Source organism: Massilia oculi (genome assembly GCF_017582745.1).
GTDB classification, from domain to species: Bacteria; Pseudomonadota; Gammaproteobacteria; order Burkholderiales; family Burkholderiaceae_D; genus Telluria; species Telluria oculi_A.
On sequence record NZ_JAFVIM010000020.1, the window covers coordinates 1 to 114,298 of the forward strand.

A 114,298-nucleotide genomic window follows, 5' to 3' on the forward strand; every position below is an offset into this window, starting at 1 on the left:
CGGCTTGCTTGAGGATGGCGATGATCTGGCTGTCGGTAAAACGGGACGTCTTCATGTAGAGCTTTCTGTTCTTAAGTAGAAAATTCTACTTCTAAACGCGCTCTTTCTGTGGGGGGATTACCCTCGTATGGTATCATACGAGAGTCAGACTCCCTTGTTAGCCTAGTAGTTTAGAGCAAAGCGCCTTTAATGCTTGCGATTAGTGCATTTCCTCTTTTAAACATTCAAACGGCTTTGCCTACCGGTAGAAGTTCGGAATCTGACATCGTCTTGTTGTTTTACTAGGAGAAATCATGTCGAAAGAACGCGAGCGTTACAGTGCTTTTACCCCCGCTGTCTCGGTGTTCGACAGAGTGTTTGTGGCAGGCTCCCACGCGGTGGCAAGGCCGAAGCGCCCGGAGGCTTCGGGAGACCGTGAGGCGGAGCTTGCTTACCTGGAAGCTCAGGGCAGCGCATCGATGGATGCGTTCGCTGCGATGTTTCCGAATGGAGGCACGATCGAGGCGGATTCGGAGTTCCTTAAGTGAGCGACTCTCACAAGAGTTCGCTTGAAAACTGGGTCACGCCGTCTATTGGCGCTGTCGTGATCTTGGCTAAAGGATTTGAACAGCACGGCCAAGAGACCGGGCCCCATTACGGACTGGTTCTGGGTCGTTTTAAGGTAAAAGGCGATCCTGAGCATCGTAAATTTCTTTTGATCGCCCCTGGAAGTTCTTACAAATTTGGCGGCGGAATTGATTCCGATAACCAAATCCTTGTGCAAGATAATGAATTGGTTGGCCGGCCAACCGTCTTTTTCTTCGAGGTGAAATATCTGATCGTCTATCCTTTTCCTTCTGATTCTTTTTGCAAGAGCAATGTTGTTCAGCCACAGCCTGACCAAGTTTCGGCTGTGAAAGGCGTCCTCAAAGAAGTAAAACAGTGCACTGAGAGGGTAAGAAAGCATCATGGTGGCGACTTGATGAACCTATATCGATCACTCTTCGCCGCTAAGAATATTTCCATCGAAAATTTGGGCGACATCTCTTCCAGCAAGCCTAAGGAATTTCTCGATTAGACTTTCTACGCCCGAGCCGGGCGCGGTGCCCAGCCTATTAGGCGGGAGTAGTCGCCTTCGGCGGCGGAGCCGCGCTTCCCGCGTTTGCTTTGCACTGGCGCGCCATATCCAGCGCGTCGTGGAACGGCCTGACCAATGTGCCGTTCAATTCGGCATGCTGCTGCATGACCGATTGCTTGTCCGCCTCGGACAGCGCGTCATTGAATTCCAACCAAGAGAGCAGATGGGGCGTGGTTTGGGTAAGGCCGTGGCCCGCGTCTCGGGACAGTTTGGCCGCCTTGCGATCATCGGTGATGACGGCCTGATAGAGCCTCATGGCCAGCGCGATCGAGGATAGCTCCCCCTTGCCAAGCTTTTTGCGCTCTTCCAACGCGCTCACCATGCGAAGGTCATCAAGTGTGCAAGCGTGGCTAGGGAAGCCTCCCGCCGCCTGCTCTCGTTCAAGGCGAGCGCGCAGCTCAACGTCGCACGCTTTGCGCTGAGACCGAGGTTTGACCAAAAGCTCATACTGCACGACGCCGGTGACGCAAAAAGAGCAGCCAGCTTTCTTGGCGGCCAAGTGCAAAGTTTCCGATGACAGGATGTTCCAAACCGCGCATGTGTCGGCGACGTTCACGCGGTGAAAATTGGATGGATCAATGGCCATTCAACGACCTTCCGTAAAGCGCCGCGACTTCTTGAAGCTCGCCATGGCTGAGGAGCAGAGCCTCGGCCAACCGGCCGGCGCTGATCAATCCATTCCGGTGGGCGTCGAAGCACAGCGCGACATAGTAATCCGACAGTCCCAAGTCAAGCAGCGCGGACTTTTGCCGGCGCTGTGATTCGCTCAATGACGCTGGAATCTCAGGATCGACTTTGTCGGCGGCCGCGACTCGAAGGTTGCGAATGCGCTGGCTCTGTTGGTAGTCCACGATTCGGGCTCTTCGCGCCGCCACGCCAAGCGCGTCGCAGCTTACCTTGAAATGGTTGGCCCACCACTTAACATCGTCGTCGCTCAGTGCTGACAACTTGGGAAGCTTGCGAAGAAGATGAGAGGGCATGAGATATTCAGACGCGAAGGCGTTTGCGTGCCGCTCCAACGGATCGGCGCGGTCAGAACGCAGGGAGACGCGCGCGACAGTGCCCGCGTCGAACAGCGCATGCGCCAACTCGTGAGCCGCGCTAAATCGTTGACGATACATGTCCTCGCTGGAGTTCACCAACACGCACTTGCCGGCCACCGGATGGACGATGAATAGGCCAGAGATGTTGGAGTCGCCTAGCCGCCGACGGAACACATGGATGCCGAGCTTCCGGCAGTCGCCAAACACGTCGTGAGGCAGCTCTTGATCTCGGTAGCCCAGGTGGGCGCGCACGGCAGCGGCGCCGTCGGCGGCAGAACGTTTGGCGCGAGTTGCCGAGGGAAGCTCAAATGGCTTGGGCAGCCTCCCGAGTTCACTAGCCAATTCATGCTCAGTCTCGCACAGGTAGAGAAAGTCGCGGACAGCGCGGCGATCGTCCTTGTTGAAGTCTTCACTCTTGGCGCGATACAGAGCTTGCGCCGGCGGAGAACCGGCGGCGGCGTCGTTTGAGAGAAAGACCTTGTAGTCGCACCGGAAGTAATCGCTCAGGATGAGGATCTCGTCGCCGGTGGGCTCCAGAACGCCAGCCTCGATAGCGGTGATTCGCGCCCCAGGAACTCCCGTGGCCAAGGCGACTTCGTCGACGGTATCGCTGAGCTGCTGGCGATATGCGGCGACCTTGCTACCTAAGATTGCGAGATTCAGGCTCATACCGAGCAATTTTAGATATTAAAGTGTCAATGGTCAATTTTGAGTTGAAACTGGTGTCTCTTTTCGAGCGGGGATGCCGTATTCATCGCGCGGATATCGCGCAGCCGCGCGACATAAAATTCTCCATCTTTATTCCAGTGTGAATGTCGCAAGAACCTGGCCCACCTTGGCGCCGTCATGGATCGCTCGCGCCGAAATGGCCCAGGCCCCACCAGATCGGCTGCAAACGAGAATGAGCACCTCGCCCAGTTCGATTTGCGAAAAAAGCGCATGACTAGGAGCCGGCCCGAGGTAAACCTTGGCGAGAGGGGGCTGAGGCTGCTTCGAGACGCCGGAGTCGTCGACCAGTTGAATCTCAAATTCCCACATGGCGGCCTTTGAGGCCAAGCCAGCCGACCTTTTGGCGATCCACCTGGCTTTGGCGAGCACCCATGCGCGCCCTGGCTGAGCCTGGCGATCAAGCCAACATTTTAGGGGCATCGGAGCGTCCAACTCAATGGCCGGGACGCCGTCGCGCAGCATGGCAGCCGAAGAGATGGCCGACCGAAGCTCCGCGCAGTCGGCGGCTACGCCCGTGAGCTGCGCCCGGATGCGGGCCCAGTCTTCCGAAGCGCTGGCGAAAACTTGGGTCGCGTTCCGGAGTCCGTCGACCAGGGGCGACACGTCGCGCTCCGGCGAACATCTGGTCTCGTCGTCTGGCTCGAGAATGCTGGCGACGATGGCCCGCTCAATCGCCAGATCCAAAGCCCCGGTCGGCGACAGATTTTCCTCGCCGTGGTCGAACAAGGCGCGCAGCTTCCGCTTGCGTTCGACCGTCAGGCGCAACGTCACAGCCTCGCGCGCCCACGCTGCTTCGATGTCCGCCAGCGACGAGGCGGCATCGACCGCGGCCGCATAAGGGGCCATGGCTGCCACGCGCGTTGGCTGGACAGGCGCCACACTCGGATTGCTTCGTTTCGGTTTCATGACATGTCCTTAAACACTTCGGAATGCGAGTCGGGCTTCGACGTTTCTGATCTCGAACACATCGCGAGCCAAAACCAGGGTCAAGATTGCTTAGCGCTCAGGCTCCGCCTCGCGATCGCGTGCAGCGCTGGCTGAAAGCGCTGCCAAAAAGCGTGCGGCAGCGTGGGGCGTGACATTGGCCGCTGGAATACGCGAAGAAGCGCTGCTTTCGGCTTGCGCGGCCCAATCCAATGCGGTCCCCTTGCCGCGGCTCCTGGACATGCCAAAAGCGAGCTTTTCAAGCAAGGCAGAGCGATCTCCCACGCCGGGGGCTGGCGCCGGCATCTGATGGGAGTCGATGTCGATCGGAGCGAGCGCGCCGCGGTTGACATAGAGCGTCGTCGAAAATCGCGATCGACTGGCGGCGACATAAGTCCATTCGCGGTCGGCCATCGACGGGTTGACGAGGACGTATGCGGCATCGAACGTGCGGCCCTGGCTTTTGTGGTTGGTCAAGCAGTATCCGTGGTCGAATCGGCCAAACGAGGGTGGGACCATGGCGACAGTCTCGCCACGCTCGTTGGCGTCGTCGAGTTGGACTCGCAGCAGTGGCGTGAAGGCGGCTTGTTCGATCGCCACGATGGTGCCCGCGACGCCGTTGGCCACGCCAAGGTTTTTGTCGTTCTTGGTGAACACCACACGGTCGCCCGGCGCGAAGCGCTTGGATTCGCGCGTCTCGTCGCGGTGGATGATCTCGATATCCAAGCCTGCGCCGTCGCGGACGTGACCGGCGGATGTCAGCAGCGCGCGGGCCATCGCGTTGAGCTCGCGGACCTCGGCGCGCGTGCCGGCGATCATGGTCTTCGCCGGCAGCGCCGCGTGGTCGGCGGCCCAGTCGGATATCAGCGCGTCGACCGTGGCTCGGTGGCCGGATATCAGCTTCAATCGGCCACGCTCATCGAGCGCCGACAGCGCGTCTTTGGCCTCGCCAGTGGCGAACGCGCGCACCACGTCGCGCAGCCAACGGTGGTCGTAGCGCTCTTTCCACCGGGCGAAGGCCCTGGCCAGCTTGGGCAGGACGGCGCAAAGCGACTCCAAGGCGCCTAACTTGGCGTCCTCGGGTAGAGCCCGCAGCGCCGCCACGGCGCGCTTGGTCAGATCGCCGCGGGAGCGCAGCCAGTCGAGCAGGGGGCCGAAGTCGGTGCGCTGGCGTTGGATGTTCGAGATCTCGACTTTGCCGTGGCGCTCGCACAGCGCTCGAAAGATGCCTCCGGCGGCGATCGGTTGGAGCTGTTTGGCGTCGCCGGCGGCGACCAGTTTGCCGCCGGCATTGAGCACGGCCCGCTGCAGCAGATAAAATTCTTTCGAGCCCACCATGCCGGCTTCGTCGAGCACCATGATCGTCTTGTCGCTCAGTTTCGCTTTGTCCTGATTCAAGGCGTGCAGAAGGCTCGCGATGGTGCGCGAACGGATGCCGGTCTCGCGCGCCAGGTTCTGGCTCGCGGCTGCGGATTGGCAGCAGCCGAGGACTTCGAAGCCGGAAGCCTTATACGAGTCGGCAAGGGCTTTGAGCATGGTCGTCTTGCCCGTGCCGGCCCAGCCTTCCACAAAGGCGTGGCGGCCCGTCTCGCAAGCCACATACAGCGCCGCGGCGCGCTGCTGGGCGAGCGAAGCAGGAGCGCCAATCTTGGCGGATATCTCCGCTTCGAGCCGGTCGAATTCGAGATCGATCGCTGCGCGGCTCAGCCGGTGAGCCGCGTCTCCGGCCCATCGCTCGACGGCCTCCGAGCACTCGGTCTCCGCGGCGAGGGTGGCGGTGGAGGTGAAGACCTCCGCGAGCTGCTCGGTGCGCCCTAGCTGAACCACGAGAGGCGATGCGAGGAAACTGTCCAGCTCAGCGACGCATTGCGCCGCGTCCCAATGGCCCATGGCCATCTCGCAGATGACGGCCAGCGCGTCCGACGAGGTCGCGCACGACTGCGACTCCATGAGCCGAGCCATCAAGTCTTGGTGGTCGATTTTGAAGGGCTCTCGCGCGTCGCTTTGCGCCTCACTCTGGGCCTCGGTTTCACTGGCTGGATAAGCGTCGCGCGACGACCCAGACGAACCGCTGGCAAGGCTAGGCAAGTCGGAGCCAAGGCCAGGCGAGGGCAGCGGCATTCTCATCGCCGCGACGCTTTGCGGCGTCAGCCCGATGGCGGCCGCCTGTTCGGAGAAGCTGGCCAGAAGTTCCGGCAGGGGCGGCTCCGCTTTCGCGTGGCGGGTGTTGAGGGCGGCGACTTCTCGCGCGGCGGCGCCGTCGACGCCCAGCATGCCGCACTCTCGAACGTAATCCGCGATCTGCTTCGAGCGCGACGACAGCGTGTCGCGCTGCGCTTGATCGATGCCGCGCAAGGTGAAGTATTTGCCGTCGGCCTCGACCTCAAAGCCCAGCGCTTTCATGCGGCTGGCAAGCTCCGTCCGGAACAGAATGCCGACGCTCATCTTGCGCTCGAACTGGGCCCGCTGCTCCAACGCGCTCCATTCATCTCGGCCTTCACGTTTGCCCAGGTTGAAGAGAAACCCGTGGACGTGGAGCTGCGGTTCTCCCGCGCGGCTGGCAAAGTGCGGATAGCAAGCTGCCACGGTGGCCTTGGCGAAACGCTTCTCGGCGCCGGCTTTCCCATGGCGGGTGAGGCATTGCGTCTCGACGTGCGCTAGGGCGGTCTTGGCCGCTTGCATGACCGCATCGGCCACGGCGTCGCGCGTCGCGGAGTCGGCGCCGGCGAAAACGGCAGAGACGTCCTTTGGGGCGGAGAAGGTCATGTCCAAACCCATGACGTGGTCTTCGCCCGCGCCCTTTACCAACGCCTCGCCGGTAAGGGGGTGAAAACCTTGGGCGAGGCGCTCCACTTGTTCGGGCTTGGCGACGCCGGAAAGGCCCAGCAGCGAAGCGCCGGAGCACGCCCAGGTGGGCTGGGGGCCGGCTTGCTTGGCGTCGCCGCGTGCGTAGTCGTCGAAGTCGCCGCGTTGCTTGGTGGATGTCGATGGCCCACCCAGGTAATGCAGATATCCGCCAGCGTCGCCGCGCTTGGCTTGATTGGAGGCGGAGTTAATCTTCGTGATCGACAGCATGGCTCAGGCGCCGCCGCCAAAAAGCGCTTCGAACTCGTCGCCGATCGAACGTTGTGGATGGTCGGTGCTGCTGGCAACCGTGGGAGAAAATGGCGATTGAGCATACGCCTCCAACAGGGTGTCAATGTAAGCCGATCGCGATAGACCCGAGGCTTTCCGCGCCATGTCCAATCGGGCGAGCGAACCTAGACGCAGCCTTAGGAGGACATGCTCACACTCCGCTTTGCTCTTGGCGTAGGCGGCTTTGGATGCCAGCCGCTTCCGCGCGTTGCCCGAGGTCGATTTCTCTTCTTCTCGCATGGACTCCTCCTTGCGAAGTATTGCTGGCGAGCGAGCTGGTCCGCCAAATGGAAACCCCGCCGAAGCGGGGTAGTTCAGTCGAAGAGGCCGATGACTTCGTCGTCTCGCAGGTGCGAATATCTCACGAATGACGCATAGTCCGCATGACCCACAATCTCCATGATGGCTCGGACGGAAACTTTGGGATTGTTGACGATCATCATGCTTATGGAATCATGCCTGAGGTCATGGAATCTGAAATCCTTAATGCCCGCGGCGATGACGATGTTGCGGAAGCCACAGGACGTGGCGGTAGGGGTAGGGAACACCTGAAAGATGCGCTTGTCCCCTTTCTTTTTCAGTGCCCGCAGCTCCGCAATGACGGAGCGCGCTTTGGGCGACAGTGGGACTTTGCGCGCTTTCTTTTTCTTGGTGTGCTTCGCAGGGATTTTCCAAAGTCGATCTTCACTGTGCAGCTCATCCCAACTTGCCAAAATAAGCTCTTGAAGACGCGCGCCAGTTTCCAAGCACAGGTCAACGAGGCATCGCCAATGATCGGCACGGGAATGAGCCTGCTTGATCCGCGCCATCAGCGCGTCGTATTCGCCATGCTCCAAACGTCGATCGCGTTGCACGTCCGAGCCCTCTGGGATGCACTCCGTCGAGATGCCAATGGTGGTTGCGCTCACCTTGTTTTGCTTCGCCCACCATTTGCACGCCTTGATGAGGTAGGTGAGTTGCACCTTGATGGTCGAATATGCATAGGGCTTTCGTCGGTTCGTGAACGTAGCTCGAACGTCGGCGACATATTTAGCTGACCACTCGTCATCGGCATTGCCTACGCGCGCATTGCCAACCAAATCTGCGACCGGAACGAGAGCTTTCTTCCCACGCATGCTGCAACTTGAACTTTCGCGATAGTCTGTGACGACGTCGGCCAGTCTGGCTCTGGCATAGTTTCGCTCCCCGCCCAGCTTCGCAGCTTGCTGCAAGCTGCTCTGGGCGCTCGCGCGAATAGCTTTTCGCGCAGACGCTTCCGTGATGGCGATGAAGGTCTCCGCATCCTTTCTCGTGTCGAACGTTCCGTATTTTCTTGGGGCACTTCCGACTCGAACGTCGGCGTGAAATTTTATTTGGCCATTCGCTCGTTGGACTTCCTTAATTCCCATTGCGCTCTCCTCCATGATGTCGTTGGCGTTGTGAGTTCGAGCGAGGTGCTGACGGCTGGTCTTGACTTGCCGTCGAGACGCCAGGCGGCGCGACATCGCGAATAAGCGTGTCGCGGTTTTTTTCGCGGTGCGCATCGAAGCTCACGAAACCATGAAATCAAAAACTAGCTTTGGTGCAAGGCGAGGTTTCCTGATCATGTAAGAACACAGGTCGATCAATTCTTGGCATCTGGATTGGCCTATCTACTGAAAAATTTGGTCAAATCCGACGAAATGATTTGTAGCGGCTAGACGTTATTTGAATAATGTTTCTTCATTAATTTAAGAAATGATTTTCAGGCTCGCGCAGATCTAGCATCTCGCGCAAATCGCGGTGCAATTCGCGCGGTAAAATTTGCCGACAAACGGCATGAAGAGCGTTGCTTTTTCCGCTCATCCGGGCCTGCCAATCAGGCGCGCTCGTCGAACCACCAGCGATAGATGTCGCTGGCCGCGTCTTCCATGAGAGGAGCCCACTCGGGCTCGAAGCGGGCCTCGACTTCGAGCGCCTTCTCCATGTTGAACCCGTGCTCATGCTCGAAGAAGCGGCCTTGCAGGGCGTCGCAGTGGACGCAGCCGTTGGAGAGGTAGGAGCCGCCCTCGGTGCGGCTGTGGCGCGGTCGCAGCTCGCCGATGCCGTGGGACTTCAACAAGGCGCGCGGGAGCATGCGGGCGACAACGCTGGCGCCATCTTGCAGGTTGTCCCCGAACGAATGGAGATTGAGCTCGATGTCGGCGCATCCCGGCAGGACGCGGCTCGTTGCGAAGATGATGCCCAAGACGAGGCGCGTGTCCTCTTTGCACTTCCAGCACACGGTCGTTTCGGTAAAGACCTCGACGGGCATCGTCAGCCCAAGCGCCGGGGCGAAGCGCAGGCGCCCAGTCAGCGCGCCTTCGACGAAGCGCGAGAGCTCGACGGATTGGCGCCAATAGCGCGGCTCGTCCTTGTCCTTGGCGCTCATCCACTCGTTGTGGGACGGGGAGGGCAACTGGACCATGAAGCGCGACGCTTCCTCATCGAAGACCAAGCGGAACGCGGGGACCTCCTTCTCAATCGGGAAGGCATGTTGGCGGAAGAACCAAAGCGCGCGCACGCCCGCGGCCGCGTAGCGCCGATGCCTGCGCCTTGTCTCGGGGTTCTCCTGGCGGCTCCATTGGACCTCGAAGGCCACTTGGCGATGCTCTTTCGTGGCCATCACGTCGGCAATCCAAGGCTCGCCGTCCTGCGAGCATCCGGCGTGCTCGGCGACCGCCTCCCAGTCCGTCTGACGAACGCCCTCGACGATCGTTCGCTTCGCAAGCAAGTGCTCGGCCGATTCGGGCGCCGTCGCGCACGGCCCCCGGCGCGCGTGCGCGAAGTGTTTGGTCCCCAGCGCGCTGGTCCGAAGTGTAACGGCGGCGCCGCAGCACGGCATCCGGAGATTCTTCTCCCGCGCGTTCTCGCGGCGCAGCGCCTCCCACGCTTCCTCGGACTCGAAGTCGAAAGCCATGAGGGGTTGGTCGTCGCGATGGCATTTGAGAGGCATGGGTCGGCGCGGGCAAAGAGGAAAAGAAGGACGAAATCGTTCAGCAGCGGCTCAGGCTACCCAGAAGAGTCGTCGATGTCAAAGTCGCGTCCCAGGTCTCAACGCCGCAAACTGATTTTGCTGAGTCTGTCATGGCGGCGCGGGGCGCCGTCGCCATTCCGGCGAGGCCCATGGGCCTGCCGCAGTCGTTGGGGTTTTTGGGCCATCAGGCAGCCAGCGGCGCTGCGCGCCGCGCTTGGTCGACACGGCGGACGTCGGCGGCGCCAAAGCGCCGACCACAGGCCGCGGCGTTTCCCTATGGGTTTTGTAGTTCTATTTAAAACCTATGGCTCATAGGGAAATCGGCCAACTCAACGCGGGTTTGCGGCCAATTCAACGCGGGTTTTGAGACAAGTCGGCCAACTCAACGCGGGTTGCGGCCAATTCAACACCGATTCCGGCCAATTCAACGCGGGTTCTCTGGCGCCGATTTCTCATGCGCGGACAATCCCGAGGCGCTTGGGCATCCGATGACGCAGGTCGCCAACGAGGCCTCTCGGCGTCCAGGCTTCACGATTTTTCGGTCTGGGAACGACGCAAAAAACAGGCGAGCGGGATGCTGTCCTGGAGTCTTTGTTCAGACATTTGGATGTTCGCTTCCATGCCTCGGCGTTTGGATTGCCGACTCATCGACACTTCGTAGTGAAGCGCTGGCAATTTCGACTTGATCGGCCGATCGGACGAAAACGACGACTTAATAGGAGAGTCGGCCAACTCAACGCGGATTGGAGCGAATGAATAATCGGGTATGCGTGTTTGGGCGGCCTATTCTTGTCGAGGAAGGCTTTCATAAGTTCGCATATCGATCTCGCAGAATGCTTAATTTTAAATAAGCATAAGCGCGAGCATTGCCGGCCAAGACGACCTGAAATCACAGGCTTGGACCGCCCCGTCGTTTCGTTGCAGTCGTGGCTGCAGGCGCCTTGACCAGGGCCGATTTGGGCGGGTGCTTCACCACGGGCATCGCGGGACCGCGGATCGCAAGCAGGGTCCAACGATCGCTCGCGTTGCCGACCGCTTCGCCCTTGTCGATCGACCAAGACGCGACCAGGTCGGGGCGGACGGACGCCAGCTCGCCCATCGCAGCTTCGAGCGCGACCACAAAATGTTTGGGCTTCGAGACGTAGCCGCTCAGCTCGCGCAGGTAGCCCAAGGTGAGCGGCCTGGCGGGAGGCTTGTGGGTGGACAGGTAGTCGCGCAGCCATTGCCCGAGCAACGAGCGCGGGCCATCGCCCACCGCGCCGGCCATCGACGCTTGCATCGTCAGGGACAGGGCGGGTCGGATGAACGCCGGATCGAATCGGACCCTTGCGATTCGCCCGCGTCGCTCGCTGGACATCACCAGCCAGCCGTTGGCCTTCGCGCCGTAAACCGTCGCGTCGAGCTTCGAGCGCGCAAGCCGTTCGATCGAGGCCCAGGCCGGTCGGGATTGGCCTTGACCGTAACCCGCCAACCGCGCCACTTCCGAAAGGCGGGCGTCGAAAGGTTCCGATGCGTCGATCCGGTCTCGCTTGGCGATCCGGATCAAGGCCTCCCAGACGCGTTTGTCCGCCATCGAAAGTCGTGGGCCCTGGAACGTCAGGGAGACGTCCCCGGCCGCTTTAAGCGGTCCCGCGCAGGCATCCCCAAGGTTGGGTCGCAAGGCCCCGAAAAGGGCGCTTCTCGACATGAATGCGGGGAACATGTCCTCGTGGTCGGCGTGAGGCAAAATTTTGGACATCGTTGGCGCGGCCGGCGAGGCGATTTTGCCATAGGCGCGTCTGCCGGCCGAGTCGCCCTGGCCCAGTCCTCTCGCCGCGAGAGCGTCGCTGGCTTCGGCCTCCTTGGGTGCTTTGAAAGACGTGTTGGCACCTTCGGACCAATCCTCGTCGGCTCCTTGGACATGCGCGTTGTCTCGCCCCCAGGGGGACGGCTCTAGGGTTTGTTGGGTTGTGGGCGCGCCAATTGCTGGTTTCGCGGGCGCTTGCGCCGCAGGCATAGGGTCAGGCTCGTAGACACTCGGCCAGCTATACGGGTCGTCGTCGGGGACGGCTTGAGAAGTTTCCATCGCGTTCTCCTGGCAATCGATGAATGCGTAAACGATGGTTTACGCATTCGGGCGGGTTAACCCTTCTCAAGCGCCAAGCGGTTTGTCAATAGCCGTCGTCGCGATTCTCAAATCTCCTGAAAGCGCTCAGGAAAAACGGCGCGCCCTGGACCCACTGCGTCGCGCCGTTGACCTAGCCTCGCTCGGTAAAAGCTCCCCAGCGCGGCTTTTGGGCCGAAATTTTCTACAACCTCCGACATGCGGCCAGTGGTCGCCCGCGCGTCCAATTCGATGCCGCAAGACAGTCTCGCGATGGCGACGCGCATGTCCGGCCGAGCAAACGCCGCCGCGCCGCATGGGCGGCGATCGCGAGGAGGCTGACGATGGATCACGAATTCGATGTGGAAAAGCTGCGCGCTAGGCGCCGATTGGATAACGGCCACCCCGTGGGCCAGCCCCAGGGCAAGGCCCAGGTCCAGGAGCAGGGACTGGCAGGAGATCCGCAGGAGAGGGGCCCGGAAGCCGGACACGTAGCGGATGCTTCGCCTGCTCCGAATCCGTCCGAAACGCCAAACCTGGCGGGCATGGCGCAACGGGATCGCTATCGCGCCAAGCTGATCGCTCAATACAAGCTGGATTCGGAATACATCGGAGTCAGCCAGCTCTCGCGGATTCTGGGCCTTTCGCCGTCGGCGATCTACGGGCACATGCGCACCGGTCGATTCTTTCTTCCCTACCGAATGTTCAACGCGGCGCCCAAGATCTTCATCGACGACCTGGTGGAGTGGCACTGCTCGGGACGCGGCGTCGTGCCGGCCTTCGGGGCCAAGCCGTGGCGCGAGCTGGCCGGGGACGATCAAGAGGGCGACGGAGGGGAGGGCCGAGCACTGTCAAAGGCGGAGGTCGACGCGGCGGTCCACAAGGCTGCAGACGACGCCATGCGCTCGATCGGCATCGATCCGTCCAAACGCCGGCGGCGCCGGCCTTGAATGTCCGAACAAGGCGGCCACTTGACCGCCTTTTTGCTTCCAGAACTACAATACCCATCATTGAGATCAATGGGAGCCGCGCGTGAAACGATGGCATATGGCACCAAAGAAGTTCGCGGGCACGATCGAATTCGAAGGTCAAAGCCGCTGCGTGCGGTTTTCGGTGGCGATAACGAAAAAGGGCGCGCCCGAAGTGAAGCTGGACAAGCTGCCTTACGAAGAGTCGACAAAGTTCATCAGCGCCGCGTCCGATGGGCAAGAAGCGACGCGACGTTTTGCGAACTTCACGCTGACAGGCCAAACCCGTGACGGAATGACCTTTCACAGCGACTCGGTCATCATCCTCAGGTTAAGCAGCTCGTTCTCGGACAGCGCGCCTGCGACCATGCAGCCAAAGCTGTTGTGCACGAAATGCAAACTTGTCTCCCGCGCAGATCCGAACGCGAGGGCGGGAGTGCGTTTCCTATTGAGAGGCTTCGATTGCATCAGGCCAATCTCCGCGACCTGCCGCCTTGGAACGGTTGAGCTGTCCGGTCCCATGATCGTGACTACATCGGAAAAAAATCACGTGGCAGGCGCGCTCGTGATTGATGGACCGCCTCCGAACGTTGATTTTGCTCGCTGGCGAGAGGAAGTCGAAAGCTTGTTCAAGCATGTGCGCGCCATCTTATCTTTCGCCCGCAGTGCCCAAGTGCATGCCCCTTTGGTGGAAACCGTTTGGGACGGGCGGATTGAAGTCGTGGCTCGATATCGAAGTGACGACGATGATAACCAGCCGATGAACATTTTTACGCCTTTCAACTATGAGACGATTTTTCGCCGCGCAGTTTCGTCCCACTTCGACGAGAAGCCGCGGGCGAAGAGCATCAACATCGCCATTGAATGGTTCACCATGCAGCATGGCTACCGCGAGGCAAAGCTGACTTCGGCGATGACCGTATTGGAGCACCTTTTGACCAACAATCTCTCCCGCACCGATATGGAGCTACGCAAAGACAAGCAAGCCAAGGCATTGCGTGCCGCCATGTTGGATGCGGCAAAGAGGTCGCTGGAGGGGCTGGGCGTTCCCGGCCAGGACGTCGAAGCGGAGTTGGCGACGATGCGAGACAAACTGGAAGATATCAACCGTCGGCCATTGAAGGACAAAATCCACATTCTCGCTAAACGCTGGGGCGTCCCCATGGACGAGATCTCCGATGATGCGCTTGGCGCCGCCAAGCGCGCTCGCGACCACGTCGTCCATCGTGGCCAGTATCTGCCGAAGGACCCGAACGAGGACATGATGGCGCATGTCCGCCTCGCGCGCGAGCTGGTGGTCCGGTTCGTCCTTGCCGCGTTGGAATTTGAAGGGACTTACGCCTCGCCGTTGACAGGCGACCGCAGCCGCATGTTCAAGACGCTGGCGCCGAGCTCCGATTGAACCGATTCGGCTTAGCGTCTACTCGCGCCGCGGAAGCAGCGTGACCACTTTGACCCAATAGGGCCTGCAACTGTCCAAAACAATCGCGGGCCGCTCCGGGTGATTGGAGCAGAGCACGATGGCGCCGCCGATGAGGCGCAAACAACGAAGAAATCGACCAAGGCCTGCGATCTCGGCGATGACAAGATCGCCTTCGCCCGGGATCAAATCCATGTGAGCCTCCAGCGTCGCGCCGTCCTCGATGCCCAGCGACGCTAGCTCGCGCCCATGGGCGATGACCAAGCGACGTGGCGATTCGCAGGTTTGGCCGACTGGCTCGCTTGGGCATACGCCCCATTCCGAACGGGATGCATGATCGCTGGCGCGGACTTCGGCCGCCCGCTGATCAAGCGCCTTCACGAGCGCGTCGCAGTTCCAGGCAGGGGGCACGCCACCAGGGGCCGCGCCGTCTCGAACGCAAGCCGCTTCGATATCAGAAGGGTCAAGGCCTTCGACCAAGCGAGCAAACTCCTCCACCGGGAGAGGATGGTCGTCGATGGATTTGTTCTCGCTGTTTCGCTTCGCTTTGTTTTTCATGGGCGCAGGCTCCGAGCGCCGGCGGTAGCGAAGGCTGCGCCTTTTTGAACGCCCCGTCGGCGTCAAAGTCTCGCTGTATTCCGCAGCGCGCGCAAGACCCTTTTTCTCGCCGCGTCCAACTGGGCCGCGCACAGCCCGAGCTCTCGGCGCAGCTCCGCGGCCGGCGCCTCGGCCACGAAGCCATCGAGCACGCGCGCGGCGATCGGATCGCGCTCGGCCAAGCGTCCCCGCGCCGACGCCACTTTGCCCCAAGCGATCTTGAAGTCCTGCGCCTGCGCGGCGCAGTCTTCGGCGGAAGCGTGCGAGGTATGGTCCCCAGTCGTCCATTCCAAAATATCTTCAACCGGCGCCCTGATGGCCATCGCGTTCTCGCTGAGGGTGCGGTCGGCATAGGCGACGCTGCGCATCGTCATCGCGAGAAAGATAGCGAAGTCCAACCCCAAGGGCCAGTTGCGCCGGCCCTCGACCGCGAGATAAAGCGCTTCGTGCACCAGGTCGAGCGGCTCGGAAAAGCGGGTGCCGCCCAGGTGCTTGCGCGCGATCGCGTGGACGACGCGCCGCTCCCGATCGGAAAGATTGGCGAAGGCGTCCATGATGTCCTGCGGCGTGGCGTGTTGGGTCATTGTGCATTCCAAAGTTGATGTGATGTGGGCTTTGCTCAGATGGCGGTTCAGACGCCGCCGCGGCCCGGCGGCCCGACCGAAGGGGCGAAACGCCGGCCGTCGGAGCAAAGCGAATGCGATGGCGTTTGAAAGGTCTCGCCTGCATTGCCCGCGCAGGGGGGGAGGCGATGGAGCGAAGAGACAAGACATGGCGCGACCTTGGAGCGATGCCGCTGGTGGCGCCAACGACAAAGCGCGTGGGCGTGTCATCGTGGGCGTTTGCCGGGGTCGCGTTGGGGGGGGTGTCGGGAGTGGCGGTCCTGGCGCTCTCGTGGCGGCCGTGGCCGGGGCTCGAAGCGCCCGTCGGGGGACTTCGGGAGCATGCGGGGATGGCGATGCGCTGGGCGATCCATCAAACCTTCGCACCGGCATTCGCGCGCGAAGCTTCGGACTACGCCTCAGGTTTGGCGGGGCTCGGGCCTTCGGCCAAATTCGCGCTGCAATGGCGGGCCTGCGCCGCGGCGATGGCCGCTTGCCTTCCCGCGGCGTTGCTGGCCCCGAGGATGCTTCGGCCACGCGACGGGTTGACCGTGCTTCGCGGGCCGACCAGGCTCGAAGGCGAGGCGGCCAAGAGTGAGCTGCGCAAGATGCTGGCCAAGCGGGCCGCCGCTCGCCCGGACCACGACGTCGCGCCAAACGTTCCCTATCCAGCCGACATGTGGACCCGGCACATGCTCGTCGTCGGAGGCGTGGGCAGCGGCAAATCGACCGCGTTGAAGCCGCTGATCGCGAAGGTCATCAACGCGAACGAACGCGCGCTGATCTTCGACCCCAAAGGCGAATTCACGAAGGGGTTTGGCCGGCCCGCCATCTTGGCGCCTTGGGACGCGCGCTCGGTCGCGTGGGACGTGGCGAAGGACATGCGCAACATCGGCGACATGCGCCGGCTCGCGGCAGCTTTTGTCCGAGAGGCGCAAGACCCGATGTGGTCCAATGCCGCGCGCCAGCTTCTCGTGGGGTTCATGGTCTACCTGAAAGCCACCCGCCGCAACGACTGGGGCTGGAAAGAGCTCGACGAGATCGCGTCGGCGCCGCAGACCGATATTTTGCCGATGATGGAGGAGCACCATCCGGAAGCTGTCCGCGCCGTGGAGCGCGCTTCGGTGACGACGCAAGGCATCCTGATCAATCTCGCGTCGTTCATGTCGCCGGTGCGGGACTTGGCGCAGGCTTGGGGCGAAGTTCCGAAAGAGCGTTGGGTCAGCTTCGTGGAGTGGACGCATGGGCGGGATAAGCGAAAGCAGATCATTTTGCAGGGGCACGGGGCGTATCCGGACTTGGCTAAAAGTTGTTTGGAGGGGATCGTTGGCGTGGTGGCCGCGATCGTCAACAGCGTCGAGATGGACGACGATCCGCGTCGCAAAATCTGGTTCATCGCCGACGAATCGGCCCAGATGGGCAAGATCCCGATTCGGCCATTGTTCGATGTTGGGCGCTCTCGCGGCGTCCGTTGCGTGATCGCTTGCCAAGACCTCGGCCAGCTTGAAGAGATCCACGGGGACAAGACGGTGAAGGCCATCGTGTCGATGGCGGGTTCGATCTTGTTGGGCCAGATGATGCCAGGCGAAACGTCCGAACAGCTTTGCAAGGCGTTGGGCACTCGCGAAGTGGAGCGAGCGAACGTGTCGGCGTCGGTCGGGGCCGGATCGGGCCGCTCGACAACGCTCTCATTCTCGCGCGACGAGCTCGCCCTATACAAGCCCTCGGAGCTGGCCTCCCGTCTGGGTCTGACCGCGGATGGGCGGGGCGTCCGGCTGGCCCTTTGTGTAGCGGGGAACGCCTACGAGTTGTTCTGGCCGCGCTTCGACATGGACGACGCTCGGCGCGCTCACGTCCCAGCGCCGTGGACGCGCCGCTTTGTCTTCGATGATGTCCAGTCGCTGGGCGCCTCCGTTCCGGACCGGGAAGAGTCTGAGAACGTGGCCATGCTGGCAGACGCCGAGCCCGTCGCAGGCGCCTCGGTTGGCGCGGTCCTATCGAGCGACGCGAGCGAGCTGTCCGTGAATAGAGGGGACGCGCTGTCGGCCGAGCAAGCGGCCGAGCTGGCGGATCTGCTTGACCTTGTCGACGAGCTGGATGAGGAGCCGCATCGACAAGATGGAGCCACGGCCTCCATGCCCAGCCTCGCGGAGATCGAAGCGTTGCTGGCCAACGTGGACATCCACTGACTTCCATGCGCGTCGCCGGCCCTCAAAGATCTCCGACGGCACGCGCCCTACGCGCCGTTTAGCGGGCTCCTCGCCGCAGGACGACGACGGCCAGCATTCCGCGAAGCGCCCATGGGGGCGCATCAACCGGAGATGCGCATGGAAGAGAAACAGCAATGCACGAGGTGTGGAAGTTCGACGAATTGCGGATGCGATGATCTGTATCCTCTGTTTGCGGCGGACAGCTGCGACAAGGAGCATCTTCGGCGCCAAATGCCCCAAGAAGCGCTCGTTGAAGACATTGGCAACAGGAAACTCTCCGCGATTCTCGCGCGGCTCAGGACCCTGTGGACGCGGAGCGCCCAAGAACGGCGAGTGTCCCGGTTGGATGGTGGAACCATATTTTCGGATGCTGATTGGATTGCGCTAAGCGAGTCCGCGCTTTTCGCGAAGCTGCGCGAGGATGATGGCGGTGGCGGCGCGCCCAGCCAAGCCTCGCCTCCACCGGCCTCGACGTCTGAGGGCAATACCGAGGGTAACTCGACCCAGCGAGGCGCGCGATGAATGCCCCAGCAGTGGCAAGCGAAACCGTCGCAGCGCGCGTCGACATCAAGTCAGAGGTCGCGCGCTCATTGATCGAAGCGATGGAGCGAGGCGATACGCCCTGGCAGAAGCCTTGGAACGCGCAAGCCTTGCGCCCCACGAACCCCACCTCGGGCAACGGCTACCGGGGCATCAATCGGCTGCTTCTCGCCATGTCAGGGCGGGACGATCCGCGCTGGATGACTTACCAACAAGCGCAGGCGAATAAGTGGCAAGTGCGCCGAGGCGAGAAAGGAACGGCCATCGTCAAGCTCGTCGAGCTCAGTCCCCAGGAGGCAGGGCCGGCCGGAGGCGAAGCCGAGCAAGGGCAAGAGGCGGGCGGGCAGAGGCGCGCGTTCGCGCTCAGGCGCTACACGGTGTTCAACGCGCAGCAGATCGATGGGGTTCCCGAGCTCGAAGCGCCGGCGCCGCTGGGCTTCGACCCCGTCGCACGCGCTGACTCGGTCATATCGGCCCTGCAGGAAAAAACCGGACTGATCGTCGTCCACAAAGGCGCGCAGGCATGCTACATCCCGGATCTCGACGAGATCCGGCTGCCTCCAAAGAAGAAGTTCAACAGCGTCTACGACTACTACGCGACCGCCATGCATGAGGGAGCCCACAGCACCCTCCATGCGAAGCGCCTGGACCGCAAGGAAGCGCTGTCGACAAAGTGGGGCGACGAGGCTTATGCGGTCGAGGAGTTGCGCGCGGAAATCTGCTCGGCCATCCTCGCGGCGGAGACGGGCGTGCCAGTGTCTCAGGCGCACCTCGACAACCACGCCGCCTACCTGCAAAGCTGGTTAAAAGTGGTAGCGGCCGACCCCATGGCCATCTTCTCAGCTGCCAAGGATGCGGAGCACATGGCTGGCTACATGCTTGATTTGGAAAAGCAGCGATCGGCGATCGGGCAGCACCAACAATGGGTCGAAGAATACGACAACGCGAGGAGCGCTTGATGGAAAAGACAATCTGCGAGAACTGTGGCGAGTTGGCAGGCTCATGCGCCTGCCGTCGACGCTTTTGCTCGGACTTCTCTGGCGACGAAAAGCTCGTCTTCATTGAAGGGCATGACGACGCCATCTTGGGCTTGGCGGAGGTGGGGGGGGAGCAGCGCGTGGTCTATGATCATGGCGCGGTCATTCGGCGGCTGATGCGCCGTGACGGCATGGACCTGGAGGGAGCCGAGGAGTTTTTCAACTACAACATCGCAGGAAGCAGTGCCCCGCTCGGAGCGCCGATTCTCTTGTGGGTGGATAGAAGTTGAACTCGTCGATTGATTTGGCGCCGCCTGCATGTGTGGCGCCGCTTTTTTAATCGCTTGAAGCGCTGTTGTTATAATTCGAGGAGCTGCGCTCAAATTTCGTGCGATCGCGACGTGGTGGGAGTTGCAGATTTTGATTCTTATAATTGAAGAGGCGACCAATGTTGAGTGAATTCGAAGTAGCTGCGATCCAGAAGTTCACGTTGGGGGTTACCATGCCAATTTTGGTGGAAGCGCCAGATGGCTCAGTATGTCTTCTCGCAACCGGAACCTTGTTTAGAATTGGCGAGCAGCATCTTATCATCACTGCGCGCCACGTTTTTGACGACGTGATGCCTGAGTGGCTTGCCTATCCGGCTGCTCCAATGGGCGGCGATACACATACTCTGGGCGAATATACTGTTTTCAAGCCAAAAGAAAAGCATGTGGATGTTGCAGTGCTCCGTTTAGAGTCTGCGGAGACTATCGATAGACTAACTAAATCTTGGCAGTTCTTGTCGTTGGAAAATGTCGCTCGACCTGTCGACAACGCTCCTGACAAGGCGTTTTTCGTTGCCGGATATCCGGGCGCGATGACGCAGATGGTTGGCGCCAAGCTTCACGGAAATTTTGTCGCGGTGTATAGCCAACTTATTCCTGAAACCCCGCTGGAAGCCAAGAAACCAGTTGTGCCAGACCTCGACATGTTCTTCGACTATGGAAAAAAGGCGCAAAAGGTCGGCGGCGGAGAAATAGACTCTCCCGAGCTGCCAGGAGTTAGCGGGGCATCGGTGTGGCAAATCGGTCAAGTCGACGGAATTTGGACTCCCGAGGCGGCGGTTCGCGTCGTCGGCGTTCAGTCGTCCTATAAGCATTCCGAGTTTTTCCGCGCTAAAAGTTGGTTGGCGGTCGCGCAAGTGTTGGATCAGATCGACGAAGGTTTGGCCTTGAGCATTCGCACACACCTGAACAGCGGCAAATAGACGTTTTTACATGGTTCAAGCGCCGTCCAAGGGCGCTTATCACATCGAACGTTAATTTGGCTTCACAATACTTGCCTCTCTGTGCCAGCGCGTAGAGAGTTTTCTACGCAGTGAGCTTAGCTTGTGACTACGAGGTGCCGATTTCTGGGGCGCGGCTCGCGGGATAAGCGTGTCATCTACGATGACGTGCGAGCACTGTGGGAGGAAAATGGCGCGGCATCTCGCCTAGATTTACTTCAACGTTTTTCCGCCGGCAACCCATGCTACTAACTGTTCCAAAGTGAATCCAGGCTTGCGACCGGAGAAAAATCCCATATGACTTCTTATGCGGTCGGCGATCTGTTTCTCGAACGTGCCGACATGGTCTTTCACGAGCTTTCGATTGAAGCTGATATCCATGTTTCCACCGATGCCGCCTTTGGACAAAACGCCGCTTAAGATGGTGTTGACATCCGTCTCATACGACTTTTTGCGCGATTCAGAGTGCATCACTCTATAAATCAAGTTTGCGAACATCTCTTCGGCGTATTTCATCTTGAATGGCGCTGCCGCGCTGACTGCGCCATGAAGATCCTGTTCCGTCAGAATTTTACGATAGAATTCAGTGAGGCTTTCTTCCAAAACGTTCGAGTAAATTACTCCACTGTGTGAAAGCTGAAAATAAAAAGGAACTGGTTCCGCCAAGTCGTCCACCTTGAAAGACCCAAACCCATTGCAGCAAGCCAAGACTAGGCCGACATTGCATTCGTTTCTTAAATTGAGAGGGGCGAGTAGCTTCATGAACTCGCGCCACGTCATCTGTTCCCTGCCATCCCCGATCTCGATGAAATCGTCGCCGCCATGGCATTCCAGATGAAGAATGTAAGCAAAGTCTGCTGGAAGTTCGTCGGCAAGCGCGTTGAGGCGGTCGCGTAATGCGTCAACCGTTTCCACGACATCTCTGCTGCAGAATATCTTCTTTTCACTGCCAAACTCGTTCATGTCCCGCAGCTGATTGAAGATTTTGATGCCGGTTTTATCTTCGCGAATATCTTTTTGCCTCAGCCCGTCAAGCATGATCACGCCAGAGGGTTTGAACTCGGAAACAAAATTTAGACTGTCATTATCACTATTGTTTTTCAAGGCATTCGCTTTCGTCGGTTGAGGGGCTAACGAGTTATTGCGCCGAAGAGAGTGGCGCGGGCGGCCGAAATCAAACGACGATGCCGCCAGTTGAAGATGATAGCAGACGCGTTTTCAGTCGCCCTTGGGGTGAACTTATTTTGTGAGTCCGACAAGATGGCGGCGGCGCCTCGTCTCACTGCGTGGAATTATTGGTCGCCGAAAAATTCGGAGATTGCGCGAGTTGGTCCTATGTGAGATACCAACTAAATTGGCGCGACCTTGCGCAGGAGACGGAGGGGGTTATGAATATCGCGACTGTGGACCGGGCGGTGGTCGGGACGGTGGAAGGGCCTGACGGGAGCAGTGCAGAGGTGTTCGTTCGAGCAGATTGGTCGGCTCGATTTCGTGGAGTGCGGATTTTCCGGTCGCGCGCCGACGACGCAACTTACTGGATACTTCCGCTTCCCGCGGGCGTTGATGAATCGGAATGGCATTCCATGACATTCGCGACGACGGCTAAGCAAGTTCGACTTCTCTTGCCCAATTCCGTCAGGATCATGAACAAGGCTGGCCAAGCGCCTGAGATCGAACGCCGGCCAGCCAAGCCCGGTGATCGAGGCTGGGACGCCTGAACGCTAACGTCAAAAATCATGGGTTAGGTTGCCCCTCAGGCTTCTACTGTCTTTGCAGTGGACATGAATACCATGTTCGAGAAGCGCGTCGTATCGAGCACCTGTGTAAAAAAAGACCTTGGCTTCACCACCGGCCTGGACAACGAGCAATTGATTTCCGTCCTTGTCTTTGACCAGGCTGGCTTCCTTCACATTTCCTTCCACGTTAGACACGCGGAGAAGTCTGGGCAACTCGATGTCATTCTCGCTTACTGCCACGGCTGGCAGTTCCTGGATGCGGCTCAGGCGTTCTAGCACGCTGCGGTTGTGAGAGCTCGCAGGGGCATGTCGGATGCCTTTGGCGGTGATTAGAACGAAACATTCGCTGCCATCGCTGAGCAGAACTGCCATGACGCTGATAACGTCGCCTGCGACAATATCGCCAGTGTCGCCAGGAGGTTGAAGATTCAGCGGAGCGTCCCTGCCACAGGCCGCGCGCTCGCAGCCTTCCAGCGCGGGCTCGTGGGGTTGCATGTCTTCTGACGTGCTCATGCTGATCGCTTTCTAAAAATGTTTTGAGAAGGGTAACACGTCCATGCGCCAAGCTGGACAAGGACGAGGTCATCACGGTGATGAGCTCCATGAGTGCGCGTCGCGTCTACGCTTAATGTCCTAGAGTCTGTCCGATTTCTCAGCGTGACAGCCGGAGCCTGCCAGCACAGCCAGGCTGTGACGCAGCATTGGACGGGCGGTAGCGAGAATTCACATCTGCCCAGGGCCTGATCCGACGGTGCGAGGGGCATTCGTATTCACACGCCGGCGAGTGAGGGATTGCTACAATCGCCATGCCGTTCCTTGGGTGCGCTTCATCCTAGACTGAGCGTCCCACCATCCCAGCAAGCCGCGCTTTGAGAATCGTCGACCGTCAAGGCTGTATAAGTGCCAAGTCGTTGATGCCAGCAGCCTCCGGGGTGTTGGTAGGAGTGGACAAAAGCTAAGCTTGGAGGTGAGCAATAGTGGGCTCGAATTGATACAATATGACCTATGTCACTCCACTCAAATACTGGTGCAGATTCGATCGCCAGCCGTTCTGCTCCAACTGGTTCGCCGGATCAGTCTTCTCAGTCGTCATTACCTCAACCCATTAAGGCTAAGCACGCCTACTTGGAGTTTTTCGCCGGCAGCGGACTCGTGGCTCAAGGGTTGAAAAGTCTGTTCAAGCCCATCTGGGCCAACGATATCGATGGCAAAAAGGCCAACGTTTACACAGCCAACCATGCTAAGAAGCATTTCCATCTCGGCTCGATTGCTGATGTGAAAGGAGTTGATCTCCCGTCGGCGACGCTCGCGTGGGCTTCTTTCCCTTGCCAAGACTTGTCCCTTGCTGGGTCTGCTGGGGGCATCCACGCCAAACGCAGTGGTTTGGTGTGGGAATGGCTGCGCATCATTGACGAGATGGGCGAAGACGCTCCGCCGGTGCTTGTCGCTGAGAACGTCCTAGGTTTGGTTTCCTCTGCCGGAGGCGCGCACTATCGCGCTCTACATGCCGCGTTGGTGGGAAGAGGCTACCGAGTCGGTGCCATGTTGCTCGATGCGGTTCGATTTCTTCCACAGTCGCGCCCGCGAATTTTTGTGGTCGCCGTCAAAGAGGATCTGGATATCCCTCCGCAACTTGTCAGCGCGACACCAACTTGGCTTCATCCGGAAGCCATACGCAAGGCCGCTCGCGGCCTCGATAATTGGGTGTGGTGGCACATGCCGGAGCCGCCAGCGCGCAAGCAATCGCTCTCCCAGGTGGTTGAGTTTGAAGCGGAGTATGCCCACGCTGAGTCGGACCAGCGAAACCTGAGCCTGATCTCGCCAAAGCACGTCGATTTGATGAAGGTCATTCCGCACGACCGGATGATCGTGGCGCCTGGCTACAAGCGCACTCGAAACGGGAAGCAAGTGCTCGAATTGCGATTTGATGAAGTCGCTGGCTGCTTGCGCACGCCTAGTGGCGGCAGCAGTCGCCAACTTCTCGTGATTCGGAAGGACGGCAAGCTGCAAAGCCGACTGCTCACCGTGCGCGAGGCAGCTCGCTTGATGGGAGCGCCAGATACTTACAAGATACCCGGCAGCTACAACGACGGCTACAAAGCGATGGGCGACGCCGTGGCAGTTCCCGTCGCAAAATGGCTGGGAACGAACTTACTTTTGCCACTTGCGAACGCACATGCCTCTCAGTCCAAGCCTTGAAAACCGTTTAATCGAGTTTCGTGATGTGCATAGCGTCTCCCAGATGGGCTCCCTAGGGACAGTTCTTGTGATTACGAGTCGAATGATAAAGTTTGGTCTGCCCTTCGATTACGCCATGCTCTTCACGCCCAAAGGTGGCCAAGTGAAGGGACATGGCGGCGGCCCAATCAACAAAATTCTTAAAAGTTACGGCGTGTCGCACATGGTTGGGACTGAATCTGGGAGAACTAGTCGAGGCACGCTGGAGCTCGCCGAGTCCTATTTCAAATTCATCAATGGCATGTATTCCTCGCTCGAAATCGAAGCGAGCGAACTTGATGATGTCGAGGCGTGGTGGGTGGAGAGGTTCGTCGACTTCTTCAATTCGAAGCCTTTCAAACTCAACTATGACGCGAGCAAGACCTTGGCGTCAGTCATCCGAAACCTTCTTGATCAAGCGCTGAACCGTCAGAAAAAATCGCCGGGAAAGACTTACGTGGGTGCGGTGTTGCAGCACCTTGTGGGCGCCAAGCTTGAGCTCGCGCTGCCAGAGCTGGAAATCGTCCATAACGGAGCGTCAGTCGCCGACATGGTCTCTTCACGTTCGGGTGATTTCGTGCTCGACAACGCAATCATTCACTGCACCACTGCTCCGGCCGAAGCGTTGCTTCGAAAGTGTCAGGCGAATTTGCAGGCTGGCCTGCACCCGATCATTCTCACGACGGCTAACAAGATCAGCGTCGCCGAAGGATTGGCTGAAAATATTGGGATCGAAGGCCGCGTCGAGATCATGGACGCGTTGCAATTCTTGGCGGCCAATCTTTATGAGATGAGCTTGTTCAAGGGCTCGGATCGACGGATCACGGTGGTCCGGCTCGTCGAGAAGTATAACGAGATCGTCGCCAAGCACGAAGCCGACCCTAGCCTGCGCATCGCATTTGACTGACAACCTCAGCGACACGCAGCGTCGTCATACGATGCAGCGTGTCAAAAGCAAAAATACCACTCCTGAACTTCAGGTGAGGGAGTTGCTGTGGACGATGGGGCATCGTGGTTATCGGCTGCATCGGCGCGACATCCCTGGAAATCCTGACATCGCATGGGTTGGCAAAAAACGCGCGATCTTCATCAATGGATGTTTTTGGCATGGGCATCTTTGCGCCCGCGGCGCTCGAACTCCCAAAACCCGAGTCGAGTATTGGCAGGCCAAGATCGAGCGCACGAAGTGCCGAGATGCCAAAAATGTCGAGTCGTTGGCCCAAGCTGGATGGGCTGTCCTTATCCTGTGGGAATGCGAGCTGAAGGATCAAGCCGAATTGGCCCGACGCCTGTCGGAGTTTTTGAACTAGGCCACGCGCGAACAGTTCCACCTCGTGGCAACGTCTGATAATCGTGGAGGGAAAGGCCCTGCAAACATCCAGCGGCGGACATGGCTTGTTTGCGGCCCGGTGAGGTCGCGTGCAGGGACGCAGGACAATGGGCATCAACGACCTGAGTTATTGTGGATGAGCAACGCGTCGCCGTCGACTTCGGATAGATTGGTTTTTCAATCTTGTTCAACAGGGCGGGCGCATGAAGATCATAGGCTGGATTCGCGAAGGGGACACCGCGGCTTGCGGTGGCGTGGTGACAGAAGGAGATTGGCTTTGCCGCGGGCGAGGCCGGGCCTACGCATTCCAAGGCGCTCAAATGGCCTGCAAGAAAAAGTGCTTGATCGCGGACGGGTTCAGTCGCCGCACGCTCACGAATGGCCGTGCCTCGGTCATCCATGGCATGGTAACGAGCGGCGGTTGTCCGCTGCTGTCGACCCTCAACGACCTGGATGGCGTGAGCAATGGTGGAGGTCGTGTTCCGACCAGCTTCTTCCTGAATGCGGACGGCCATTGGACCGGAGACGCGCCGGCGCTTGACGAACATCCCTACGACGAACAGGTTCTGTTGCGCCACCAGCGCGCCGAGGGCCTGCCCTACCTTATCGAGACAATGGACGGACGAGTCTTCTCAGGCCGGATCGGGCCTGACGGCTTGCTGCCGCGCGTCGACACCTTTGGCGAGGATGAGTATTCCGTCCTGTGGGGCGACGACGCTCTGGCCAAAATGCAAAAGGAGCCGGAGCATGGGTAGCGCGTTGACCCAGAAGGCGAGGGTCCGAACCAACGTCAAGAAAAACTCGGTGTGCAGTGTTCAGGTGCAGGCGGCCGAGTTCGCGACGCTGTGGGCGTCCTATCCGGGAGGTCCGCCCTTTGTCGATCCCAAAACGGGCAAGCCGCCACCGGGCTATGAGAACCAGTGCGCGATCAAGGTGAGCGTGGCGATCCACGGCGTCGGCGTAGAAATGAAGTCGTTCCGCGGCGCGGCCGAAAAGGTGAACGGCCTGCCCGCCGCGTTGCTCGCGTCCCAGTTGGCGGCTTGGCTAAAACAGCAGCCGTTCTGTGGCCTGCCCAAGTCGCCGGAGAGTGTGACCGGAGCCGACTGGCAGAACAAGATCCGTGGGCGAACGGGCATCGTCTACTTCGCGGACTACTGGGCCAGAAACGCGAGAGAAAAGGCCGGCGACAAGCCCACCGGGGATCACATCGACCTATGGAACGGGTCCAGGCTGACCGCGACGGGCATGAGCTTTTTTTCCACGATGGGCCGGCGCTTGGGCCTCGGATCGCTGGGCGCTGGAACATCGTGGGGGTATTCAGATCTGGGGCGCTCGTCGGAGATTTTGTTCTGGGAGATCAAATGATCCGTCAGGCCAATCGGCTTGCCATTGGCATCGCGTTCGCCCTGGTCGGCGCCGCCAGCTTGGTGGTGGCCGACGCGGTGAGCCAATGGCTCTGTGTTCGGATCTTCTCTTGCGCTGCGGCCGGTTACTGCCCAATCGACGTCTGCGAGGGCGATGCGCGCTTAGACACGCTGCGGCTCGCGGTCTGGGTCGGCCCAGCGGTTGTGTTTGGAGTCATCGCATTCGCGTTTGGCGGCCGGCGGCGGTCATTGCCGGCCTGGCTGGGACTTCTCGCCGCGCTGGTTGTTGCGCATTCATTGATCATAGCGGCATTTCGGTAGCCGACCATCTGGATGCAGGATTCGCGAGCCCGTGGGCAGGGCCGAGCTGTTGTCGAGCAGCTCGCTGATGTAACCGCCTTGCTGCATCAACGCATCGTCAGCGGTGCGACCACCGCCGCCGCCTCGGTTCACCTCAGCCTGCGAACAAATACGGACGGAGCGGCGACTTTTAAGCGAACGCGTGTTCGCCCAGGAACTTCAACTGCGCTTCGCGCGAGAGGACGCTCTTTTCAACGATCTCTGGATGGTTAAAATAAAAATCATTGCAGAAACCCAGTAGACCGGCAGGGATGGATTCAGGTTTCGCAATTTTGGCCCGAAGCCAATGGAGCTTCATGCCATCGAACAGCAGGCGCATAAATCGATGACTTGTGTTGCCGTTCGCCGCGAAGAGATCGAGCACGACTTCACCACGATAGGAGCCTTTACGCAGCTCCTCTTCCAGGTCTTCCATATACGAATCCGGACGCACGCGATCCAAGGAGAGGCACACCAAGGCGCCTTCCTTCGCTACGTTGTGAACTTCGTAATGTTTGTCATCACGCATGATTGGGTATCGCAGCAGCGGTCCTCTCAATTAAATGCAAGACGGCATGAAGAATGTTGTTTGCCTCAGCCTTGTCGGGGAGGATGCGAGACATCTCCGGGTTGGCATCCGCATGGAAGAGGGGATTTCGATCAGCCTTGAGCAAAGCATAACCTTTTTCAACGGCGATTGCTTCTTCCTCCGTCATCTTAGCACGGACGCCGATCTTCAGCCGCGCGCCGGTCGCGTCAAGATAGTTGCCGAATCCCGCAGCGTTTTGAACTGGGCAATCGTGTTTGGCCATGATCGCTTTGACGTAACATTCCAACCCGCGAAGCGCGTGGTAAGCAATACAAGAATAATCTGGCAATTCAATGTTGAGCTTGGACAGAGCGAGGGCAGGCGCGATGATCGCCGCCCCGGTGTCGCCAAGCAAATCGATAGCGCTAGGAACGCTCTGGCGCAGCTCGTCAAACAAGCGGTCGGCCTTAACGTCACTCACGTCGTAGGTTTTGAGCTGCGCTTCGACAAGCGCGCGCTTGTCGGGCAGTTGCTCAGACAGGATCTCCACAATCGTGGAGTAGACTTCACGCGCTTTGCCTTGCATCAGCAAATTGCCGTTTTTGTTATACCGGTTCAGGTTGACGTAATCGTTGGGCCCTTTTTTGACGTCGAACCTTACACCATGAGCTACTGCGCGTTCAGCAACTTCGAAGCCGTAGTCATCGACAAGGTGTTTCAAAAGGAAAGTCCAGTCCTGCTGGCTGATGTGCTCCAATGTGAGTGGACGCTGCTCATACTGCTTGCGCTTGCAGTTCTCAGCGACATGCTCAGCCACTCGCAGCGATAGCGCCTGATTTTTGCCCACAGTCGCCGTCAGCGTGAAGGTATTGTCATTGCGGGGATAGACATGCAGTTTCGCGACCTCTTGACCTTCAACCTGGATCAAATACTCGCTGAACTTTTCACCGACGTTGGGGCCGGTGATGGCCGCCGAGGCATCGAAGCTGCGAACAGCGCCGTCAATCATCGATGGGTCGAGGAAAAGATTCTTCAAATTTTGGGTCATGTTGCGCGGCAGTCGGCTCGCTGTGCAAGCTGAATGGGTGGGCGGAATAGAAGGGATGCAAGGATAAATGAGAACTCAACCGCTGCGCAAGCAGAACCGCTGACGCGGGCGCGCCTACGGAGGTCTCGAGAGCTTAGTGTCGTTTTATTGAAGGCCCGCTCCGCTCAGGACGCATGCTTCGGCTAGGCCGAAAGATCATTGGCTCAGCGGCGCATAGGCCGATTGGCCAGCGTCCGGGGCGGGCTGGAATCGCGCCCGCGTGGCTCGTTTTTTGTGGCCGATTCTTGAATGCAAGAAAGATGAGAAAGGCCGGAACGTTCGGCCATAGTCCAAGAGTCATCTGGAATGGCGGCATCGGCGCCTGCATAGGGTTGGCTCTGAAAGCACTCGGACGATCACTCGAAACGGAATCTCTGCCGCGGCCATCATTGAGGCCGCCCTCCGGACGTCGTCGCGAGCAAGCTCCAGCCCAAGGTCGACAATGCGGGACGAAAGAGCGAGTGGAGGGGATGATCGGGAATTGGAGGATTTGGCCATGGGAGTCTCGCCACTAAAGCCTAATCGATTCAACCTGCCACCTCATGCGTTGGCTCAAACTCGGAGGACGGCTCGCGCAGCGTTGCGCATTCCCTTGACAGCGCGCTGGGTGACAAAGCCAAGTTCTCCATAGCTTTCCTTCGCAACACCGTTGGCCGCTGTTTGGATCGTGGAATTTCTGCCAGCGCTCAATCCGCAAGCATTCCTTGGCTCTGGAGGGGGGCGTCTCAGATCGAGGCGTGTTTGCGTCCCTCTTCAAGCTGCTCTGGCGTCAGTTGTTTGGCGATGGCGTAACCGTGCAAGAACTTCGCCAAGATCGCGCTGCTCTCCCGGAAACAGTCGATCACTTCGAGCCAGCTCGACTCTGGGAAGTCAAAATCGGTCTCCGATATCAGCAGGCTCAGGCTTCCATCATCGTCAACCGACTTGGCGGCGGCAGCCAAGTGCGATGCGGAAAAATGAACGTAGTCGCACAGGTTGTCGTAAACGGCTGGCAGCCAAGGGTAATCATTCGACCGAATCTGCACCAAGCGCGCGTCAGTCAGCCGCTCTCCTTTGCTGTCTTTGAGCTTGTTGATGGGCTTGCCCGAAATGACAAGCGTTGCAAACTCGTGCGGGTTTTGCACCAGCCACGCGGCCGAGAACCTTAGCGCGGTGTCGATGTGGGTGCGAAGCAATGACCGCGCGCTGACCATGTTCCACGTGTCGATCAAAAGCTTCATCGCGCTGATTGAACTGACCGCGCGCTTCACCGCGCCGCTGGCGAGCAAATCCAGCGGAAACATCGGGGCGCCGTCGCCGCCAATCATAGCCTTCCACGCGGCGATTAAAGTCTCGCGATCGCTTTCAAGAGACGCGAGGGCGGATGCGACCGCGTCCGTGTGCTTTGGCATTGCTGTCATGGGCGTTGGTCGTGTCTGGCCAATCTCTTGGCGGGGGATATGCGGGGGACTATGGGGTGGTCGGGCAAGGCGCTCAGAGTGAACTTAAGGGCTAAATCAGCCTTAGGTAAGTCGCGCGCAGGTATTGCTGCATCATCGGAGTGAGCTTTTCCGTCGCGCTGTTCTTGATGGCGGCGGCGTTGATTTCTTTGGGGGCGGTGGTCATGTCGTCTGAATCGGTACGGCTTGGCGCGTGGAGGCCAGGACTTGACATTTTAACCCGATCGACCCGGCAGTCCGCTGCAAAGATCGTTGTTGCTCGAGAGTTTTTCGTCTAGAAAGACGGTGGCCGACGTCAGCCGGCCACTTTCCAACTATTACGGTTTCGCCGCAGCCTTCGCCTGCGCAATCCAGCTATCGAACAGTGCTTGGTGGAACTTGATCCACCCCGCCGTATGGCGCGCGATATCCTCCTGCGAACCCTGCCCATTGCGCACACGCTCGTTCTGCGCATTGATGTCCGCAATCGGCAAGCGCATGACTTCGAAAAGTTTGACCGCCGCCGGATTCTTCTCGGCCCAGGTGCGGTTCACGACGAAGCGCGTGGTGTTGACCGAAAAGCCATAATTGCTGCCATCGGCCATGCGGGTGTCGGCCTTTTCCGGGTTCGACGAGTGCGGCACCTGCAGCCACACGACGTCCTTGCCGGGGATGAGCACGCTGCTCACCCAGTACGGCGTCCAGGTGTAATACAGGATCGATTCGCCGCGCTTGTATCGGCCGATCGTATCGGCGATCAGCGCCGAATAGCTGCCCTGCACGTGCTTGACCGTCGGACGCAGTTTGTAGCCGTCCATATGGTGCTCGATCATTGCCTCGCAGCCCCAACCCGGATCGCAACCGGTCAGGTCGGCCTTGCCGTCGCCGTCATGGTCGAACAGCTTGGCGATGGCCGGGTCGCGCAATTGGTCGATATTGGTGATGTTGTATTTCTCGGCCGTGGCCTTGTCGATCAGGTAACCCTGGGCGGCCGGGCCGGCATACGCGCCGACACGCATCAACTTGGCGTCGCCGCCCGCGTTGTCGTAATAGTCCTTGTGCAGCGGGTCCCAGTGCACCGCGAGGAAGGTCGCGTCGCCGTTGCCGACGGCGATGTGCGCGGTCGGGTAGGCGATTTCCTTGCTCGGCTGCGTTTCGTAGCCCAGCTGTTCCAGCGCGCGATTGGCCAGCATGGTCTGGAAGGTTTCTTCGGCCAGCGGGCCTTGCAGGGCCTGCACCTTGATGCCCTTGCCGGGCAGGTCGGCGCCTGTCGTTTGCGCCGTCGCGATGCCGGTGCTCAGGGCGAGCCCGGCAAGCACCAGGGCGGAGATCCAGCGGAACGCGCGCTGCGTTTTATAGGTGGCGTTGAAGTGTTCGGTTTGACGCATCGGTATCCTTTCCAGTCTTATTGTGCGGTGGCGGGCTTGGTGGCTGGGGCCGCGTCGGAGCGGGCGGCGCCGCCGACCAGGCGCAGGACGAAGCCGGCCGGACCGGTCTGGTACCAGTGGCGCACGCCGCGGCGCGGTTGCCCCATGGCCTGGGTCAGGCGGTCCAGCATGATGGCCAGCAGGACGATGCCCAAGCCGCCCACGGTGGCCAGGCCCATGTCCAGGCGGCCAATACCGCGCAGCACCATCTGGCCGAGGCCGCCGACCGCGATCATCGAGGCGATCACCACCATCGACAGCGACAGCATCAGCGCCTGGTTGATGCCGGCCATGATCGACGGCATTGCCAGCGGCAGTTGCACGCGGGTCAGGAGCTGCCAGGGCGAGGCGCCATAGGCGCGCGCCGCTTCGATCAGGTCGGGACGCACCTGGCGAATGCCGAGGTTGGTCAGGCGCACCAGCGGCGGCAGGGCGAAGATGATGGTGACGATCACGCCCGGCGCATTGCCGATACCAAACAGCATGACCACCGGCACCAGGTAGACGAAGGCTGGCGTCGTCTGCATGGCGTCGAGCAGCGGGCGCAGGATGTTCTGCGCGCGGTCGCTGCTGGCCAGGAAGATCCCCAGCGGTAGACCGATGACCAGGCAGAACACCAGCGAGGTGAGCACCAGCGACAGCGTGATCATCGCTTCCGGCCACACGCCCAGCATGGCGACCGCCACCAGCGCCAGCACGGTGCCGACGGCCAGCGCACGGCTGGTGAACTGCCATGCCAGCAGGCCGATGATGGCGATCAGGACGAGGGACGGCACGGCCAGCAACAGCTGGCTGGAGCCGGTCAGCGTCGCGTCGATCGGCGCGCGCACGGTCTGGAAGAAGGGGCGGAAATGCTCGACCACCCAGCCGAGGCCATCGTTGATCCAGGATTGCAGCGGCAGGGCGCCATGCAGGGCCTGCGCCAGGTCGAAACTGCTGGCGTGCTCGGGGGTGACGGCTGGCCCCGCCGCGTCGAGCCAGGAGGTGTCGCTCGGCGGCGTTGGCAGCCAGGGGTTGGCCTGGACGGCCGCGTCTGCAGTCTGCGCTGCGGCCGGCTGTACTGCCGTGATGCTGTTCTCGGTCGTGCTCATGCTTGTCCTTTCTGAATCTGGGCCTCGGGAATGGCGGGCGTGTCGGGGTCGAGGAATTTCAGCAAGGTGGTCTTGCTGATCGCGCCGCACAGGCGTCCGTCGTCGCCCACCACCGGCACGGCGTATGGCAGTTGCGCCACCTGGCCGAACAGGCCGGCAACGGGCTCGTCGGCCTTGATGGTCTGCACGTCGGGCAGGAAGGCGTGCGCCAGGCCCAGCGGGCCGGTATGGCCGTCAAGGGCGCTGCGCAGGGAATCGACCGACACCAGGCCGAGGAATTCGCGCTGCGGATTGACGACGTAGGCGTAGGTCCGGTCCTGCTCCTCCAGCATGGAGAGCGCCGCGCGCGAACCGCGGGTCGGCGATTCCGACACCACGATCTGGCTCTTGCGGGCGATGTCGCTGGCCTTGAAGACCGCCGCCGCATCGACGCCGCGCACGAAGTTGCGCACGTAGTCGTTGGCGGGCTTGCGCAGGATTTCCTCGGGCGTGCCGACCTGCACCACGTGGCCATCCTTCATGATGGCGATGCGGTCGCCGATGCGCATCGCTTCGTCGAGATCGTGCGAAATGAAGACGATGGTGCGGCGCTTGATCTGCTGCAGGCGCAGCAGCTCGGATTGCATCTCGGTGCGCATGATCGGGTCGAGCGCCGAAAACGCCTCGTCCATCAGCAGGATCGATGGGTCGCTGGCCAGCGCGCGCGCCAGGCCCACGCGCTGCTGCATGCCCCCGGACAGTTCGTCGGGATAGCTGGCGGCATAGGCCGCGAGGCCGACCTGCTCCAGTGCCTGCCGCGCCTGCTCATGGCGCTCGGCCTTGGGAATGCCGGCCAGCTCCATGCCGAAGGCGGTGTTGTCGAGCACGGTGATATGCGGCAGCAGCGCGAACGACTGGAACACCATGCTGATGTCCTTGCGGCGCAATGCGCGCAACTCTGCGTCCGGCAGCGTGTTGATGTCGTTGCCGTCGACCAGGATGCGGCCGTCGGTGGGCTCGACCAGGCGGTTCAGCATGCGCACCAGGGTCGACTTGCCCGAGCCGGACAAGCCCATGATGACGAAGATCTCGCCCGCTTCGATGGTGAAGGTGGCGTCGAACACGCCGATCGTGCAGCCGGTCTTGGCCAGGATGTCTTGCTTGTTGGCGCCCTGGCGAACCAGCGCCAGCGCGTCGTCGGGCCGGTCGCCGTACACCTTGAAGACATGGTCGATGATGATTTGTTTTGCCACGTTGTTGTTCTCCTTCGATTTGGCGAATGGAATGAAACCCTGCAGCCATTGGCGTTCATGGGAATCGATGGACCCGAACCGTCGGCAGTGCGAATGGCGCGGGAAGCGCGCAGGCGTCGGAAAGGGCGGACGCTTTGCCGGCGGGACGGATGCTGACGCGAACTGCGTCAACGATTACAGGATGCAGGCGCTTGGCCTAAGAGCTATTTCCCATCCATTGGATGGCAAATATGGTGCAGCAGGGGTGTTGCTGAGAGTAACTATTGTCTAGTGGGCATGAATTATAGAGCAAGCCGAATGATAAGTCAATTTGATTTATTTATTCGGTGTGCGCAATGCCGCAGCGGCTATCGTTTGTGTTCGGTGCGCCATGCGCCCGGCGACACGCCGATCATTTTTCGGAATGTCCTGCCGAAGTGGACGGCATCGGCAAACCCCATGGCGTGCGCGATGTCGTCCAGGGGCGCGTCGGAAGCGGACAGCAACTGCTGCGCGCGTCGGATACGGGCGTCGAGCTGCCATTGATAGGGCGCCAGCCCGGTCGATACCTTGAACGCGCGGCTGAAATGGGCTTGCGACAGGTTGACCAGCCCTGCCAGGGTTTCCAGCTCGACCCGGAGCGGGAGATTCGCTTCCATATAGTCGATCACCCGCCGCAGCTGCCATGGCACGAGCCCGCCGGTCTTGAATTCCGTGATGCGCGGCGCTGCGAACAGCTGGGACGACACGGCGGTGATGATGCCGTCGCCATACAGATGCATCGACGGGTCGGGATTATGGACTGCCTCGGATAGCAGCTTGACCAGGTTCCAGATCCGGTCATTGGAAAAACGCAGCCTCGGGACGCCGATCTTGTCCGGATCCAATGTCGTTTGCAGGCGTTCGCTCAGGATATCGGTGTCGAATACGAGCACGGCGTCGACGACGCGCCGCGCGTTTTTCGAGTGGCCCCATATTTCCATGCCGGCCGGCGCGAAATACATATGTCGCGGCACATGCTCGACGGGGCAGGGCCGATCCGGATGAAAACGCGGCTCGCACGCGCCGCCGTGCTCTTCCAGCACCACGCTCAGGCGCGGGTGGTCGCGATGCGGAAGGATGCTCGTGCCCTCGCCGTCACAGTCGTAGCCGGTGACGACGAGCTGGACGCCGCTCCACGCGCGCCGTGCCTGCGACAGGCCGACGATGTTGTGGGGAAGCGGTGGGGGCATGACCATTGGGGCGCTGATAATGTTCTCCTAAGACTGGCTTCGTCGATCCGGCGCAGCAGGAATGAACCATCGATAGCAGGATTGAACATTGTCGCGCCTATATCGGATTGGTATCGTTCTGTCTCCTGCGCGTGGGCGCCAGGACGATTTTGCTGGCCGCGCGTCGTGCGCGCTAGTGCCGTTCCCGGACACGCTGTGTTGCGCAACCGGGAACGCCAGCGCCTGCAGTTGCGCGAGTTGCGCTGACAATGGTTGCGTCAAATGAATGAGATGAGCGAGGAGAGTTGATGGCGGGAGCAAGCCTGGGGCAGACGATCGGCCCGGTGGTCGTCCTGATGGGGGCGGCCGTGATCGCCGTGCCGTTGTTCCGGCGGCTGGGCCTGGGAGCGGTCCTCGGCTATTTTGGGGCGGGCATCCTGGTGGGACCGTCGGTGCTGGCCCTGGTCACCGATGCGCGCTCGATCCTGCATATCTCCGAGCTGGGCGTGGTGATGTTCCTGTTCGTGATCGGGCTGGAATTGCGGCCGCACAAGCTGTGGGCGATGCGCGGCCAGATCTTTGGCCTGGGCCTGGCCCAGGTGTTCGCCGCGACCGCCGCGCTGGCGCTGACCGGTTACGTCATGTTCGGCCTGTCCGGGCCGGCCGCCTTCGTCGCCGGCGCGGGCTTCGTCCTGTCCTCGACCGCCGTCATCATGACGGTGCTGCAGGACCGGGGCGAGATCGCGAGCGAGCAGGGGCAGAAGTCGGTCGCCATCCTGCTGTTCGAGGACTTGATGATCGTGCCGCTGCTGGCGGTGGTCGCCTTCATGGCGCCGCAGCTTCCCGGGCAGCAGGGGCAGGGATGGTCCGACCTGCTGCTGGCGATCGCCGCGCTGGCGGGGCTGCTGGCCGTGGCGCGCTGGGGGCTCGACCCGTTCTTCGCCCTGCTGGCCAGGTCGCGCACGCGCGAAGTCCTGACCGCGGGTGCGCTGCTGGTCGTCCTGTGCGCGGCGTTGCTGATGGAATTTGCCGGCCTGTCGATGGCGATGGGCGCCTTCCTGGCCGGCGTGATGCTGTCGAGTTCGAGCTACCGGCACCAGGTGGAAAGCGATATCGAGCCGTTCCGCGGCCTGCTCATGGGGCTGTTCTTCCTGGCGGTGGGCATGTCGCTCGACCTGGCCATCGTCGCGGCCGAATGGCGGCTGCTGCTGGCCATGCTGTTCTGGTTCATGGTCGCCAAGGGCGTTGCCGTTCACGTGGTCGCGCGCCTGTTCGGCGCCAGCAACCGCCAGGCCCTGCACCGCACCTCGATGTTCCTGCAGGGCGGCGAGTTCGCCTTCGTGCTGTATGCCGCGGCACTCTCGGCCGGCGTGCTCGACGAACGAGAAAATGCCTTGTTCGCCACCGTCGTGATCCTCTCGATGGCGCTCTCGCCCCTGCTGACGCTCGTGGCCGACCGCCTCCTGCGGCGCGAAAAATCGATGGACGGCGTCGAGCATGCGCGCGACCTGAAGGGGCGGGTGCTCGTCATCGGCTTCGGCCGCTTCGGCCAGATCGCCTCGCAGGTGCTGCTGTCCAGCGGCGTCAAGCTGACGGTGATCGACAAGGACCCCGACCGCATCCGCGATGCGCAGCGCTTCGGCTTCAAGGTGTTCTTCGGCGAAGGCACGCGCCTGGATACCCTGCGCCATTCCGGCGCCGCCGAAGCCGACGCGATCATGGTGTGCGTCGACGAGCCAAGTGCAGCGAACGACATCGTGACGCTGGCCAGGCACGAGTTCCCGCAGGCCCGGCTGCTGGTGCGCAGCTACGATCGCGGCCATGCCATCACCCTGATCCGCGCCGGCGTCGATGTCCAGATTCGCGAGACCGTCGAATCGGCCTACCTGATGGGCGCCGAGGGCCTGCGCGCGCTGGGCTTCGCCGAAGCCGACGTCCAGGAGGCGGCGCTCGACATCCGCCGGCGCGACGCCGAGCGGCTGGCCGAACAAATCCATGGCGACGAGCTGTCGGGCCGCGACCGCCTGCACCTGCCCGTCATGCCGCAGCCGCTGGGCAAGCCGTCGGCCTAGCCGCCGGTGGCAGTATCATTCAGCGACGCCGCGTGGCATAACCGGGAGCATCGTAGTGGATATCGAAGAGTTGCAGACATTCGTGGAAGTCGCCGATGCCGGCGGCATTTCGGCGGCCGCGCTCCGGCTTGGCGTATCGAAGTCGATCGTCAGCCGGCGCCTCGCCCGGCTCGAGGAGGAGCTGGGCATCCAGCTGCTGTCGCGCACCACCCGCGGCGCCGCGCTCACCGAAGCCGGCACGACCTTCCGCGACTATGCGGCCAGGGTCTGCGCCGAGATCGCCCTGGCGCGCGAGACGATCCTGCCCGCCGGCGAACTGCGCGGCCGCCTGCGCATCGCCGCGCCGCTGTCGTTCGGACCGACCCACTTCGCGCCGGTGTTGGCTGAAATGGCGCGGCTTCACCCGCGGCTGCACATCCACACCTGCTACAGCGACCACAACGTGGATCTCATCGCGGACGGCTACGACTGCGCGATACGGCTCGGCTACCTGCAGGATTCCAATATGGTGGCGCGGCGGATCGGGCCGATCTATGGGGTCACCGTCGCGAGTCCCGCCTATATCGCCGCCCACGGGGCGCCCGAGACGCCGGACCAGCTGCTGGCTCACCAGGCCCTCATGCAGGGCACCGAGGCCTGGCAGTTCCTCGATGGCGAGAAGATCGTAACGATCCGTCCCCAGGGACGCTTCAAGGCGGACAACGGCACGGCGCTGGTCGCGGCCGCGCTGGCGGGGCTGGGCGTCGCCTATCTTCCCTACGGCCTGATGCATGAATACCTGGATTCCGGCGCGCTCGTTCCGGTCATGACGCGCTACCCGCCGCCGCCGGCCGGCGCCTACGTCGTCCGCCCGCCGGGCCAGCATCCGGCGCGCAAGATCCGCATCCTCACCGATCTGCTGGTCGCGTATTTCGACACGAAACCGCCGATCGCCCGCGCCTGGCCCCGCGCCTAGCAATTCTTCAATCCACTATGGAGCTATGAAAACCATGATTGACATGATCATCGAGCAGCGGCGCCGCAACCTGGGCGGCAGTTTCGAGGTCGGCCGCGTGCTGCCGTTCGCCAAGCGGCGCATGGTGGGGCCGTTCATCTTCTTCGACCATATCGGCCCGCTTGACCTGGCGCCGGGCATCGACCGCAGCGTCGACGTGCGCGCGCATCCCCATATCGGCCTGTCGACGGTGACCTATCTGTTCTCGGGCCGGATCATGCACCGCGACAGCCTGGGCGTCCAACAGGAGATCCATCCGCACGAAGTCAACTGGATGACCGCGGGCAGCGGCATCACGCACAGCGAGCGCTTCGAGCACGCGCGGGCGCACGGCGACCACCTGCACGGCATCCAGGCCTGGGTCGCGCTGCCAGACGGGATGGAAGAAATCGACCCATCGTTCTCGCACCATTCCGGCGCCGACCTGCCGCAGTGGCAGGATGGCGGCGTCACCGGGCAGCTCATCGCCGGCAGCGCCTATGGCCTCTCCGCCGCCGCGAAGACCTGTTCGCCGCTGTTCTATGCCCACCTCGACATGCAGCCGGGATCCACCGCCGAGATCCCCGGCGGCTACAAGGAACGCGCCCTGTACATCGCCACCGGCGCGGTGGAAGTCGATGGAATGCGCCACGAGAGCGGCCGGATGCTGGTGCTGGGCGCGGCGGCCTCCCGCGTCAAGGCGCTGGAGCACGCGACCGTGATGGTGCTGGGCGGGGAGCCGGTCGGCGAGCGCCACCTGTACTGGAACTTCGTTTCGTCTTCCAAGGACCGCCTGGCGCAGGCGGCGGCCGACTGGCAGGCGGGCAGGATGAAGCTGCCGGATGCGGACGACAAGGAGTTCACTCCGCTGCCGGATGCGCCGCCGCCTCCGGTGGCGGGCAATGGCGCCGCCGTCGATCGTGCATCACCTCTATGAAAGGTCCGGCCGTGTCGATCGACCACTTCCCCATCGGCCTCGAGATGGATGTCGCCTATCCCGAATTCCAGGTCAGCCTGACGCTGCTGTCGTCGACACAGCTGAAATTCGAGATCAAGGACGGGCCGTTTGCCCGATCCGAAATCGTCGCCATCCAGGTCGCCCCGCTGGGCAACGGCATGTTTGCCGTGAGCTGGCAGGAAAACGACGGCGCCAGCGTCGTCAATGTCCAGGACTACGATCGTGGCGTGGTCCACTCGTACGCGACGCTGCCCGGCGGACGATTCCTGCGCATGGAAGGCGCCATCACCGTCACGCAGCCTGCACTACGGGCGTCGGACGGGCGCCCGCGGCGCAACAAGGCGCTGGTGCTCGAGGCGATGACCTCGTTGTTCCAGGCGCACGATGCGTCGGCGGTCGACCGCCTCTATGCCGCGGATTACATCCAGCACAATCCCGACATCCCGCAGGGCAGAGACGCCCTGCGGGCGCTGGTGGCCGGCATGTCGAAAGACGTTCACTACGAACCGGGCATGATGGTTGCCGAGGGCGACCTGGTTGCCATCCACGGACGCATCCGGGGTTGGGCCGCCGCGCCGCAGGTGGTGGTCGACATGTTCCGTATCGAGGATGGCAGGTTGGCCGAACATTGGGACGTGTTGCAGGATGAAGTGCCGGTCAGGACGGCTGGAGGCGTCGCGATGTTCGATCCGCGGGAAGGACAGCGCAGCGTCCCTCGATAACGATGCGGTCGCCGCATGCGGCCGCGAACCCGCCTTCGGTATCCCGCTGGAACAGCGCAATGCTCGAGCCCAGGGGGACCGGCAGACGGAAGCGGCACCAGACCGATGTGATCTCCTGGCCGGAAGCCGTTTGCAGCAGCGAACAGGCTTTCGCCAGCGTATGCGCCCCATGGATGATCGGCGTACGCATGCCCATCAGGCGCGCCGACCATGGCCACAGGTGAATCGGATTCCAGTCGCCCGACAAGGCCGCATAGCGCCGGCCGGCGTCACGCGCGACGGTCCACCCTCCGAGCTCCTGGCCACGCGGCGCCTCGGGCGGCGGCGCATCGCGGCGCGCGCGGCTACCGCGCCTGATCAGATAAGTGCTGTCGCAGGAAAAGGCCAGCCGTTCGCCGTCGAAGGCGCGCGTCTCCAGCACGGCGTGCAAGGCGCCGTTCGGGGCAGGGGGCGGCAATTGCATGGCGGTCGTCACCGCCAGCGGCGCATCAGGCAAGACCGGGCCGTGCATCGCCAGCCGGTTCTCGACATGGATCAGGCCCGGAATGCGAAACGGGATCGGGCAGGCCAGCATGGTCGCCAGCTGCGCGCGCTGCGCCAGCAGGTAGAGAAAGGTGAGCGGAACCGCATCGCCCTGGAATCCAAACGCGGTGTTATAGCGGCGCAGGTGATCGGCGTCGATCCGTTCGAGGCGCCAGGTGGCGTCGACCTGGCCGGTCGACGAGCGCGCCGGCTGCTTGAGCAGCGCACGCAGCAGCATGGCCGCGCCAAACGGGGGAAGTGAAGGGAGGGAGGCAGTGCTCATCCGTGCAGGATAACATCGTCGCCATACCTCTACCGTTCGACCATGCAGATCATGATGTCCCGGTTCTGACACAGCAAAATCAGCCTGCTAACCGCAGGAACCGTCATTGTCGCTCGATCAACGCATTGCTACCTTACTGATTCCAAAGCGCGCCCCGGCGCTTGGTCAATTTAAGGATTAGATATTATGAGCAAGAATGGACTCAACGCACTCCTGCGCCCGGAAGACAGCATCGTCGTTCTCATCGATCACCAGCCATTCCAGTTCGCCTGCCTGAAAAGCCATGAGCCGACCATGATCATGAATAACGTGGTCGGCCTGGCCAGGGCGGCAAAAGTCTTCGATGTGCCGACGATCCTGACAACCGTGCTGGAAGAGCGCGGCGGTTATCTCATCAAGGAACTGCAGGCAGTCTTCCCTGAACAAAAGCCGATCGATCGCACCTTCATCAATACCTGGGAAGATTCGAAGGTGACCGACATCGTCAAGAAGAGCGGCCGCAAGCAGCTGGTGCTCGCCGGGCTGTACACCGAGATCTGCCTGGCGATGCCGGCGATCCAGGCCGCGGGCGAGGGCTATGACGTCTTCGTCGTCACCGACGCATCCGGCGGCGTGAGCGAGGAAGCGCACGACATGGCCGTGCGCCGCATGGTCGCAGCCGGCTGCACACCGATCACCTGGTTTGCCATCCTGTCCGAGTGGCAGCGCGACTATGCGCGCGAGAGCACGCTCGAGGGCGTCACCAACATCATCTACGAAAACGGCGGCGCCGCCTCGGTGGCCCTGTCGTGGGAAACCCAGCTGCTCGCTGCTCCCCGCGCCAAAAACTAAACCTGGCTTGATTGCCCTTAAGTTAGCGTAAGAGTCGTCGTTCCCGCGCAGGCGGGAACCTCATTCTGCAAACGTTTCGACGACATTGGCAGAACTTCGGTTCCCGCCTGCGCGGGAACGACGTGGCGACTCAGGCCGCCTTGGCCTGGGTCACGCGCCGCGTGATGTGCGCCAGCGCCGCATCGACCTGGTCGATCAGGACCAGGCACAGGTCGCCCTCGTCCAGGCGGTCGAGCGCGCGGTCGATGGCGACGAACTCGCCATTGATCTCTTCCACGTGCCCGGTGCGGGTGGCGCCGGCCAGGCCCGCGCGCAGCAGCGCGATCACTTCGCCATCGGCGCGGCCGCGCTGGCACTGGTCCTGGTACAGCAGCACGTCGTCGAAGGACTTGCCCAGGATTTCGGTCTGCTGGCGGATGTCCTGGTCGCGGCGGTCGCCGGCGCCGCTGATCACCACCGAACGGCGCTTGGCCGGCATGCCTTCGACCGCATTGACCAGGGCCGCGATCGCGTCCGGATTGTGGCCATAGTCGGCGATCACGGTCGCGCCGCGGTAGTCGAACACATTGAAACGGCCCGGCGCGTTGTCGCTCTCGCCCACGAAGGTTTTCAGGCCCAGGCGGATCGCATCCCACGACGTGCCGGTCGCCCATGCAGCCGCGACGGAGGCCATCACGTTCTCGACCTGGAAGCCCACCACGCCACCACGGGTGATCGGCACTTCCTTCATGTCGATGCGCTCCACAAAACTGCCTTGCGCCGCCACCAGGTGGCCTTCCTCGACGAACACGACGCGGCGGCCCTGGGCGCGGTGCATCGCCATGATCGGATTGCCGACGTCCTGGGCGAAGAAGGTGACTTCGCCGCGGGTCTTCTCGGCCATCGCCGCCACGGTCGGGTCGGCGGCATTGAGTACCGCCATGCCGCCCACGGCCACGTTCTGCACGATCACGCGTTTCAGTACTGCCAGGTCTTCCAGCGTGGTGATGTAGTTCAGGCCCAGGTGGTCGCCTGCGCCGATATTGGTCACCACCGCGACCTGGCATTTGTCGAAGGCCAGGCCTTCGCGCAGCAGGCCGCCGCGCGCCGTCTCGAACACGGCGGCGTCGACGTCCGGGTGCAGCAGCACGTTGCGCGCGCTGCGCGGACCGCTGCAGTCGCCGCTGTCGATGCGGCGGCCTTCGATGTAGACGCCGTCGGTATTGGTCATGCCGGTGCGCAGGCCCGACGCGGTGAGCAGGTGCGCGATCAGGCGCACAGTGGTGGTCTTGCCGTTGGTGCCGGTCACTGCCACCACCGGGATACGGCCGTCGTCGCCATCCTTGAACAGGGTGTCGATGATCGCTTCGCCGATCGCGCGCGGCTTGCCGAACGACGGCGCCAGGTGCATGCGCAGGCCCGGGGCGGCATTGACTTCGACGATGCCGCCGCCCACGTCTTCCATGGGTTTGAGCACGCTGTCGGCCACCAGGTCGACGCCGCAGATGTCCAGGCCGATCATGTGGGCGGCGGCGATCGCGCGCTCGGCCACTTCAGGGTGGACGTCGTCCGTCACGTCGGTGGCGGTGCCGCCGGTCGACAGGTTGGCGTTGTTGCGCAGGACCACGCGCTGGCCCAGGGCCGGGACCGAGTCGGCGTTCATCCCTTGCTGCACCAGGGTGCCGAGGGCGATGTCGTCGAATCGGATCTTGGTCAGCGAGGTCGCGTGGCCGTCGCCGCGGCGCGGGTCGCGATTGACTTCTTCGACCAGTTCGCGCACGGTGTGCTTGCCGTCGCCGATCACTTGCGGCGGTTCGCGGCGCGCGGCGGCGACCATCTTGTCGCCCACCACCAGCAGGCGATAGTCGTGGCCCGGCAGGTAGCGCTCGACCAGGATGTCGTCGCGGAATTCGCTGGCCGCCTTGAAGCCGGCGTCGAGCTGTTCACGGGTGGTGACGTTGACCGTCACGCCCTTGCCCTGGTTGCCGTCCTTCGGCTTGATCACGACCGGCAGGCCGATTTCCATGGCCGCGGCCCAGGCATCAATCGGGTCGACCACGCTGCGGCCCTGCGGCACCGGCACGCCGGCCGCATCCAGCAGCTTCTTGGTCAGTTCCTTGTCCTGGGCGATCGATTCGGCGATGGCGCCGGTGGCGTCGATTTCGGCGGCCTGGATGCGGCGCTGGCGGCTGCCCCAGCCGAACATCACCATGCTGCCTTCGGTCATGCGGCGGAACGGGATGTTGCGGGCCACGGCGGCCTGCACGATCGAGCCGGTCGATGGACCCAGGCGCACGTCTTCATCCAGGTCGCGCAACTGCTTGAGCGCGGCGGCCAGGTCGAACGGGGTGTCGTCGCGGGCCGATTGGATCAGCTGCTGCGCCAGGTCCAGCGCCAGGCGGCCGACGTCTTCCTCGCTGTATTCGACCACGACCTGGTAGATGCCGGTTTCCAGGGTGGCGGTGGTGCGGCTGAAAGTGACCGGGCAGCCGGCTTCGGCCTGCAGCGTCCGCGCCACCAGTTCGAGCACCTGCGCCAGCGGCACCCTGTCGTCATGGCCATAGGGCTGCAGGGCTCCCATCTGCGGGAAGCGCACGCGCAGGCGCGCTTCGAAACCGGCCAGAGCGTCGATCGATGCTTCCTCCGGCGTGCACGCCACGATGGCCTCGACCGAGGTGTGATGGCTCCAGAGATTGGGGCCACGCAGGGCCCGTACGCGAGATACTTCCATAAACCGTCTTCCTTTATTGATGGATTACTTCTTCGGCGTCGCGTCGAAGGCGCGCAGGCCGCCGCACAGCAGGTCGCTCGGCACGCCGAGCGCCCACGCGGCGGCCACCGCGGCCAGCACGTTCTCCGGATACTTCACGGTCGACGGCTTCATCGCCGCCAGCGCGATCAGCGGCGTCTCTTGCTCGCCCGCGGCCAGCACGATGCGGCCGTCGCGTGCGAACACCACGCGTTCGCCATCCTGGCGATGCGCGGCCAGGATCGGGTTGGTTTCATCGGCCGCGTAATAGATCACGCTGCCGTCGCACAGTTCGGCCAGGCCGGCGACTCGTTCGTCGGCCGCGTTCAGCACCGCCACGCCGTCCGGCAGGATCACGTCGACCTGGCTGCGGATCACGTTGCGCATCGCATCCTCGTCGCGCACGTAGAAATCGGCCACGTCCTCGATGCCGTTCATGTCGGTCACCACGCCCACCGTGCAGCGGTCGTAGGGCAGGCCGTCCTGCAGGATCGAGCGCGCGTTCGATTCGAACACGGCGGTTTCCACGTTGCGGTTGATCAGGATGCGCTGGGCGGCCTCGACGCCGGTCGAATCGCGGGTCGAGATGGCGCGCGCGTTCAGGTACAGGCCTTCGCCGTTGGCGACGCCGACTTCCTTGCGCGTGATGTTGACCAGGCAGCCGACCAGGCGCGTGATCAGGCTGCAGCCCTTCGAGCCGGTTACGCCGACCACCGGGATGCGCGCCGTTTCGCCCTCGGCGAACAGGTGGTCGACGATGTCCTTGCCGACGTTGCGCGCTGTGCCGCTGGCCGGCTTCATGTGGGCCAGCAGGCCCGGGCTGGCATTGACTTCGATGATGGCGCCGCGCTGCTCTTCCAGGGGACGCGAGATGTCTTCGCACACCAGGTCGATGCCGGCGATGTCCAGGCCGACGATGCGCGCGGCCAGGGCGGCGGCGTGCGCGACGTCGGGGTGCACCAGGTCGGTCACGTCGTCGGCGACGTTGCCGTTCACCTGGATCAGCACTTTCTGGCCTTCGGCCGGAATTGAATCGGGCGTCAGGCCCTGGCGCTGCAGCTGCAGCTGGTTCTCTTCGCTCTCGCGCGGCTTGACGGGGCTGAGCGGGAATTCCTCGCTCTCGCCGCGGCGCGGATCGACGTTGATCTGGGTTTCGCACAGCTCGGCCACGTTGCTCCGGCCGTCGCCCGTCACCCAGACCGACTCGCCGCGTGCGGCAGCCACCACCTTGCGGCCGACCACCAGCAGGCGGTGCTCGTTGCCCGTGACGTAACGCTCGACGAGGACCGACTTGCTTTCGCCTTCTTCCGAAGCGATGGTATAGGCGGCCTTGACTTCGGCCTCGGTCAGCAGGTTGAGCGACACGCCGCGACCATGGTTGGCGTCGATCGGTTTCACGACCACCGGCAGGCCGATGTCCTGGGCCTCGTCCCATGCATCCTCGGGGCTGCGCGCGATCGCGCCTTCCGGCACCGGCACGCCGCAGGAGGAGAGCAGGGACTTGGTCATGTCCTTGTCGCTGGCGATGCCTTCGGCGATCGCGCTGGTGCGGTCGGTCTCGGCGGTCCAGATGCGGCGCTGGGCCGCGCCATAGCCGAGCTGCACCAGGTTGCCGTCGGTCAGGCGAATCGACGGGATGCGGCGATCGGTTGCGGCATCCACGATGTGGGCGGTGGACGGGCCCAGGCAGTGGCGGTCGACCATGTCGGTCAGGCGCGCGACTTCGGCCGGCAGGTCGAACGGCTCGTCGTTGATCGCGGCCATCATCAGGCGGTGGGCGACGTCGAGCGCGGCGCGGCCGACGGTCTCGTCGCGGGTACGGAAGGCCATCTTGTAGATGGCGTGCTCGCCGGTCGAACGGGTCTTGCCGAAGCCGGTCTTCATGCCGGCCAGGTTCTGCACCTCGAGCACGACGTGTTCGAGGATGTGGCCAGCCCAGGTGCCGTCACGCAGGCGCTCCAGTAAGCCGCCGCGGTAGCCGACGCCGCAATGGTGCTCGACCAGTCCGGGCAGCCAGGCGGTCAGGCGCTCGGTGAAGCCGGGAAGAAGGTTCGAGGGGTAGTCTTCCAGCTCGCCGATGTCGAGCCAGGCCTCGAGTACCGGACGGTAGGTCCAGATATTCGGTCCGCGCAGATAGGTAACGCGCAGGAATTTGATGTCATTCTTCTTGGTCATGTAATCACTTTTGCCGCCTGACGCCTCTCTCGCGCTGGCGACTTGTCCTTGTCTGCCCGACTTTCAAAACGGTGCCGAAAGCGGCCATGTACACACCAACTCATGTACACTTGCCGGCCTGCTGCGCCGCAACATTCCTACTAACACGTTTCTCGTGTCATCCAAACGATACGCAGAAACGTTCTAGCGCTCTGTGGAGCGTTTCACGCAACGGCGTAACGACGGTCCTTGTGCAACGCCGATCCGGCGCCATGTCCACCCTTAGAGAACAAAAGCCTGTTATCGGGCGCAATACATGACAACTCAACAACCTGCTATTCCATCGTCGCTTGCGATAGCCGCCAGTTCCGTACCTGAACAGTGGCAAAGTGACGTCGCGAAACAGCTTGCACCAGGGGAAAACGTTTTAAGCAGCGTGGAGGTTGACCTCGACGCGAAATTACATTTTTCAAAAGGCCTGGTGCTGGTGACGAATCGCCGCCTGCTGGCGCGCGCGCCGGGCGCGACCGTCTGGCGCGACTGGCCGCACCGCGCGGGCACCGCGCTGCGCCACCATGACCACGCCGGCGTCGGACATCTCGAGCTGGTCGACGAAGGCGGGCTGCTGGCCGCCTGGCGCTTCACGCTGGGCCAGAACCTGCACGCGATCCGCGTCGCCGACGGTTTCCGCGACCAGGTCCACAGCGTGGCCACGGGCGTTCCCGTGCAGCCGCCGGACCAGCACACTTGCCCGAGTTGCAAGGCTCCGCTCGAGCCGGACCAGGAAGACTGCCCGATCTGCGAGAAAGTGCTGCATACGCCGCCGTCGACCTGGACCCTGTTCCGCCTGTGGCGCTTCGCCAGGCCCTATAAAGGGCAGTTGCTGCTGGGCTTCCTGCTGATGCTGGGCTCGACCGGCGCGCACATGATTCCGCCTTACCTGACGATGCCGCTGATGGACAATGTCCTGATCCCGTACCAGAACGGGCAGGCGATCGACACCAGTCTTGTCTATTTATACATGGGCGGCCTGTTCGGCGCCGCACTGCTGGCCTGGCTGCTGGGCTGGGCCAAGACCTATGTGCTGGCGCTGGCCTCCGAGCGCATCGGCGCCGACCTGCGCTCGACCACGTATGAACACCTGATGCGGCTGTCGCTGGAATTTTTCGGCGGCAAGCGCACCGGCGACCTGATGGCGCGCATCGGCAGCGGTTCGGACCGGATCTGCGTCTTCCTGTCGCTGCACCTGCTCGACTTCTTGTCGGACGTGCTGATGATCATCATGACGGGCATCATCCTGTTCACCATCAACCCGTGGCTGGCCGTGGTGACCCTGCTGCCGCTGCCGTTCATCGCCTGGATGATCCACATCGTGCGCGACAAGCTGCGCACCGGCTTCGAGAAAATCGACCGCGTCTGGGGCGAGGTGACCAATGTGCTGGCCGACACCATCCCCGGCATCCGGGTAGTGAAGGCCTTTGCCCAGGAAAAGCGAGAAGCAGCCCGCTTCCGCGAAGCCAACAAGCACAACCTCGCCGTCAACGACAAGCTGAACCGGGTGTGGTCGCTGTTCTCGCCGACAGTTTCCTTCCTGACGGAACTGGGCTTGCTCGTGATCTGGTGCTTCGGCATCTGGCAGGTGTCGCGCGGCGACATCACGGTCGGCACGCTGTCGGCCTTCATCGCCTACAGCGGCCGCTTCTACGTGCGCCTGGATTCGATGAGCCGCATCGTGTCGGTGACGCAGAAATCGGCCTCGGCCGCCAAGCGCATCTTCGACATCCTCGACCACGTCTCGAGCGTGCCGGACCCGGTCAATCCGGTGAAGGTCGACAAGATCGAGGGCAATATCGAACTGCGCGAAGTCGGTTTCCGTTACGGCAACCGCGCGGTCAACCGCGGTATCTCGCTCAAGATCAAGGCTGGCGAGATGGTCGGCCTGGTCGGCCACAGCGGTTCGGGCAAGAGCACGCTGGTCAACCTGATCTGCCGCTTCTACGACGTGGCCGAAGGCGCGATCCTGCTCGATGGCCAGGACATCCGCTCGTTTGCCGTGGCCGACTACCGCCGCAACATCGGCCTGGTGCTGCAGGAGCCTTTCCTGTTCTTCGGCACCATTGCCGACAACATCGCCTACGGCAAGCCGCATGCGACGCGCGAAGAAATCATCGCCGCCGCCCGCGCCGCCCACGCCCACGAATTCATCCTGCGCCTGCCGCAGGGCTACGATTCGATGGTCGGCGAGCGCGGCCAGGGCCTGTCGGGCGGCGAGCGCCAGCGCATCTCGATCGCGCGCGCGCTGCTGATCGATCCGCCGATCCTGATCCTGGACGAGGCGACCTCGTCGGTGGACTCGGAAACCGAAAAAGAAATCCAGAAGGCGCTCGACAATCTCGTGCAGGGCCGCACCACGATCGCCATCGCGCACCGCCTGTCGACCCTGCACCGGGCCGACCGCCTGGTGGTGCTGGACCGCGGCGTGGTGGTCGAAGAAGGCAGCCACGACGAACTGATGGCGCGCGAAGGCGCTTACCACCGCCTCTACGAAGCGCAGGCGCGCAACGTGGACCAGGATCTGGACGACAAGGACGCATGATGACGCAAATGAGGACGAGCATTTCGACTATTCCCTTCCAGCTGCGCCGCGACAGTTTTGGAAAACTCGTGATCACGCTGGAGAACGGGGAGGAGTGGGTCGGCGTGATGCCGGTGCGAGCCTTCCCGATCCAGGCGCCGACCAAGGGCATTTCGCTGGTGCGCGATGGCGGCAAGGAAGTCGCCTGGATCGACGACCTGGCCGAGATGCCGGACACGATCCGCACCCTGATCCGCGAGGAAATCGAGGGCCGCGAGTTCATTCCCGAGATCCTGGCCATCAAGGACGTGTCGAGCTTCGCCACGCCCTGCACCTGGTTCGTCAAAACCGATCGCGGCGACACCGAGTTCGTGCTGAAGGTCGACGAGGACATCCGCCGCATCGGCGAAGCCTCGCTGCTGGTGGCGGACAGCCACGGCATCAACTTCCTGGTGCGCGATATGTTCAAGATCGACAAGCATAGCCGCAAGATCCTCGACCGCTTCTTGTAAAACCGCGGTGAACCTGCATTGAACCGAACGCCGGGCAATTCCATTGCCCAGCGTTCGGCTACCCACATACCGGCGGTAGCGATCCGGCTACAGTCTTCTCATCGGCCACATGGCCATCCTCTCAGGAGAAGACTATGGATTCCATCAACCGCAACCAACCCGAAGAAAACCGCCGCGACCTGGCCGGCATGGACGCCATCGAGCGCATCAAGGACATGATCGACGACGCCGATTCGTGCTTCTTCTGCACCGGCAATGGCCAGGGCCCGAGCCGCGGCGTGCGCCCGATGAGCGTGCGCGAGACCGACGATGCGGGCGCCATCTGGTTCCTGAGCAGCATCGACAGCCACAAGAACCAGGAATTGCAGGCCAATCCGACCGTCAAATTGTTCTTCCAGTCCGGCAAGCATTCCGGCTTCCTGGAACTGGACGGCCATGCCGAGATCTCGCAAGACAAGGCGCGCATCAAGCAGTTGTGGAACTCGATGCTCAAGACCTGGTTCACCGAGGGCGAGGACGATCCGCGCATCACCGTCATCAAGATCACGCCCAAGACCGGCTACTACTGGGACAACAAGCACGGCGATGCGGTGGCCGGCGTCAAGGTCGCGGTCGGCGCGGTGATCGGCAAGACGCTGGACGATTCGATCGAAGGTACACTGTCCTTCTAATTCAGAGAGGGGAGGCAGGCGGGTGCATTTCATCCTGGCGACGATCGGCTCGGCCGGCGACCTCTTTCCCTTCCTCTGGATCGGCCGCGCGCTGCGCGAGCGCGGCAACCGGGTCGATTTCCTCGGCCCGCAGCAGCATGCGCAATACGTCGAGGCGGCCGGACTCACTTTTCACGGCTTGCCGGCCGATATGGCCGTGCTCGACCATCCCGACCTGTGGCATGCCACCCGCGGCCTGGCCGTGGTGTGGGACGCGACGCGGCCGGCGATGGCGCAGCTGCCGCGGGTGGTCGAAGCGCTGGCCCGCAAACAGCCGAACGAGCGGCGCGTACTGCTCGTTCATCCGCTGGCGCTGCCCGAGGCCGACCTGTGCCGCCACGCCTGTCCCGGCCTGAAGATCGCGGCGGCCTGGTTGGCGCCGTCCAACCTGCCGACCGTGCACGATCCGCTGCTGCTCGGTCCCTGGCCGGTGCCGACCTGGGTGCCGCATGGCGCACGCCGCTGGCTGTGGCGCACATTGGCGGCGCGCTTCCTCGACCCGGTGGCGCTGCCGGGCCTGAACACGGCGCGCGTGGAACGGGGCTTGCCGCAGGTCGACAGCATGGTCGATTTCATCCCCTCCATTCCCGACCTGTCGCTGGCGCTGTTCCCCGACTGGTTCGCCGCGCCGGCGCCGGATTGGCCCCGGCCGCTCTGCCAGGCCGGCTTCCCGCTCTACGACCCCGACCCGAATGCCGCGCCGGGCTTTGATCTGCGCGCCTTCCTCGATGGCGGCGCGCCGCCGGTGGTGTTCACGCCCGGCACCGGCAACCGCCAGGCGCGCGGCTATTTCGAGGCGGCAGCGCAGGCGGTGACGGAACTCGGCCTGCGCGCGGTATTCCTGACGCCGCACTTCGAGCAGTTGCCGGCCACGCTCGCCCCCGAGATCTGCTGGCAGGACTACGTCCCGCTGAAGGCTTTATTGCCCCACGTCGCGGCCCTGGTCCACCATGGCGGGATCGGCACCACTGCCGAAGCCTTGCGGGCCGGCACGCCTCAACTGGTCGTGCCGCTGGCGCACGACCAGTTCGACAATGCGGCGCGGGTGGTGGCGATGGGGGCCGGCGCGAGCCTGCATGCGACCCGTGTCACGCCGGCGCGCATGGCGAAGGCTTTGCGACAGGTGGTCGGGAACACGCAGGTCGCGGCACGCAGCGCCGGGCTCGCCGAGCGGTTCGCGGGGCAGTGCGGCGTCGATGGGCTGTGTGCACGGCTGGAAACCCTGGCTTGACCGCATTGTTGGCAAGCGCACCGACGTCGGGCGCCCGCAGGCGTCCAATGAGGTTTTTCGACGTTGCCGGAGGGCAGATGCCCAGCAAAACTTCCAACAAGAAAAGTATGGACAAAAGCAGGGCCGAAGACGGCTACGTCCACGTGCGCGGCGCGCGCGAACACAATCTGAAGAACGTCGACCTCGACATCCCGCGCGGGCAGCTGGTGGTGTTTACCGGCGTCTCCGGCTCGGGTAAATCTTCGCTGGCCTTCGGCACCCTGTATGCGGAAGCCCAGCGGCGCTACCTGGAATCGGTCTCGCCCTATGCGCGCCGCCTGTTCCACCAGATGCCGGTGCCCGAGGTCGACGAGATCGAGGGCTTGCCGCCGGCTGTGGCCCTGCAGCAGCAGCGTGGCACGCCGACCGCGCGCTCGTCGGTCGGCAGCGTCAGCACCTTGAGCAATTCCCTGCGCATGCTGTACTCGCGCGCCGGCGACTATCCGCCGGGGCAGGAGCTGCTGTATGCCGAATCGTTCTCGCCCAACACCCCGCAAGGCGCCTGTCCGCGCTGCTCGGGACTGGGTCGCATCTACGACGTGACCGAGCACTCGATGGTGCCGGACGACAGCCTCACGATCCGCGAGCGGGCGATCGCCGCCTGGCCGCCGGCCTGGCATGGACAGAACCTGCGCGACATCCTGGTCACCCTCGGCTACGACGTCGACACCCCATGGCGCGATTTGCCGAAGAAGGACCGCGACTGGATCCTGTACACGGACGAGAGCCCGACGGTGCCGGTGTATGCCGGCCTCACGCCGAAGGAGACGAAGGCGGCATTGAGGCGCAAGGACACGCCCAGCTACCAGGGCACCTTCACCGGCGTGCGGCGCTACGTGATGCAGACCTTCGCCAATACCGAAAGCGCCTCGATGAAGAAGCGCGTGGCGCGCTATATGGTCAGCACCGCCTGCCCGGAATGCGAAGGCAAGCGCCTGCGGCGCGAATCGCTGTCGGTCACCTTTGCCGGCCATGACATCGCCGAGATCTCGCGCCTGCCGCTGGCGCGCCTGGCCGAGCTGCTCCAGCCCTACGCTCAAGGAAAAGACAAAGATGATCGTCACCTGCACAACGAGCAGCTGATCGTGCGCCGCCGCATCGCCGCCGACCTGGCTGCGCGCCTGGAGGTGCTGCTTGCGCTGGGCCTGGGCTACCTGGCGCTGGAGCGCAGCACGCCGACCCTGTCGCCGGGCGAGTTGCAGCGCCTGCGCCTGGCGACGCAAGTGCGATCGAGCCTGTTCGGGGTGGTCTACGTGCTGGATGAACCGTCGAGCGGCCTGCATCCGGCCGACACCGAAGCGCTGCTCGATGCGCTGGCCCAGTTGAAGGCGGCCGGCAACTCGCTGTTCGTGGTCGAACATGCGCTGGACGTGATCCGGCAGGCCGACTGGCTGGTCGACGTCGGCCCGCTGGCCGGCGAGCGCGGCGGCCAGGTGTTATATAGCGGCGTGCCGGAAGGGCTGCGCACGGTCGAGAAGTCGCAGACCCGGCGCTACCTGTTCGGCGAAGCGCCGCCGCCGCAGCGCACCCCGCGCGCACCAAGCGGCTGGCTGAAGCTCGCCGGCGTCCACCGCAACAACCTGAAAGACCTGGAAGTCGACTTCCCGCTCGGCGTGCTGACGAGCGTGACCGGCGTGTCGGGCTCCGGCAAGTCGAGTCTCGTGAGCCAGGTGCTGGTCGAGCTGGTGGGCCAGGCCCTGGGGCAGGGCGGCGCGGCGCAGGAAGAGCAGCCGGACGAGCCGGACCTGGAACGCGACGAGGAACTGCCGCTGGAGGGCCGCATCGTGTCCGGCATGGAGGGCGTGCGGCGCCTGGTGCGGGTCGACCAGAAACCGATCGGCCGCACGCCGCGCTCGAACCTGGCCACCTACACCGGCCTGTTCGACCAGGTGAGAAAGCTGTTTGCCGCGACCAAGGATGCGAAGAAGCGCCGCTACGATGCCGGCCGCTTCTCGTTCAACGTCGCCAAGGGCCGCTGCGAGCATTGCGCCGGCGAGGGCTTCGTGATGGTCGAGCTGCTGTTCCTGCCCAGCGTCTACGCGCCGTGCCCGACTTGCGAGGGCGCGCGCTACAACGCCGAAACGCTGGAGGTGACTTATCGCGGCAAGAACATCGCCGAGGTGCTGGGCATGACGGTGGGCGAGGCGATCGCGTTCTTCAAGGACGAGCCGCTGGTCGAGCGCTCTTTGGAAGTGCTCAACGAGGTCGGCCTGGATTACCTGCGCCTGGGCCAGCCGGCCACTGAGCTCTCTGGCGGCGAGGCGCAGCGGATCAAGCTGGCCTCCGAACTGCAGCGCGCCACGCGCGGCAATGCGCTGTATGTACTGGACGAGCCGACCACCGGCCTGCACCCGGTCGACGCCGACCGCCTGATGGTGCAATTGAACCGCCTGGTCGATGCCGGCAACACCGTGATCGTGGTCGAGCACACGATGCGGGTGGTGGCCGGCAGCGATTGGGTGATCGACGTCGGCCCCGGCGCCGGCGACGAAGGCGGTTCCGTGGTGGCGTCCGGTCCACCCCAGGAAGTCGCGCGCAACAAGAAAAGTCGCACTGCGCGCTACCTGGCGGCGCAGATGAATCAGTGAAAGTCAGGAAAACCGGCGTGCCGAGCGGTGCGCCCAATTTATGTTCACTTTGATAAGATCGTTCTCTTGCCAGCCGGAACGTGCTTGCGCACGACCGTGCCACTTTGGTGTGCGCTGAATTTCACACTTGCGTTACACTTAGGATATTTTTTTTCTAACAGAACAACAGGCATGGCCGGTCCAACCATCGAAAACAGCGAGTTTCGCCGCATCCTCTCCCGCAATGTCGCGCTGCCACTGGGCATGAGCATTGTTAGTGCGATTGTGTTTGTGGGCATCATCGCCTACCTGATCAACAGCCTGACCTGGGTCGAGCATTCCCAGAAGGTGATCGGGGGCGCCCATGAAATCCGCAAGCTGTCGGCCGAGATGGAATCGGGCATGCGCGGCTATCTGCTGGCCGGCGACGAAGACTTCCTGTCGCCCTATGTCCTCTCCAGGCAACGCATGGCGTCCAGCCTGGAATCGCTGAGCGACCTGGTCAAGGACAACCTGGCCCAGGCCGAGCGCCTGACCCGCATTACCCAGATCCAGCAGCAGTGGGAAAGCTTTGCCCAGGAAATGATCGATCGCCGCCGGTCCAATGACCCGAGCTATCTCGATGCCGTGAGAAGCGGCCGCGGCAAGGCCCTGACCGATGAGATGCGCCGCAACTTCGACCTGGTGCTGGCGTCGGAAATGCGCCTGCTGCAGGAGCGCAGCGATTCGGCGCGCAGCACCACCTTCTGGTCGGTGGCGGCCTTCCTGATCCTGTCCGCGATTGTCGGCGGCAGCCTGGCCGCCTTCGGCCGGCGCCAACTGGTGCGCCTGTCAGACACCTATAACGAGGTGCTGCGGCACGAGGCAGAGCACAACGACAAGCTGCGCCACCAGGACTGGCTGCGCACCGGCCAGAACGAACTGAATGTGCGCAGCGCCGGCCAGATCAACCTGGAGCCCCTGGCCGAGGCCGTGCTGCCCTATGTGGTCAAATACCTCGACGGCGCGATCGGCGCCATGTACGTGCGCAGCGACGATGGCGCCATGCGCCGCATCGGCGCCTACGGCTTCACCCATACCGAGACCGAGCGCGCCGAGATCATCGCGCCGGGCAGCACGCTGGCCAGCAAGGCCGCCGAAGAGAACCGCCTGATGGTGCTCGACCAGCTGCCGCCCGACTATATCAAGGTCAGTTCGAGCCTGGGCGACACGCCGCCGCGCGCCCTGGTCATCGCGCCATTCCACAACCACGGCAAGGTCAAGGGCGTGTTCGAGATCGCCTTCCTGCGTCCGGTGGAGCAGCGCGACCGCGAATTCCTGGGCTTCATCGCGCAATCGGTCGGCGCCGCCATGGCGGCCGTCCTGTACCGCCAGCGCCTGCAGGATGCGCTGGAAGAAAGCCAGACCCTGAACGAGGAACTGCAGGTGCAGCAGGAGGAGCTGCGCACCGCCAACGAAGAGCTGGAAGAACAGTCGCGCGCGCTGGAAGAATCGCAGTCGGCGCTGGAAAACCAGCAGGCCGAGCTGCGCACCACCAACGACCAGCTGGCCGAGCAGGCGCTGAACCTGGACATGAAGAACTCGGCCCTGCAATCGGCCCAGGAGCAGCTGCACCAGCGCGCGGTCGAACTCGAAAGCGCGAGCCGCTACAAGTCCGAATTCCTGGCCAATATGTCGCACGAGCTGCGCACGCCGCTGAACAGCTCCCTGATCCTGGCCAAGCTGCTGGCCGACAACTCCGGCGGCAACCTCTCCGACGAGCAGGTACGCTTCGCCCAGACGATCTACTCGGCCGGCAACGACCTGCTGCAGCTGATCAACGATATCCTCGACATCTCGAAAGTGGAGGCGGGCAAGCTGGAACTGGTGCCGGAAGACGTGCCGGTACGGCGCGTGGTCGAGGGTCTGGCGCGCACCTTCGAGCCGCTGGCCCGCCAGAAGCAGCTCGAGTTCAGGATCGCCGTCGAGCCAGGCGTGCCGGCCAGCCTGCACACCGACCGCCAGCGCATGGAGCAGATCCTCAAGAACCTGCTGTCGAATGCCGTGAAGTTCACCGAAGTCGGCGCGGTCAGCTTGACGGTGTCGACCACGCCCGAGGGCGACATCGCCTTCCGCGTGCAGGACACCGGCATCGGCATCGCGCCCGACCAGCAGGACAAGATCTTCGACGCCTTCCACCAGGCCGACGGCACCACCAGCCGCCGCTTCGGCGGCACCGGCCTGGGCCTGTCGATCACGCGCGACCTGACCCGCCTGCTGGGCGGCAGCGTGGCCGTGTCGAGCGCGCCGAACGAGGGCAGCGTGTTCACCCTGGTCCTGCCGCGCGGGATTCCGGCGGTGCCGGCGCCGGCCGAGCTGCCGGGCGCGTCGGCCCCGCTGCCGCATTACACGCCGGCGCCCGCACCGGCGCCGAGCGCACCGGCGCCTGCGGCCAGCCCCGAACCGATCAACAGCTTCCCGGACGACCGCGACAAGCCGGCTGACGGCCGCCGCACCGTGCTGGTGGTGGAGGACGAGGCGCCGTTCGCGCGCATCCTGTACGACCTGGCGCGCGAACTCGATTATCGCTGCCTGGTGGCGATGAGCGCCGACGAAGGCCTGGCGCTGGCCGTCAGCCAGCGTCCGGACGCCGTGCTGCTCGACGTGCGCCTGCCGGACCGCTCGGGCCTGACCGTGCTGCAGCAATTGAAGGACAATCCGTCGACCCGCCATATCCCGGTGCACGTCATCTCGAGCATCGAGAACGGCGGCGAAGCCCTGCACCTGGGCGCCATCGGTTATGCGCTCAAGCCGACCAGCCGCGAAGAGCTGGAAGAGGTGTTCCGCAAGCTGCAGGAGAAGTCGAGCCAGAAGATCAAGCGCGTGCTGCTGGTCGAAGACGACGAGCGCCAGCGCGAGAGCGTGGTGGCCCTGATCGCCGACGACGACGTCGAGATCGCGGCCGTGGGCACCGCCAGCGAGGCGTTGACCCACCTGAAGAACGAGATCTTCGATTGCATGATCATCGACCTCAAGCTGCCCGACATGCAGGGCGGCGAGCTGCTCGAGCGCATGTCGCAGGAAGAGCTGTGCTCCTTCCCGCCGGTGATCGTATACACCGGCCGCAACCTGACGCGCGACGAAGAAGCGCAGCTGCTGCGCTATTCGCGCTCGATCATCATCAAGGGCGCGCGCTCGCCGGAACGCCTGCTGGACGAAGTGACGCTGTTCCTGCACAAGGTGGAGTCCGAGCTGTCGACCGAGCGCCAGAGCATGCTCAAGGCGGTGCGCGGGCGCGATCGCGTGTTCGAAGGCCGCACCATCCTGCTGGTCGACGACGACGTGCGCAATGTGTTCGCACTGACTTCCGCGCTGGAGCAGCGCGGCGCCCGGATCGAAGTCGGCCGCAATGGATTCGAAGCGATTGCAAAACTGGATGAAGTGCCGGGGATCGACCTGGTGCTGATGGATATCATGATGCCGGGCATGGACGGCCTGGAAGCGACGCGCCGCATTCGCGCCGACGGCCGCTTCGACCGCCTGCCGATCATCGCCATCACCGCCAAGGCCATGAAGGACGACCAGGAGCAGTGCCTGGCCGCCGGCGCCAACGATTACCTGGCCAAACCGATTGACCTCTCCCGCCTGTACTCGCTGCTGCGGGTCTGGATGCCCACCCTGGAGCGAATTTGAGCCAACCCCCGAGCGACTTCGACATCGAGCTGCGGATGCTCGTCGAAGCCGTCTACCTGAAATATAACTACGATTTCCGCGACTACACCGGTGCTTCGCAAAAGCGCCGGGTGCTGGTCGCCATGCGCGAGATGGAATGCGACACCGTGTCGGAACTGCAGTCGAAAGTGCTGCACGAGCCGAACGGTTTCGCCCAGCTGTTGCAGTACCTGACGATTCCCGTCACCGAGATGTTCCGCGACCCCGAGTACTTCCTGGCGGTGCGCGAGCAGGTGGCGCCTTTCCTCAAGACCTACCCGTCGCTCAAGATCTGGGTGGCCGGCTGCAGCACCGGCGAGGAAGTGTATTCGCTGGCCATCCTGCTGAAGGAAGAAGGGCTGCTCGAGCGCAGCATCATCTATGCGACCGACATCAACCCCGAGTCGCTGGATGCGGCGCGGCGCGGCGTGTTCCCGCTGGAGCGCATGCGCCTGTATACCGAGAACTACCAGAAGTCCGGCGGCAAGGTCTCGTTTTCGAGCTATTACACGGCCGCCTATGGCGGCGCGCTCTTCGATCGCAGCCTGATGGACAACGTGACCTTCGCCGACCACAGCCTGTCGACCGACAGCGTGTTCTCGGAAACCCACTTCGTCAGCTGCCGCAACGTGCTGATCTACTTTAACCGGCGCCTGCAGGACCGCGTGCTCGGCCTGTTCCACGACTCGCTGTGCCACCGCGGTTTCCTGGGCCTGGGCAGCAAGGAAAGCATCGACTTTTCCAGCTACGCCGAGCGCTTCGAGGCGCTGGCCAAGCGCGAGCGCCTGTTCCGCAAGGTGTCTCCATGAACCCCGCACAGCAACTGGCCGCGGCCATGGGTTCGCGCCGGATCGAGATGGTCGTCATCGGCGGCTCGGCCGGTGGCGTCGACGCCCTGGTCGGCCTGGTGCCGGCGCTGCCGGTGGGGTTCGGGCCGGCCGTGACCTGCATCCTGCACGTGCCGCCGGACCGCGAGAGCCGCCTGGCCGAGCTGTTCGCCCTGCGCGCGGCGCTGCCTGTGCGCGAAGCGCAGGACAAGGAACCGATCCAGCCCGGCACCGTGTATTTCGCCGGTTCCGGCTACCACCTGTCGATAGAACAGGACCGCAGCTTTTCGCTCAGCTGCGAGCCGCCGGTGCAGTTCGCCCGGCCGGCGATCGATATACTGATGGAGTCCGCCGCCGACGTCTATGGCCCGGCGCTGGCGGGTATACTGCTGACTGGAGCCAACTTCGATGGCGCCGAAGGCATGTGCCGCATCCGCGAACGCGGCGGACTCACCATCGTCCAAGACCCCGAAGAAGCGCAGGCCAGTACCATGCCCGAAGAGGCGATCCGGCGCTGCGCTCCGCACATGGTGCTGCCGCTGGCCGGCATCCGCACCGTGCTGCCCCTGTTGGAGACCCCATGAACCAGGACCCAAGCAAAATTCTGATCGTCGACGACCTGCCGGAGAACCTGCAGGCGCTCGAGGCGCTGCTGCGCCATGACCAGCGCGCCATCTACCAGGCTGCGTCGGGCGAGCAGGCGCTGGCGCTGCTGCTCGAGCACGAGTTCGCGCTGGCCATCCTCGACGTGCAGATGCCGGGCATGGACGGCTTCGAGCTGGCCGAGGTGATGCGCTCGACTACCCGCACCCGCCACATTCCGATCGTGTTCGTCTCGGCCGCCGGGCGCGAACTCGATTACGCCTTCAAGGGCTACGAGAGCGGGGCGGTCGACTTCATGTACAAGCCGCTCGACGCCGACGCGGTGCGCAGCAAGGTCAATGTCTTCGTGGCGCTCGACCAGCAGCGGCGCGAGACGCGGCGCCAGATGCTGGCGCTGGAACAGAGCCGGCAGGAGCAGGAGGTGCTGCTGCGCGAGCTGAACCAGACCCAGCAGGAGCTGCAGCGCTCGCTGAAGATGCGCGACGAGTTCATGTCGCTGGTGGCGCACGAGCTGCGCACGCCGCTCAACACGCTGTTCCTGGAAACGCAGATGCGCAGCCTGCAGCTCAAACGCGGCAACACGGCGGCCTTCGCGCCGCAGCCGATGGAAGCGATGATCCAGCGCGACGAGCGCCAGATCAAGTCGATGATCCGCTTGATCGACGACATGCTCGACGTCTCGCGCATGCGCAGCGGCAAGCTGTCGATCCGCCCGGCCCAGGTCGAGTTGATGTGCCTGCTGGAGCGGGTGGTGAGCGATCTGTCGCTGCAGGCCGCCACCACCGGCAGCTCCCTGACCCTGCGCCCGCACGACGGCGTGACCGGCTGCTGGGACGAATTCCGCGTCGAGCAGGTGATCGTCAACCTCTTGACCAACGCGTTGCGCTACGGCTGCGGCCAGCCGGTCGAGGTCAGCGTCGAGCGCACTGGCGACATGGTGCGGATCGACGTGCGCGACCAGGGCAAGGGCATCGCCTCGTCCGACCTGGAGCGCATCTTCGAGCCCTACGAGCGCGGCGCCCGCAACGGCGAGCCGAAAGGCCTGGGACTGGGCCTGTACATCTCGCGCCAGCTGGCCATCTCGCACGGCGGCGAACTGCGCGTGACGAGCAAGCCCGGCGAGGGCTCCGTATTCAGCCTGGTCCTCCCATGCACCGACGTCGCCGTCTGCGCCGAAGCCGATATCTGACCCATCCATAAGGCGGGTGCAGGCGGTGTCCTGGAGAGACGCCGGTTGCACCCGCTTGCCATTTACGACACACTGTCCGGGTTTGTTTCGAGGCCCTCCTTTATCTGGACGGCAACACCGCACTTGACTGATAGCCAAAATCAATCAAGAATATCGAATCAATCAATTTCACAAACGACGAGCAGGGCGGTAAACTGCTTGTCATACGTTTCATCAACCCCCAAACAGGAGATTACATGTCCCTCATCAACACCCAGATCAAGCCGTTCAAAGCAACCGCTTACCACAACGGCAAGTTCATCGACCTGACCGAAGAGAACTTCAAGGGTACCTGGTCGGTGGTGATGTTCTACCCGGCAGACTTCACCTTCGTTTGCCCGACCGAACTGGAAGATCTGGCCGCATTCCAGCCGGAATTCGAAAAGCTGGGCGTCAATGTGTACGGCGTCTCGACCGACAGCCACTTCGCCCACAAGGCATGGCACGACACCTCGGACGCGATCAAGAAAGTGAACTACCCACTGATCGGCGACCCAACTGGCGTCCTGTCGCGTAACTTCGAAGTCATGATCGAAGAAGAAGGCATGGCACTGCGCGGCACCTTCGTGATCAACCCAGAAGGCCAGATCAAGATCATGGAAGTGCACGACAACGGCATCGGCCGCGACGCTTCGGAACTGATGCGCAAAGTCAAGGCAGCCCAGTACGTCGCTTCGCACCCAGGCGAAGTCTGCCCAGCCAAGTGGACCGAAGGCGCAGAAACCCTGACCCCGTCGCTGGACCTGGTCGGCAAGATCTAAGCAGTAAGGCAGTAGTCAAGTAGCACCCGTGAACGGGCCGCTGCGGCGGCCCGTTTTACGCCCGGCCTGTATAAGTCAAGTTAATAGAATCAAAGGAAAACATCATGCTGGACGCAACCCTCAAGAAACAGTTGCAAGCCTATCTGGAAAAAGTGGTGCAGCCTATTGAGCTGGTTGCATCGCTGGATGATTCGCCGAAATCGCGCGAAATGGACGAGCTGCTCAATGAGATCGCAGCCCTGTCCGACAAGATCACCGTGCGCCAGGAAGCCAACGAGCGCACCCCGTCGTTCGCGATCAACCGTGTCGGCACCGATATCGGCGTGCGCTTCGCCGGCATCCCGCTGGGCCACGAATTCACCTCGCTGGTGCTGGCCTTGCTGCACGTCGGCGGTCACACCATCAAGCTGGAACAATCCGTCATCGACCAGATCGCAGCCCTGGACGGCGACTACGTCTTCGAGACCTACATCTCGCTGTCGTGCCATAACTGCCCGGAAGTCGTGCAGGCACTGAACACGATGTCGGTCATCAACCCGCGCATCAAGGTCGTGACGATCGATGGCGGCGTCTTCAAGAAGGAAGTCGAAGACAAGCAGATCCTGGCCGTGCCGATGATGTTCCTGAACGGCCAGCATTTCGGCCAGGGCCGCACCAACGTCGAAGAGATCCTGTCGAAGATCGACGTCAAGGGCGGTGAGCGCAAGGCTGCCGAGCTGAGCCAGAAAGACCCATTCGACGTGCTGATCGTCGGCGGCGGCCCCGCCGGCGCGGCAGCCGCGATCTACGCCGCCCGCAAGGGCATCCGTACCGGCGTGCTGGCCGACCGCTTCGGCGGCCAGGTGCTGGACACCCTCGCGATCGAGAACTTCGTGTCGCTGAAGGCCACCGACGGTCCGAAGTTCGCCGTCGCCCTGGAAGAACACGTCAAGGAATATGACGTCGACATCATGAACACCCAGCGCGCCAGCAAGCTGGTGGGCGGCAAGATGATTGAAGTGCATACCGAGAGCGGCGCGGTGCTCAAGTCGAAGACCGTGATCGTGGCGACCGGCGCCCGCTGGCGCGAGATCAACGTGCCGGGCGAGAAGGAGTACAAGAACCACGGCGTGGCGTACTGCCCGCACTGCGACGGCCCGCTGTTCAAGGGCAAGCGCGTGTCGGTGATCGGCGGCGGCAACTCCGGTGTCGAGGCGGCGATCGACCTGGCGGGCATCGTCAAGGAAGTGACCCTGATCGAATACGGCAATGAGCTGCGCGCCGATGCGGTCCTGCAACGCAAGCTGTACTCGCTGCCGAACGTCAAGGTGATCAAGTCGGCCCAGACCACCGAGATCCACGGCGACGGCAAGATCGTCAACGGCCTGAGCTACAAGGATCGCACCACCGGCGAGCTGCACAAGCTGGACCTGGAAGGCGTGTTCGTGCAGATCGGCCTGGTGCCGAACGCCGAATGGCTCAAGGGCACGATCGACCTGTCGGCGCACGGCGAGATCGAAGTCGATGCCCGCGGCCACACTTCGCTGCCAGGCGTGTTCGCTGCCGGTGACGTGACCACCGTGCCGTTCAAGCAGATCGTGATCGCCGTGGGCGAGGGCGCCAAGGCATCGCTAGCCGCTTTTGACCACCTGATCCGCCTGCCGGTGGAAGAGGAAGAGCAGAAAGCTGCTTGATGACTGAGCGGGCCACGCTGCCCGCTACGTCGAGGAAATGAACGCCGTCTTCCACTGGAAGGCGGCGTTTTTTATGCAGTCGAAGTCAGTAAAAAGATCAGTGGAACGAGAACAGCAACGCCGACGACAGCGCGCCGGACTCCAGCAAAAACCAGGTGGCCGCGCTGGCAAGGGCCAGGTGGACTGCGGTCCAGGTCATAGGGCGGCGCGACATGATGGTTCTCCTGAAGATGGCGGGGCTGTGAATGATGGTCACAATAGTAAATGTCTAGCTGGACACCCGGCATCGGTCAAATATCCGTCTAGTTGTAGGACTAAACCTTGTCGAGAATTTGTGTCGCACAATTGACACAACCAGCTTAGCACCCTGCCTATAACGTGACGACTCCGCCAAAAGTTGACCTCCTACGCATGAAGTAGGTGGCGTCCTATAGTCGAGTTGTCGCCGTGCTAATAAAGTCGGCGTCATCATGACCCGACACGACCCCACCCTCATGCACCGCGGCCTGCTCGCCGTGCGCCGCAATACCATCCGACGCCTCCTGAACGCCGTGTTCGGCATCGCGCAGCTGCGCGAAGGCCAGCAGCGCGTGATCGACAGCGTACTCGACGGCAAGGACACCCTGGCCATCATGCCCACCGGCGGCGGCAAGTCGCTGTGCTACCAGATCCCGGCCAAGATGCTGGAGGGGATCACGGTCGTCGTCTCCCCGCTCATCTCCCTCATGAAGGACCAGCTCGAAAAGCTGGAAGAGATCGGCATCCGCTCGGTCCAGGTCAACAGCAGCTTGTCCGCCGAAGAAGAACACGCCGCGCTCGAGGCGATCGCCAGCGAATCCTGCGAAATCGTGTTCTGCACCCCGGAACGCCTGGTCTCGCCCGAATTCATCGCCGTGCTGCGCAAGGTCACGCTCGACATCGTCGTGATCGACGAGGCGCACTGCATCTCGCAATGGGGCCATGATTTCCGCCCGGCCTATATCGGCCTGGCCGCCGCGATCGAGGCGATCGGCCGTCCTCCGGTGCTCGCGCTCACGGCCACCGCCACCGACGAGGTGATCGCCGACATCGGCAAGCAGCTGGGCCGCAAGCTGAACGTGATCAATACCGGCATCTACCGGCCCAACCTGCATTACCGCGTGCGGCAAGTCACCAGCGCCAAAGAGAAATACCAGGAGGCGCTGCGCCTGGTGCAGCAGACGCAAGGCGTCGGCATCGTGTACGCCGCCACCGTCAAGGTGGCCGAGGAGATGCTGGCCGTGCTCGAGGAAGCCGGCGAATCGGTCACGCTCTACCACGGCAAGCTGCCGGCGGCTGAGCGCAAAATGAACCAGGACCTGTTCATGGAAGGCGAGCGGCGCGTAATGGTGGCCACCAATGCCTTCGGCATGGGCATCGACAAGAGCGATACCCGCTTCGTGATCCACCTGCAGATCCCGGCCAACCTCGAATCGTATTACCAGGAATCGGGCCGCGCCGGCCGCGACGGGCTGGATGCCGAATGCACGTTGCTGTTCCTGCAGGACGACAAGCGCATCCAGCAGTTCTTCCTGGTCAAGCACTATCCGGATGCGCAAGAGCTGCAACTGGTGCACGAGACCGTACGCACCCTGCATGAGGACGGCCCTGTGACGGGTCGCCGTCTCGACGAGGCGCTGGAAGACATCGCGGAGTCGAACATCAAGGTCTGCCTGAAGCTGCTCAAGGACGCCAAGCTGGTGCGCCAGAACCGCAAGCTGGAATACCTGCCCAGCGCGGCCGAGCCGCGTCCCGGCGTGTATGCGCGCCTGGCCCAGGTGTATGTCCAGAAGCAGGAGCGCGACAAGGAAGCGCTGGACCAGATGGTCAGTTATGCGGTGAGCGGCTTTTGCCGCTGGAAGCTGCTGCTCGATTACTTCGGCGACCAGGCGCCGGGTTTTGAACAGTGCTGCAAGTGCGACAACTGCCTGAATCCCCCGGCGCTGAGCCTCCCGCAGGATATCGAAATCCGCGACGACGAATTCGACCGCGAGCCGGCCGAAGAAGCTCCCGAGCCGAAGTTCGAGGTCGGCGCACGCGCCAGGTCGGCGAAGTATGGCGAAGGCGTGGTGGTCGCCATCGCCGGCGATCAGGTGACGGTCGATTTCCCGGACGGCGAAAGCCGCAGCTTCATGGCCGATTTCCTGGAACCGGTGCCAGCGTAAGGGATGCCGATGGGAGACATGGTCGTCGTCCGCAAGGAGGGGTTGTACTGCGTGCCGGGGGACTTCTACATCGACCCCTGGCGGCCGGTGGCGCGCGCCGTCATCACGCATGCCCACGGCGACCACGCGCGCGTCGGCCACGGCCACTACCTGGCGGCTGCGCCCGGCATCGGCGTGCTCAAGTCGCGCCTGGGCGATATCTCGGTCGATGCGCTCGCGTATGGCGAGAAGGTCGTCCACAACGGCGTCACCATCTCGCTGCACCCAGCCGGCCATGTGCTGGGCTCGAGCCAGGTGCGCATGGAATGCGGCGGCGAAGTCTGGGTGGCGTCGGGCGACTACAAGGTCGAGCCGGACAAGACCTGCGCGCCATTCGAGCCGGTGCGCTGCGACACCTTCATCACCGAATCGACCTTCGGCCTGCCGATCTATCGCTGGCAGCCGGAACAGCAGGTGATGGACGAGATCAATGCCTGGTGGCGCAAGAATGCCGAGGAAGGCCGCTGCAGTGTGGTATTCGCCTATTCCTTCGGCAAGGCGCAGCGCATCCTGGCCGGCCTCGATCCCTCGATCGGTCCCATCGTCTGCCATGGCTCGGTCGAGCCGCTGAACCGCGCCTACCGCGCGGAAGGCGTCGACATCCCGCCGACCGTGATGGTGAGCGACGTCGACAAGGCGGCGCTGCGGCGTGCACTGGTGGTGGCGCCGCCATCCGCCAGCGGCTCGCCGTGGATGAAGCGCTTCGGCGACTACAGCGATTCCTTCGCCAGCGGCTGGATGCTGCTGCGCGGCGCGCGGCGCCGGCGCGGCGTCGACCGCGGCTTCGTGCTGTCCGACCACGCCGACTGGCCGGGCCTGATGAGCGCCATCAAGTCGACCGAGGCCCAGCGCGTGATCGTCACCCACGGCTCGATACCGATCCTGGTGCGCTGGCTGTGCCAGAACGGGCTGGATGCGTCGGGCTTCGAAACCGAGTATGGGGACGAAGAGGAAGACGACGCAGTGGAGACACCAGCGCCGGCGGCAGGAGCGGCCGATGCGTGAATTCGCGCGCCTGTACGCCGACCTCGACGAAACCACGTCGACCACCCGCAAGCTCGACGCGCTGCAGGGTTACTTTGCCAATGCCGCGCCCGAGAACGCGGCCTGGGCGGTCTACTTCCTGGCCGGCGGCAAGCCGCGCCAGGCGGTGCCGACCAAGTTGCTGCGCCAGTTCGCGATCGAATACGCGGGCCTGGACGAATGGCTGTTCGACGAGTCCTATCACGCGGTGGGCGACTTCGCCGAGACCATCGCCCACATCCTGCCGCCGCCCACCGAACGGTCCGACGTCGGCCTGGCCGAGTGGATGGAACAGCGCATCGGCCCCCTGCGTGGCGCCGATCCGGGCCGCATCCGCGAGGCGCTGTTCATGTACTGGAACGAGCTGGATTGGCGCGAGCGCTTCCTGCTGGTGAAGCTGATTGGCGGCGGATTCCGGGTCGGGGTATCGAAGCTGCTGGTGACGCGTGCGCTGGCTGCGATCGCCGCCGTCGACAGCAAGCTCATTGCCCAGCGCCTGATGGGCTGGACCGATGGGCGTGTGAAACCGACGGCCAGCGGCTTCCTGCAGCTGATCGCCGAGCAGTCCGACGAGGAGCACAAGCTGCGCGGCGGCCAACCTTATCCCTTCTTCCTGTCGCATCAGCTCAATGGCGATCCGGCCGTCCTGGGCGAGCTGGACGACTGGCTCGTGGAATGGAAATACGACGGCATCCGCGCGCAACTGGTGCGGCGCGACGGCCAGAGTTTCCTGTGGTCGCGCGGCGAAGACCTGATCACCGAACGCTTTCCCGAACTGGCGGCGGCGCGCCTGCCCGACGGGATGGTGCTCGACGGCGAGGTGCTGATCTGGCAGCCCGGGTCGAGCATGCCGTCGCCCTTCGCCGACCTGCAGAAGCGCATCGGCCGCAAGACCCTGTCGGCCAAGCTGCTGGGCGAGCTGCCGGCGGTGCTGTGCTGCTATGACTTGCTGGAGCTGGACGGCGTGGACCTGCGCGGCCTGCCGCAGCACGAACGGCGCGCCTTGCTCGAGGTGGAAGTGGGCAAGCTGGAGCAGCCGCAGCTGCGCCTGTCGCCGCTTGTCCACGCGGACAGCTGGGAAGACCTGGCGACCCTGCGCGCCGGCTCGCGCGCGCGCAGCGTGGAGGGCATGATGCTCAAGAGCCGCACAGCCCACTACGGCGTCGGCCGCACCAAGGACGTCGGCACCTGGTGGAAGTGGAAGATCGACCCTTACGCCATCGATGCCGTGCTGCTGTACGCCCAACCTGGCAGCGGCCGGCGCGCCTCGCTCTACACCGACTACACCTTTGCCGTGTGGGATGGCGAAGGCGCCGAGCGCAAGCTGGTGCCGTTCGCGAAAGCCTATTCGGGCCTGACCGACGCCGAGATCGCCCAGGTCGACAACACGATCCGGCGCACGACCATCGAGAAGTTCGGGCCGGTGCGCTCGGTCAAGCCGACCATGGTGTTCGAGATCGGCTTCGAGGGCATTGCGCTGTCGCCGCGCCACAAGGCGGGGATCGCGGTGCGCTTTCCGCGCATCCTGCGCCGGCGCCTTGATAAGCCGGTCGAAGAAGCCGATACGCTCGACACGCTCAAGGGCTTGCTGGAGGCGGCCACCGCATGAGCCGTAATCCGGTCAGCACCCGCATCGAAGAATGGTTGTCCAGCCGCGGCTGGACCGCCTTTCCATTCCAGCGCGCGGTGTGGAAGGCAGCGCTGAAGGGCGAATCGGGCCTGCTGCATGCGAATACCGGCGCCGGCAAGACCTTTGCCGTCTGGTTCGCGGCGCTGCAGCGCGCCGGCCTGGAGACGGGAAGGGCCAAGGCGGGCCTGCGCGTCCTGTGGATCACGCCGATGCGCGCGCTGGCGGCCGACACCCAGCGCGCGCTCGAGGATTCCGCCGCGGAGCTGCTGCCCGAATGGCGCATCGGCGCACGCACCGGAGACACCAAGTCGGCCGAGCGGGCGCGCCAGACGCGCAGCATGCCGGCGGCCCTGGTGACGACGCCCGAGAGCCTGTCGCTCATGATCAGCAATGCGGCCGCCCATGAACAGTTCCGCCATCTCGATATGGTCATCGTCGACGAGTGGCATGAACTGATGGGCAGCAAGCGCGGCGTGCAGGTGCAGCTGGCGTTGGCCAGGTTGCGGCGCTGGCGTCCCGAACTTCTGGTATGGGGCGTGTCGGCCACGATGGGCAATCTCGACCTGGCGCGGCAGGTGCTGCTGGGTAGCGATTCCGGTGTCCTGGTCGAAGGCGATACGCGCAAGAAAATCGTGGTCGACTGCCTGATCCCCGCGAACGTCTCGCGCTTCCCCTGGGGCGGCCACCTGGGCTTGCAGATGCTGCAGCCGGTGATCGATGAAATCGAGGGGCACGAGGCGACCCTGGTGTTCACCAATACCCGCTCGCAGGCCGAGATCTGGTACCAGAACATCCTGGAGGCGCGGCCCGACTGGGCTGGCGTGATCGCGCTGCACCATGGCTCGCTCGACCGCGAGGTGCGCGAGTGGGTGGAGCTGGGCCTCAAGAACGGCATCCTGAAAGCCGTGATCTGCACCGCCAGCCTCGATCTTGGCGTGGACTTCCTGCCGGTCGAGCGCGTGCTGCAGATCGGCAGCGCCAAGGGCGTGGCGCGCCTGCTGCAGCGCGCCGGCCGCAGCGGCCATGCGCCGGGACGCGTCTCGCGCGTGACCCTGGTGCCGACCAACAGCCTCGAACTGCTGGAAGCGGCCGGCGCGAAGAAGGCGGTGACGGCGCGCCGCATCGAGGGCCGCTACGTGCCGAACAAGCCGTTCGACGTGCTGGTGCAGCACCTGGTGACGGTGGCGCTGGGTGGCGGCTTCCGCTCGGAAGAATTGTATGAGGAAGTGCGGCAGGCCTGGTCCTACCGGCACCTGGAGCAGGAAGAGTGGCAGTGGGCGCTCGACTTCGTCGCGCGCGGCGGCCAGAGCCTGACCGTGTATCCCGAATACCGCCGCGTGCTGCCGGACGACGAGGGCGTCTACCGCGTGCCCGACAGCGCCATCGGCCGCCGTCACCGGATGGGCATCGGCACCATCATGTCGGACGCCACGATCCAGGTAAAGTACATGAGCGGCGGCAGGATCGGCAGCGTGGAGGAATCCTTCATCTCGCGCCTGAAGCCCGGCGACCGCTTCCTGTTCGGCGGGCGCATCCTGGAATTCGTGCGCGTGCACGAGCTGACCGCCTTCGTGAAGCGCGCCAGCGGCACCCGCGGCGCGATCGCGCGCTGGCAGGGCGCCAAGATGCCGATGTCGAACGAGCTGGCCCACGCCGCGCTGGAAGAGCTGCGCCTGGCCGACGGGGGCGTGTTCGACGGCCCCGAAATGCGCGCCATCGAGCCGCTCATCGAGATCCAGCAGCGCTGGTCGGCGCTGCCCACGAGCGAAGTGCTGGTGCTCGAGTCGATGAAGAGCCGCGAGGGTCATCACCTGTTCGTGTATCCGTTCGCCGGCCGTTCGGTGCATATGGGACTGGCGTCCCTGATCGCCTTTCGCGTCGGCCGCGTGCAGCCGATCACGTTTTCGATCGCCATCAACGACTACGGTTTCGAGCTGATGGCGCCCGAGCCGGTCGACTGGGCGCGCATGTTCGACGCGCCGACGGGCGCCGGCGTGGACCTGTTCGACACCGCGCGCCTGCTGGAAGACGTGATCGACAGCCTGAACGCGACCCAGTTGTCGCAGCAGCGCTTTCGCGAGGTGGCGCGGATCGCCGGCCTGGTGTTCTCGGGCTATCCGGGCCAGCCGAAGTCGAACCGCCAGCTGCAGGCTTCGTCCTCACTGTTCTTCGAGGTGTTTCGCAAGCATGATGCCGGCAACCTGCTCTTGACCCAGGCCGAGCGCGAGGTGATGGAGCAGGAGCTCGAGCTGACCCGTCTGCGCGACACGCTGACCGAGCTTCACGCGCGCAGGATCGCCTATCGCGAAGTAAAACGTGCAACGCCGTTCGGGTTTGCCCTGATGGTCGAGCGTTTCCGCGAAAAGGTCAGCACCGAGAAACTCAATGACCGCGTGGCGCGCATGCTGCGCGAACTCGAGAAGGCGGCGGCATGAGCGGGGTCATGGTCCAGGTGGCCGGCGAATCGCTCCGGCTGCTGCCGGAGAAGGCCATCTATTGGCAGCGCGAAGGCATGCTGATCATCGCCGACATCCATTTCGGCAAGGCGGCCGCCTTCCGCGCCCTCGGCGTGCCGGTGCCTCGCGGCACGACCTCGGAGAACCTGGCCGGCCTGGACGCGCTGGTGGCCGCGCACGGCGCGCGCCAGGTGGTGTTCCTGGGCGACTTTTTGCATGCGCGCGCCGCCCACGCCAGCTCGACCCAGCTGGCGATGCTGGCCTGGCGCCAGCGTCATCCCGACCTGGCCTTGATGCTGGTGCGCGGCAATCACGACTTGCACGCGGGCGACCCGGCGGCGGCGCTGGGGATGACGCTGGTGGACGAGCCGCATGCGATCGGGCCGTTTGCCTTCTGCCACCATCCCGGCGTCGACGCGCCAGGCTATGGCCTGGCCGGCCACGTGCATCCGGTCTATGTGCTGGCGACGCGCTTCGATGCGCTGCGCCTGCCGTGCTTCGTCGTCGGCGAGCAGGGATTGATCCTGCCGTCCTTCGGCGCGTTTACCGGCGGCCACGCGGTCAAGCCGGGGCCTGGCGACCACATCTATGTGACGTCGGGCGACGCCGTCCACGCCGTCTGTTAGCGCCTGCCTGCCGTTGGTTCGTAACCGTACGGACCTTGCTTTTGCACCGGGGTACTGTCTGCCTGGATCGAAGGCGGTGTCATGCCGTCCCGCTAACTTCTAGGATATTGGGAGATTGCCATGAAAAAACGCATCCTGATGTGTTCCCTGGTGGCTGCCCTGGCGCCGGCCGGCACGTTGCTGGCGACGAGCAGCACGGCCCTGGCGCAGACCTTGCCGCTCAGCCGCACCGTGACGCCTGCCATCGAAGGCTTCCACGTTGAAAAAGTGCCGCGCCTGGAGCAGGGCGCCGCCTTGCACTTCCATGTGTACGGCACCCGGAACGCCACGGTGAACGTGACCATCGACGGCGCCACCCGCGCCGTCCAGATGCAGGAGACCGATCCCGGCCGCTACAGCGGCAGCTATGTGATCGGCAACCACGACCGCTTCCAGCCCGACAGCGCGGTGACCGCCGAGATGCGGCTGGGCAGCCAGGTCGCGACCACCGTGCTGCGCGACGGCCTGCTGAGCGGGGCCGCGGCATCGGCATCGGCGTCATCGCAAGAATCGGTGCGGCAACTGGCGTCGAAGGACGCGGGTGTCGCCAGCGCGGCGCCTGGCGCCGCACCGCCGCCGCCGCCGCGCACGACCGAGCGTCCACGCGTGGCGCGTTATTGCACCAGTTGCGCGATCGTCGAGAATGTCCAGATCGTGCGCGATGCGGTGGGCAGTTCGGGGGCGCTGGCCAGCGACGTGCAGGCCGCCCAGCGGTATCGGGTGACGGTGCGCTTCAATACGACCGATGCGACCCAGGCGATCGAGTACGACAACAATCCGGGCTACCGCAAGGGCGACCGGGTGCGTGTCACCGACGGGGTATTGTCCCTCGATAAGGAATAACAGACGCGCCAACGACGATGCCCGCCTTTGCAAGCGGGCACCGTTGTTGACGTCACGCCGGGAAGTTCAGACCGTTGCCAGCACCTGGTCATCACCAGGCTGATCGAGCTCGGCCTTCTGGCGGGCAGCGCCCTTGGTGCGCGAACGCGAGGGCGGCAGGCGGCGCAGGGTCTTGAGCGCTTCGGCATCCTTGATGCCGATGGTGCGCTGGTCGACGGTGATCAGGCCGATTTCGTTGAAGGCCGACAAGGTGCGGCTGACGGTCTCGAGCGTGAGGCCGAGGTAGCTGCCGATCTCGTGACGCGTCATGCGCAGGTTGAACAGCTTGCTGGAATAACCCATCGCGGCGAAGCGGTCGGCCAGCGAGACCAGGAAGCGGGCCACGCGCGCCTCGGCCGACAGGGCGCCGAGCATGCCGATCATGGTCTGCTCGCGCACCAGCTCGCGGCTCATCACGCCGTACATCATGTTCTCGAGTTCGCTGTGGACGCGACCCAGTGCGGTCAGTTTCTTGAACGGCAGCAGGATCAGGTCACAGTCGGACAGCGCCACGGCCTCGGAGGCATAGTGGCGGGTGTGGATGCCGTCGACGCCGAGCATATCGCCCTTCATGGGGAAGCTCAGCACCTGTTCGTTGCCGAATTCGTCGATCAGCACCGTCTTGAGGAAGCCCGAGTTGACGATGTACAGGGTGTCGAAGGCCTGGCCGATCGTGTGCACGCGCTGGCCCGTCTTGAACTGCACGTGTTGGAACAGCAATTCTTCGGAGCTCACCGACACGCTGGCTGGAATACGGAGCAGGTCGCACACTTCTTTCAGGTTGGACCAGAGGCGACCCTGGCGCTGGCGCCCCGCTTCCATCGGGGAATGCAGGGTAGGCTGGGTAACGTTGCGTTGATCTGACGGTGGCTGGGACTGCATGCTCATCTCCGGTAAGGAACTCAGGTTTCACGCGACCCCGGCGGCACGGCAGCGTGCGGTAGCGCGTCTGCCATGCCATGGTTTTATATGGCTGACGCCGTGACTTGGATCGCAAGCAAGTCGAAACGCTGAATTCAGTATGCCAACACGAGTCCGGCACGAATATCAGCGTTGCCTGAATATGTAAGTAGGACAGATGGTGCAGTCGTAGGAATTCTCCTACCACCAAGAACGCCGCCCGAATGGCGGAAGGTGGCAGAACGGAAACAGACGGGGTGTCAGAGCGTGGCGGCGCTAGCCTGGGAAAAAGGGCGTGCGCCGCACGAAAACCGCGCGCGGCGGTCAAAGGAAATCAGCGCATCACGCCTTCAGTGGCGACAACAGGCGGTGTGCGACGGCATATTGCACCATCTCGGACAGCGAGCTCATGCCCATTTTCTGCATGATGCGGGTCTTGTGGGTGCTGACGGTTTTCACCGACAGATGCAGGCCATTGGCGATCTCGGTAATCGACTTGCCGCTGACCAGGAGCGAAAATACCTCGAATTCGCGGTCTGACAACTGTTTGTGCAACAACTGCTCGCTCGGCGCCATGATGTTCAGCGCCAATTGTTCGGCCACTTCGGTGCTGATGTAGGGACGCCCCGAGGCCACCTTGCGGATCGCCCCCACCAGCTGGGTGCCCGCGCTCTCCTTGGTGAGATAGCCCTGGGCGCCGGCGCGGATCGCGCGCACCGCGTACTGCTCTTCCTCGTGCATGGTCAGGATCAGGATGGCCAGCTTGGGCGCTTCGCTGCGCACCTGCCGGATCAGGTCGACGCCGCTGCGGCCGGGCATGGACAGGTCGAGCAGCAGCAGGTCGAAGCCGCCCTGGCGTACCAGCGACAATACTTCGAAGCCATTGGTGGCTTCGCCCACGATGTCGACTTCCTCGGCGCCGTCCAGGATGCGCTTGAGGCCCTCGCGCATGATCGTGTGGTCATCGGCGATGACGATTCTTACCATTATCGATTCCTCGAACCTGAAGCGGTTTGCTACCCTGGATCAGTAAAAAAACTATTGTAACTGTAAATACATGACCCTGCTGTCGGCGGGGTCAGGAAGGCGCCGGTTCGGCGATCAGGCGGTGCACCAGCACCGGCTTGGTCGTGTGCGACAACACCTTGTTGGTGACGCTGCCCAGCAGTAGCTGGTTCCAGCCGCTGCGCCCGTGCGAGCCCATGAAGATCAGGTCGCAGCCCTCCTGCTCGGCGACGTCGACGATCTTGAGCGCCGCCGAATCGGAAAACGCCGTCATGCACCGGTACTGGAGATTGGCGCCGGCGCAGGAGCGCGTGATCTTGCCCATGTATTCCTCGCCCATGCGCCGCATCTGGGCGATGTATTCTTCTTCGCTGGGGTAGGAGGGGGGGATGATCTCCACGTACACTGGGTACTGGTACTCGGGGGCGACGAACAGGGCCAGCACTTCGGCGCCCATCTGTTGCGCGAATTTGACGCCCGCGCAGGCGGTGTGCTGCGATACGGCCGAACCGTCGGTGGTGATCAGGATCTTGCGATACATAATGGTTCCTCCTGGGTGGCCATGCACATTCAGGTGACTCAGTGCAGGATGGCGATTTCTGAGACGCAAACAGTTGAGTTCTATCAAATGAACGCGACCTGCTGCGATGCGACACTAACCTTGGAAAACTGACCTGCGATTACAAAATACAACACCGAGCTTATAAAAAGCATCAGGAACACCCGGTTTTAATTGTCGCGGAATTAAGTTTCCCTGTCCATTTTGTTGCATTGCCTTCTCTGAGATTTACCTACGGCAACCACACTGCTACACTCGCTTCAATTACTCCACCGAAACTTAACCGGCCGAAACGGCCTGGTGGACGCACCAGAACCCCCGGATTGCAGAGCTGATTGCTCATTTATACATTATGGAGAAGCAGGGATTATGACCGACGCCGCTGACGATTTCGACGCACTATTCGAGGAAGTGGCGGCGCAGCGCACCAGCGCACCGCCTGGCCCTGCCGCCGCGGCCGAGCCAGCCCCGGCCGCAAGCAACGACGAGGATGACCTGGAATCCTTGTTCGACCAGGTATCCGCCACCGCCGCGCCGGCTGTCGCCGCCGTGGCCGCCACTGCCGCCGTCGCCACCGTGGCGCCGGCCGCTGCCGCGCCAGCCGCGGGTGCGCAGGCCGAGGAAGGCCACGAAGGCGGCATGTTCGAACGCCTGGGCGGCATCGTGCGCCTGCTGCACGACTCGCTGCGCGAGCTGGGCTACGACAAGGCGCTGACCGAGGCTTCGTCGCAGATCGTCGACGCCCAGGATCGCCTGGAATACGTCGCCACCCTGACCGAACAGGCCGCCAACAAGGTGCTCAACACCCTGGACGAGGGCATGCCGGCGCAGGACCTGCTGCAAAAGCAGGCCAAGGACATGGAAACCCGCTGGGCCGACCTGTTCGAAGGCAAGCTGAGCCTGGATGAATTCAAGGCCCTGGCCGGCGATTCGCGCCAGTTCGCCGCGCTCGTCAACGAAGCAACCGAAGCCGAACGCGCACGCCTGCTCGAGATCATGATGGCCCAGGACTTCCAGGACATCACCGGCCAGCTGATCAAGAAAGTCGTCAAGATCACGCAGACCGTCGAGAGCGAGCTGGCTCAGCTGCTGCGCGACAATGCGCCACCGGACATCAAGGAAAAGCTGGCCAAGAAAGAACAGCCAGCAGCTCCCGCGCCGCTGATGCAAGGCCCGTCGGTGCCGGAAGCGGCGCTGAACCAGGACAATGTTGACGATCTTCTTGCCGATCTGGGATTCTAATGGACGATATGCTGAAGGATTTCGTCGTCGAGGCGATGGATCTGGCGGTAAACGTAGAAGAGCACCTGCTGCGCCTCGAACGCGACCCCGATAACAAGGAAACGCTGAACGCGGTGTTCCGGTCGTTCCACACGATCAAGGGCGGCGCCGGTTTCATGGGCCTGCCCGCGCTGGTGGCGGCCTGCCACCTGACCGAGAACCTGTTCGATGCGCTGCGCACCGGCGCCGCGCCGGTGACGCCGCTCGCGATCGAGGCGGCGCTGCAGGCGTCCGGCTTCGTGGCCGACCAGCTCGGCGACCTGAACAACGGCACACCGCCGGAAGGCCTGGCGCAGATGCCGGGCGACCTCGAGCGCATCCTGATGGACGCGATCGAAGGCAAGGACAGCGCTCCGGCTGCCGCAGTTGCCGCACCCGCAGCTGCGTCGGCCCCGGCCGCCGCCGTGGTGGCCGAAGCTCCGCCTGTCGCAGCGTCTGCGGCCGCCGCCGGCGAGGACGGCCTGGACTGGACCGGCATGTACAACGCCGTGGTCCCGGCCGCGAACGCGATCGCCGCGACCGCTGCCGCTCCTGCTGCTGCCCCGGCCGCCGATCCGGTTGCCGCCGCCGCACCGGTTGCTGCCGCCGCCCCTGCCGCCGCAGCGCCGGCCGCCAAGAACTGGGACGGCGTCGAGCGCCGCACCGAGAACAAGCCTGCCGCCGCCGCGCCGGCCAAGGACGAAAGCATCCGTATCGACGCCGTCAAGCTCGATGCGCTGCTCGAAGTGGCCGGCGAGTCGGTGCAGGCCGCCAACCAGGCCGCGGTGCTGTTGGAGCGCCTGCAGCAGTTCAAGTTCGAAGGCCAGGCCGCGGTGCTGATCGCGACCCTGACCGAGACCCTGGAGCGCGCCTCGCGCTACTCGGCCGAGCTGCAGCGCGCCACGCTCGCGACCCGGATGCAGCCGGTGGGCCGCCTGTTCCAGAAATTCCCGCGCCTGGTGCGCGAGCTGGCGAAAGACCTCGGCAAGGACGTCGAGCTGACCATCGAAGGCGCCGAGACCGAAGTCGACCGCGTGGTGGTGGACAGCCTGTACGATCCGCTGGTGCACATGCTGCGTAACGCACTGGACCACGGCGTCGAATCGCCCGAAGAGCGTGTCGCCAACGGCAAGCCGGCCAAGGCCTTCATCCTGCTGAAAGCCTGGCAAGAGGCCAATAGCGTCATGATCGTGCTGCAGGACGACGGCAAGGGCATGGACCCGGTCAAGCTGCGCAAGAAGGCGGTCGACAAGGGCCTGATCGGCGAGAACGGCGCCCAGAGCGACGAAGACGCGTATCAGCTCGTGTTCCTGCCGGGTTTCTCGACCAAGGAAGTGGCTTCCTCGGTGTCGGGCCGCGGCGTCGGCATGGACGTCGTGAAAACGGCGGTCGAGAAGAACCGTGGCGCAATCAGGATCGAAAGCCAGCTGGGCAAGGGCACGCGCTTCGCGATCCGCCTGCCGATCGAGCTGTCGATCGTGCCGACCATGCTGGTGTCGACCTCGGGCGCGCAACTGGCGCTGCCGATGGCCGTCGTCGAGCGCGTGGTCGAGCTGCCGGACGATTTCGCCTGCGTCGGCGGCGCTCCGGTGCTGAAGGACCAGGGCCGTCCGCTGCCGGTGCGTTCGCTGGCGCTGGCGCTGGGCTACGAGGCCGCTTCCGAGAAGGTCGGCATCGTCATCAACGCGCCGCAACCGTACATCCTGGCGATGGAAGCGGTGGACGGCACGGCCGACCTGGTGATCAAGCCGATGACCGCGCTGACGGTCGAAGGCATCACCGGCACCGCGCGCTCGGCCGAGGGCGAACTGGTGCTCGTGGTCGGGCTGTCGTTCCTGATGGATGGCTGCCGCAGCAGCGTGCGTCTGGCTGCATAAAAAGCAACGCTTTTCGCCGCTTGCGCCAAAAGCGCAGACAAAAGCCTGTGTTTGTGACACAGGCTTTTTTTATTTGCATATACCAAAATCCTTGCAAATATTATTTTCCACGTGGTAAGGTCATTGGCATAAACGTGCGTCGCCCCGGCTTGGTGCGGCACTGCACAATTATGGCATAATCGAAAACCCGGTCTCGACAGGCCGTGCACCATCTCACCGCAACACTGGATCGACCATGCAAAAAACGCTCTACGACAAACTCTGGGATTCCCATGTCGTGCGTGCCGACGCCGATGGCACCACAGTCCTCTATATCGACCGCCACCTGGTGCACGAAGTCACCAGCCCGCAAGCCTTCGACGGCCTGCGCGAAGCCGGCCGTGGGCTATGGCGCGTGTCCGCGAACCTGGCCGTGGCCGACCACAACGTGCCGACCACCGACCGCGCGCAAGGCATCCTTGATCCGACCTCGCGCCTGCAGGTCGAGACGCTCGACGCCAACACGAAGTCATTCGGCCTGACCTATTTCGACATGAACGACAAGCGCCAGGGCATCGTGCACGTGATCGGGCCGGAGCAGGGCGCGACCCTGCCGGGCATGACCGTCGTCTGCGGCGATTCGCACACTTCGACCCACGGCGCCTTCGGCTGCCTGGCGCACGGCATCGGCACCTCGGAAGTCGAGCACGTGCTGGCCACGCAAACGCTGCTGGCCAAGAAATCGAAATCGATGCTGGTCAAGGTCGAGGGAGCGCTGAACCCGGGCGTCACCGCCAAGGACATCGTGCTGGCCGTGATCGGCAAGATCGGCACTGCCGGCGGCACCGGCTACGCCATCGAATTCGGCGGCTCGACCATCCGCGCATTGTCGATGGAAGGCCGCATGACGGTCTGTAATATGGCGATCGAAGCGGGCGCGCGCGCCGGCATGGTGGCGGTCGACGACACCACGATCGCCTACGTCAAGGACCGTCCGTTCTCGCCCAAGGGCGAGCAGTGGAGCCAAGCCGTCGCCTACTGGCGCACCCTGCACACGGACGAGGGCGCGGCGTTCGATACCGTGGTCGAACTCGACGCGAAAGACATCCAGCCGCAAGTCACCTGGGGCACCTCGCCCGAAATGGTCACCGCGATCGACGGCCGCGTGCCCGATCCGCAAAACGAAGCCGACCCGGTGCGCCGCGGCGCGATCGAGAAGGCGCTGGCCTATATGGACCTGGCGCCGAATACCCCGATCGATGAAATCCCGATCGACAAGGTATTCATCGGCTCGTGCACCAACTCACGCATCGAAGACCTGCGCGCCGCCGCCGAGGTGGTGCGCGGACGGCATCGCGCCGCCAACGTCAAGCTGGCCATGGTGGTGCCGGGTTCGGGCCTGGTCAAGGAGCAGGCCGAGCGGGAGGGGCTGGATCGCATCTTCGTCGATGCCGGCTTCGAATGGCGCGAGTCGGGCTGCTCGATGTGCCTGGCGATGAATGCCGACCGCCTGGAGCCGGGCGAGCGCTGCGCCTCGACCTCGAACCGCAACTTCGAAGGCCGCCAGGGCCAGGGCGGACGCACCCACCTGGTGTCGCCGGCGATGGCGGCGGCGGCGGGCATTGCCGGGCGCTTTGTCGACGTACGCGCGCTCTGATGCGTTATAGCTCTTGAACTCGTTTTACCGTAACAGGAAGATCATGAAAAAAGCACTCGCTCTGTCCCTCATCACCATTCTGCTAGCTGGCTGCAACACCATCTCGGGCATCGGTCGCGATGTCTCCAAAGTGGGCCAGGTCGTTACCAGCGCTGGCGGTAAGTAACTCAGGTCCCCGCCTGCGCGGGGACGACGTGATGCGCTGCGTAGTCGGCGCGAGGGAAGCAAGATGGATAAATTCACCGTACACCAGGGCCTGGTGGCGCCGCTCGACCGCGCCAATGTCGATACCGACGCCATCATCCCGAAGCAGTTCCTGAAATCGATCCGCCGCACCGGCTTCGGTCCGAACCTGTTCGACGAGTGGCGCTACCTGGACCACGGCGAGCCGGGCCAGGATTGCAGTACGCGCCCGGTCAATCCGGATTTCGTGCTGAACCAGCCGCGCTACGCCGGCGCCTCGATCCTCCTGACCCGCAAGAACTTCGGCTGCGGTTCTTCGCGCGAGCACGCGCCGTGGGCGCTGCAACAGTATGGTTTCCGCGCCGTGGTCGCGCCGAGCTTCGCCGACATCTTCTTCAACAACTGCTTCAAGATCGGCCTGCTGCCGATCGCGCTCTCCGAAGAAGAAGTCGAGGCGCTGTTCCAGGCGGTCGAAGCGAACCCTGGCTTCCAGCTCGTGATCGACCTCGAGCAGCAGCGTATCGGCACGCAGGATGGCAACCTGTCGTTCAAATTCGCCATCGACGAGTTCCGCAAATACTGCCTGCTGAACGGCCTGGACGACATTGGCCTGACCCTGCGCCATGCGGACGAGATCCGCGCCTTCGAGCAACGCCACGTCGCGGCCCAGCCGTGGCTCGCCAACACCATCTGAAGAAAGCAGCTGAATGAAAATCGCGATCCTGCCGGGTGACGGCATCGGCCCGGAGATCACCGCGCAAGCAGTGAAGGTATTGAACGCCCTCGGCGAATCGTTCGAGATGGAAAGCGCGGAAGTCGGCGGCGCCGGCTACGCGGCCCACGGCCATCCGCTGCCGGAAGGCACCCTGAAACTGGCGAAGGAAGCCGATGCGGTGCTGTTCGGCGCCGTCGGCGACTACAAGTACGACACGCTCGAGCGCGCGCTGCGTCCGGAACAGGCCATCCTCGGCCTGCGCCGCGAGTTGAACCTGTTCGCCAACCTGCGTCCGGCGATCCTGTACCCGGAACTGGCCGGCGCCTCGACCCTGAAGCCAGAGGTCGTCTCTGGCCTGGACATCCTGATCATCCGCGAACTGACGGGCGACATCTATTTCGGCAAGCCGCGCGGCGTGCGCGAATGCCCGGACGGCCCGTTCAAGGGCCAGCGCGAGGGCTTCGACACCATGCGCTATGCCGAAGGCGAGATCCGCCGCATCGCCCACGTCGCCTTCCAGGCAGCCCGCAAGCGCGACAAGCGCGTGACCAGCGTCGACAAGGCCAATGTGCTGGAAACCTTCCAGTTCTGGCGCGATATCGTCACCGATGTGCACAAGGAATACCAGGACGTCGCGCTCGAACACATGTATGTCGATAACGCGGCCATGCAGCTCGTTCGCGCGCCGAAGAAGTTCGATGTGATCGTTACTGGTAATATGTTCGGTGATATCCTGTCGGATGCCGCCGCGATGCTCACCGGTTCGATCGGCATGCTGCCGTCGGCCTCGCTCGACGCCAATAACAAGGGCTTGTACGAACCGTCGCACGGCTCGGCGCCCGACATCGCGGGGCAGGGCGTGGCCAATCCATTGGCGACGATCCTCTCAAGCGCGATGATGCTGCGCTTCTCGCTGGGTTTGACCGAACAGGCGGACCGCATCGAGAACGCCGTCAAGCGCGTGCTGGCGCAAGGGCTGCGCACGCCGGATATTTTCGAAGCAGGTTCCACCAAGGTGGGCACCGAAGAGATGGGCAACGCGGTGCTCGCCGCGCTCGCATAAAGTTTAGTTAACCCTGAGAGAAGAAGATGAAATTAGTTGGTCTGGTAGGTTGGCGCGGCATGGTCGGCTCGGTTCTCATGCAGCGCATGCAAGAGGAAGGCGATTTCGACCACATCGAGCCGGTGTTCTTCACCACCTCGAATCCGGGCGGCGCCGCGCCGAAGATGGCGAAAAACGAAACTACCCTGAAAAGCGCGACCGACATTACCGAACTGTCGAAATGCGAGATCATCATCTCCTGCCAGGGCGGCGACTACACGAGCGAGGTATTCCCGCAACTGCGCGCGGCCGGCTGGAACGGCTACTGGATCGACGCCGCGTCGACCCTGCGCATGAACGATGATGCCGTCATCGTGCTCGATCCGGTCAACCGTTCGGTGATCGACGCCGCGCTGTCGAAAGGCGTCAAAAACTACATCGGCGGCAACTGCACCGTGTCGTGCATGCTGATCGGCCTGGGCGGCCTGTTCGAGCAGGGCCTGGTCGAGTGGATGACCTCCATGACCTACCAGGCGGCATCGGGCGGCGGCGCCCAGCACATGCGCGAGCTGCTGACCCAGTTCGGCACCATCAACAGCTCGGTGAAATCGCTGCTCGACGATCCGGCATCGGCCATCCTCGAGATCGACCGCACCGTGCTGGCGACCCAGCATGGCCTGTCGGCTGACGAGACCAAGCAGTTTGGCGTGCCGCTGGCCGGCAACCTGATCCCGTGGATCGACAAGGACCTGGGCAACGGCCAGTCGAAAGAAGAGTGGAAGGCCGGCGCCGAGACCAACAAGATCCTGGGCCGCGGCGCGGGCTTCGATATCAAGGCGATCCCTGTGGACGGCCTGTGCGTGCGCATCGGCGCCATGCGCTGCCACTCGCAGGCGCTGACCATCAAGCTGACCCGCGACGTGCCGCTGGACGAGATCAACGACATCATCGCGCAGCACAACGGGTGGGTGAAGGTGGTGCCGAATACCCGCGAAGCGTCGATGCGCGACCTCTCGCCGGCAGCGGTGACGGGCGGCCTGGGCATCCCGGTCGGCCGCCTGCGCAAGATGTCGATGGGCGACGATTACCTGTCGGCCTTCACGGTCGGCGACCAGCTGCTGTGGGGCGCGGCCGAACCGCTGCGCCGCATGCTGCGCATCGTACTCGAGCGTTGATCCAATCCGTTGCCTCAATGGCAACTGACATGCAGTGTGCATAATGAATGCCCCGTCTACGGGGCATTCGCTTTGAAGAAGGTGCATACTCCGGTCGTCCGGGTGCGTCGAGACCTTGCGTGCTCCAGAGCATGATGTTATGTTGAGACTCCGGGAAACCGCCTTTCCCTCGGCCAACTCATTTCGCTGCTAACTATGCATTCTTCGCACCAATCTCCGCTCGTGGCAACCGCGCTGAAATCGATCACCGCCGCCGTGGCCAGTGCAGTGTTCCTGACTTCCGCCGCCAATGCAGCCGGGCTGGGGAAATTGACGGTGCTGTCGGCGCTTGGCCAGCCGCTGCGCGCCGAGATCGAGCTGACGGCCGGCGCCGGCGAAGACCCGGCAAGCATGGCGGTCAAGCTGGCTTCGCCCGAAGCCTTCCGCGCCGCGAACATCGAATTCAACCCGGCCCTGCTGTCGCTGCGCTTCGCGGTCGAGGAGCGGGCCGGGCGCCAGGTGATCCGGGTCAGCTCGACCCAGCCGCTCAACGAGCCTTTCGTCGACATGCTGCTGGAGCTGACCTGGAACAACGGTCGCCTGGTGCGCGAATACACCTTCCTGCTCGACCCGGCCGAGCTGCGCACGACCCAGCCGGCCCAGGTGGCGGCGGCGCCGCAAACCCGCCCGGCCGCGCCGGGCGCTGCGTCACGCCCGGCTCCAGCGGTTGCCGCGCCGGGTGAAGCGCCGAGTGAAGCGAGGATCGCCGCCGCCCGTCGCGGCGCCGAACGCCAGGCGCGCGAAGCCCAGGCGCGCGAAGCGCAGGACAGCTACCGCGTGCGCCGCGGCGACACGCTCAGCGGCATCGCGCTCGACGTCAAGCCGGCCGACGTCTCGCTCGACATGATGCTGGTCGCGCTGTACCGCGCCAATCCCGACGCCTTCATCGGCAACAATATGAACCGCCTGAAGTCGGGCCAGATCCTGAGCATCCCGGATGCCGATTCGGTGCGCGGCGGCGCCAGCCAGGGCGAGGCGCGCGGCGTGGTCGTGGCCCATGCGGCCGACTTCGACGCCTACCGCAACAAGCTGGCCGGCCAGGTGGCCAGCAGCGCGCCGAGCGCCACGCCGCAGGGCGGCCAGAGCGCCAGCGGCCGTGTCACGGCCCGTGTCGAGCAACAGCCGACCGCGGTCAGCGAAGCGCAGGACAAGCTGCAGCTTTCCAAGGCCACGCCCGGCGCGGCCGGCGCGCCGGCCGACGGCACCGCCAGCGTCGAGGACACGGTGGCCAAGGAGCGCGAACTGGCCCAGGCCGAGGCGCGCGTGAAGGAACTCGAACGCAACGTCAACGAACTCGAAAACCTGATGACGGTGCCGAGCCGCGCCGGCGCCGAGGCCGAGCAGGCCGCCGCTGCTGCCGCGGCGACGGCCGCCGCCGAGAAGCCGGTGGCCAAGCCGGCGCCGCGCCCGCGTCCGGCACGGCCGGCCCCGCCGCCGGAGAAAAGCCTGGTCGACACCATCCTGGACAATATGCTCTACATCGGCGCCGGCGCGCTGGTGCTGCTGCTGGCCGCGCTGGGCATCTCCCAGCGCCGCAAGCGCAATGCGCAAGCCGTCAAGCCGGTGCCGGCCGAACCGTCGGTGCTGGGCGTGCCCGGCGCCAGCGCCAACTCGCTGTTCGCCGAAACCGGCGGCCAGAGCGTGGACACGAATAACAGCGTGTTCAACTCCAGCTTCGCGCCATCGGCCAGCCAGCTCGACACCAACGAGGTCGACCCGGTCGCCGAAGCCGACGTCTACATCGCCTATGGCCGCGACGCCCAGGCCGAGGAAATCCTGAAGGAAGCGCTGCGCGTCCATCCGGAACGCCATCCGGTGCGCCTCAAGCTGCTCGAGATCTACGCCACCCGCAAGGACGTGCGCGCCTTCGAAGCCCAGGCGCGCGAGCTGCATGCCTTCACCGGCGGCCAGGGCGACGAATGGGCCCAGGCCGCGGCGCTGGGCTTGACGCTGGATCCGACCAATCCGCTGTATGCGAACGCCGCTCCGGCATCGACCCCGACGCCGTCGCCGCAGGAACGCAACCAGCAGGCGATCCTGTCGCAGCAGTTCGAGGATGCCTTCCGTGGCGGCCCATCGGTGGGTGCGGGCGCTGCTGCCGGCGCTGCTGCCGGTGTCGCTGCCGGCGCTGCCGCGGTGGCCCTGGCCAAGGACGACGAGGACCGCACGGCCGCGCCGCAGGCCGAGCCAACCCCGGAGGCACGTAACGACGACAACACGCTCGACTTCGACCTCGGCGGGCTGACGTTCGAGCCGGTGACGAACACCGACGCCGCGCCGCCGGCGGCCAGCCGTGCGGACCCGGATGCGACCGCCGTGCCGGACCTGGAATTCGATATGGCGCCGTTCGCGCCGCCAGGCAGCGCGCCGGCGGCAGAGCAGGGCAAGAGCACGCCGGACGCGAACGACCTCGATTTCGACATGGACTTCGACACCCCGGCGACCGCCCAGCCGGCGGCGACCGCGGCCACGGTCGACGATGACGACGACTTCACGCTCGACCTGTCGCCGCAGTCGCAAGTGCAGGCGACCCCGGTCGACATGGCCGGCCTGGCCAAGGACTTCGAGGGCTTGCCGCCGCTGCCGGGCACCACCCCACAGCCGACCGTGGCGCAGGCCGATCCGCTGCACGACCTCGATGCGATGGATTTTTCCGCGCCCACCACACCCGTGACGCCGGCAGTCGACGAGACGCCCGTGCGTTCCGCCGCCGCGGCAAGCGCATCGGAAGATCCGCTGTTCGACCTGGACAGCATGGACTTCGGCACCCCCGACGAGCCCCGTGTGGCTGGCGGCGCCGAGCCGAAGGACTTCGGTGCGCGCGTGGAAGATCCGTTCGACGCCTTCGACTTGCCCGAGACCCCGGCCCCGGTCCCGGCGCCGCAGGAAGTCTCGGCGCGTGAGGCCTTCGAGCCCGCTTCGGCGCCGGCCGACGACAAGGCCGCGTCTTCGTTCGACCTGGCCGACTTCGACCTCGACCTGCCGCCCGAACCAGCCACCGCGCAGCCGCTGGATGCGCTTGGTGCGACCGCCGAGGCCCCGGGCCAGATGTCGCCCGAGCACATGGAGATGGAAACCAAGCTCGATCTCGCCATCGCCTACCAGGAGATCGGCGACAAGGAAGGCGCGCGCGAGCTGCTGGACGAAGTCATCAAGGGCGGTAATCCCGAGCAGGTCGGCAAGGCCAGCGCGATGAGGGAACTGCTGGCGTGACCCGTATCGCTTTGGGTGTCCAGTACATCGGCACCGGTTGGAACGGCTACCAGAAACAGCCGGAACGAAACACCGTCCAGGATCGTCTCGAGATCGCGCTGGAGAAGTTCGCCTGCGTACCGCTCCCCACGACGTGCGCCGGCCGCACCGACGCCGGCGTGCACGCCATCGAGCAGGTCGTTCATTTCGATACCGACCTAAGTCGCCCGGCCCAGTCCTGGGTGCGCGGCGTGAATGCCTTCCTGCCTGAGTCGATCGTGGTGCGCTGGGCCGCCGTCGTCGAGCCCGACGAAGAGGGGCAGGATTTCCACGCCCGCTTCTCGGCCCGCTCGCGCACCTATCACTACGTGCTCTACAACCACCCGAATCCTTCGGCGCTGCTGGCCAAGCGGGCAGGGTGGGTGTTCCGTCCGCTCGACGTCGAGCGCATGCGAGAAGGCGCGCGGCACCTGATCGGCACCCACGATTTCTCGAGCTTCCGCGCCAGCGGCTGCCAGGCGAATACGCCGGTGAAGGACATGCACGAGGTGAGCATCGCGCGCCATGGCGACATCATCGTGTTCACCCTGCGCGCCAGCGCCTTCCTGCACCATATGGTGCGCAATATCGTCGGCTCGCTGATCTATATCGGCACCGGGCGCAACGAGCCGGAGTGGATGCGCGAGGTGCTCGAAGCCCGTTCGCGCGACGCCGCCGCGCCGACCTTCATGCCGGACGGCCTGTATTTCGCGAAGATCGAGTACGATCCGAAGTGGAAGCTGCCGCAGGAGGACTCGACGCCCCTGCCGTGGCTGTGAGCGATTTTCCAGGAATAGCCATGCGACGTACCCGTATCAAGATCTGCGGCATCACCCGCGAACAAGACCTGCGCGCGGCGGTCGAGCAGGGCGCCGACGCGCTCGGCTTCGTCTTCTATCCGAAGAGCCCGCGCTACATCACGCCGGCGCGCGCGGCCGAGTTGTGCGCGATCCTGCCGCCGTTCGTGAGCGGCGTGGCGCTGTTCGTGAACCCGACGCTGGAAGAGGTGCGCGAGGTCGCAAGCAAGATGCCGCTGGGCCTGATCCAGTTCCATGGCGACGAAACGGTCGAGCAGTGCGCCGCCATCGCGGCGGAGGTAGAGCGGCCTTTCGTGCGCGCCTACCGCATCAAGCCTGACACGCCGCCCGCGGCTTTGCTAGAATGTGAATCTGCATACCGCGCCGCCAGTCCGTGGTTCTCGGGCCTCCTGCTCGACACCTGGGTGGATGCCTACGGCGGCGCAGGAAAGGTCTTCGATTGGTCTCTTATTCCAAAAGAGCTCGCGCCTCGGGTCGTTTTGAGTGGTGGGTTGAGCGTACACAACGTCCTTGAGGCGACCGAACGTGTTCGTCCCTTCGCCGTCGACATCAGCAGTGGTGTCGAGGAAGCGAAGGGGATCAAGGACGCCCGCAAGATCGCCGCCTTCGTCGCGGCGGTGCGGGCAGCCGATGCCACCATCGATAGCGAGTCGCACCATGACCACGAAAGACACCATCACGGCCCAGCTTAGCGCTGCGCCCCTGTTCAAGACCCCGGATTACGCCCTGCCAGACGCGGTCGGGCACTTCGGCCCCTATGGCGGCAGCTTCGTCGCCGAAACCCTGTCGCACGCGCTGGCCGAGCTGAACGAGGCCTATGCGAAGTATGCGCAGGATCCTGAATTTCTCGAGGAATTCCGCTACGAGCTGGCCCACTTCGTCGGCCGTCCGTCGCCGGTGTACCACGCGCGGCGCTGGTCCGAACTGGCTGGCGGCGCCCAGCTCTATTTCAAGCGCGAAGACCTGAACCACACGGGCGCCCACAAGATCAACAACGTGATCGGCCAGGCCCTGCTGGCGCGGCGCATGGGCAAGCAGCGCATCATCGCCGAGACCGGCGCCGGCCAGCACGGCGTGGCCACCGCCACCATCTGCGCCCGCTTCGGCCTGGAGTGCGTGGTGTACATGGGCGCCGAGGACGTCAAGCGCCAGGCGCAGAACGTGTACCGCATGAAGCTGCTGGGTGCGACCGTGGTGCCGGTGGAGTCGGGCTCCAAGACCTTGAAGGACGCGCTCAACGAGGCGATGCGCGACTGGGTCACGAATATCGAAAACACCTTCTACATCATCGGCACGGTGGCGGGCCCGCACCCCTATCCGATGATGGTGCGCGACTTCCAGTCGGTGATCGGCGAGGAATGCCGCGTGCAGATGCCGGCCATGGCGGGGCGCCAGCCCGACTATGTGGTCGCCTGCATCGGCGGCGGCTCGAACGCGATGGGCATTTTTTACCCGTATATCGGCGAGCCGGGCGTGCAGCTCGTTGGCGTCGAGGCGGCGGGCGAGGGACTCGAATCGGGCAAGCATGCGGCCTCGCTGACGGCCGGCCTGCCGGGCGTCCTGCACGGCAACCGCACGTATCTGCTGCAGGACGAGAACGGGCAGATCATCGAGACGCATTCGGTGTCGGCGGGACTGGATTATCCGGGCGTTGGTCCCGAGCACGCCTGGCTGAAAGATTCGGCGCGCGCGCAGTATGTGTCGATCACCGACGAAGAGGCGCTGCAGACCTTCCACGACTGCTGCCGCATCGAGGGGATCATTCCGGCGCTGGAATCGTCGCATGCGATCGCCTATGGCGTGAAGCTGGCGGCGACCCTGCCGAAGGACAAGATCATCCTGGTCAACCTGTCGGGCCGCGGCGACAAGGACATGCACACGGTGGCGCAGCGGATGGGGATGGATTTCGGCTGAGATCCTGTGTAGTCAACCCTGTCCGGCTCCGGTCGCCCTGGCGGCCGGGGCGCAGCACCAACCATTTCAAGGAAACAGCATGTCCCGTATCGCATCCACTTTTACCGCACTCAAGGCACAGAACAAGACCGCCCTGGTGACCTTCATCACCGCCGGCGACCCCGGTCCCGAGTTGACCGTCCCGCTGATGCACGCCCTGGTGGCGGGCGGCGCCGACGTCCTGGAACTGGGCGTGCCGTTCTCGGACCCGATGGCCGAAGGCCCGGTGATCCAGCGCGCCTGCGAGCGCGCGCTCAAGTTCAATATCGGCCTGAAGGACGTGTTCGCCTTCGTGCGCGAATTCCGCAAGACCGACGAGCAGACGCCGGTCGTCCTGATGGGCTATGCCAACCCGATCGAGCGCATCGGCCAACCTGAATTCATCCGCTGCGCGAAAGAGGCGGGTGCGGACGGCGCCATCGTCGTCGACTACCCGCCGGAGGAATGCGCGGACTTCGCCAGCGCCATGCGCGACAACGGCCTCGACCTGATCTTCCTGCTGGCCCCGACCTCGACCACCGAGCGCGTGAAGCAGGTGGCCCAATACGGCGGCGGCTTCAGCTATTACGTTTCGTTGAAAGGCGTAACGGGTTCCGGCGCAATCGACACCGACGATGTGGCGCGCCGCGTGAACGCCATCCGCGAACACGTGAAGCTGCCGATCGGCGTCGGCTTCGGCATCCGCGATGGCGCGACCGCGAAGGCGGTGGCGCAGGTGGCGGACGCGGTCGTGATCGGCAGCCGCATCATCCAGGAAATCGAAGCGCACCCAGCCAGCGAGGCCGTCGAGGCCGTCCGCAGCTTCACCTCCGGCATCCGCACCGCCCTCGACGCGCGCTAAACCATCAATTAGGGTCAGAGTCGAATTATTGAGCAATTTCTTGCCTCAATATTGTCATTTAATTCGACACTGACCCTCTAGTTGCTTGCAGTTAAGCAATTACCCAACAATTAGGGTCAGAGTCGAATTGTTTGACAACTTTCGTCCGGATAAACCTGAAAAACACGCGCCGGGCGAATTATTGCTTTGGCGCAATTGATCTTTTGCACTGAAGCGATTCGCTATCGAATTGCTTCAAGTAAATTGTGATCTCCAATCTCGTCCACAGGAGGTCGCCGATGAAGATCCGTATCAAGCAAGTCGATGTATCGCAGTGCGCCAAGATGATTGCCGCGCTGTACTTCGTATTCTCGCTACCGCTCATTCTGCTGTTCATGCTCCTGGCGCCCCTGCTGGGACAAACCCCGGCCGGCCTCGGCGCAGTCATCGCCTTCCCCTTCCTGTATGCCTTCGTCAGTTATCTTGGCGGGGTGCTATGTTTTTGGATCTATAACCTCGTCGCGCAACGCATCGGCGGGTTCGAATACACGGCAGCCGAGGTTGCATCCTAGGCACCGGAAAACCTAAGGCATTTGGCCATTCGAACATATATCCGTTTTAATTTCCCAACAATTCGACTCTGACCCTAATTGCTGGGTTATTGATGTTCAGACAGACAAGGGCGACTCTGTCCCCAATATGAATGGAAGGAACGAGAGCCAGAAAAACTAACAGGAGGGTCAGAGTCGATTTATCGGGCAACTTCGAAAGTTGTCAAACAATTCGACTCTGACCCTCATTGTTAAGAAATTACCCGTTATAAATAGTTGGTTGGTGCTGCCTTGTGATAGATTGGAAACTTCAATTTGTCGACAGGAGGATGGATGAAAAGGCAGATCAAGCACGTGGCGGTGGGGCAGTGCGGCAAGGTGATGGCGGGGATTTACCTCATCATCGCCATCCCCATGGTGGCGTTCATGTTGCTGGGGACGAGCTTCAGCAACGAGGCATCGTCGTTCGGCATCGGCGGCGCGATCTTCATGGCCGTGCTCTATCCGCTGCTGGGCTATCTGAGCGGTGTGATCGTCGCCTGGCTGTACAACCTGGTGGCTGCGCGCATTGGCGGCATCGAATACACGACCGTCGACGTTTGATCCATTCTGGATGGCGGTGCTCGGCATCGCGCCTAGCGGCTCGACAGGCGTCGCGAGGCTTACCCGCGGCGGGTAATGTTGAAATGATAATTGTTGGCTAGCCATCATTCGACAAGCGCCGGCCGAGCGGCTACACTACGCCTCTTCAAAAGATTCGCCGCAAAGGAGAGAACATGAGTTGGTTGGAAAAGCTGCTGCCCCCTCGGATCCAGCGCTCCGATGCCGCAAACCGCAAGACCATGCCGGAAGGCCTCTGGGTCAAGTGCCCGTCGTGCGAATCGGTGCTGTACCGTGCGGATATCGAGTCCAATCTGCACGTGTGCCCGAAGTGCGACCACCATATGCGCATCCGCGCCCGCGACCGCCTCGACGCCTTGCTCGATGAAGGCGGCCGCTACGATATCGGCCAGGAGACCCTGCCGGTCGATACGCTGAAGTTTAAAGACAGCAAGAAGTATCCGGATCGCCTGAAGGCGGCCATGGACGCCACCGGCGAAACCGATGCGCTGATCGTGCAGGGCGGTTCCATCATGAGCCTGCCGGTGGTCGTCGCCGCCTTCGAATTCGAATTCATGGGCGGCTCGATGGGTTCCGTCGTCGGCGAGCGTTTCGTGCGGGGCGCGCAAGTGGCGCTCGAGCAGAAAGTGCCTTTCATCTGCATCACCGCCACCGGCGGCGCCCGCATGCAGGAAGGCTTGCTGTCGCTGATGCAGATGGCCAAGACCACCGCCATGCTGACCAAGCTGTCCGAAAAGAAGCTGCCGTTCATTAGCGTGCTGACCGACCCGACCATGGGCGGCGTCTCGGCCTCGTTCGCCTTCATGGGCGACGTCGTCATCGCCGAACCGAAGGCCCTGATCGGCTTCGCCGGCCCGCGCGTGATCGAGAACACTGTGCGCGAGAAATTGCCAGAAGGTTTCCAGCGCGCCGAGTTCCTGGTTACCAAAGGCGCCGTCGACATGATCGTCGACCGCCGCAAGATGCGCGAAGAAATCGCGCGCCTGCTGGCCCTGCTGCAAAACCAGGCGACCGAAGTCCTGGCCTGATAGACACAAGGGCGACTTCGGTCGCCCTTTCAGCTTGTGCGCCCGCCCAGGGCAGCCGAGCACATCGACCGTATCCACATGTCCCCACTTCCCACCACCTTGCCCGATTGGCTGGCCCTGCTCGAGTCGCGCCATGCCGAAACCCATATCGACATGGGCCTGGACCGCGTGCGCGCCGTCAAGGAGCGCTTGCAGCTGGCCTTCGATTGCCCGGTGATCATGGTCGCCGGCACCAATGGCAAGGGTTCCACCTGCGCGATGCTCGAATCGGTGCTGCTGCAGTCCGGCTACCGCGTCGGCCTCTACATCAAGCCGCACTTCCTCGACTTCAACGAGCGCGCCCGCATCAATGGCGAGATGGCATCCGATGAGGCGCTCGTGGATGCCTTCAACGCCGTCGAAGCCGCCCGCGCCGCGACCGACCTGACGTATTTCGAGTTCACCACCCTGGCCATCGCCCACCTGATCTCGAAGAGCGGCGTCGACGTCGCCATCCTCGAAGTCGGCCTGGGCGGACGCCTGGATGCGGTCAACGTCATCGACGCCGATGTCTCCATCGTCACCAGCATCGACATCGACCACACGTCCTACCTGGGCGACACGCGCGAAAAAATCGGCTTCGAGAAGGCCGGCATTTTCCGCCCGGGCAAGCCGGCGATCTGCAGCGACCCGGTGCCGCCGCAATCGCTGATCGACCACGCCGAACAGATCGGCGCCGACCTGTGGCTGCTCGGCCGCGATTTCAACTACCAGGGCGACCAGCAGCAGTGGAGCTATGGCGGTCGCAGCCAGCGCCGCAATTCGCTGGCCTATCCGGCCCTGCGCGGCGCCAACCAGCTGCTCAACGCCTCGGCCGCGCTGGCCGCGCTCGAGGCGCTGCGCATGCAGCTGCCGTGCGGCGCCCAGGAAACCCGCGCCGGCCTGGCGCTGGTCGAGCTGCCGGGCCGTTTCCAGGTGTTGCCGGGCCGTCCGACCCAGGTGCTCGACGTCGCCCATAACCCCCATGCCGCCGCCACCCTGGCCCAGAACCTGGGCAATATGGGCTTCCACCGCTTCACGTATGCCGTGTTCGGCATCATGGAAGACAAGGACATCGACGCCGTCATCGCCCCGATGGCCGGCGTGATCGATCACTGGTGCGTCACCAGGCTCGATTCGCCGCGCTCGGCACAGCCGGAAGCGCTGGCCGACAAGCTGCGCGAACTGAAGCCCGCCGGCGCCAAGGATGACGATTTTTCCGTGAGTAGTTTCGCAACGCCAGCCGAGGCCTATGCGAATGCGCTGAGCCGGGCAGGGGAGAATGATAGAATTGTGGTCTTTGGCTCTTTCTACACGGTTGCAGGCGTCATGGCGGCCCGTAAATCGAGTCTTCACTGACCTTCTTCACCTGATTACCTGAACCACATGGGCTTGTTCTCGTTCGGCAATAAAAACAAGCAAGAAACTGTCCGGGACAGCGGGCACTTCGTCAAGGACGACGATGCCGCTTATACCGAGCGCGCCCGTTCCAAGCGCGCAAGCTCCGCAGGCGAGGCGGGCCGCCGCACCAGCCGCGGCGACCCGATCCTTCCCGAGAAGAAGCGCGCCCGCCGCCGCCTGGTCGGCGCCATCGCGCTGGTCCTGGCGGCCGTCGTCGCGCTGCCGATGCTGCTCGATTCCGAACCCAAGCCCCTGGCCACCGACATCGCCATCCACATTCCGGACAAGGACAAGGCGGCCCCGCTGCCCGTGCCGTCCGAGCAGGTGGCGCCGATGGCCAGCGTCGACAGCGACGAAGAGATCGTCGAGCCAGTCGAGGCGCCACCGGCCGCCGGCCCTGCCAGCAACGCGCCCGTGACCGCCCCGGCGGCCAGCGATCCGCCGCCGATGCGCATGCTGGAGCAGGCCGAGCCACCGAAACCGGAGCCCAAGCCCGAACAGGTCAAACCGAAGCCCGAGCCGAAGCCCGAGCCGAAGCCCGAGCCGGTGAAGCCCGAACCGAAGCCGGAACCCAAGCGGGAACCGACGCCCGAGAAGAAACCCGAGCCGGCGAAGAAGCCGGTCGAGACGCATCCGAAGGCCGAGCAGGTCGTCAAGCCCGCGCCGAAGGACGACGCCGCGCGCGCCATGGCCATCCTGGAAGGCAAGCCGGCCGAGCCACAGAAGGCGCAAGGCCCGGCGCCGCGCTTCGTGGTGCAGGTCGCCGCCCTGGCCAGCCAGGAAAAGGTCACGGAATTGCAGGAACGCCTGCGTGGCGCCGGCATCGCGTCGTTCACCCAGAAATCGGGCGAGCTGATCCGAGTGCGGATCGGTCCGTTCAGCAAGGAAGAAGCCGAGAAAACGCGCGCCAAGCTGGGCGGCATCGGCCTGTCCGGCACCATGGTGCCGCTCTGATTCTGTCCGACAAGCGTGACGATTTTCGATTACCTGGTGCTGTTCGTGCTGATCGCCTCCGTTGTCATCAGCACCTTGCGCGGCCTGGTCAAGGAAATCCTGTCGCTGCTGGGCTGGATCGTCGCCTTCGTGGTGGCCAATGCCTATGGCGCCGGGCTCGCGCCCTTGCTGCCGGAAGTGATTCCCGGCGACACGGCGCGCCTGATCGTGGCCTTCATCGCGCTGTTCCTGGGCGTGCGTATCCTGATGGGTCTGCTGTCGCTGGCGATCGGGGCCCTGGTGGAAGCCACCGGCCTCTCGCTGGCGGACCGCGGCCTTGGCGGCTTGTTTGGATTGGCGCGCGGCATTGTAATCGTGCTGGCCGGCGTCATATTGTGTGGGATGACGGACATTCCGAAGCAGGCATTCTGGCAACAGGCCCTGTTGTCGCCGATCGCCGAGACCGGCGCCCGTACCGTCAAGCCCTTCCTGCCCGCTGCCATGGCGCAGCACGTGAATTTTTGACCAGCATTCCAGTCGTAGAACTTTTTTCTGTAATCAAGCACTCAAGCTTTTAGGAGCACACCATGTGTGGCATCGTCGGCGTCGTCTCTCACTCTCCCGTCAACCAGTTGCTGTATGACGCATTGCTGCTGCTGCAGCACCGCGGCCAGGATGCGGCGGGCATTGCGACCAATCACAGCAGCATGTTCTCGATGTTCAAGGCCAACGGCCTGGTCCGGGACGTGTTCCGCACCCGTAATATGCGTTCGCTGCAGGGCAATACCGGTATCGGCCACTGCCGCTACCCGACCGCCGGCTCGTCGAGCGAGGAAGAGGCGCAGCCGTTCTACGTCAACGCACCGTTCGGCATCACGCTGGCCCACAATGGCAACCTGACCAACCAGGCCCAGCTGAAGGACGAGCTGTTCCGCAACGACCGCCGCCACATCAACACCGATTCCGACTCGGAAGTGCTGCTCAACGTGCTGGCGCACGAAATCCAGGAAGCGGCCGACGGCTACTCGCTCGACGCCGACGCCGTGTTCAAGGCAGTCGCCGCCGTGCACCGCCGCGTGCGCGGCGCCTATGCCGTCGTCGCCCAGATCGCCGGCCACGGCATGCTGGCCTTCCGCGACCCGTTCGGTATCCGTCCACTGTGCCTGGGCATCAACGAGACCGAGCAGGGCAATGAATACCTGGTGGCCAGCGAATCGGTCGCCCTGGAAGGCCTGGGCTTCCGCTTCGTGCGCGACATCGCGCCGGGCGAGGCGGTCTTCATCGACGAAAACAACCAGCTGCACGAGCGCCAGTGCGCCGAGAATCCATCGCTCAACCCGTGCGCCTTCGAATTCGTCTACCTGGCCCGTCCCGATTCCGTGATCGACGGCGCCTCGGTGTACGCCACCCGCCTGCGCATGGGTGAATACCTGGCCGACAAGGTGAGCAAGGAAATCCCGGTCGACGAGATCGACGTGGTGATGCCGATCCCCGATTCCTCGCGTCCGGCCGCGATCCAGCTGGCAATGAAACTGGGCGTCGAATACCGCGAAGGCTTCATCAAGAACCGCTACATCGGCCGCACCTTCATCATGCCGGGCCAGGGCATGCGCAAGAAATCGGTGCGCCAGAAACTGAACGCGATCAGCTCCGAGTTCAAGGACAAGAACGTGCTGCTGGTCGACGATTCGATCGTGCGCGGCACCACCAGCCGCGAAATCGTGCAGATGGCGCGCGAAGCCGGCGCCCGCAAGGTGTTCTTCGCCTCGGCCGCGCCGCCGGTGCTGTACCCGAACGTGTACGGCATCGACATGCCGACCCGCGACGAGCTGATCGCCCACGGCCGCACGACCGAAGAAGTGTGCCGCGAGATCACGGCTGACCGCGTGGTGTACCAGGACGTCGACGCGCTCAAGCGGGCTATCTCGGACGTCAATCCCGAGCTGAAGAACTTCGAGGCCTCGTGCTTCGACGGCGTCTACATCACCGGCGACGTGACGCCCGAGTACCTGGACCGCCAGGAATCGGCGCGCCACAATCCGAAGTCGAAGGACGTCGAGGACAAGGTGCGCACCCAGCTCAACCTGAACCCGCCGGTGGCCGCCGAGTAAGCCATGTCGGATAACAAGCGCTACGGCTTCACCACCACCATCCTGCACAACGATCGCCGCAAGACGATCGAGCAGGGTTCGCTGCACAAGCCGGTGCATACCTCGGTCGCCTTCGGCTATGCCGACGCGCGCCAGCTGGCGTCGGTGTTCCAGGGCAAGGAGCCGGGCTTTCGCTACGGCCGCCAGGGCAACCCGACGGTGTCGGCCCTGGAAGACAAGATCAGCAAGATGGAAGACGGTGTCTCCACCCTGTGCTTCGGCACCGGCATGGCGGCGATCGGCGCGCTGTTCCAGGCATTGTTGAAAGCCGGCGACCACATCGTGTCGTCGAGCTTCCTGTTCGGGAATACCAACAGCCTGTGGCAGACGGTGGCGGGGCAGGGCGTCGACGTCGCCTTCGTCGACGCCACCGACGTGGCCCGGGTCGAAGCGGCCCTGACCCCGAACACCCGCCTGGTGTTCGTCGAGACCATCGCCAACCCGCGCACGCAAGTGGCGGACCTGGCCCGCATCGGCGAACTGTGCCGCGCGCGCGGCATCCTGTACGTGGTCGACAACACGATGACCACGCCCTGGCTGTTCCGGCCAAAGGACGTCGGTGCCGGGCTGGTGGTCAATTCGCTGACTAAGTCGATCGGCGGCCACGGCATCGCGCTGGGCGGCGCACTGACCGATACCGGCCTGTTCGACTGGGCCGCGTATCCGAACATCGCCCAGAACTTCCGCAAGCAGCCGCCCGCCGCTCAAGGCATGGCCCAGCTGCGGGCCAAGGCGCTGCGCGACTTCGGCGCCGCGCTGGGTCCGGAAGCGGCGCACCACATCGCGGTCGGCGCCGAGACGCTGGCCCTGCGCATGGAGCGCACCTGCGCCAATGCGCTGGCGCTGGCGACGATGCTGGAAGCCGACGAGCGCGTCGCTGCCGTGCATTATCCGGGCCTGGCCTCGCATCCGCAGCACGCGATCGTCGAGGCGCTGTTCCGCTCCGGCGGCTCGCTGCTGAGCTTCGAGCTGAAGGACGACATCGACCCGTTCGACTACCTGAATCGCCTCAAGCTGGCGATCCCGGCCTCGAACCTGGGCGACAACCGCACCCTGGTGATCCCGGTGGCGCACACGATCTTCTTCGAGATGGGCCCCGAGCGGCGCGCCAGCATGGGCATCGCCGAAGGCTTGATTCGGGTGTCGGTGGGCATCGAGGACACCGATGACCTGGTCGGCGACTTCCGCCAGGCGCTGGATGCGTAAAGCGAAGTAAAAGCTGTCATTACAGGGCCGGCAAATGCCGGCCCTGTCGTTTTTGCGGTTGAGCCCAGCCGTAAAACACGGCTATCATGGACTTTTACCAGCTCAGCCTCACGGTATGCCCATGAAACGATTCCTGTCCTGCCTGTCCCTCGCGGTATCCGTCGCGTTCAGTAGCGCCGCCTTCGCCAGCGAACTCGAGGATGCCAATGCCCTGTTCGAGAAAAAAGACTATGCGGGCGCACTCAAGCTGTACACCAAGCTGGCCAATGCCGGCAATCCACAGGCCCAGCAGCAATTGGGCCAGATGTACTGGTATGGCGAGGCCGGCGCGGTCGATGAAGCGAAGGCGAAGGAATGGTTTGAAAAGTCGGCCGCCAAGGGCAACAAGGTCGCCGCCGACTCGCTCGTGATCATGCAGCAGCGCATCGATCGCCGCGCCGAGATCGATTACTGGATCAAGGGCTACGATGGCGCCGACCTGCAGTCGGGCGAGTACCGCTGCCCGTCGCCGCGTATCCCGGCGGTGTCGAAGATCAATGAAGAGATCGAGCGCGTGAACAAGGCCGTGACCGGCTGGCAGGATTGCTACAACAAGATGGTGACCAACCTCAATGAACAATCGCCGCTGACCAAGCGCATCCCGCCCGACATCGCCAAGCTGATGAACAAGCAGGAAACCGAGGCCTCGACCGCCTACCTGGAGCGGGTGCGCCAGAATATCGCCGAGGGAGCGAAAGTCAATTCGAAGATGGTATTGGCCGATTTCGCCGCATGGCGCAGCGCGACCGAAGCGTTTGTCGACCAGCATAATGCGGTGGTCAACAAGGCCAAGCAATAACGGGAATGCCGGCCCGCGGGCCGGCATGGTCAAGAGGTGAGGTCGATCAGTTCCAGCTGCGCATCAACCCGACCGCCAGCCCCTCGAGCGCGAACTCTTCGTCGGGCGTGACTTCGATGACCTTGAAGTCGGGGTTCTCGGGCAGCAGTTCGACCAGGTCGCCCGTCTTGCGGTAGCGCTTGACGGTGACTTCCTCGCCCAGGCGGGCGACGACGATCTGGCCGTTCTTGGCGCTGTCGATCTTCTTGACCGCCAAAAAATCGCCATCCATGATGCCGGCGTCGCGCATCGACCAGCCTTTTACCTTGAGCAAAAAGTCGGGCCGCGCCGCGAACATCGCGGTATCGACGTTGTAGGTGGCTTCGACGTGTTCCTGCGCCAGGATCGGATTGCCGGCGGCGACGCGGCCGACCAATGGCAGCGACATCATCGACGGAGGAGGCATCGGGATCTGCTCGACGCTGGCGCCGACCAGGCGGATGCCGCGCGAGGTGCCCGGCGAAATCTCGATCGCGCCCTTGCGCGCCAGGGCTTGCAGGTGTTCTTCGGCGGCATTGGCCGAGCGGAAGCCCAGTTCGGCCGCGATTTCGGCCCGGGTCGGAGGGAAACCCGTGTTCTCGATCGCTTCCTTGATCAGGTTAAGGATCTGTTCTTGCCTTGCAGTGAGCTTGAGCATAAATATCTTGCGAAACGGGTTGGTAGAGATAGACTGTATTTTTGTACAGTATTCTGCTATACGCAAGGGATATACACGAAAAAGCGCAAAAAAAGCGCGCGTATCGCAAAAAATACGCTTTTTGCAAGCGTAAATGTCGAGTGAGCCAGGTGCATGGGCGGCGCTCTTGACAGCCAGGTTCCCTTTTTGCCCATTTCGCGCTATACTAGCTGGCTGTTCCCTTCCCACACTCGTCTTGACGCCGAGGTGGGCATTTGTTTAAAACGTCCTCAAGGAGTAATGCATGCGTCATTATGAAATCGTTTTTATCGTCCATCCGGACCAGAGCGAGCAAGTCCCGGCGATGATCGAGCGTTACAAGACCACGGTGACCAGCCGCGGCGGTAACATCCATCGCGTGGAAGACTGGGGCCGCCGCCAGATGGCTTACCAGATCCAGAAGCTGCCAAAAGCTCACTACATCTGCCTGAACATCGAGTGCGACAACGAGACCCTGGTCGAGCTGGAAACCGCATTCAAGTTCAATGATGCCGTTCTGCGTCATCTGACCGTCAAGATGAAGAAAGCAGAAACCGCACCGTCGCCGATGATGAAATCGGTGCAGCGCGAAGATGCAGCCAAGAGCCACCGTGCAGAAGCAGCCGCTCCTGCAGCTGCCCCGGCCGCCGCTGCCTAAGATTTTTTTCCAGGGATTCGTAGTAACCGTAGCAGAAGAACCGGGTGAATCAGCTCCAGCTCGTGGCGACCATCGCCGAGCGTGACGTACTGCGCTACACCCCGGCCGGCGTGCCGATCGTTTCAGCCGTCCTGATGCACAGTTCGCATCAGCGAGAGGCGGGGATCGATCGCCTGGTCGAGTTCGAAGTCCCCGCGTTCGCCGCGGGCGAGATTTCGGGCAGGTTCGGCAACGCCGAGCTCGGCGCCAGCTACCGCTTCGATGGTTTCCTTGCACGAAAAAATCGCAACAGCAAAGCCCTGGTGTTTCACATCATTGATTTCAGTGCCGCCTAGTTCGGCAATTTAGATATACAGGAGCCTCAAATGGCATTCGGTAAAAAGTTCGACAAAAACAAAGCTAAAGAAAAACTCAAGCGCAAACAGCAGAACCCGCTGTTCAAGCGCAAGAAATTCTGCCGCTTCACCGCCGCTGGCGTTGAGCAGGTTGACTACAAAGACGTCGACACCCTGAAGGACTTCGTCCAGGAAAACGGCAAGATCATGCCAGCACGTCTGACCGGCACCAAGGCGCACTACCAGCGTCAGGTCGACACCGCCATCAAGCGCGCCCGTTACCTGGCGCTGCTGCCGTACACCGACCTGCACCACGGTTAATCGTCGGTCACGACAGTCAGATATCCTGGAGATAAAACATGCAAGTTATTCTGTTGGAAAAAGTTATCAACGTCGGCAACCTGGGCGACGTCGTCAAAGTCAAGGATGGTTACGCACGTAACTTCCTGATCCCACAAAAGATGGCACGCCGCGCTACCGCCGGCGCCGTCGCCGAGTTCGAAGCCAAGCGCGCCGAACTGGAAAAAGCAGCCGCCGAGAAACTGGCAGCCGCCCAAGCCCAAGGCGACAAGCTGAGCGGCCTGACCGTCACCATCGGCCAGAAGGCCGGCGTCGACGGCCGTCTGTTCGGTTCGGTCACCAACGCTGACATCGCTGAAGCGCTGACCAAGCAAGGCTTCCCGGTCGAAAAAGCTGCCGTTCGCCTGCCGACCGGCCCGCTGAAGACCACCGGCGAATTCCCGGTTGCAGTCGCCCTGCACACCGACGTCGTGTCGGAAATCACCATCGCTGTCGTGGGCGAAGCTGCCTGAGCGAATGCTGAACTGAAGTAAAAGCAGTGCACAAAAAAGCCGGGTTCTCCCGGCTTTTTTGCTTTTGAAACTCACCAATTATGACAGCCGTGTGACAGGAGAAGGTATAATGCCGCCCATGAACGCAGCACCCTCAGACCCGCAGATCGAAGCCCTGCGCATCCCCCCGCATTCCATCGAAGCAGAGCAGTCCGTCATCGGCGGCCTGCTGCGCGATAATGCCGCCTGGGACCGCATCGCCGACTTCATGCACGCGGAAGACTTCTACCGTTACGATCACCGCATCATCTTCGAACAGATGGTCCGCCTGATCAATGCCGGCAAGCCGGCCGACGTGATCACGGTCTATGAAGCCTGCAACCAGCTCGGCAAGGCCGAGGAAGTGGGTGGCCTGCAATACCTGAACGCGATGGCGCAGAACACGCCGTCGGCGGCCAATATCCGCCGCTACGCCGAGATCGTGCGCGACCGCGGCATCCTGCGCCAGCTGATCACCGTCGCCGACGAGATTTCCGGCAATGCCTTCAATCCGCAGGGCAAGGAAGTCAAGCAGATGCTCGACGAGGCGGAATCGCGCATCTTCGCCATCGCCGAGCAGGGCGCTAGAGGCGCCCAGGGCTGGCTGGCGGTGCAGCCGCTGCTGACCCAGGTGGTCGAGCGCATCGACGAACTGTACTCGCGCGAGAACCAGGGCGAGATCACCGGCGTGCCCACCGGCTTCATCGACCTCGACCGCATGACCTCCGGCCTGCAGCCGGGCGACCTGGTCATCGTCGCCGGCCGTCCGTCGATGGGCAAGACCGCGTTCTCGGTCAACATCGGCGAGAACGTCGCGATCGAGGCCGGCCTGCCGGTCGCCGTGTTCTCGATGGAGATGGGCGGCGCCCAGCTGGCGATGCGTATGCTCGGCTCGGTCGGCCAGCTCGACCAGCACCGCCTGCGTACCGGCCGCCTGCACGACGAGGACTGGCCGCGCCTGACGCACGCCATCCAGAAGATGAACGACGCGCAGCTGTACATCGACGAAACCCCCGCCTTGAACCCGATCGAGATGCGCGCGCGGGCACGCCGCCTGGCGCGCCAGTGCGGCAAGCTCGGGCTCATCATCGTCGACTACCTGCAGCTGATGCAGGGTTCGAAGCCGGGCGACAACCGCGCGTCCGAGATCTCCGAGATCTCGCGCTCGCTGAAAGGCCTGGCGAAAGAGCTGCAATGCCCCGTGATCGCGCTGTCGCAGCTGAACCGCTCGCTGGAACAACGCCCCAATAAACGTCCCGTGATGTCCGACTTGCGCGAATCCGGCGCTATCGAACAGGATGCGGACGTGATCATCTTCCTGTACCGCGACGAAGTCTACAACCCGGATTCGCCCGACAAGGGCACCGCCGAGATCATCATCGGCAAACAGCGTAACGGCCCGATCGGAGCGATTCGCCTGACCTGGATCGGCCAATACACCAAGTTTGGCAACTACAGCGGCAACCTGTCCATCTACCAGGGCGACTAAGCCGCATAACGCGGCCCGCCTCACGCCGCACCCCATGCCTTCGCTTTTCCCGGAGCGTCGGCAATACCGAGAGAAAAACGGAGAAAAACAATGTTTGGACGCTTTTTGCCTAAAGAAGGCAATTTCTTTGAACTGTTCAACCAGCACGCCGCCTTGTGCGTGAAGGGTGCCCATGAAATGGTCGGCCTGATGACCAATTTCGACGATCTTGAAACCCGCACCCATGCGGTCGAAACGATCGAGAAACAGGCCGACAAGATCACCTACGCCACGGTCGACCTGCTGCACAAGACCTTCATCACCCCGCTCGACCGCGACGACATCCACAAGCTGATCACGCGCATGGACGACATCCTGGACATGATGGAAGACGCGGCGCAGACCGTCTCGCTGTACGACCTGCATGCGGTCACGCCGGAGGCGAAACGCCTGGCCGAGCTGTGCCTGTCGTGCTGCCTGAAGGTGCAGGAAGCCGTTTCGATGCTGCACGATATGGACAATGCGCCGAAGATCGTCGCCATCTGCGAAGAGATCGACCGCTTCGAATCGGACGCCGACCACGTGATGCGCGCCGCCATGTCCAAGCTGTTCCGCGACGAACCGGACGTGCGCAACCTGATCAAGATGAAAGCGATCTACGAGATCCTGGAAACCGTTACCGACCGCTGCGAAGACGTGGCCAACATCATCGAAGGCATCATCGTCGAGAACGCGTAAGCGCCTTCGAACCGGTAACGATTATGGAAACTCTACATATCAGCATTTACGTGCTGGGCATGCTGGTCGTCCTGGCGCTGATCTTCGACTTCATGAACGGCTTCCACGACTCGGCGAACTCGATCGCCACTGTCGTGTCGACCGGCGTCCTGAAGCCGCAGCACGCGGTGGCGATGGCCGCCTTCTTCAACTTCATCGCGATCTTCGTGGTCAACATGAAGGTGGCCCAGACCATCGGCAAGGGGACCATCGACCCCCACATCGTCGACCACTACGTCATCTTCGGCGCCCTGGTCGGGGCGATCTCCTGGAACCTGATCACCTGGTACTACGGTATCCCGTCCTCGTCCTCGCACGCCCTGATCGGCGGCCTGGTGGGCGCGGCGGTGGCCAAGGCCGGCACCGGTTCGCTGGTCTCCGGCGGCCTGCTCAAGACCGTTGCCTTCATCGTGGTGGCGCCGCTGCTGGGCTTCGCGCTGGGTTCGATCATCATGCTGATCGTGGCCTGGGTGTTCGTCAAGGCGACGCCGCGCAAGGTCGACGGCCTGTTCCGCAAGCTGCAGCTGCTGTCGGCCGCGGCCTATTCGCTGGGTCACGGCGGCAACGATGCGCAGAAAACCATGGGCATCATCTGGATGCTGCTGATCGCGGCCGGCTACGTCAGCGCCAACGACGCGCATCCACCGGCCTGGGTCATCATCTCGTGCTACGCCGCGATCGCCTTCGGCACGCTGTTCGGCGGCTGGCGCATCGTCAAGACCATGGGCCAGAAGATCACCAAGCTCAAACCGGTGGGCGGCTTCTGCGCCGAGACCGGTGGCGCCATGACCCTCCTGATGTCGAGCGCCTTCGGCATCCCGGTGTCGACCACCCACACCATCACCGGCGCCATCGTCGGCGTGGGCGCCGCGCAAAAGGCCTCGGCCGTGCGCTGGGGCGTGGCCGGCAACATTGTGTGGGCGTGGATCTTCACCATTCCGGCGTCGGCGTTCATCGCCGCGGTGGCGTGGTGGGTCGGAACCATGATCCTGTAACAGCGCTTTTCAAGCACACGAAGACGGAGCCGCGCGGCTCCGTTTTTTTTAGGCGCTGTCATCGTTATCTGTTGATGACCCCGAATGCAATACGCAGCAATTGCTCGACAGAAGTGACTCGCCCGCCATCGAGCGCCCAGTGCCAGCCCAGGTAGTTGGGCAACCAGCGTGACGCCACGCCATGGAAGCGCGCCAGCCATTCCTTGAAGCGCCGATGGTAGGCGTTCACGTTTTGTACATGGATGGCGCCTTCGACGCCATCGCGGACCCGTTCGCCGGCGCTGAGATTGACTGCCTGATGGGCGATGCCATGGGCACGGGCAAAGGCGGGGTAGGCGGCGTTGGCGTCGGTGACCAGCAGCGCTTGAAGATCGAGTTTCGGCAGCAGATGCTTGACCAGTTGGGCCACCTTCAAGGCGCCGCGGCCGGTGACGGCGTCGATGGTCTGGCCGCTGCGGTCGCGCGCCACCAGGATGCAGTCGAGATGATGGGAAATGCCGCGCAGAGCAGCCCTGCCACCACGCTTGCGCGGCTGGCGATCGAGCTTGCGTGACCCCTTCTGCGATTCGAGCAGGAACGTTTCGTCGGCCTCGACGATGCCGACCAGGCGCTCGGGTCGGTCGTCCTTGACCCGGTCGAGAAAGCGATGACGCCAGCGAAACGTCGTGTTGCGGTGCACGCCGACACGCTTGGCCGCAGACCGGACCGTGCGGGAATCGAGCACCGTGTCCAGATAATCGAGCCACTTGCCCTTGTGCCTGAGCCGCGCCAGCGGTGTGCCGGTCAGGTCGTTGAAAGTGCGGCCGCACGCGCAACAGCGAAAGCGTTGCAGGTCGTTGGCTTGGCCATGCCGGTGGCAACGCTCGCAGCCGCAATCCGGGCAGCAGCGCCTCTTTGACCGGATCTCGTCGATGAGGGCGACCACCCTGTCGAGCCCGGCTGCCGGATGCAGGGCGGCGAGTACTTGCTGACGCTGCGGCTGGTTCAGCAGCGCAAGCTGGGCGAATAACTCCTCAAACTTCGGCGCTTTCATCATACGCTCCCGATCGATGGCGACCGGGATTGGACCGCAGATTAGCTCAGCAGTTCAATGCTCATCCATATCTAACGGGCACAGCGCCTTTTTCTACGCCGCGCACGCTTGCCGGTTCAGCGCAGCAGGCCTTCGTTGGCGCCGGTTCCGTTGCCGGCATTCTTCATGTTCTCGAGGTCGGTCTTGTCGACGGTGCTGGCGTTGTTGGCGGTCTGCCCCCGCTTGCGCGGCAGGTAGGTGCCGATCGGGACGTAGCGCTCTTCCTGCGCGCTGGCGCTGGCGGCGGCATCGCCGCGCGGAGTGGCGGACGCGCAGCCGGCAAGCAGCAGGGCCGCCGCCGGGACAATCAGGGTGATCTTCATTCGATGCTCTTTCGTGGACTGGGGAGGGCGGGCCGTCCGTGTGTATTGACGGCCCCGATCCATTCTACCGCCGGTGGAAAGGTGGTTCCTCTCACTTCTGGCAGGTGTCGCGCATCGCGCGCCGTGCTAGCCGAGGTCGACCTCGAGGCCTTCGTAGGCCAGGAAGACCCGCAGGCCGCCCAGCCGTCCGGCATGGCGCGCCATCACCTCGGCAAATACGGCTTCGAGTTCGTCGTCGCCGCGCGTCGGTTCGTGGTGGGTGCAGTACAGCGTGCGTGCGCCCACGCGCAGCGCCATGTCGAGCGCGCCATCGAAGGTGCCGTGGCCCCAGCCCCGCTTGGACGGGTATTCCTCGCGCGTATACGAGCAGTCGACAATCAGGGCATCCACGCCGCGCATGACGGCGTCCATGCGGCGTTCGCGCTCGCGCAGGTGTTCCTCGCAGGCGGCGTGCTCGCCGCTCCCGGGCGGGTGCGGGTTGGGCCAGGGTTCGTGGTCGCCGGTAAAGAACAGCGACTTGCCGTTGCAGTCGATGCGGTAGCCGAGGTTGAGCACCGGATGGTTCATCGCCACGTTCGACACCACGGCGTCTTCGACCGCGATTGGCGTTTCGATGTCGAGCGTGCGGTAGTCGAGGGTGGCGCTCATCTCGGCCTCGCCCACCGGGAAATAACTGTTCTGCAGCTGCACGTTCATCACGTGCTCGATGCCGTGGCCCGTGGTTTCGTCGAGGGCGCCGTGCAGGCGCACCCGGTTGCCCTTGACGAACAGCGGCGCGAAGAAGGGCAGGCCGTGGATGTGGTCCCAGTGGCTGTGCGTGATGAAGATATTGGCCGCCACCGGCCCCTGCTGGACCAGGTGCTGGGCCAGCGGGAACAGCCCGGTGCCGCCGTCCAGGACCAGGAGGGCGCCGGCGTCGGTGCGCACCTCGATGCAGGTGGTATTGCCGCCGTAGCGCGCGGTGCGCGGACCCGGCGAAGGGATCGATCCGCGTACTCCCCAGAACCGGAATTTCATTGCACGCCTCCCGTCACGATCGTTTGCTTATTATTCTATACAGCCTCGATCATAGCGGTATGTATCCGTCCGGCATAGTCATCAATTAACGCTAGGTATTTGCGCAGGCTCATGCATCGGCGGCGTCGCGCATCCGCGCCAGCAGCAATTCGCGCTCGGCGGCATTGGCGGTGAGTGAGGCGGCGCGCTCGAATTCGGCGCGGGCTTCGGGCCGGCGGCCGAGCTTGAACAGCAGGTCGCCGCGCACGCTCGGCAGCCAGTGATAGCCGTCCAGCCGGCCGTCGGCGAGCAGCCGGTCGGCCAGCGCCAGGCCGGCCGCGGGGCCGTCAGCCATGCCCACCGCCACCGCGCGGTTGAGTTCGACGACGGGAGAGGGCTGGACGGCGGCCAGTTCGCCGTACAGGTCGGCGATGCGGCGCCAGTCCGTTAACTCGGCGCGGTGGGCGCGCGCGTGGCAGGCGGCGATCTCGGCCTGCAGTACATAGGATCCGCGTGGCGTGGCGATGCGCGCGGCGCGCTCGAGGGCGGCCAGGCCGCGCCGGACCAGCACGCCGTCCCAGCGCGCGCGGTCCTGGTCGAGCAGCAGCACCGGCCGCTTTGCCGCGTCCAGGCGCGCCGCCATGCGCGAAGCCTGCAGCTCCATCAGCGCCACCAGGCCATGCACCTCCGGCTCGTTCGGCGCCAGCTCGGCCAGGATGCGGCCCAGGCGCAGCGCCTCGTCGACCAGCGCCGGGCGCATCCAGTCGGCGCCGGTCGTGGCGGTATAGCCCTCGTTGAAGATCAGGTAGACCGCCTCCAGCACGGCGCCCAGGCGCTCGCCCAGCTCGGCTGGCGGCGGCAGTTCGAACGGCACCTTCGCCTCGCCCAGGGTGCGCTTGGCGCGCACGATGCGCTGGGCCATGGTGCTCTCGGGCACCAGGAAGGCGCGCGCGATCTCGCCGGTCGCCAGGCCACCGAGCAGCTTGAGCGTCAGCGCCAGCCGCGCATCGAGCGACAGCACCGGGTGGCAGGCGGTGAACATCAGGCGCAGCAGGTCGTCCCTGAGCACGTCGCCCCGCCTGGCGTCGAGGTCGTCCACGAAATCGGGCACCGTCAAAGCCTCCTGGGCCTCGAGGTCGAGGCCGATCTGTTCCAGTTTCTGGCGCAGGCTGCTGTCGCGCCGCAGCAGGTCGAAGGCGCCGTTGCGCGCCGTCGTGAGCAGCCAGGCGCCGGGGCGGTCGGGGATGCCGTCCCGCGGCCAGCGTTCCAGCGCCGCCACCAGGGCGTCCTGGGCCAGCTCCTCGGCCAGCCCGACGTCGCGCACGACGCGCGCGACGCTGCCGACGATGCGGCCGGATTCGATCCGCCACAGCGCCGCGAGGGTGTCCTCGACCTCGCCCGTCATTGTCATTCGCTCGGCGGCATGCTTTCCATATACGCCAGCTCCCAGATGTGGCCATCGAGGTCCTCGAAGGCGTGCTGGTACATGAAGCCATGGTCCTGCGCCTCGCGCGGAATGCTGCCGCCGGCCGCCACCGCCTTCGCCACCATGTCGTCGACCGCGGCGCGGCTGTCGCGCGACAGGCACAGCAGCACTTCGGTGCTGGTGCGGGCATCGGCGATCTTCTTGCTGATGAAGGTCTGGAAAAAGGGCTCGGCCAGCAGCATCACGTAGATGTGGTCGTTGCTGACGATCATGCAGGCGGCGTTGTCGTCGCTGAAATGGGGATTGAAGCCGAAGCCGAGGGCGCCGAAGAAGGCGCGGCTGGCCTCGAGGTTCTTGACGGGCAGGTTGACGTAGATTTGCTGGTTACTCATGAAGGTTCTCCGGTCTCAGGCTTATTGCGCGCGCATGCGCTCGATGGTCTCGCTCGGCGGAAAGTCGTCCAGTTCGAATACCTGGCGCACCTCGATCTCGGCTTCCAGGCCCGGGCCCTGCGGATTGGGGAAGCGGCGCGTCCATTCGAGCGCTTCCTCGCGCGAGCGGACCTGGATCAAGGTATAGCCGGCGATCAGCTCCTTGGTCTCGGCAAACGGGCCGTCGACGACGCGCCGTCCGCCGCCTTCGTAGCGGATGCGCCAGCCCTGGCTGGTCGGCTTGAGCCCATTGCCGTCGAGGAGGACGCCGGCGCGCGCCAGCTCCTGGTGGTAGTCGTTCATCTCGGCGAGCAGCGACTCTGGCGGCATCTCTCCCGCTTCGGACGCGGCGCTGGCCTTGACGATGATCATGAAACGCATGGGGTTCTCCTGTGGTGGTGAGCGGCCCGCGGCAGCAGGCCTTTCATGGTCCACGACGAACGGCGCTCACCGTTTTCGACATTCCCGACAAACAATCATGAAAAATATTTCTAGCGCATGAAGCAGGGCGCCAGCGCACGTACCTCGACCGTGGCCCATTCGGCGGCCGGACACTCGGCCGCCAGTGCGATCGCCTCGCCGCGCGAGTCGACGTCGACCATGAAGAACCCGCCCACCATTTCCTTGGCTTCGGCGAACGGGCCGTCGACGATGCGCGCCTTGCCGGCCGGGACGGTCACCCGCACCGCGGTATCAAGGGACGCCAGCGACTCGGCCGCCAGCAGCAGGCCGCGTTCCTTCAGCTCTTCGCCCCAGCGCAGCATGCGCTCGTAGGCGGCGCGTCCTTCGGCATCGCTGCGGGTGGCGCGCTGGCCGACCGGCTCGTGAATGAGCAGCATGTGAGGCATGGGATCTCCTGTGGTTGGGTGAACCCGGCTATTCTACGGCCTCGGCAATGGCGCAGGCACGCTGCGCTGCGGCATTCAAGGCCGGGTCCTGGCCTTGACCGGCGCCCGCACGCCGAGCTGGACCGCGAGCGCGCAGGCGGTGGCGGCCACGAAGGGCAGGCCCGGGCCGCGGCCCGGCAGCAGCAGCGCCAGCACCCCGCAGAACACGGCGAAAGCGACGTAGCCGCCCACCATGCCGCGCAGCAGGGCGACCGCGAAGCCGGGACCGGAGGCGCGGTGCGAGAAGCCCACCAGCACGGTGCTCATCACCGGGAACATGGCGAACAGGCCGCTCAGTTCCGGCCCCAGTCCGCCCGCGGCCTGGGTCACGGCCACGGTGAGCACGGCGCCGGCCAGCATGCGCCAGGGCAGGTCGCGCGCCGGCCTGGCATTCGCAGCGACCGGCGCCGGCGCCTGGCCGATCAGGCGCGGCGCCGCCAGCAGCGCGGCCAGCACCGCGCCGAAGACCAGCCAGATCGGCAGGTGAACGCCTTGCAGCACGGCGACCGCGAGGCCCCAGGCCAGCAGGGCGGCGGCGAGACACCGCGCGACTCCGGCGCCGGGCCTTACGGCACTGCGGGCGTAGACAATGCTGAAGACGACGATGGCCAGCACCGCGAGCAGGGTGTTGGCGGCGGCGACGGCGGCGAAGTCAGTTCCCTGTTCGAGCGCGATCGCCAGCAGGATGGGGCCGGCGACGATGGGAAAGGCCGACAGCCAGCCGGCCACCGAGGGACCCCAGCGGCGGCCGGCGAGGGTGACGAGGGCGATCAGGGAAGGGACGAGCAACAGTTTCAGGACGAAGGGCATGGTTATTATTATCGTGTGGTCGGCGTGGGGGCTTCACGGCAGCATACCGTTGGCATTGGCCGCTTCGGAAGGAATGATCTGCAGCACATCCCAGTGCTCGACGATCTTGCCGTCCGGCGTGAGCCGGAAGATGTCGATGGCGGCATAGTCGTGGTTGCCGGGCCAGTGCTGGTGGCAGTGCAGGACGACCAGCTCGCCTTCGGCGATCACGCGCCGGATGTCGACGCGCTTGCCAGGCCACTCGCGGGCCATGCGCTCGAAATAGGCGATGAAGCCATCGATGCCGTCCGGCACGTGCGGATTGTGCTGGATGTACACGTCGCCGGCATAGCGTTCGATCGCTTCGCGCGGCCGGCAATCGTTGAACATCAGCTCGTAGAAGGCGACGACATTGGCCTTGTTCCTCTCGATATCGCTCATGGGATCTCCAGAAATCGTGGCGCACAAATAAAAACGCCCGCCGGTGAGGGCGGGCGTCGGTGGTCAAGCGACCGTCATGCTCAGAGCACGTCGCTCGCGTGGTCGGCCAGGCGCGAGCGTTCGCCGCGCGCCAGGGTCACGTGGCCGCCGTGGCTCCAGCCCTTGAACCGGTCGACCACATAGGTCAGGCCGCTCGAACCCTCGGTAAGGTAAGGCGTGTCGATCTGCGCGATATTGCCCAGGCACAGGATCTTGGTGCCGGGACCGGCGCGCGTGACCAGGGTCTTCATCTGCTTCGGCGTCAGGTTCTGCGCCTCGTCGATGATCAGGAACTTGTTCACGAAGGTGCGGCCGCGCATGAAGTTGAGCGACTTGATCTTGATGCGCGAGCGGATCAGGTCTTGCGTGGCGGCGCGCCCCCAGTCGCCGGCATCGCCGTCCGACTTCATGAGCACCTCGAGGTTGTCGTCGAAGGCGCCCATCCATGGCGACATCTTCTCTTCTTCGGTACCCGGCAGGAAGCCGATGTCCTCGCCCACTGGCACCGTCACGCGGGTCACGATGATCTCGTTGTAGAGCTTGGTCTCCAGCACTTGCGCCAGGCCGGCCGCCAGCGCCAGCAGGGTCTTGCCCGTGCCGGCCTGGCCCAGCAGGGTGACGAAGTCGACCTCGGGATTCATGAGCAGGTTGAGGGCGAAGTTCTGCTCGCGGTTGCGCGCCGTGATGCCCCAGACGTTGTTCTTGTTGTGGCTGTAGTCGCGCAGGGTCTGCAGCACGGCGGTCTTGCCGTTGATCGACTTGATTTGCGCGTACAGCGGCGACTGGCCATCCTTCGGCTCGAGGAACACGAACTGGTTGACCAGCAAGGTCGGGATCAGCGGACCGGTGACGCGGTAATAGGTCGCCGAGCTGCCGTTCTTGTTTTCCTGCCAGGATTCGACGTCCTTGCCGTGCTTGTCCCAGAAATCGTCCGGCAACTGGACGATGCCCGAGTACAGCAGGTCGGTGTCTTCCAGCACGTGATCGTTGAAGTAATCCTCGGCCGGCAGGCCGATGGCGCGCGCCTTGATGCGCATATTGATGTCTTTCGACACCAGCACGATGGCGCGGCCCGCCATCTGCTGCTCGAGCGCGCGCACGACACCCAGGATCTGGTTGTCGGCCTTGCCGGATGGCAGGCCCTCGGGCAGGGCGGCGCTGTTCAGGCGGGTCTGGAACAAGAGGCGGCCCTTGGCATCCTTGTTGCCCAGCTTGGACAGCGGAATGCCGGACTCGATGGCGTCGTCGTCGACGTTGGCGATCAGGGCGTCGAGCGTGCGCGAGACCTGGCGCGCATTGCGCGCGACTTCGGACATGCCCTTCTTGTGGTTGTCCAGCTCCTCGAGGGTCATCATCGGCAGATAGACGTCGTGCTCTTCGAAGCGGAACAGCGAGGTCGGATCGTGCATCAGCACATTGGTGTCGAGCACGAACACCTTGGTGGTGCCGGAGCGGTCGGCCTTGCGGCTGGTGGACGACTTGATGGTGACTTCGACCGGCTTGTGCTTGGCCGGATGCGGTTGATCGGCGTCGGTCTCGCGCAGCTTGGCCGACACGGGGGCGGCGGCCGGCTTGGCGTTCTTGCCTGGCTTGCGGGCGACAGGGGCGTCGGCCTCGTTGGCGGCAACGGCGGCTGGGGCCACCGCGGCAACTTGTACGGGTGCTGGCGCCTGGGCGGCGGCCAGGGTATCGGAAGCCTTGCGGCGTGCGCGCGATTTCGGCGTCGGCACGGCCTGGCCGCTGATCAGGTCCTCGACGTCGTCGTTGGCCTGGGCCGAGACGGGACGTACCGGCGATTTGCCGGGTTCGGCCTTGGGGTAATCTTTTGCCAGCAGCATGGTCGCTGGCTGGGTAGGCATCTTTGGCAGTGGCATCAGGTTCTCAATCTAAAAAAAGTCTGGATGGCCGTGCGCGCGCTGGCCACGTGGCGCGCTGCCGCACGGAGTCGATGCTACTAACGGGGACGGCGGATGAACCGCCGGAGGGACTGCGAAGAAAAATGTCTGCAGTAAGGCCGAGCCCGGAAACGCTCCGGCCCGGCGGGAAACCAGATTGGAAGAATGTGGATGAATTACGGGTTGACTCAAAATAAAGGATAGCGATCCAGCAGGTTGAACAAACTGGAGCCATCCGTAATTCAGGGCTGGCTCTTCAAAAATTCCAGCACTTCGGTGACGTGATCATTGACTTTCACGCCACGCCATTCTTTCACCAATCGGCCTTGAGCGTCAATGACAAACGTACTGCGCTCGACTCCACGCACTTGTTTGCCATACATATTTTTCATCTTCATGACATTGAATTGCGTGCAGACGGCTTCTTCCGGATCGGAGATCAGTTCGAAGGGCAGGCCCAGCTTGGCCTTGAAGTTCTCGTGCGAGCGCAGCGAATCGCGGCTCAGGCCATAGATCTCGGCGCCCAGCGCCTGGAATTCGGGCCAGGCTTCGCGAAAGGCGATGCTCTCGGTGGTGCAGCCGGGCGTATTGTCCTTGGGGTAGAAGTACAGCACGGTGTACCTGGCGGGACGGCCAAGCAGCTCGAAGGTCTGGCCACCGGTCATCGGGGCGGAAAATGGGGCGATGGTTGCTGGGCTCTCGGCCACGGGCTTCTCCTGGGCAGTGACAGCGCGTTGCGCTGCGAAATTAACCTCCCGGCGCATGGTGGCGGGGAGCGGCACTGGCATGATAATCCGGCCATGCCACCTGCCGCTAGTGCCCGCCTGGCAAGAAACGCACTATTTTCGTGCTTTGGAAAATGTTTCTGCCGATTTAAGATTCGGCTAATGCATCAGGCGCCGATGATCAGGGCCAGCGTGACCTTGCGGCCTTCGCCCATCAGCACGTTATAGGTGCGGCAGGCGGCCTGGTTGTCCATGCTTTCGACGCCGACGTGCATCGCAGACAGGCTGGCCACCAGGCGCGGGTGCACGAAGCGCTGGCGTTCGCCGGTGCCGAGAATGACGACGTCCGGCGCGTCCTTCGCGATCTCCTCGAAGTGGGCGGTGGTGAGTTCGTCGAAGCGGGTCACGTTCCATGGCCGCGGCGCGATCTCCGGGAGCACGGTCAGGCTGTAATTGAAGCGCTCGGCATTGATTTCCACGCCCGAAGCGTCGTAGCCGGTCACGGTCTGGTATTGTTGAGTGTTGTCGGAATGAAGCTTCATGGCGTTTGCTGAAATCCGGTGTGCTGGCAAAGGCCCATTGTAACCGGATCGGCAAGGTTGCCTAAATGGGGCGCTTTCGGCAGAATGGTATTTTTCGCACTGCAACAGAGCACGCTCACACCAGGGGAAATTTTGAGACCGATCGCCAAATCGAACAAGCTCGACGATGTCTGCTACGAAATCCGCGGTCCGGCCCTGGACGTGGCGCGCCAGATGGAAGAAGACGGCCAGAAGATCATCAAGCTCAATATCGGCAACCTCGCCGTGTTCGGCTTCGACGCGCCGGACGAGATCGTCAGCGACATGATCCGCAATATGCACGGGGCGGCCGGCTATACCGATTCCAAGGGCATGTTCGCGCCGCGCAAGGCCGTCATGCACTACACGCAAGAGAAGAACATCGCCGGCGTGGGTATGGACGACATCTACCTGGGCAATGGCGCCTCGGAGCTGATCGTGATGTCGATGCAGGGCTTGCTGAACAACGGCGACGAAGTGCTGGTGCCGGCGCCCGATTACCCGCTGTGGACCGCCGCCGTGAGCCTGGCCGGCGGCGCGCCGATCCACTATGTGTGCGACGAACAGTCCGGCTGGCTGCCCGACATCGAAGACATGCGGCGCAAGATCACGCCGAACACGCGCGCGATCGTCGTCATCAACCCGAACAACCCGACCGGCGCCCTGTATCCACGCGAAGTGCTGCTCGACATCATCGAGCTGGCGCGCCAGCACCAGTTGATCGTCTACGCCGACGAAATCTACGACAAGACCCTGTACGACGGCGCCGAACACGTCTCGATCGCCTCGCTGGCCGACGACGTGCTGTTCGTGACCCTCAACGGCCTGTCGAAGAACTACCGTTCCTGCGGCTACCGCGCCGGCTGGATGGTGGTCTCGGGCGAGAAGCGCCACGCCAAGGGCTATATCGAGGGC

104 protein-coding genes (1 of these 104 cut by a window edge) are annotated in these 114,298 nt (G+C 63.6%); 66 read left to right on the forward strand and 38 right to left on the reverse strand.

The window, feature by feature from the left end; all coding sequences use genetic code 11:
- The first annotated feature begins 293 nt into the window (after positions 1-293).
- Together J3U95_RS20350 and J3U95_RS20355 are read left to right on the forward strand one after the other, a co-directional pair.
- Positions 294-527, forward strand: coding sequence for a hypothetical protein (locus J3U95_RS20350; RefSeq protein ID WP_208280482.1), 234 nt, complete (start codon positions 294-296; stop codon positions 525-527).
- Entirely contained in the window at positions 524-1,057 is a 534-nt protein-coding gene (locus J3U95_RS20355; protein ID WP_208280483.1) for a hypothetical protein, read from the forward strand. Before J3U95_RS20350 ends, J3U95_RS20355 begins: the two co-directional genes overlap by 4 nt.
- Before the next feature lie 37 nt (positions 1,058-1,094).
- Here the strand turns inward: J3U95_RS20355 and J3U95_RS20360 are convergent, their stop codons facing one another.
- The 8 genes from J3U95_RS20360 to J3U95_RS20395 form a co-directional block, all read right to left on the reverse strand.
- Positions 1,095-1,703, reverse strand: a complete 609-nt coding sequence (locus tag J3U95_RS20360) for a hypothetical protein (RefSeq protein ID WP_208280484.1) — start codon at positions 1,701-1,703, stop codon at positions 1,095-1,097.
- Positions 1,693-2,829 (reverse strand): ImmA/IrrE family metallo-endopeptidase, encoded by a 1,137-nt coding sequence (locus J3U95_RS20365; RefSeq protein WP_208280485.1) that lies wholly within the window; start codon positions 2,827-2,829, stop codon positions 1,693-1,695. The genes J3U95_RS20360 and J3U95_RS20365 overlap by 11 nt, the downstream gene beginning before the upstream one ends.
- A gap of 129 nt (positions 2,830-2,958) precedes the next feature.
- Positions 2,959-3,795 carry a hypothetical protein gene (locus J3U95_RS20370; RefSeq protein ID WP_208280486.1) on the reverse strand — a complete coding sequence of 279 codons (837 nt, stop codon included), beginning with the start codon at positions 3,793-3,795 and terminating at the stop codon, positions 2,959-2,961.
- A gap of 90 nt (positions 3,796-3,885) precedes the next feature.
- Complete coding sequence (gene mobF, locus J3U95_RS20375) at positions 3,886-6,888, reverse strand: MobF family relaxase (RefSeq protein ID WP_208280487.1); 3,003 nt, start codon at positions 6,886-6,888, stop codon at positions 3,886-3,888.
- A 3-nt stretch (positions 6,889-6,891) separates the two neighbouring features.
- A complete protein-coding gene (locus J3U95_RS20380; RefSeq protein ID WP_208280488.1) occupies positions 6,892-7,188 on the reverse strand; it encodes a hypothetical protein in 297 nt (98 codons plus the stop codon).
- 74 nt (positions 7,189-7,262) lie between these two features.
- Positions 7,263-8,471: a site-specific integrase gene (locus tag J3U95_RS20385; protein ID WP_208280489.1), complete on the reverse strand. Its 1,209-nt coding sequence runs from the start codon at positions 8,469-8,471 to the stop codon at positions 7,263-7,265.
- Between the two features lie 314 nt (positions 8,472-8,785).
- Positions 8,786-9,865, reverse strand: coding sequence for a competence protein CoiA family protein (locus tag J3U95_RS20390; protein WP_208280490.1), 1,080 nt, complete (start codon positions 9,863-9,865; stop codon positions 8,786-8,788).
- A gap of 946 nt (positions 9,866-10,811) precedes the next feature.
- Complete coding sequence (locus J3U95_RS20395; protein WP_208280491.1) at positions 10,812-11,987, reverse strand: hypothetical protein; 1,176 nt, start codon at positions 11,985-11,987, stop codon at positions 10,812-10,814.
- Positions 11,988-12,349: 362 nt separating this feature from the next.
- On the opposite strand from J3U95_RS20395, the gene J3U95_RS20400 reads away from it, so the two are divergent.
- A complete protein-coding gene (locus J3U95_RS20400; RefSeq protein ID WP_208280492.1) occupies positions 12,350-12,955 on the forward strand; it encodes a hypothetical protein in 606 nt (201 codons plus the stop codon).
- 97 nt (positions 12,956-13,052) lie between these two features.
- Positions 13,053-14,375 carry a hypothetical protein gene (locus tag J3U95_RS20405; RefSeq protein WP_208280493.1) on the forward strand — a complete coding sequence of 441 codons (1,323 nt, stop codon included), beginning with the start codon at positions 13,053-13,055 and terminating at the stop codon, positions 14,373-14,375.
- A gap of 18 nt (positions 14,376-14,393) precedes the next feature.
- On the opposite strand, the gene J3U95_RS20410 is transcribed toward J3U95_RS20405, so the two are convergent.
- Positions 14,394-14,951, reverse strand: coding sequence for a hypothetical protein (locus J3U95_RS20410; protein ID WP_208280494.1), 558 nt, complete (start codon positions 14,949-14,951; stop codon positions 14,394-14,396).
- A gap of 62 nt (positions 14,952-15,013) precedes the next feature.
- Positions 15,014-15,574, reverse strand: coding sequence for a hypothetical protein (locus J3U95_RS20415; RefSeq protein ID WP_208280495.1), 561 nt, complete (start codon positions 15,572-15,574; stop codon positions 15,014-15,016).
- A 368-nt stretch (positions 15,575-15,942) separates the two neighbouring features.
- Here J3U95_RS20415 and J3U95_RS20420 point away from each other — a divergent pair, with 368 nt between their 5' ends.
- From J3U95_RS20420 to J3U95_RS20435, 4 genes are all read left to right on the forward strand, one after another.
- Positions 15,943-17,781, forward strand: coding sequence for a type IV secretion system DNA-binding domain-containing protein (locus J3U95_RS20420; protein WP_229519992.1), 1,839 nt, complete (start codon positions 15,943-15,945; stop codon positions 17,779-17,781).
- 539 nt (positions 17,782-18,320) lie between these two features.
- Positions 18,321-19,301 (forward strand): ArdC family protein, encoded by a 981-nt coding sequence (locus tag J3U95_RS20425; RefSeq protein WP_208280496.1) that lies wholly within the window; start codon positions 18,321-18,323, stop codon positions 19,299-19,301.
- Complete coding sequence (locus tag J3U95_RS20430; RefSeq protein ID WP_208280497.1) at positions 19,301-19,609, forward strand: hypothetical protein; 309 nt, start codon at positions 19,301-19,303, stop codon at positions 19,607-19,609. Before J3U95_RS20425 ends, J3U95_RS20430 begins: the two co-directional genes overlap by 1 nt.
- A 158-nt stretch (positions 19,610-19,767) precedes the next feature.
- Positions 19,768-20,568, forward strand: coding sequence for a S1 family serine peptidase (locus J3U95_RS20435; RefSeq protein WP_208280498.1), 801 nt, complete (start codon positions 19,768-19,770; stop codon positions 20,566-20,568).
- A gap of 231 nt (positions 20,569-20,799) precedes the next feature.
- On the opposite strand, the gene J3U95_RS20440 is transcribed toward J3U95_RS20435, so the two are convergent.
- A complete protein-coding gene (locus tag J3U95_RS20440; RefSeq protein ID WP_208280499.1) occupies positions 20,800-21,690 on the reverse strand; it encodes a hypothetical protein in 891 nt (296 codons plus the stop codon).
- A 284-nt stretch (positions 21,691-21,974) separates the two neighbouring features.
- Here J3U95_RS20440 and J3U95_RS20445 point away from each other — a divergent pair, with 284 nt between their 5' ends.
- Entirely contained in the window at positions 21,975-22,304 is a 330-nt protein-coding gene (locus J3U95_RS20445; protein ID WP_208280500.1) for a hypothetical protein, read from the forward strand.
- A gap of 9 nt (positions 22,305-22,313) precedes the next feature.
- On the opposite strand, the gene J3U95_RS20450 is transcribed toward J3U95_RS20445, so the two are convergent.
- On the reverse strand, positions 22,314-22,835 hold the full coding sequence (locus J3U95_RS20450) for a hypothetical protein (RefSeq protein WP_208280501.1): 522 nt from the start codon (positions 22,833-22,835) through the stop codon (positions 22,314-22,316).
- Positions 22,836-23,447: 612 nt separating this feature from the next.
- Between J3U95_RS20450 and J3U95_RS20455 the strand changes: the two genes are divergently transcribed.
- From J3U95_RS20455 to J3U95_RS20480, 6 genes are all read left to right on the forward strand, one after another.
- Positions 23,448-24,521, forward strand: coding sequence for a DNA cytosine methyltransferase (locus tag J3U95_RS20455; RefSeq protein WP_229519993.1), 1,074 nt, complete (start codon positions 23,448-23,450; stop codon positions 24,519-24,521).
- A 43-nt stretch (positions 24,522-24,564) separates the two neighbouring features.
- Positions 24,565-25,446, forward strand: a complete 882-nt coding sequence (locus J3U95_RS20460; protein ID WP_267877800.1) for a DUF4928 family protein — start codon at positions 24,565-24,567, stop codon at positions 25,444-25,446.
- Entirely contained in the window at positions 25,439-25,849 is a 411-nt protein-coding gene (locus J3U95_RS20465) for a very short patch repair endonuclease (RefSeq protein ID WP_229519994.1), read from the forward strand. Before J3U95_RS20460 ends, J3U95_RS20465 begins: the two co-directional genes overlap by 8 nt.
- Positions 25,850-26,072: 223 nt before the next feature.
- On the forward strand, positions 26,073-26,624 hold the full coding sequence (locus J3U95_RS20470) for a PAAR domain-containing protein (RefSeq protein ID WP_208280504.1): 552 nt from the start codon (positions 26,073-26,075) through the stop codon (positions 26,622-26,624).
- Positions 26,617-27,234 (forward strand): T6SS effector amidase Tae4 family protein, encoded by a 618-nt coding sequence (locus tag J3U95_RS20475; RefSeq protein ID WP_208280505.1) that lies wholly within the window; start codon positions 26,617-26,619, stop codon positions 27,232-27,234. Before J3U95_RS20470 ends, J3U95_RS20475 begins: the two co-directional genes overlap by 8 nt.
- Positions 27,231-27,554, forward strand: coding sequence for a hypothetical protein (locus tag J3U95_RS20480; protein WP_208280506.1), 324 nt, complete (start codon positions 27,231-27,233; stop codon positions 27,552-27,554). Before J3U95_RS20475 ends, J3U95_RS20480 begins: the two co-directional genes overlap by 4 nt.
- A 169-nt stretch (positions 27,555-27,723) precedes the next feature.
- On the opposite strand, the gene J3U95_RS20485 is transcribed toward J3U95_RS20480, so the two are convergent.
- The 7 genes from J3U95_RS20485 to J3U95_RS20515 all read right to left on the reverse strand — a co-directional run bounded on the left by J3U95_RS20485 (position 27,724) and on the right by J3U95_RS20515 (position 35,573).
- Positions 27,724-28,101: a type II toxin-antitoxin system RnlB family antitoxin gene (locus tag J3U95_RS20485; RefSeq protein WP_208280507.1), complete on the reverse strand. Its 378-nt coding sequence runs from the start codon at positions 28,099-28,101 to the stop codon at positions 27,724-27,726.
- Positions 28,094-29,149: a type II toxin-antitoxin system RnlA family toxin gene (locus tag J3U95_RS20490; protein ID WP_208280508.1), complete on the reverse strand. Its 1,056-nt coding sequence runs from the start codon at positions 29,147-29,149 to the stop codon at positions 28,094-28,096. Before J3U95_RS20490 ends, J3U95_RS20485 begins: the two co-directional genes overlap by 8 nt.
- A 764-nt stretch (positions 29,150-29,913) precedes the next feature.
- Complete coding sequence (locus tag J3U95_RS20495) at positions 29,914-30,588, reverse strand: hypothetical protein (protein ID WP_208280509.1); 675 nt, start codon at positions 30,586-30,588, stop codon at positions 29,914-29,916.
- Positions 30,589-30,944: 356 nt separating this feature from the next.
- Positions 30,945-31,994, reverse strand: a complete 1,050-nt coding sequence (gene proX, locus J3U95_RS20500; RefSeq protein ID WP_208280510.1) for a glycine betaine/L-proline ABC transporter substrate-binding protein ProX — start codon at positions 31,992-31,994, stop codon at positions 30,945-30,947.
- Positions 31,995-32,011: 17 nt separating this feature from the next.
- On the reverse strand, positions 32,012-33,124 hold the full coding sequence (gene proW / locus J3U95_RS20505) for a glycine betaine/L-proline ABC transporter permease ProW (protein WP_208280511.1): 1,113 nt from the start codon (positions 33,122-33,124) through the stop codon (positions 32,012-32,014).
- Positions 33,121-34,356: a glycine betaine/L-proline ABC transporter ATP-binding protein ProV gene (proV, locus tag J3U95_RS20510; protein WP_208280512.1), complete on the reverse strand. Its 1,236-nt coding sequence runs from the start codon at positions 34,354-34,356 to the stop codon at positions 33,121-33,123. The genes proW and proV overlap by 4 nt, the downstream gene beginning before the upstream one ends.
- 347 nt (positions 34,357-34,703) lie before the next feature.
- Entirely contained in the window at positions 34,704-35,573 is an 870-nt protein-coding gene (locus tag J3U95_RS20515; RefSeq protein WP_208280513.1) for an AraC family transcriptional regulator, read from the reverse strand.
- Between the two features lie 281 nt (positions 35,574-35,854).
- Here J3U95_RS20515 and J3U95_RS20520 point away from each other — a divergent pair, with 281 nt between their 5' ends.
- From J3U95_RS20520 to J3U95_RS28430, 4 genes are read left to right on the forward strand one after another with little or no spacing between them, the layout of a single operon-like run.
- The gene (locus J3U95_RS20520) at positions 35,855-37,618 is read left to right on the forward strand and encodes a monovalent cation:proton antiporter-2 (CPA2) family protein (RefSeq protein ID WP_208280514.1); all 1,764 of its coding nucleotides are present in this window, start codon (positions 35,855-35,857) and stop codon (positions 37,616-37,618) included.
- 55 nt (positions 37,619-37,673) lie between these two features.
- Positions 37,674-38,573 (forward strand): LysR family transcriptional regulator, encoded by a 900-nt coding sequence (locus J3U95_RS20525; RefSeq protein WP_208280515.1) that lies wholly within the window; start codon positions 37,674-37,676, stop codon positions 38,571-38,573.
- Positions 38,574-38,607: 34 nt separating this feature from the next.
- Entirely contained in the window at positions 38,608-39,528 is a 921-nt protein-coding gene (locus J3U95_RS20530) for a pirin family protein (RefSeq protein ID WP_208280516.1), read from the forward strand.
- On the forward strand, positions 39,525-40,271 hold the full coding sequence (locus tag J3U95_RS28430; protein WP_229519996.1) for a nuclear transport factor 2 family protein: 747 nt from the start codon (positions 39,525-39,527) through the stop codon (positions 40,269-40,271). Before J3U95_RS20530 ends, J3U95_RS28430 begins: the two co-directional genes overlap by 4 nt.
- Here J3U95_RS28430 and J3U95_RS20540 read toward each other — a convergent pair.
- The gene (locus J3U95_RS20540; RefSeq protein WP_208280517.1) at positions 40,207-41,031 is read right to left on the reverse strand and encodes a MaoC family dehydratase; all 825 of its coding nucleotides are present in this window, start codon (positions 41,029-41,031) and stop codon (positions 40,207-40,209) included. The genes J3U95_RS28430 and J3U95_RS20540 overlap by 65 nt on opposite strands.
- Before the next feature lie 231 nt (positions 41,032-41,262).
- On the opposite strand from J3U95_RS20540, the gene J3U95_RS20545 reads away from it, so the two are divergent.
- Positions 41,263-41,907 (forward strand): hydrolase, encoded by a 645-nt coding sequence (locus J3U95_RS20545; protein ID WP_208280518.1) that lies wholly within the window; start codon positions 41,263-41,265, stop codon positions 41,905-41,907.
- 130 nt (positions 41,908-42,037) lie between these two features.
- Here the strand turns inward: J3U95_RS20545 and cphA are convergent, their stop codons facing one another.
- Positions 42,038-44,617, reverse strand: coding sequence for a cyanophycin synthetase (gene cphA / locus J3U95_RS20550; RefSeq protein ID WP_208280519.1), 2,580 nt, complete (start codon positions 44,615-44,617; stop codon positions 42,038-42,040).
- Positions 44,618-44,641: 24 nt separating this feature from the next.
- Positions 44,642-46,810 (reverse strand): cyanophycin synthetase, encoded by a 2,169-nt coding sequence (locus J3U95_RS20555; RefSeq protein ID WP_208280520.1) that lies wholly within the window; start codon positions 46,808-46,810, stop codon positions 44,642-44,644.
- A gap of 295 nt (positions 46,811-47,105) precedes the next feature.
- On the opposite strand from J3U95_RS20555, the gene J3U95_RS20560 reads away from it, so the two are divergent.
- The 17 genes from J3U95_RS20560 to J3U95_RS20640 all read left to right on the forward strand — a co-directional run bounded on the left by J3U95_RS20560 (position 47,106) and on the right by J3U95_RS20640 (position 72,044).
- On the forward strand, positions 47,106-49,385 hold the full coding sequence (locus J3U95_RS20560) for a cyanophycin metabolism-associated ABC transporter (RefSeq protein ID WP_208280521.1): 2,280 nt from the start codon (positions 47,106-47,108) through the stop codon (positions 49,383-49,385).
- An 8-nt stretch (positions 49,386-49,393) separates the two neighbouring features.
- On the forward strand, positions 49,394-49,876 hold the full coding sequence (locus J3U95_RS20565) for a cyanophycin metabolism-associated DUF1854 family protein (protein ID WP_208280522.1): 483 nt from the start codon (positions 49,394-49,396) through the stop codon (positions 49,874-49,876).
- Positions 49,877-50,010: 134 nt separating this feature from the next.
- Positions 50,011-50,547, forward strand: coding sequence for a pyridoxamine 5'-phosphate oxidase family protein (locus tag J3U95_RS20570; RefSeq protein WP_208280523.1), 537 nt, complete (start codon positions 50,011-50,013; stop codon positions 50,545-50,547).
- A gap of 22 nt (positions 50,548-50,569) precedes the next feature.
- Entirely contained in the window at positions 50,570-51,817 is a 1,248-nt protein-coding gene (locus J3U95_RS20575) for a glycosyltransferase (RefSeq protein ID WP_208280524.1), read from the forward strand.
- A gap of 107 nt (positions 51,818-51,924) precedes the next feature.
- A complete protein-coding gene (gene uvrA / locus J3U95_RS20580) occupies positions 51,925-54,444 on the forward strand; it encodes an excinuclease ABC subunit UvrA (protein ID WP_229519997.1) in 2,520 nt (839 codons plus the stop codon).
- Positions 54,445-54,615: 171 nt separating this feature from the next.
- Complete coding sequence (locus tag J3U95_RS20585) at positions 54,616-58,095, forward strand: response regulator (protein WP_208280526.1); 3,480 nt, start codon at positions 54,616-54,618, stop codon at positions 58,093-58,095.
- 35 nt (positions 58,096-58,130) lie between these two features.
- On the forward strand, positions 58,131-58,922 hold the full coding sequence (locus tag J3U95_RS20590; RefSeq protein ID WP_208280587.1) for a CheR family methyltransferase: 792 nt from the start codon (positions 58,131-58,133) through the stop codon (positions 58,920-58,922).
- Positions 58,919-59,524, forward strand: a complete 606-nt coding sequence (locus tag J3U95_RS20595; protein WP_208280527.1) for a chemotaxis protein CheB — start codon at positions 58,919-58,921, stop codon at positions 59,522-59,524. Before J3U95_RS20590 ends, J3U95_RS20595 begins: the two co-directional genes overlap by 4 nt.
- Complete coding sequence (locus tag J3U95_RS20600) at positions 59,521-60,732, forward strand: hybrid sensor histidine kinase/response regulator (protein WP_208280528.1); 1,212 nt, start codon at positions 59,521-59,523, stop codon at positions 60,730-60,732. Before J3U95_RS20595 ends, J3U95_RS20600 begins: the two co-directional genes overlap by 4 nt.
- 236 nt (positions 60,733-60,968) lie before the next feature.
- Positions 60,969-61,532 carry an alkyl hydroperoxide reductase subunit C gene (gene ahpC / locus J3U95_RS20605; protein ID WP_005662712.1) on the forward strand — a complete coding sequence of 188 codons (564 nt, stop codon included), beginning with the start codon at positions 60,969-60,971 and terminating at the stop codon, positions 61,530-61,532.
- A gap of 104 nt (positions 61,533-61,636) precedes the next feature.
- Positions 61,637-63,205, forward strand: a complete 1,569-nt coding sequence (ahpF, locus tag J3U95_RS20610) for an alkyl hydroperoxide reductase subunit F (protein WP_208280529.1) — start codon at positions 61,637-61,639, stop codon at positions 63,203-63,205.
- A 470-nt stretch (positions 63,206-63,675) separates the two neighbouring features.
- Entirely contained in the window at positions 63,676-65,388 is a 1,713-nt protein-coding gene (locus J3U95_RS20615) for a RecQ family ATP-dependent DNA helicase (RefSeq protein WP_208280530.1), read from the forward strand.
- Positions 65,389-65,397: 9 nt separating this feature from the next.
- Complete coding sequence (locus tag J3U95_RS20620) at positions 65,398-66,432, forward strand: ligase-associated DNA damage response exonuclease (protein WP_208280531.1); 1,035 nt, start codon at positions 65,398-65,400, stop codon at positions 66,430-66,432.
- On the forward strand, positions 66,425-68,059 hold the full coding sequence (locus tag J3U95_RS20625) for an ATP-dependent DNA ligase (RefSeq protein WP_208280532.1): 1,635 nt from the start codon (positions 66,425-66,427) through the stop codon (positions 68,057-68,059). Before J3U95_RS20620 ends, J3U95_RS20625 begins: the two co-directional genes overlap by 8 nt.
- A complete protein-coding gene (locus J3U95_RS20630) occupies positions 68,056-70,515 on the forward strand; it encodes a ligase-associated DNA damage response DEXH box helicase (protein WP_208280533.1) in 2,460 nt (819 codons plus the stop codon). Before J3U95_RS20625 ends, J3U95_RS20630 begins: the two co-directional genes overlap by 4 nt.
- Entirely contained in the window at positions 70,512-71,162 is a 651-nt protein-coding gene (gene pdeM / locus J3U95_RS20635) for a ligase-associated DNA damage response endonuclease PdeM (protein ID WP_208280534.1), read from the forward strand. The genes J3U95_RS20630 and pdeM overlap by 4 nt, the downstream gene beginning before the upstream one ends.
- 120 nt (positions 71,163-71,282) lie before the next feature.
- Positions 71,283-72,044 (forward strand): hypothetical protein, encoded by a 762-nt coding sequence (locus J3U95_RS20640; protein WP_208280535.1) that lies wholly within the window; start codon positions 71,283-71,285, stop codon positions 72,042-72,044.
- Between the two features lie 66 nt (positions 72,045-72,110).
- Here J3U95_RS20640 and J3U95_RS20645 read toward each other — a convergent pair whose 3' ends face one another.
- The 3 genes from J3U95_RS20645 to J3U95_RS20655 all read right to left on the reverse strand — a co-directional run bounded on the left by J3U95_RS20645 (position 72,111) and on the right by J3U95_RS20655 (position 74,529).
- Complete coding sequence (locus tag J3U95_RS20645; protein WP_137173321.1) at positions 72,111-72,905, reverse strand: Crp/Fnr family transcriptional regulator; 795 nt, start codon at positions 72,903-72,905, stop codon at positions 72,111-72,113.
- 420 nt (positions 72,906-73,325) lie between these two features.
- Positions 73,326-73,970 carry a response regulator gene (locus J3U95_RS20650; RefSeq protein ID WP_005662702.1) on the reverse strand — a complete coding sequence of 215 codons (645 nt, stop codon included), beginning with the start codon at positions 73,968-73,970 and terminating at the stop codon, positions 73,326-73,328.
- A 91-nt stretch (positions 73,971-74,061) separates the two neighbouring features.
- On the reverse strand, positions 74,062-74,529 hold the full coding sequence (locus J3U95_RS20655) for a universal stress protein (protein WP_208280536.1): 468 nt from the start codon (positions 74,527-74,529) through the stop codon (positions 74,062-74,064).
- A gap of 387 nt (positions 74,530-74,916) precedes the next feature.
- Between J3U95_RS20655 and J3U95_RS20660 the strand changes: the two genes are divergently transcribed.
- The 21 genes from J3U95_RS20660 (at position 74,917) to J3U95_RS20755 (ending at position 98,042) form a co-directional block, all read left to right on the forward strand.
- On the forward strand, positions 74,917-75,789 hold the full coding sequence (locus tag J3U95_RS20660; protein WP_208280537.1) for a protein phosphatase CheZ: 873 nt from the start codon (positions 74,917-74,919) through the stop codon (positions 75,787-75,789).
- Entirely contained in the window at positions 75,789-77,684 is a 1,896-nt protein-coding gene (locus J3U95_RS20665) for a chemotaxis protein CheA (RefSeq protein ID WP_208280538.1), read from the forward strand. Before J3U95_RS20660 ends, J3U95_RS20665 begins: the two co-directional genes overlap by 1 nt.
- 235 nt (positions 77,685-77,919) lie before the next feature.
- Entirely contained in the window at positions 77,920-79,320 is a 1,401-nt protein-coding gene (gene leuC, locus J3U95_RS20670) for a 3-isopropylmalate dehydratase large subunit (protein WP_208280539.1), read from the forward strand.
- 43 nt (positions 79,321-79,363) lie between these two features.
- Positions 79,364-79,486: a hypothetical protein gene (locus tag J3U95_RS28575; RefSeq protein WP_267877799.1), complete on the forward strand. Its 123-nt coding sequence runs from the start codon at positions 79,364-79,366 to the stop codon at positions 79,484-79,486.
- Between the two features lie 63 nt (positions 79,487-79,549).
- Positions 79,550-80,197, forward strand: a complete 648-nt coding sequence (gene leuD / locus J3U95_RS20675; protein ID WP_208280540.1) for a 3-isopropylmalate dehydratase small subunit — start codon at positions 79,550-79,552, stop codon at positions 80,195-80,197.
- 13 nt (positions 80,198-80,210) lie between these two features.
- Positions 80,211-81,281, forward strand: a complete 1,071-nt coding sequence (gene leuB, locus J3U95_RS20680) for a 3-isopropylmalate dehydrogenase (RefSeq protein WP_208280541.1) — start codon at positions 80,211-80,213, stop codon at positions 81,279-81,281.
- A 26-nt stretch (positions 81,282-81,307) separates the two neighbouring features.
- The gene (gene asd, locus J3U95_RS20685) at positions 81,308-82,435 is read left to right on the forward strand and encodes an aspartate-semialdehyde dehydrogenase (protein ID WP_208280542.1); all 1,128 of its coding nucleotides are present in this window, start codon (positions 81,308-81,310) and stop codon (positions 82,433-82,435) included.
- 222 nt (positions 82,436-82,657) lie between these two features.
- Positions 82,658-85,687 (forward strand): motility hub landmark protein FimV, encoded by a 3,030-nt coding sequence (locus J3U95_RS20690; protein ID WP_370662095.1) that lies wholly within the window; start codon positions 82,658-82,660, stop codon positions 85,685-85,687.
- On the forward strand, positions 85,684-86,484 hold the full coding sequence (gene truA / locus J3U95_RS20695) for a tRNA pseudouridine(38-40) synthase TruA (protein WP_208280544.1): 801 nt from the start codon (positions 85,684-85,686) through the stop codon (positions 86,482-86,484). The genes J3U95_RS20690 and truA overlap by 4 nt, the downstream gene beginning before the upstream one ends.
- A gap of 20 nt (positions 86,485-86,504) precedes the next feature.
- The gene (locus tag J3U95_RS20700) at positions 86,505-87,215 is read left to right on the forward strand and encodes a phosphoribosylanthranilate isomerase (protein ID WP_208280545.1); all 711 of its coding nucleotides are present in this window, start codon (positions 86,505-86,507) and stop codon (positions 87,213-87,215) included.
- Positions 87,181-88,437, forward strand: a complete 1,257-nt coding sequence (trpB, locus tag J3U95_RS20705; protein ID WP_208280546.1) for a tryptophan synthase subunit beta — start codon at positions 87,181-87,183, stop codon at positions 88,435-88,437. The genes J3U95_RS20700 and trpB overlap by 35 nt, the downstream gene beginning before the upstream one ends.
- 79 nt (positions 88,438-88,516) lie before the next feature.
- Complete coding sequence (gene trpA / locus J3U95_RS20710; RefSeq protein WP_208280547.1) at positions 88,517-89,317, forward strand: tryptophan synthase subunit alpha; 801 nt, start codon at positions 88,517-88,519, stop codon at positions 89,315-89,317.
- A gap of 278 nt (positions 89,318-89,595) precedes the next feature.
- Positions 89,596-89,868, forward strand: coding sequence for a hypothetical protein (locus J3U95_RS20715; protein ID WP_208280548.1), 273 nt, complete (start codon positions 89,596-89,598; stop codon positions 89,866-89,868).
- Between the two features lie 312 nt (positions 89,869-90,180).
- Positions 90,181-90,450, forward strand: coding sequence for a hypothetical protein (locus J3U95_RS20720; RefSeq protein ID WP_208280549.1), 270 nt, complete (start codon positions 90,181-90,183; stop codon positions 90,448-90,450).
- A 173-nt stretch (positions 90,451-90,623) separates the two neighbouring features.
- The gene (gene accD / locus J3U95_RS20725; RefSeq protein ID WP_123070742.1) at positions 90,624-91,496 is read left to right on the forward strand and encodes an acetyl-CoA carboxylase, carboxyltransferase subunit beta; all 873 of its coding nucleotides are present in this window, start codon (positions 90,624-90,626) and stop codon (positions 91,494-91,496) included.
- A 78-nt stretch (positions 91,497-91,574) separates the two neighbouring features.
- On the forward strand, positions 91,575-92,873 hold the full coding sequence (gene folC / locus J3U95_RS20730; RefSeq protein WP_208280550.1) for a bifunctional tetrahydrofolate synthase/dihydrofolate synthase: 1,299 nt from the start codon (positions 91,575-91,577) through the stop codon (positions 92,871-92,873).
- Between the two features lie 27 nt (positions 92,874-92,900).
- On the forward strand, positions 92,901-93,869 hold the full coding sequence (locus tag J3U95_RS20735) for an SPOR domain-containing protein (RefSeq protein ID WP_208280551.1): 969 nt from the start codon (positions 92,901-92,903) through the stop codon (positions 93,867-93,869).
- Positions 93,870-93,884: 15 nt separating this feature from the next.
- Positions 93,885-94,373 carry a CvpA family protein gene (locus J3U95_RS20740; protein WP_208280552.1) on the forward strand — a complete coding sequence of 163 codons (489 nt, stop codon included), beginning with the start codon at positions 93,885-93,887 and terminating at the stop codon, positions 94,371-94,373.
- A 62-nt stretch (positions 94,374-94,435) separates the two neighbouring features.
- Positions 94,436-95,959 (forward strand): amidophosphoribosyltransferase, encoded by a 1,524-nt coding sequence (gene purF / locus J3U95_RS20745; protein WP_208280553.1) that lies wholly within the window; start codon positions 94,436-94,438, stop codon positions 95,957-95,959.
- A gap of 3 nt (positions 95,960-95,962) precedes the next feature.
- Complete coding sequence (locus J3U95_RS20750; protein ID WP_208280554.1) at positions 95,963-97,204, forward strand: cystathionine gamma-synthase family protein; 1,242 nt, start codon at positions 95,963-95,965, stop codon at positions 97,202-97,204.
- A 121-nt stretch (positions 97,205-97,325) separates the two neighbouring features.
- Complete coding sequence (locus J3U95_RS20755) at positions 97,326-98,042, forward strand: tetratricopeptide repeat protein (RefSeq protein ID WP_208280555.1); 717 nt, start codon at positions 97,326-97,328, stop codon at positions 98,040-98,042.
- A 46-nt stretch (positions 98,043-98,088) separates the two neighbouring features.
- Here J3U95_RS20755 and lexA read toward each other — a convergent pair whose 3' ends face one another.
- A complete protein-coding gene (gene lexA / locus J3U95_RS20760; protein ID WP_208280556.1) occupies positions 98,089-98,718 on the reverse strand; it encodes a transcriptional repressor LexA in 630 nt (209 codons plus the stop codon).
- 283 nt (positions 98,719-99,001) lie between these two features.
- Between lexA and rpsF the strand changes: the two genes are divergently transcribed.
- From rpsF to J3U95_RS20795, 7 genes are all read left to right on the forward strand, one after another.
- A complete protein-coding gene (gene rpsF, locus J3U95_RS20765) occupies positions 99,002-99,394 on the forward strand; it encodes a 30S ribosomal protein S6 (RefSeq protein WP_005666068.1) in 393 nt (130 codons plus the stop codon).
- A gap of 44 nt (positions 99,395-99,438) precedes the next feature.
- Positions 99,439-99,729, forward strand: a complete 291-nt coding sequence (priB, locus tag J3U95_RS20770) for a primosomal replication protein N (protein WP_005666070.1) — start codon at positions 99,439-99,441, stop codon at positions 99,727-99,729.
- Between the two features lie 30 nt (positions 99,730-99,759).
- Positions 99,760-100,050: a 30S ribosomal protein S18 gene (gene rpsR, locus J3U95_RS20775; protein WP_005666071.1), complete on the forward strand. Its 291-nt coding sequence runs from the start codon at positions 99,760-99,762 to the stop codon at positions 100,048-100,050.
- A 38-nt stretch (positions 100,051-100,088) separates the two neighbouring features.
- A complete protein-coding gene (gene rplI / locus J3U95_RS20780) occupies positions 100,089-100,541 on the forward strand; it encodes a 50S ribosomal protein L9 (protein ID WP_208280557.1) in 453 nt (150 codons plus the stop codon).
- Positions 100,542-100,650: 109 nt separating this feature from the next.
- Positions 100,651-102,048 carry a replicative DNA helicase gene (locus J3U95_RS20785; RefSeq protein ID WP_005666075.1) on the forward strand — a complete coding sequence of 466 codons (1,398 nt, stop codon included), beginning with the start codon at positions 100,651-100,653 and terminating at the stop codon, positions 102,046-102,048.
- 90 nt (positions 102,049-102,138) lie between these two features.
- The gene (locus J3U95_RS20790) at positions 102,139-102,765 is read left to right on the forward strand and encodes a DUF47 domain-containing protein (protein ID WP_005666076.1); all 627 of its coding nucleotides are present in this window, start codon (positions 102,139-102,141) and stop codon (positions 102,763-102,765) included.
- Between the two features lie 23 nt (positions 102,766-102,788).
- Positions 102,789-103,799: an inorganic phosphate transporter gene (locus J3U95_RS20795; RefSeq protein WP_208280558.1), complete on the forward strand. Its 1,011-nt coding sequence runs from the start codon at positions 102,789-102,791 to the stop codon at positions 103,797-103,799.
- A 64-nt stretch (positions 103,800-103,863) separates the two neighbouring features.
- Here J3U95_RS20795 and J3U95_RS20800 read toward each other — a convergent pair whose 3' ends face one another.
- The 12 genes from J3U95_RS20800 to J3U95_RS20855 all read right to left on the reverse strand — a co-directional run bounded on the left by J3U95_RS20800 (position 103,864) and on the right by J3U95_RS20855 (position 113,365).
- The gene (locus tag J3U95_RS20800; RefSeq protein ID WP_208280559.1) at positions 103,864-104,832 is read right to left on the reverse strand and encodes an IS1595 family transposase; all 969 of its coding nucleotides are present in this window, start codon (positions 104,830-104,832) and stop codon (positions 103,864-103,866) included.
- 116 nt (positions 104,833-104,948) lie between these two features.
- Positions 104,949-105,194 carry a hypothetical protein gene (locus J3U95_RS20805; protein ID WP_208280560.1) on the reverse strand — a complete coding sequence of 82 codons (246 nt, stop codon included), beginning with the start codon at positions 105,192-105,194 and terminating at the stop codon, positions 104,949-104,951.
- Positions 105,195-105,320: 126 nt separating this feature from the next.
- Entirely contained in the window at positions 105,321-106,211 is an 891-nt protein-coding gene (locus tag J3U95_RS20810; RefSeq protein WP_208280561.1) for an MBL fold metallo-hydrolase, read from the reverse strand.
- A 109-nt stretch (positions 106,212-106,320) separates the two neighbouring features.
- A complete protein-coding gene (locus J3U95_RS20815) occupies positions 106,321-107,595 on the reverse strand; it encodes an RNA polymerase sigma factor (RefSeq protein ID WP_208280588.1) in 1,275 nt (424 codons plus the stop codon).
- Positions 107,596-107,597: 2 nt separating this feature from the next.
- On the reverse strand, positions 107,598-108,008 hold the full coding sequence (locus J3U95_RS20820; protein ID WP_208280562.1) for a VOC family protein: 411 nt from the start codon (positions 108,006-108,008) through the stop codon (positions 107,598-107,600).
- 21 nt (positions 108,009-108,029) lie between these two features.
- Positions 108,030-108,428 (reverse strand): YciI family protein, encoded by a 399-nt coding sequence (locus J3U95_RS20825; RefSeq protein ID WP_208280563.1) that lies wholly within the window; start codon positions 108,426-108,428, stop codon positions 108,030-108,032.
- Between the two features lie 110 nt (positions 108,429-108,538).
- On the reverse strand, positions 108,539-108,895 hold the full coding sequence (locus tag J3U95_RS20830; protein ID WP_208280564.1) for a YciI family protein: 357 nt from the start codon (positions 108,893-108,895) through the stop codon (positions 108,539-108,541).
- A 75-nt stretch (positions 108,896-108,970) separates the two neighbouring features.
- Positions 108,971-109,744: a hypothetical protein gene (locus J3U95_RS20835; RefSeq protein WP_208280565.1), complete on the reverse strand. Its 774-nt coding sequence runs from the start codon at positions 109,742-109,744 to the stop codon at positions 108,971-108,973.
- Positions 109,745-109,777: 33 nt separating this feature from the next.
- Positions 109,778-110,164: a nuclear transport factor 2 family protein gene (locus J3U95_RS20840; RefSeq protein WP_208280566.1), complete on the reverse strand. Its 387-nt coding sequence runs from the start codon at positions 110,162-110,164 to the stop codon at positions 109,778-109,780.
- 80 nt (positions 110,165-110,244) lie between these two features.
- The gene (locus tag J3U95_RS20845) at positions 110,245-112,077 is read right to left on the reverse strand and encodes a PhoH family protein (RefSeq protein WP_208280567.1); all 1,833 of its coding nucleotides are present in this window, start codon (positions 112,075-112,077) and stop codon (positions 110,245-110,247) included.
- Positions 112,078-112,340: 263 nt separating this feature from the next.
- Positions 112,341-112,805, reverse strand: a complete 465-nt coding sequence (locus J3U95_RS20850) for a peroxiredoxin (RefSeq protein ID WP_313168825.1) — start codon at positions 112,803-112,805, stop codon at positions 112,341-112,343.
- A 185-nt stretch (positions 112,806-112,990) separates the two neighbouring features.
- A complete protein-coding gene (locus J3U95_RS20855; protein WP_208280568.1) occupies positions 112,991-113,365 on the reverse strand; it encodes an Mth938-like domain-containing protein in 375 nt (124 codons plus the stop codon).
- 132 nt (positions 113,366-113,497) lie between these two features.
- Between J3U95_RS20855 and J3U95_RS20860 the strand changes: the two genes are divergently transcribed.
- Positions 113,498-114,298, forward strand: partial view of a pyridoxal phosphate-dependent aminotransferase gene (locus J3U95_RS20860; protein ID WP_208280569.1) — the 5' portion only. The gene runs 423 nt beyond the window's last position; 801 of the gene's 1,224 nt are visible here — the first part of the coding sequence; its start codon is at positions 113,498-113,500; its stop codon lies beyond the right edge, outside the window.

Bases quoted from the DNA above. Each gene is read 5' to 3' on its own strand.
- J3U95_RS20615 (WP_208280530.1), top strand. From the start codon at position 63,676: ATGACCCGACACGACCCCACCCTCATGCACCGCGGCCTGCTCGCCGTG.
- J3U95_RS20585 (WP_208280526.1), top strand. From the start codon at position 54,616: ATGGCCGGTCCAACCATCGAAAACAGCGAGTTTCGCCGCATCCTCTCC.
- lexA (WP_208280556.1), bottom strand. From the start codon at position 98,718: ATGCTCAAGCTCACTGCAAGGCAAGAACAGATCCTTAACCTGATCAAG.
- leuD (WP_208280540.1), top strand. From the start codon at position 79,550: ATGGATAAATTCACCGTACACCAGGGCCTGGTGGCGCCGCTCGACCGC.
- J3U95_RS20735 (WP_208280551.1), top strand. From the start codon at position 92,901: ATGGGCTTGTTCTCGTTCGGCAATAAAAACAAGCAAGAAACTGTCCGG.
- J3U95_RS20800 (WP_208280559.1), bottom strand. From the start codon at position 104,832: ATGAAAGCGCCGAAGTTTGAGGAGTTATTCGCCCAGCTTGCGCTGCTG.
- asd (WP_208280542.1), top strand. From the start codon at position 81,308: ATGAAATTAGTTGGTCTGGTAGGTTGGCGCGGCATGGTCGGCTCGGTT.
- J3U95_RS20805 (WP_208280560.1), bottom strand. From the start codon at position 105,194: ATGAAGATCACCCTGATTGTCCCGGCGGCGGCCCTGCTGCTTGCCGGC.
- ahpF (WP_208280529.1), top strand. From the start codon at position 61,637: ATGCTGGACGCAACCCTCAAGAAACAGTTGCAAGCCTATCTGGAAAAA.
- J3U95_RS20380 (WP_208280488.1), bottom strand. From the start codon at position 7,188: ATGCGAGAAGAAGAGAAATCGACCTCGGGCAACGCGCGGAAGCGGCTG.
- J3U95_RS20420 (WP_229519992.1), top strand. From the start codon at position 15,943: ATGGCGATGCGCTGGGCGATCCATCAAACCTTCGCACCGGCATTCGCG.
- leuC (WP_208280539.1), top strand. From the start codon at position 77,920: ATGCAAAAAACGCTCTACGACAAACTCTGGGATTCCCATGTCGTGCGT.
- uvrA (WP_229519997.1), top strand. From the start codon at position 51,925: ATGGACAAAAGCAGGGCCGAAGACGGCTACGTCCACGTGCGCGGCGCG.
- J3U95_RS20405 (WP_208280493.1), top strand. From the start codon at position 13,053: ATGGCACCAAAGAAGTTCGCGGGCACGATCGAATTCGAAGGTCAAAGC.
- J3U95_RS20820 (WP_208280562.1), bottom strand. From the start codon at position 108,008: ATGAGTAACCAGCAAATCTACGTCAACCTGCCCGTCAAGAACCTCGAG.
- J3U95_RS20560 (WP_208280521.1), top strand. From the start codon at position 47,106: ATGACAACTCAACAACCTGCTATTCCATCGTCGCTTGCGATAGCCGCC.
- J3U95_RS20625 (WP_208280532.1), top strand. From the start codon at position 66,425: ATGCGTGAATTCGCGCGCCTGTACGCCGACCTCGACGAAACCACGTCG.
- J3U95_RS20715 (WP_208280548.1), top strand. From the start codon at position 89,596: ATGAAGATCCGTATCAAGCAAGTCGATGTATCGCAGTGCGCCAAGATG.
- J3U95_RS20660 (WP_208280537.1), top strand. From the start codon at position 74,917: ATGACCGACGCCGCTGACGATTTCGACGCACTATTCGAGGAAGTGGCG.
- J3U95_RS20365 (WP_208280485.1), bottom strand. From the start codon at position 2,829: ATGAGCCTGAATCTCGCAATCTTAGGTAGCAAGGTCGCCGCATATCGC.
- J3U95_RS20630 (WP_208280533.1), top strand. From the start codon at position 68,056: ATGAGCCGTAATCCGGTCAGCACCCGCATCGAAGAATGGTTGTCCAGC.
- J3U95_RS28430 (WP_229519996.1), top strand. From the start codon at position 39,525: ATGAAAGGTCCGGCCGTGTCGATCGACCACTTCCCCATCGGCCTCGAG.
- J3U95_RS20650 (WP_005662702.1), bottom strand. From the start codon at position 73,970: ATGGTAAGAATCGTCATCGCCGATGACCACACGATCATGCGCGAGGGC.
- trpB (WP_208280546.1), top strand. From the start codon at position 87,181: ATGACCACGAAAGACACCATCACGGCCCAGCTTAGCGCTGCGCCCCTG.
- ahpC (WP_005662712.1), top strand. From the start codon at position 60,969: ATGTCCCTCATCAACACCCAGATCAAGCCGTTCAAAGCAACCGCTTAC.
- J3U95_RS20795 (WP_208280558.1), top strand. From the start codon at position 102,789: ATGGAAACTCTACATATCAGCATTTACGTGCTGGGCATGCTGGTCGTC.
- folC (WP_208280550.1), top strand. From the start codon at position 91,575: ATGTCCCCACTTCCCACCACCTTGCCCGATTGGCTGGCCCTGCTCGAG.
- J3U95_RS20570 (WP_208280523.1), top strand. From the start codon at position 50,011: ATGGATTCCATCAACCGCAACCAACCCGAAGAAAACCGCCGCGACCTG.
- J3U95_RS20485 (WP_208280507.1), bottom strand. From the start codon at position 28,101: ATGCGTGATGACAAACATTACGAAGTTCACAACGTAGCGAAGGAAGGC.
- J3U95_RS20460 (WP_267877800.1), top strand. From the start codon at position 24,565: ATGGGCTCCCTAGGGACAGTTCTTGTGATTACGAGTCGAATGATAAAG.
- J3U95_RS20430 (WP_208280497.1), top strand. From the start codon at position 19,301: ATGGAAAAGACAATCTGCGAGAACTGTGGCGAGTTGGCAGGCTCATGC.
- J3U95_RS20595 (WP_208280527.1), top strand. From the start codon at position 58,919: ATGAACCCCGCACAGCAACTGGCCGCGGCCATGGGTTCGCGCCGGATC.
- trpA (WP_208280547.1), top strand. From the start codon at position 88,517: ATGTCCCGTATCGCATCCACTTTTACCGCACTCAAGGCACAGAACAAG.
- J3U95_RS20555 (WP_208280520.1), bottom strand. From the start codon at position 46,810: ATGACCAAGAAGAATGACATCAAATTCCTGCGCGTTACCTATCTGCGC.
- J3U95_RS20490 (WP_208280508.1), bottom strand. From the start codon at position 29,149: ATGACCCAAAATTTGAAGAATCTTTTCCTCGACCCATCGATGATTGAC.
- J3U95_RS20620 (WP_208280531.1), top strand. From the start codon at position 65,398: ATGGGAGACATGGTCGTCGTCCGCAAGGAGGGGTTGTACTGCGTGCCG.
- J3U95_RS20590 (WP_208280587.1), top strand. From the start codon at position 58,131: ATGCTCGTCGAAGCCGTCTACCTGAAATATAACTACGATTTCCGCGAC.
- J3U95_RS20450 (WP_208280501.1), bottom strand. From the start codon at position 22,835: ATGAGCACGTCAGAAGACATGCAACCCCACGAGCCCGCGCTGGAAGGC.
- mobF (WP_208280487.1), bottom strand. From the start codon at position 6,888: ATGCTGTCGATCACGAAGATTAACTCCGCCTCCAATCAAGCCAAGCGC.
- leuB (WP_208280541.1), top strand. From the start codon at position 80,211: ATGAAAATCGCGATCCTGCCGGGTGACGGCATCGGCCCGGAGATCACC.
- J3U95_RS20810 (WP_208280561.1), bottom strand. From the start codon at position 106,211: ATGAAATTCCGGTTCTGGGGAGTACGCGGATCGATCCCTTCGCCGGGT.
- J3U95_RS20655 (WP_208280536.1), bottom strand. From the start codon at position 74,529: ATGTATCGCAAGATCCTGATCACCACCGACGGTTCGGCCGTATCGCAG.
- J3U95_RS20495 (WP_208280509.1), bottom strand. From the start codon at position 30,588: ATGACAGCAATGCCAAAGCACACGGACGCGGTCGCATCCGCCCTCGCG.
- purF (WP_208280553.1), top strand. From the start codon at position 94,436: ATGTGTGGCATCGTCGGCGTCGTCTCTCACTCTCCCGTCAACCAGTTG.
- J3U95_RS20520 (WP_208280514.1), top strand. From the start codon at position 35,855: ATGGCGGGAGCAAGCCTGGGGCAGACGATCGGCCCGGTGGTCGTCCTG.
- J3U95_RS20470 (WP_208280504.1), top strand. From the start codon at position 26,073: ATGAAGATCATAGGCTGGATTCGCGAAGGGGACACCGCGGCTTGCGGT.
- J3U95_RS20370 (WP_208280486.1), bottom strand. From the start codon at position 3,795: ATGAAACCGAAACGAAGCAATCCGAGTGTGGCGCCTGTCCAGCCAACG.
- J3U95_RS20415 (WP_208280495.1), bottom strand. From the start codon at position 15,574: ATGACCCAACACGCCACGCCGCAGGACATCATGGACGCCTTCGCCAAT.
- J3U95_RS20480 (WP_208280506.1), top strand. From the start codon at position 27,231: ATGATCCGTCAGGCCAATCGGCTTGCCATTGGCATCGCGTTCGCCCTG.
- J3U95_RS20545 (WP_208280518.1), top strand. From the start codon at position 41,263: ATGAGCAAGAATGGACTCAACGCACTCCTGCGCCCGGAAGACAGCATC.
- J3U95_RS20815 (WP_208280588.1), bottom strand. From the start codon at position 107,595: ATGACGGGCGAGGTCGAGGACACCCTCGCGGCGCTGTGGCGGATCGAA.
- J3U95_RS20435 (WP_208280498.1), top strand. From the start codon at position 19,768: ATGTTGAGTGAATTCGAAGTAGCTGCGATCCAGAAGTTCACGTTGGGG.
- J3U95_RS20350 (WP_208280482.1), top strand. From the start codon at position 294: ATGTCGAAAGAACGCGAGCGTTACAGTGCTTTTACCCCCGCTGTCTCG.
- J3U95_RS20835 (WP_208280565.1), bottom strand. From the start codon at position 109,744: ATGCCCTTCGTCCTGAAACTGTTGCTCGTCCCTTCCCTGATCGCCCTC.
- J3U95_RS20825 (WP_208280563.1), bottom strand. From the start codon at position 108,428: ATGCGTTTCATGATCATCGTCAAGGCCAGCGCCGCGTCCGAAGCGGGA.
- J3U95_RS20755 (WP_208280555.1), top strand. From the start codon at position 97,326: ATGAAACGATTCCTGTCCTGCCTGTCCCTCGCGGTATCCGTCGCGTTC.
- J3U95_RS20410 (WP_208280494.1), bottom strand. From the start codon at position 14,951: ATGAAAAACAAAGCGAAGCGAAACAGCGAGAACAAATCCATCGACGAC.
- J3U95_RS20395 (WP_208280491.1), bottom strand. From the start codon at position 11,987: ATGGAAACTTCTCAAGCCGTCCCCGACGACGACCCGTATAGCTGGCCG.
- J3U95_RS28575 (WP_267877799.1), top strand. From the start codon at position 79,364: ATGAAAAAAGCACTCGCTCTGTCCCTCATCACCATTCTGCTAGCTGGC.
- J3U95_RS20750 (WP_208280554.1), top strand. From the start codon at position 95,963: ATGTCGGATAACAAGCGCTACGGCTTCACCACCACCATCCTGCACAAC.
- proW (WP_208280511.1), bottom strand. From the start codon at position 33,124: ATGAGCACGACCGAGAACAGCATCACGGCAGTACAGCCGGCCGCAGCG.
- rpsF (WP_005666068.1), top strand. From the start codon at position 99,002: ATGCGTCATTATGAAATCGTTTTTATCGTCCATCCGGACCAGAGCGAG.
- J3U95_RS20425 (WP_208280496.1), top strand. From the start codon at position 18,321: ATGAATGCCCCAGCAGTGGCAAGCGAAACCGTCGCAGCGCGCGTCGAC.
- J3U95_RS20665 (WP_208280538.1), top strand. From the start codon at position 75,789: ATGGACGATATGCTGAAGGATTTCGTCGTCGAGGCGATGGATCTGGCG.
- J3U95_RS20700 (WP_208280545.1), top strand. From the start codon at position 86,505: ATGCGACGTACCCGTATCAAGATCTGCGGCATCACCCGCGAACAAGAC.
- pdeM (WP_208280534.1), top strand. From the start codon at position 70,512: ATGAGCGGGGTCATGGTCCAGGTGGCCGGCGAATCGCTCCGGCTGCTG.
- J3U95_RS20385 (WP_208280489.1), bottom strand. From the start codon at position 8,471: ATGCGCACCGCGAAAAAAACCGCGACACGCTTATTCGCGATGTCGCGC.
- J3U95_RS20515 (WP_208280513.1), bottom strand. From the start codon at position 35,573: ATGGTCATGCCCCCACCGCTTCCCCACAACATCGTCGGCCTGTCGCAG.
- J3U95_RS20720 (WP_208280549.1), top strand. From the start codon at position 90,181: ATGAAAAGGCAGATCAAGCACGTGGCGGTGGGGCAGTGCGGCAAGGTG.
- J3U95_RS20645 (WP_137173321.1), bottom strand. From the start codon at position 72,905: ATGGAAGCGGGGCGCCAGCGCCAGGGTCGCCTCTGGTCCAACCTGAAA.
- J3U95_RS20785 (WP_005666075.1), top strand. From the start codon at position 100,651: ATGCCGCCCATGAACGCAGCACCCTCAGACCCGCAGATCGAAGCCCTG.
- J3U95_RS20830 (WP_208280564.1), bottom strand. From the start codon at position 108,895: ATGCCTCACATGCTGCTCATTCACGAGCCGGTCGGCCAGCGCGCCACC.
- J3U95_RS20565 (WP_208280522.1), top strand. From the start codon at position 49,394: ATGAGGACGAGCATTTCGACTATTCCCTTCCAGCTGCGCCGCGACAGT.
- proX (WP_208280510.1), bottom strand. From the start codon at position 31,994: ATGCGTCAAACCGAACACTTCAACGCCACCTATAAAACGCAGCGCGCG.
- J3U95_RS20845 (WP_208280567.1), bottom strand. From the start codon at position 112,077: ATGCCACTGCCAAAGATGCCTACCCAGCCAGCGACCATGCTGCTGGCA.
- J3U95_RS20600 (WP_208280528.1), top strand. From the start codon at position 59,521: ATGAACCAGGACCCAAGCAAAATTCTGATCGTCGACGACCTGCCGGAG.
- J3U95_RS20360 (WP_208280484.1), bottom strand. From the start codon at position 1,703: ATGGCCATTGATCCATCCAATTTTCACCGCGTGAACGTCGCCGACACA.
- rplI (WP_208280557.1), top strand. From the start codon at position 100,089: ATGCAAGTTATTCTGTTGGAAAAAGTTATCAACGTCGGCAACCTGGGC.
- J3U95_RS20540 (WP_208280517.1), bottom strand. From the start codon at position 41,031: ATGCTGCTGCGTGCGCTGCTCAAGCAGCCGGCGCGCTCGTCGACCGGC.
- J3U95_RS20445 (WP_208280500.1), top strand. From the start codon at position 21,975: ATGAATATCGCGACTGTGGACCGGGCGGTGGTCGGGACGGTGGAAGGG.
- J3U95_RS20840 (WP_208280566.1), bottom strand. From the start codon at position 110,164: ATGAGCGATATCGAGAGGAACAAGGCCAATGTCGTCGCCTTCTACGAG.
- J3U95_RS20530 (WP_208280516.1), top strand. From the start codon at position 38,608: ATGATTGACATGATCATCGAGCAGCGGCGCCGCAACCTGGGCGGCAGT.
- J3U95_RS20855 (WP_208280568.1), bottom strand. From the start codon at position 113,365: ATGAAGCTTCATTCCGACAACACTCAACAATACCAGACCGTGACCGGC.
- cphA (WP_208280519.1), bottom strand. From the start codon at position 44,617: ATGGAAGTATCTCGCGTACGGGCCCTGCGTGGCCCCAATCTCTGGAGC.
- J3U95_RS20790 (WP_005666076.1), top strand. From the start codon at position 102,139: ATGTTTGGACGCTTTTTGCCTAAAGAAGGCAATTTCTTTGAACTGTTC.
- accD (WP_123070742.1), top strand. From the start codon at position 90,624: ATGAGTTGGTTGGAAAAGCTGCTGCCCCCTCGGATCCAGCGCTCCGAT.
- J3U95_RS20400 (WP_208280492.1), top strand. From the start codon at position 12,350: ATGGATCACGAATTCGATGTGGAAAAGCTGCGCGCTAGGCGCCGATTG.
- J3U95_RS20390 (WP_208280490.1), bottom strand. From the start codon at position 9,865: ATGGCTTTCGACTTCGAGTCCGAGGAAGCGTGGGAGGCGCTGCGCCGC.
- rpsR (WP_005666071.1), top strand. From the start codon at position 99,760: ATGGCATTCGGTAAAAAGTTCGACAAAAACAAAGCTAAAGAAAAACTC.
- J3U95_RS20640 (WP_208280535.1), top strand. From the start codon at position 71,283: ATGAAAAAACGCATCCTGATGTGTTCCCTGGTGGCTGCCCTGGCGCCG.
- J3U95_RS20475 (WP_208280505.1), top strand. From the start codon at position 26,617: ATGGGTAGCGCGTTGACCCAGAAGGCGAGGGTCCGAACCAACGTCAAG.